The sequence below is a fragment of the Pseudomonas sp. F007 genome (assembly GCF_057814275.1).
This window is the reverse complement of sequence record NZ_JBVATA010000002.1, coordinates 622,213-737,555: the sequence shown is the minus strand read 5'-3', so window position 1 is coordinate 737,555 and position 115,343 is coordinate 622,213. Positions and strand designations below refer to the sequence as shown.

Genomic DNA, 115,343 nt, shown 5'->3' with positions numbered 1-115,343 from the left:
AGGTTCTGCACTGCCTGACCCGAGGCCCCTTTTACCAGGTTGTCGATCACCGACAGCACCACCACCAGATCGCCGTCTTGAGGCCGGTGAACCGCAATACGGCACACGTTGGCACCTCGCACGCTGCGAGTTTCTGGATGGCTACCTGCCGGCATGACATCGACAAACGGCTCGTTGGCGTAGCGTTTCTCGAACAGCGCCTGCAAATCGACAGAGCGATCGACCACTGTCGCGTACAGCGTCGAGTGAATGCCACGAATCATCGGCGTCAGGTGCGGAACAAACGTCAGGCCGACTTCCTTACCGGCGGCACGACGCAACCCTTGGCGAATTTCCGGCAGATGGCGATGACCTTTGACCGCATAGGCCTTCATGCTTTCTGATGTTTCGGAGTACAGCGAACCCACAGCAGCGCCGCGACCAGCACCGCTGACGCCAGACTTGCAGTCAGCGATCAGACGCGAGGCGTCGGCCAGCCCGGCTTCGAGCAGCGGCAGGAAACCCAACTGAGTCGCGGTTGGATAGCAGCCCGGCACAGCAATCAGGCGGGCTTGCTTGATCTGTTCGCGATTGACTTCCGGCAAGCCATACACCGCTTCCTCCAACAACTGCGGGGCGCCGTGAGGCTGGTTGTACCACTTGGCCCACTCGTCTGCGTCCTGCAACCGGAAGTCCGCCGACAGGTCGATGACCTTGGTCCCGGCCGCCAGCAATTCGCCCGCCAGGGCATGGGCAACACCATGGGGTGTAGCAAAGAACACGACATCACAGGCACCGAGCGTCTTGATGTCCGGAACGCTGAACGCCAGGCCGTCGTAGTGGCCGCGCAGGTTGGGATACATATCGGCAACGGCCAGACCGGCCTCGGATCGAGAAGTGATGACCACCACTTCCGCTTGCGGATGCTGAGCCAACAAACGCAGCAATTCGACACCGGTGTAACCCGTGCCGCCGACGATACCGACCTTGACCATAAACCTGCCCTCAACGAACCCACTGGAAAGCCGTCGATAATAGGGCTCACCCCGCCCTGCGACAACCGGCAAGGTGACGTACGGAGGCTCAAGCCTCTACTATTCGGGCTACCGTGAACCTGGGAATAACCAAAAATGCTCTATCTGTGGCTCAAAGCCTTTCATATCGTCAGCATCGTCTGCTGGTTTGCCGGCCTGTTCTACCTGCCGCGCCTGTTCGTCTATCACGCCCAAAGCGAGGACAGCATCAGCAAGGAGCGCTTCAGCCTGATGGAGCGCAAGCTGTATCGCGGCATCATGGGCCCCTCGATGATCGCGACGCTGATCTTTGGCGGCTGGTTGATCAGCCTCAACCCAAGCGCCTATTTCACCCAGGGTGGCTGGATGCACGCCAAGCTGGCATTGGTCGTGCTGCTGATCGGCTACCACCACATGTGCGGCGCGCAGGTGAAGCGCTTTGCCCGTGGCGAAAACACCCGCAGCCATGTCTTTTACCGCTGGTTCAATGAAGTTCCGGTTCTGATATTGCTGGCTATCGTAATTCTGGTGGTTGTGCGGCCGTTCTAATCCTACTGACTGAACTGACTCGGGGTACTTCCAATGTCGCTGCCCGCTTTGCTCGAACAACACCTGCGCCTGCCCGTCGTGGCTGCGCCGATGTTCCTGATTTCCAATCCACAACTGGTGCTTGCCTGCTGCCGTAACGGCGTGGTCGGTAGCTTTCCGGCGCTGAACCAACGCGAAAGCAGCGGCTTCAAGGCCTGGCTGGAAGAAATCGAGGCGGGTCTGGCACTGCTGGAAAACCCCGCGCCCTATGCCGTGAACCTGATCGTGCATCAGAGCAATCCGCGGCTGGAGGCGGACCTGGCGATCTGCGTCGAGCACAAGGTACCGATCGTGATTACCAGCCTGGGCGCCGTCAAGGAACTGGTGGACACCGTTCATGGCTATGGCGGCCTGGTGTTCCACGACGTGACGACTCGCCGCCACGCCGAGAAAGCCGCTGAAGCCGGAGTCGATGGACTGATCGCAGTCGCGGCGGGCGCCGGTGGACATGCTGGCACCTGGAGCCCCTTCTCGTTGATTGCCGAGATTCGCCAGTTCTTCGACAAAACCCTGTTGCTTGCCGGCTGCCTGAATCACGGCCATGAAATTCTCGCTGCGCAATTGCTGGGCGCCGACCTGGCCTACTTTGGAACGCGCTTTATCGGCACCACCGAAAGTCACGCGCCTGACGCTTACAAAGAAATGCTGCTGACATCGCGAGCCGCCGACATTGTGCATACCCCGGCGGTCTCCGGCGTACCGGCCAGTTTCATGCGCCAAAGCCTGCTCAATGCCGGTTTCGATATCGAGGCCCTGCAAGGCAAGGGTGAAATCAACTTCGGCGACAAGCTCAAGCCGATCAGCGATGAAGCCAAGGCCTGGAAAACCGTGTGGTCGGCCGGACAAGGTGTCGGCGAAATCGTCGACTTGCCCAGCGTGGATGAACTGGTTGCCCGGCTGGATGCCGAGTACCGCAAGGCACAGCAACTGGCCGCTCAATTGCCCAAGCGCTGGCCGCGCTAACATCGACCTCTCGGGCCAGCCGGAGCAGGCTGGCCTGAACCGGGCAATCAGCCCGCTTTATCGCGACAAGGAAGTACCGGCATGAGCGATTCGCGCTTCAAGATCGTCTTCGATGGCACCCTGCAGAATGGGGTCGATATCACCACCGCAAAACTCAATCTGGCTCAGTTGTTCAAAAGCGATATCACGGCAATTGAACGGCTCTTCAGCGGTAAATCCGTCGCACTGAAACGCGACCTTTCCCAGGCGCAGGCGCAAACCTATCTCGCCGCCCTGTCGAAAACCGGCATTGAAGCGCGGATCGAGGCCGAGACCCCGATCGAGCTCGACTTGAACGAAGTCGTCACCGCTACCGCCCCGCCGGAAACATCGCCAAGCGCCGACACCCCCTCTCCCTACGCGCCTCCCCGGTCTGCCGTGGGTGAGGTGAATAGCGAATACTCTGAACTGAAGGTATTCAGCGTCCAGGGACGAATCGGACGCCTGCGCTATCTCGCCTGGTCACTCGCCGCACTATTGGTCGTCGGTGGCGTCGCCGGCATCCTCGGATTGACCTTAGTGGCCGGCGATCAAATGGTGCTGGGCGCAATTGTTTGTGTCGTCGGGGTGCTGGCTTACTTCTATTTGAATATCACCATCAGCGTGCAGCGTTTGCATGATCTAGGCTGGTCCGGCTGGCTGTGGTTCCTGAATCTGGTGCCGGTGATCGGCAGCCTGTTTCCAATAGCCTTGGCCGTGATTCCGGGGAATGCCGCCAGCAATCGCTATGGCGCCCCTGCCCCCGCCAACAGCACAGCGGTCAAAGTCCTTTGTGCGCTGTGGCTGGTCGTGATCGCACTGATGTTTGTCGGTGGCTTGGCCGGAGGTCTCTCCACGCTCACCGAAGAATATGACAGTGCCGTAGGCAGCAGTTACGAAACCAGTGGAGCCACTGACCGTGTTGAAGCAGATGACGCGGCGCAACCGGTTCAGCCCCCTGTAGACTATGGAAAAGAATAAACGCGCTCGATTCCTGTGACCTCTCTGTCCACAGGCCTCGAGCCGTTGCGATGGAGAACCGCATGACCCGTTACGCTCTGATCACCGGTGCTTCCAGCGGCATTGGCCTGGCCATGGCCGAAGCACTGGCGCGTCGAGGCCGCAGCCTGATCCTGGTGGCTCGTCAACGTGATCAGCTTGAGAGCATCGCCATCGAACTGACCCAACGCTTTGGCGTTGAGGTGCTGTTTCGCGCCTGCGACCTGGGCGAGCCGTTGCGCCTGTCCGGTTTTCTCCTGGAGTTGGAAGAAGGTGAGCGGCAGATCGATCTGCTGGTCAACTGCGCAGGCATCGGGACCTGCGGCCCCTTTCTGGCGCAAGACTGGATGACCGAGCAGGATCTGATAGAGGTCAATATCCTCGCCCTCACCCGCCTCTGCCACGCCGTTGGCAACAGCATGGCGCTCCAGGGCGGCGGCCAGATTCTCAACGTGGCCTCGGTAGCCGCATTCAACCCCGGCCCCTGGATGAGCACTTACTTCGCCAGCAAGGCCTACGTATTGCACTTCTCGGAAGGCCTGCGGGTTGAGCTGAAAAAATGTGCGGTGAAGGTATCGGTGCTGTGCCCGGGGCCGACTCGGACAGCATTCTTTCGTACCGCTCAGCTCGATGACAGCAAACTGAACGCCAACCGACGATTGATGAGCCCCGAGGAAGTGGCGCTCTATACCGTACGAGCCCTGGATAAAAACCGCGCCATCATCATTCCCGGACGGCGCAATCGCTGGCTCGCGTTCCTCCCACGCCTGGGTTCGCGCTGGCTGACCCGCACGATCGCCGGCATGCGCAACAAGGCTTGTTGCCCACGTTGAACGCGGCCAATGCAAAAGGTTGGCCGCATGGGTATCCCGTTCAGTACACTCAGTGCGGCCCATCAACATGGAGAAAACGCTGTGGATACTCTGTTCACCAAGATCATCAACAGAGAAATACCCGCCAAGATCATTTACGAGGATGACCAGGTCCTGGCCTTCCACGATATCGCGCCCCAGGCACCGGTGCATTTTCTGGTTATCCCGAAGAAGCCGGTTCGCACCCTCAACGACCTGACCGAAGACGATAAGGCACTGGCCGGGCATATCCTGTTCACCGCCCAGCGCCTGGCGTTGGAGTTGGGTTGCGAAGAAGGCTTTCGCGTGGTGATGAACTGCAACGAACTGGGTGGGCAGACCGTCTACCACATTCACATGCACGTGTTGGGTCAACGCCAGATGAACTGGCCGCCGGGCTGAATCGTTCCGACGCGCGGATGGCGAAGGGCCTGCTCCTTCGCTATCCACCCACGCCGCAGATCGAGTGCAATGACCCAGCGCAAACCTTGCGCGACAGATTGCGGTAAACTGCCCACCGAGATTCCCCCGGAGGTCAGCATGACAACCCAACGTCACTATTCGCCCATTGATCGCCTGTTACTGCAGGCCGACACCGCAATGCGCACGTTGCTGCCCTTCAGCGGCCAACCGCATCGCCCTTCGCCGGCCATCCTGCAGCCAGATGCCCAGATGAGCGACGAGGACACCCGCCACGTCGCCGGTCTTATGCGTATCAACCACACCGGTGAAGTCTGCGCCCAAGCGCTGTATCAGGGCCAGGCACTGACCGCCAAGCTGCCGCAAGTGCGCGCGGCCATGGAACACGCGGCTGAAGAAGAGATCGATCATCTGGTCTGGTGCGAACAGCGCATCAAGCAACTGGGCAGCCACACCAGCATTCTCAATCCGCTGTTCTATGGCATGTCGTTCGGTATCGGGGCAGTCGCCGGACTGATCAGCGACAAAGTCAGCCTGGGCTTCGTTGCCGCAACCGAAGATCAGGTGTGCAAGCACTTGAACGAACACCTGGTGCAACTGCCCGTCGAGGACGAAAAGTCCCGGGCGATTCTCGAGCAAATGCGCATCGACGAAGAACAGCACGCCGAAAGTGCGCTGGACGCCGGTGGCTTCCGCTTTCCGACGCCGGTCAAATTTGGCATGAGCTTGTTGGCCAAGGTCATGACCAAGAGCACCTACCGGATTTGATAGGCACACAAAAAAGGGCGCTGAATCAGCGCCCTTTCTTTTGCTCGATCGAATCAGCCCAACTCGATGATTTCATAGTCATGAGTGATGGCGACACCGGCTGCACCCAGCATGATCGACGCTGAGCAGTATTTCTCGGCTGACAGTTCAATGGCACGCTTGACCTGGGCTTCCTTGAGGGAACGGCCCTTGACCACGAAGTGCATATGGATCTTGGTGAACACTTTCGGGTCTTCAGTCGCACGTTCGGCTTCGAGGAAGGCTTCGCAGCTTTCGACGGCCTGACGGGATTTCTTCAAGATGCTGACCACGTCGAAATTGCTGCAACCGCCCACGCCGAGCAGGAGCATTTCCATCGGCCGGACACCCAGGTTGCGACCACCGGCCTCGGGCGGACCGTCCATGACCACGACGTGACCACTGCCGGATTCACCGAGGAACATGGCTTCGCCAGCCCATTGGATGCGTGCCTTCATCGCCGAGTCTCCACTGTAAAAAAAGGGTCGCCAGCTTAGCACAGGCCCCTCGATTGACAGCGTGCCGCATCAACTCGGGCCAGTCGCCCAGGTGATTGGTAAAATCTGCCATGACAACAGAATGTGTCTGTTAAGCTGGCGCCAATTCAATGACGCCACGCCCGCGTCGACAAAAAATACACACCTCACCGTGCAGTCTTTTCGGGATACAACCATGGTTGCTATTGCCCCAACCCAGAAAATAAAGAATCTCGACAAGTTGTTGATGCACTGCCAGCGCCGCCGCTATCAGGCCAAGAGCAATATCATTTGCGCCGGTGATCGTTCCGACACGCTGTTTTTCATTATCAAGGGTTCGGTCACCATCCTGATCGAGGATGACGACGGGCGAGAGATGATCATTGCCTATCTCAATGCCGGGGATTTTTTTGGTGAGCTGGGCTTGTTCGAACAAGCCGGTCAGGAGCAAGAGCGCAGCGCCTGGGTTCGGGCCAAGGTCGAATGCGAAGTGGCCGAAATCAGCTACGGCAAATTCCGCGAACTGTCCCAACAGGATCCGGACATTCTCTACGTGCTCAGCGGTCAGATTGCCCAGCGCCTGCGCAACACCACTCGCAAGGTCGGCGACCTGGCGTTCTTCGACGTGACTGGCCGAGTGGCCCGCTGCCTGCTGGAACTGTGCAAGCAACCTGACGCCATGACCCATCCCGATGGCATGCAAATAAAAGTCACCCGTCAGGAAATCGGGCGCATCGTCGGCTGCTCACGGGAAATGGTCGGTCGCGTGCTCAAGGACCTGGAAGAACGCAACCTGGTAAACGTCAAGGGCAAGACCATGGTGGTGTTCGGCACCCGCTAACCCGCCATCACCTCGGCCAGCATCTGCCGGTACAACGCGTCCAGGCGCTCGATTGCCTGTGGCGCAGCGAATCGTTCATGCAGGGCGATGTGGCTCTGCGCACGTACGCGCTGATCAAGGCCGCATACTTCGTTGAAGCGATTCACCGCCTGCACCATCGATTCGCGTTCGTCATCCAGCAGCAACGCACCGTGCACCAGGCCGACCGGACGCTGACCGCCCTTGCTCTGGCGCCAGCGCTGCGCGGTGCCAACCATCTTGCGGCCGTCCAGATTGACGTTGAAGCGCCCATCACAAAAAGCGCCCTCGACTTCACCTAGCGATGCATTACCGCCTAACTCCGTCAGCAGGGTGCAGATCGGATCGCACAGTCGTCGATAGGCGGTTTCGATACGCCCATGATCACCCTCACTGCGCGGCGGTGCGTAAACCAACGCGATATTGATGGTTGCTGCCGACTGCGGCACAGGCTCACCGCCGGTTTCGCGCAACAATACTGGCCAGCCATTTTCCGCCGAGGCCTGACAGGCGGCCTCGAACCCCGGCAGGCGGCTCAAGCGTCGCGGCATGACCAGGGCGCGATCACTCGGTTGCCAGAACAACAGGCCGAATTCCTGGTCCCCGGCACAGACCGTAGCCAACAAATCCTGCTCAGCTTGCAGACCGGCTTCAACGGTCAAGGCGATGGGTTGAGTCATGGCAGTGCAGATCCTTGGCTGTGGATACAAAAAAGCCGGCATCGCCGGCTTCTTCACTGAATGTACATCAGTCGAGCGTCGAACCACTGACCGGTACGCCGCGTTCCGGGAAGAACAGGCGCTGCAACTCTGCTCCTGGGTGCTCGGCACGCATGAACGCCTCGCCGACCAGGAACGAGTAGACCTCGCTGATTTCCATCAGCTCGACATCGGCACGGTTGAGAATGCCACTTTCAGTAATCACCAGGCGATCGCGAGGAATGCGCGGCAACAGGTCGAGTGTGGTTTCCAGGCTGACGTCGAAGGTATGCAGATTGCGGTTGTTGACCCCGACCAGAGGTGTGTCGAGGGTTTTCAGTGCGCGCTCAAGCTCATCACCGTCGTGAACTTCGACCAACACATCCAGGCCAACGCCTTTGGCAACCGCCGCGAGCTCAGCCATCTTCACGTCATCCAGTGCGGAGACGATCAGCAATACGCAATCAGCGCCCAGTGCACGAGCTTCAACGATCTGGTACGGATCGATCATGAAGTCCTTGCGAATCACCGGCAACGCACACGCCGCACGAGCTTGTTGCAGATAAATGTCAGCGCCCTGGAAGTAGTCGACATCGGTCAGCACCGAGAGGCAGGTCGCGCCGCCCTTCTCATAGCTGCGGGCAATGTCGGCAGGCACGAAGTGCTCGCGGATCACACCCTTGCTCGGTGAGGCTTTCTTGATTTCAGCGATGACTGCAGGCTGCTTGCGCTTGGCCTGCTCTATCAACGCCTGGGCAAATCCACGGGGCGCATCCGCCACCTTGGCCAGGGCCTCCAGCTCGGCCAGGGTCACGCGAGCGCTACGCTCGGCGACTTCCTCAACTTTGCGGGCGAGAATCTTTTCCAGCACCGTCGGTACACTCATGCCTCATTCTCCACTTTGAATACCGCGGTAAACGCGCCCAATTCTTCAAGTTTTTCGCGTGCCAGACCGGTATGCAACGCATCATGCGCCAGGGCTACGCCCTCTTTGAGGCTGCTTGCATGGTCTGCTGCGTAGAGCGCGGCACCCGCATTCAGCACGATCATTTCTGCAGCTTTCTGGCCGTTTTCGGTCTTGCGTCGCCCCAATGCATCGCGAATCAGTTCAAGCGAGGCTGCCGGGCTTTCCACCGCCAGACCGTGCAAGCTCTGGCTCTTCATGCCCAGGTCTTCCGGCTCGACCCAATACTCGGTGATCTGATCATCCTTCAGCTCCGCAACAAAGGTCGGCGCAGCCAGGCTGAATTCATCCAGGCCGTCCTTGGAGTGCACTACCAATACATGCTTGCTGCCCAAACGCTGCAGGACTTCGGCCAACGGCCGGCACAAGGCCTGACTGAACACTCCGACGACCTGATGTTTCACTCCGGCCGGATTCGTAAGCGGGCCGAGCATATTGAACAAGGTACGCAAGCCCAGGTCACGGCGTGGACCGGCCGCGTATTTCATCGCGCTGTGGTGGGATTGGGCAAACATAAAACCAATACCAACGTTGTCGATGCAGCGTGCGACCTGTACCGGCGTCAGGTTCAGGTAGATCCCGGCCGCTTCCAGCAAGTCGGCGCTGCCGCTCTTGCCCGACACCGCGCGGTTACCGTGCTTGGCCACCGTGCAACCGGCTGCCGCGACCACAAATGACGAGGCGGTCGAGACGTTGAAGATGTTCGCACCATCGCCGCCGGTGCCGACCACATCGACCACGCCGTTGAGGGTGTTCAACTCGACCTTTTCCGCCAACTCGCGCATGACCGATACGGCACCGACAATTTCATCGATGCTCTCGCTCTTCATGCGCATGGCCATCATGAACGCGCCAATCTGCGCGTCCGTGCATTTGCCAGTCATGATTTCGCGCATCACATCGCGCATTTCCTCAGTGCTCAGGTCCAGATGGCCGACGATACGGCTCAGGGCAGTCTTGATATCCATGGAAAGTCCTTAGCGCGTGCCGCCGGTTTGTTTGAGGAAATTGGCGAACAGTTCGTGGCCCTGCTCGGTGAGGATCGACTCGGGATGGAACTGCACCCCTTCGATGTTCAGCGTTTTGTGGCGCAGGCCCATGATTTCGTCGACCGAGCCGTCTTCATGCTGGGTCCAGGCGGTCAGCTCCAGGCAATCGGGCAGGGTTTCGCGCTTGACGATCAGCGAGTGATAGCGGGTGACGGTCAAGGGATTGTTCAGCCCCTGGAACACGCCCTTGTCCTCATGAAATACCGGACTAGTCTTACCGTGCATCACTTGCCGGGCTCGCACCACATCGCCGCCGAACGCTTGACCAATCGACTGGTGCCCGAGGCAGACGCCGAGGATCGGCAGCTTGCCGGCGAAGTATTTAATGGCTTCGATCGACACACCGGCTTCGGTCGGCGTACACGGACCAGGGGACACCACAATGCGCTCAGGCTTGAGGGCTTCGATCTGAGCGATGGTCAGTTCATCGTTGCGCACCACCTTGACCTCGGAACCTAGCTCGCCGAGGTACTGCACAACGTTGTAAGTAAAGGAGTCGTAGTTATCAATCATCAGCAACATGGGGGCAAACCTCTTGAATTCACTGACTTTCAAAACAGCCTTCGAATGATTGGCCCGCAGTGTTGCAGCGCTCGGTCAGTGGCTGGATCAGCCAACAACAACGGCGGGGCATACGGGCAAAGAAGGCAAACAGGTACAGGTCCGGCCGGGCCGGCAGAGAATATTCAGGCGCGCCAACGCCAACGGGCGTGTGCCTTGACGACTTGATCCAAGAGTTTGCTGACGATCAACACGGGGAAGGTCTCATTCATACGTTCAGGCACAGTAACTTAGCTGAGCAGAGGGTGCAATATGGCGTAGCAATAGCGGGAGATGCGGCCTTTAGCCATAGCAGAGGCGCAAAAGTTTTTGGTACTGTCGTTTTGTTCACTACAACAATAAATAAACGGACTTGATCATGATCAGAAAGACGCTGTTTGTACCGCTGACAGCCAGCCTTCTCGCGTTGGCCTGCGCCCAGGCGATCGCTGCACCCACGCCTTATTCGAACTTTGTGGTGTTTGGCGACAGCCTCAACGACGCCGGCCAGTTTGCCGACCCGGGCGGTCCGGCAGGCGCCACCCAACGCTACACCAACCGGGTCGGCCCCACCTACCGCGACGGGACCGGGGAAGTCCGCTCCGCCAACTCCACACAATTGCTGGGGGGCAAGCTGGGGTTTTCCGAAGATCAGACGGCTGCCTCTACCTCCGCCGTGCGTGCCAATGAAGGCCTGGTGGACGGCAACAACTGGGCGGTCGGCGGCTATCGCACCGACCAGATCCTCGAATCGATCACCACCACCTCGGCCACCGGCGAACGTACGCGCGCCGGCTATCTGCCAAGCAACGGCCTGCGGGCCGACCCGAACGCGCTGTATTACCTCTCCGGTGGCGGCAACGACTTTCTCCAGGGACGCATCCTCAACCTCGCCCAGGCTGACGCCGCTGCCGGCCGACTGGTCGATAGCGTGCAGACCCTGCAACAGGCCGGCGCCAAATACATCATGGTCTGGCTCTTGCCCGATATCGGCCTGACGCCAGCGATCAACGGCAGCCCGCTGCAAGGCTTCGTCTCCCAACTCAGTGCCCAGTTCAACAGCGAACTGGTGCGGCAACTGCAAACTGTAAACGCTGAAGTCATCCCGCTGAACATTCCGGTACTGCTCAAGGAGGCCTTTGCCAACCCGGCGCAGTTCGGCCTGGCCACCGACCAGAACCTCACCGCCACCTGTTTCAGTGGCAGCGGCTGCACGGAAAACGCCCGCTACGGCATCAACAGCGCCACGCCCGATCCGACCAAGCTGATCTACAACGACTCCGTGCATCCCACCGAAGCCGGCCAACGCCTGATTGCCGATTACGCCTACTCCTTGCTGTCGGCGCCGTGGGAAGCGTCGCTCCTGCCAGAAATGGCCCACGGCACGTTGCGCGCGCACCAGGATGAACTGCGCAATCAGTGGCAGGCTGACTGGGAGAACTGGCAGGGCGTCGGCCAGTGGCGGGCGATTGTCGCGGGTGGCGGACAGCACCTGGATTTTGACGGCCAGAACAGCGCCGTCAGTGGCGATGGCAGTGGCTACAACCTGAACATCGGCACCAGCTATCGCGTCAATGACGCCTGGCGCGTGGGTGTCGCGGCGGGCTTGTATCACCAGACGCTGGAAGCCGGCAGCAACGATTCGGACTACAAGCTCAACACCTACATGGGCACCGCCTTCGCCCAGTACCAGCAAAATCGCTGGTGGGCCGATGGCGCACTGACGGCTGGGCACCTGGATTACGACAGCCTCAAGCGCAAGTTCGACCTGGGCGTCAATGAGCGCGGCGAGAAAGGCGATACCAGCGGCACCGTGTTGGCGGCCAGCGGCCGGATCGGTTATGACATCGCGCAACAGGCCAGCAGCCCGTGGCACCTGTCGCCGTTCGTCAGCGCCGACTTTGCCAAGGTCAAGGTCGATGGCTACTCGGAGGATGGCAATGACGCGACTGCGCTGACCTATGACGACCAGACCCGCAACTCACGCCGCCTGGGCATCGGTTTGCAGGGCAAGTACCAGATCACCTCGCAGACCCAGGTGTATGGCGAATACGCCCACGAACGCGAGTACGAGGACGACACTCAAGACGTGACGATGAACCTCAACACCCTGCCCGACAACCGCTACACCCTCGATGGCTACACCCCGCAGTCCCATATCAACCGCCTGAACCTGGGCGTCAGCCACAAGTTGACCGCCGACCTGGCATTGCGTGCCGGGTACAACATCCGCAAGGACGATGACTTCACTCAACAAGGGGTGAACGTCGGCGTGGTGCTGGACTTCTAAAACCTGTGTGCAATAAAAAAACGCTGCCTCCTCACGGGGGCAGCGTTTTTTATGGCGCTCAGTAACGACTACAGATTCAGTCCTGCGGCGTTTGCTCGGCCAGGGCGACCGCACGGAACATCGCGCGTCGCTTGTTCAGGGTTTCTTCCCACTCCAGCACCGGCACCGAGTCGGCCACAATGCCGCCACCGGCCTGCACATGCAGTTCCCCGTCCTTGATCACCGCAGTGCGGATTGCAATTGCCGTATCCATGTTGCCGTTCCAGGCGAAATAACCCACTGCCCCGCCATAGACACCGCGCTTGACCGGCTCCAGTTCGTCGATGATTTCCATCGCGCGGATCTTCGGTGCGCCGGACAAGGTGCCCGCCGGCAGAATTGCCCGCAGCGCGTCCATCGCCGTCAACCCGGCTTTCAGCTGACCGGTGACGTTGGAAACAATGTGCATGACGTTGGAGTAGCGCTCGATGACCATTTTTTCGGTGAGTTTCACCGAACCGATTTCCGAGACCCGCCCCGTGTCGTTACGCCCCAGGTCGATCAGCATCAAATGCTCGGCGATTTCCTTGTCGTCCGACAGCAGGTCTTCTTCCAGCGCCCGATCCGCCTCTTCGTTGGCGCCCCGCGGGCGCGTCCCGGCAATCGGGCGCACGGTGATCAGGTTGTCTTCGACCCGCACCAGCACTTCCGGCGAACTGCCCACCACGTGGAAGTCACCAAAGTTGAAAAAGTACATGTACGGCGTCGGATTGAAGCAGCGCAACGCGCGGTACAGATCTATCGGCGCGGCCTTGAAGTCGATGGACATGCGTTGCGACGGCACCACCTGCATGCAGTCGCCCGCCAGGATGTATTCCTTGATGGTGTCGACGGCGCGCTCGTAGTCGGCCTGGGTGAAGCTGGAGCGGAACACCGGATCGGCGGCCTGCTGCTTGCTGAAATCCAGGCCTCGGCGTGGCGTGATCGGCTGGCGCAGTTGTTCGAGCAGTTGCTCAAGGCGCGCCTGGCCTTGTTCAAAGGCGTTGTCCTGGGCCGGATCGGCCAACACGATGGCGTGCATCTTGCCGGCCAGGTTGTCGAACACCACCACGGCGTCGGAGACCATCAACAGAATGTCCGGCACACCCAGCGGATCAGGGTTCGGGCATTTGCCCAAACGCTTCTCCACGTAACGCACGCAGTCGTAGCCGAAGTAGCCCACCAGGCCGCCGTTGAAACGCGGCAGACCGGCGATGGTCGGTACGTTGTAGCGGGCCTTGAACGCTTCGACAAAGCTCAGCGGGTCTTCGACATCATGACTTTCGACCTCGACACCATCCACCGTCACGCTGACGTGGTGGTCATGCACCCGCAGCACGGTGCGGCATGGCAGGCCGATGATCGAATAACGCCCCCACTTCTCGCCGCCCTGCACCGACTCCAGGAGATAGGAGTTGGGCTGGTCGGCCAGTTTCAGGTAGATCGACAGCGGCGTGTCGAAGTCGGCAAGGGTTTCGCAGGCCAGCGGGATACGGTTGTAGCCGGCAGCGGCCAAACGCAGGAATTCTTCGCGGATCATGGGATGCCTCGTGGCAAGAGGAGCTATCGGTCAGGTATGCAAACGCGCCGGATAACCGGCCAGGATCAAGTCAGGCGCGCCAACGCCAGCGGGCCAGGGCCTTGATGACTTTCATCCAGAGTTTGCGAGTGACCACCACGATGGCGTTTCCAGAAGGGGGTTGGACAGCGTCGGGCAACGTTATCCCAGCGGCGGAGTCCAGGCAACCGGGAATTAGCTTGCGCAGATCGTCGATGACCAGTGCCGGCGACTCCTCGGCAATCGGCCGCCCGTGGTTGTAGCCGTAGCTCAGGGCCACGCACTTGACCCCGGCCGCCTTTGCCGCCAGCACATCGCTGCGCGAGTCGCCGACAAACAACGACTGCGAAGCCGGTACGTTGGCCATTTTCATCACAAAGAACAACGCTGCCGGGTCCGGCTTCTTCTGCGGCAGGGTGTCGCCGCCAATGATCCACTTGAAGTAGCGGCCGATTTTCATCTGGTCCAGCAGCGGCGCGACGAAACGCTCCGGCTTGTTGGTGATCAGCGCCATCTCGACGCCCTGCTTGTGCAACCACTTGAGAGTGTCGCGCACGCCCGGGTAGACCACGGTCAATTCATGACCGTCGGCGTAGGCCTCCATGAAGATTTCCAGCGCGTGTTCGGCCTCGGCATCATCGACGCCGCTGTGGTCGATGGCGCCCGCCAACGCACGCCGGACCAGCACCGGTGCACCGTTGCCCACCCACTCACGCACGGCATCCAGGCCGGCAGGTTGCCGGCCCAGCTTGAGCAGCATGTTATCCACAGCCACTGCCAGATCCGGGACCGAGTCGATCAGCGTGCCATCCAGATCGAACATCACCAGACGCGGCAGTTGCCCCGGGAACAGCTGCTCAAAGCCACTCATGGGCGAGCCAGGGCCAGTTCGGCACGCATTTTTTCAATCACTTCCTGATAGTTCGGCGCGTTGAAGATCGCCGAGCCGGCAACAAAGGTGTCGGCGCCGGCAGCGGCGATTTCACGAATGTTGTTGACGTTGACCCCACCGTCGATTTCCAGGCGAATGTCGCGCCCCGAGGCGTCGATCAGTGCACGCGCTTCACGCAGTTTGTCGAGGGTCGCGGGAATGAACTTCTGACCGCCGAAACCCGGGTTCACGCTCATCAGCAAGATCATGTCGACCTTGTCCATCACATACTTGAGCACGTCCAGCGGCGTCGCCGGGTTGAACACCAGGCCAGCCTTGCAGCCGCCTTCGCGGATCATCTGCAGGGAGCGATCGACGTGAATGGTCGCGTCCGGGTGGAAGGTGATGTAGGTCGCGCCCGCTTCAATGAAGTCGCCGACGATGCGATCGACCGGGGACACCATCAGGTGCGCGTCGATGGGCGCGGTCACGCCATACTTGCGCAATGCCGAGCACACCATCGGGCCGATCGTCAGGTTGGGCACGTAGTGATTGTCCATCACATCGAAGTGCACGATGTCGGCACCCGCGGCCAGGACGTTGTCCACTTCTTCCCCCAAACGGGCGAAGTCGGCGGAGAGAATCGACGGAGCAATAGCGAAGGGCTGCATGACGCACCTTTTTTGAGCAGGATCACGATGGCGCGCATTGTATACCGCCAGCTTTGACCCGCGCACCGTGACAACGATGATCAGTGCGTCACGCGATAGATTTTCTCGAAATCAACGGTGCTCGATTGATGCAGCTTATCGCCCCCTCCCCCTGTAGGAGCGAGCTTGCTCGCGATCGCGTACTGACAGTCACTGTAGGTGTTGACTGAAAGGATGCCTTCGCGAGCAAGCTCGCTCCTACAGGTAATTTCAGGCCCCTTAAACCTGTGCCGTACGCAGCTTCTCGCTACGGCCACGCAACCATTCCAGGGTCAGCAGCAGGATCACCGAAAAAGCAATCAGCAGGGTCGCTGCAGCGGCGATGGTCGGGCTGAGGTTTTCGCGGATGCCGCTGAACATCTGCCGTGGCAGTGTCGCCTGCTCGGGGCCGGCGAGGAACAGCGTCACTACCACTTCGTCGAACGAAGTGGCGAAGGCGAACAGCGCGCCAGAAATCACCCCTGGGGCGATCAACGGCAGCGTCACTCGGCGGAAGGCGGTCAACGGCGAGGCACCCAGGCTGGCCGCTGCACGCACCAGGTTGTGGTTGAAACCCTGCAAAGTGGCCGACACGGTGATGATCACGAACGGCACACCCAGCACCGCGTGCACTACGATCAGTGAGAAGAAGCTGTTGCCCAGGCCCAGCGGCGCAAAGAACAGGTAGCTGGCCACACCGATAATCACCACCGGCACCACCATTGGCGAAATCACCAGTGCCATCACCAACGGCTTGCCGGGGAAGTCGCCGCGGGTCAGGCCAATCGCCGCCAGCGTGCCAAAGACCATGGCCAGCACGGTGGCGGCTGGTGCCACGATGATGCTGTTTTTCAGCGCGCGCATCCATTCCGCCGAGGCGAAGAAGTCCTGGTACCAGTGCAGCGAGAAACCCTGCAGCGGATAGACCAGGAAGCTCCCCGAGTTGAACGACAACGGCACGATCACCAGCACCGGCAGGATCAGGAACAACAGGATCAGCCCGCAGAGAATGCGCAAGCTGTAGAACCACACCCGCTCGACGGGCGACATATACGGACTCAGCATTTCGATTCTCCCCTTAGCTCAAGCGCAGGCGACTCGCGCCCACCAGCCAACTGTAAATCAGATAAAGCACGACGGTTGCCAGCAACAGCAGTCCGCCCAGCGCCGTGGCCATGCCCCAGTTGATACTGGTGTTGGTGTAGAAGGCGACGAAGTAGCTGACCATCTGATCGTTCGGGCTGCCGAGCAGCGCCGGAGTGATGTAGTAACCAATCGCCAGGATGAACACCAACAGGCAGCCAGCGCCGACACCGGCATAGGTTTGCGGGAAATACACCCGCCAGAAGCTGGCGAACGGGTGGCAACCGAGGGAAATCGCCGCGCGCATGTAAGTCGGCGAGATGCCTTTCATCACGCTGTAGATCGGCAGGATCATGAACGGCAGCAGGATGTGCACCATCGAGATGTAGACCCCGGTGCGGTTGAACACCAACTCCAGCGGCTTATCGATGATGCCCATGGCCATCATTGCGCTGTTGATCAAGCCACCCGATTGCAGCAACACAATCCAGGCCGCCACTCGCACCAGGATCGAGGTCCAGAACGGCAGCAGCACCAGGATCATCAACAGGTTGCTCTGGCGTGCCGGCAGATTGGCCAGCAGATAGGCCAATGGATAGGCCAACAGCAGGCAAATACCAGTGATCACCAGGCCCATCCAGAAGGTGCGGGCGAAGATATCCAGGTAAATCGCCTGGTCAGGGGTCGCCGGGGCGACTTCACCGAGGTCGTCGATACGATGGTCAACGGCCGCCAGCAGGTAATAAGGCGTGATGCTGCTGGTGTTTCGACGCACCGCTTGCCAGTACGCAGGATCACCCCACCGCTCATCCAGGGCTTCCATCGCGTCTTTATAAGAAGTCGGCTCGGTCTTGAATGGCAAGGCGCGGGCGGTTTTGGTCAGCAGGCTGCGATAGCCGGCCAATTCCATGTTCAGGCGCTTGGACAGATCGCCCAGGGTTTGATTCTTGCGGGCTTCAGCCAGGTCTTCGCTGGCAGCCTTGTACACCGGATCAGCCGGCAAGCCACGGCCGTCCCAGGCAGCGATGGCGGCGACCGTACGTGGCATGCCGCCAACCACTTCCGGGTTTCCAACGCTTTTGTAGAGCAGCGCCACGATGGGCACCAGAAACACCAGCAACAGAAACAGCACCAACGGCGCAATCAGCGCCTGGGCCTTCCAGCGGTTGACCCGCTCGGCTCGCGCCAGGCGCTGCTTCAGGGTGCGATTGGTGCCCTCGTTCAAGGGAACGGCGATGGCCATGGCGAACTCCGAAAATCTTTGATCGTTGCAGGGGCGCCTGAGCACCCCGAACTTTTTTATGTGGGAACGGACCGGCTCGCGAGGGTGCCTGACTAGTCAGCATTGATGCTGACTGACACACCGCTATCGCGAGCAGGCTCGCTCCTACAGCGTAAGCCCGCGGTGCGGTCTTACTTGGCAGCCCAGGAGTTGAAGCGCTGCTCCAGTTGCTCGCCGTTGTCAGCCCAGAAGCTGACGTCGATCTGCACCTGGTTGGCGATGTTTTCCGGGGTGGTCGGCATATCTTTCAGAATTTCCGGCGCCAGCAGCGGAACGGCTTGGGTGTTGGCCGGGCCGTAGGCGATGTTTTCCGAGTAGGTTTTCTGTTGCTGCGGTTGCACCGAGTAGGCGATGAATTTCTTCGCCGCTTCGGCGCGCTTGGCGTCCAGGCCTTTCGGGATGGCCCATGCATCGAAGTCGTAGATGCCGCCGTTCCATACCACTTTCAGGTTGCTTTCTTTCTGCACTGCAGCAATGCGACCGTTGTAGGCCGAGCTCATGACCACGTCACCGGAGGCAAGGTACTGCGGCGGCTGGGCGCCGGCTTCCCACCACTGGATGTTTGGCTTGAGTTCATCGAGCTTCTTGAAGGCGCGGTCCTGACCGTCCTTGCCCGCCAGCACCTTATAAACGTCTTTCGGCGCGACGCCGTCGGCCATCAAGGCGAACTCCAGGGTGTACTTGGCGCCTTTGCGCAGGCCACGCTTGCCCGGGAAGTTCTTGGTGTCCCAGAAATCGGCCCAACTGGTCGGTGCGGTTTTCAGCTTGTCAGCGTTGTAGGCAAGTACGGTCGACCATACGAAGAAGCCCACGCCGCAAGGCTGGATGGCGCCCTTGACGTAGTCTTCGGACTTGCCGAACAGCGCCGGGTCCAGTTGCTCGAACATGTCTTCGTCGCAACCACGGGACAGCTCCGGCGACTCAACCTCCACCAGGTCCCAGGACACGCTTTTGGTGTCGACCATGGCCTTGATCTTGGCCATTTCACCGTTGTACTCGCCGGCGACGATCTTGCCGTTACCCGCTGCTTCCCACGGTGCATAGAAGGCCTTGACCTGGGCCGCCTTGTTCGCGCCGCCAAACGACACCACGGTCAGGTCCGGGCCGGCCATTGCGTGCGCTGCGCCCATCATGCCCAGTGCCAAAGCGGTGAATTTCAGGGATTTCAACATTTATTGTTCTCTCCACGTGCGGGGTTGGTGAAGCAAGGGGGCGATCAGTTCGCCTCTAGAAGTGGGTCGAGCGCGCGAACGTGTTCGACCTGCCAGCCAAGCGGAACCACGTCTCCGACGGCCAGTGCCGGATCAAGCTCGGCAATCGGCTGTTTCACGAAGAAGTCGGTCTTGCCGCAGACTTCCAGGCGCACGCGAACGTGGTCGCCCAAATAGATGAATTCCGCCACCCGCCCGGAGAAACGGTTGGCACAGGACTCACTGGAACCATTGAGGCTCACGCGCTCCGGACGAATCGACAAGGTCACCGGCTCACCGGCCTTGCCGACATTCACGGCCAGCGCTTCAACCTTCTCCCCACGCCCCAGTTCAACCACGCAGCGGTCACCGGTCTGGCTGTGCAGCCGGCCATTGAGGCGGTTGTTTTCGCCAATGAAGTTGGCGACGAAGGTATTTTTCGGTTCTTCGTACAACGTGCGCGGCGGGGCGATCTGCTGGATCTCGCCCTGATGGAACACCGCCACGCGATCGGACATGGTCAGGGCCTCGCCCTGGTCGTGAGTCACGTACACCACGGTCACGCCGAGGCGCTCGTGCAGGTGCTTGATCTCCATCTGCATGTGCTCACGCAGTTGTTTATCGAGGGCACCCAGGGGTTCGTCCATCAGCACCAGTTGCGGCTCGAACACCAGGGCCCGGGCCAGCGCCACACGCTGTTGTTGACCGCCAGACAATTGCGCCGGATAGCGCTGGGCGAAGCTGTCCAGCTGGACCATGCTCAGCACGCGCTTGACCCGATCGCTGACGTCGCTTTTGTTCAGGCCGCGCACGGTCAACGGGAACGCCAGGTTCTCCGCCACCGTCATGTGCGGGAACAAGGCATAGTTCTGGAACACCATGCCGATGTCACGCTTGTGCGGCGGCACGTTGTTGATCGAGCGACCGGCCAGGAGGATCTCGCCGGCGGTCGGTGTTTCGAAACCGGCGAGCATCATCAGACTGGTGGTCTTGCCGGAGCCGGACGGCCCGAGCAAGGTGAGGAATTCGCCTTTGCGAATGTCCAGGTTGAGGTCTTTGACGATCAGGTTCTCGCCGTCGTAGCTCTTCTGCACGCCACGAAAGCTGACCAGCACATCATTGGTCCCCGCACTTGAATCGACCGCGCTCATACCCACACCTTTATTGTTGATGACTGCCGTGGATTAAGCCTAGTGGCTACGCACAGTCACGCAAATCGGGGCGCAGGAGAGATTCGCCTCAGCCGGATGGAAGGTCGGGGGTAGGGATTGCCCTACAAGGATGGCGCGTTTTGGCATGCCTTACGGCAGAAGGCCAGACACCTGCCGGAAGATCCGGCGACAGCGTCGGGCTGCCCTGTCGTAAATGGATATGTCGCTGCATCAGAGCAGTTTGTGCTCCATCGCGTACTTCACCAGTTCCGCCAGCGAGGTGATGTTGAGCTTCTGCATCAGCCGCGCCTTGTGGGTGCTGATGGTCTTGCTGCTCAAGGCCAGTTGCTGGGCGATATCGTTGACGTTGGCGCCCTGGGCCAGGCGCTCGAACACCGAGAACTCGCGCTCCGACAGCAGCGAATGCAAGGGCCGGGAATCGGTCAGTCCGACTTCGAAGACCATCCGGTCGGCCAGGTCCGGATCGATGTAGCGCCCACCGCCCGCCACCCGGCGAATCGCCGTCAGCAGCAACGAGGGGTCACTGTCCTTGGTGGCATAGCCCGCAGCGCCGACCTTCAACGCCCGCGCCGCCATCTGCGCTTCGTCGTGCATCGACAACACCAGGATTGCCGGCGGGTTATTCAGGGCGCGAATCCGCGGAATCGCCTCCAGGCCATTCACTCCCGGCATCGAGATGTCCAGCAACACCACTTCGCAAGCCACATGGCGCAGGGTCTCCAGCAGTTGCTCGCCATTGCTCGCCTCCCCTACCACCAGCAAGTCCTTGGCCATGCCGATCAACTGCTTGATGCCTTCGCGGACAATGGTGTGGTCTTCAGCTACCAGTACACGGATCACAGACTTCTCCCCAGAACCTCAGTTGCAGACTTCGCGCAACGGCACCCGCACTTTGAGCGAGGTGCCCTCTCCCGGCACGCTGTCGAGCACCAGCGTGCCGCCCATGATCAACACTCGCTCACGCATGCCCACCACCCCGAAGGACGTCGGCCTACCCGTCGCTGCGACAAAACCGACACCATCATCGCTGACCGTCAGGCACAACGCATCGCCCTCAAGCGCCAGCGTCAACTCGACAGTATGCGCCTGGGCGTGACGCATGACATTGGTCAGGGCCTCCTGAAGAATCCGGAACAGGCCGATGGCCTTGGCGTCGCTCAGCACCGGCAGGTTGTCCGGTACCTGGACCAGGCACGGGATCTGCGTTCGCGCCTCGAAACGCCGGGCCTGCCACTCGATGGCCGAGGCGATACCGGCGTCGAGGATCGGCGGACGCAACGCGGTGGCCACATCGCGCACCAACTGGAACAGCTGGGCGATCAGGCGTTTCATGCTGTTGAGCCGCTCGCTCAAACCCGGATCGAGTTCGGCGTACGCCAGTTCGCACATCGAGGTTTCCAGCTTGAGCACCGTCAACATCTGGCCCAACTCGTCGTGAACTTCCCGGGCAATACGCGCCTTTTCTTCCTCACGCACGCTCTCCAGGTGCGCCGACAATTCGCGTAATTGCTCGCGGGAGCTGGCCAGTTCCAGTTCGATCCGCTTGCTCTCGCTGATGTCCCAGACAATTCCGTCCCAGACGTAGGCGCCATCGTCGAGCTGACGGGTAATCGCCTTGATTTCCGCCCAACGTTGCTGCCCTTGGCGGGTGACGATGCGGCCTTGCCAGGACCAGTCGCTGTCGGTGTCCAGCGCGTGATCCTGAGTCTGGTGATAGCTGGCCCTGTCGTCCGCATGCACCAGGCTGCGCAAACCCATGTCGCGATGGCTGAGGGTGGCCGGCGAGTAACCCACCAGGCTCTCGCTGCCTTCACTGATGTAGGCAAAGTCGATCTGCCCTGTCACTGGCGCGCGCTCAAGGCGGAAGACCAAACCTGGTACGTTGGCGGCAATCCCCTGCAAACGCGCCTCGCTTTCACGCAAGGCGGCCAGGGCGCGACGGCGCTCGGTGACGTCATTGAGGTAGACCACCAGATATTCACTGTCGCGAAAGCGCAGAAAGCTCAGGCTCACGTCGGCCGGCAGGATGCTGCCATCGGCGCGCACGCAGTTGGTTTCGAAGCTTTGTGGGCCATCTTCGCTGGCCCGCGCACGCTTCCACAGGTTCAACCAGCGGTCCATGTTCAGGTTGGGCTCGAAGTCGATCAAGGGCCGATCAATCACCCCGCCCGACACGTAACCGAGCATGTCTTCGGCCGCCCGGTTGGCGTAGCGCACATGGCTGTCCCAATTGACCCAGAGTATCCCCACCGTGCTTTGATCGATGGAGAACTGCGTCAGCCGCAAGGCTTCCTCGCTGGCGGCCCGCAGGGCAATGTCTTCGCGGGCAGCGAGCAGTCGCTGCTCCAGCACCTGTTGCTGCCGGCGCTGCCAGATGACGATGGCCATGGCGCTGAGCATGATCACCGCCAGCAGCAGGCTGAGGTTTTTCCAGAACACCGCCGATTCGGACAGCCGCGGGTACTTGGGTTGTAGCCAGCGTGCGTGCAACTGCTCCAGGTCCTTGGCCGGGATGGTGTGCAGGGCGCTCTCGACGATACTGGCCAGCTGAGGCCAGTCACGACGAGTAGCGACCCGCAGCAACTGCGGCAGACCGATATCGCCGACTACTGCCAGGCCGGCGAACTCCGGTTCGGCGGACAAGCGGCTGAGTTGCGCTTCGTCGATCACCGCGTATTGCGCCTGCTGGCTCAGCAGCAATTGCAGAGCCTGGCGCTCCAGTGGCACACCTTGCAGATTGAGGTTGGCGTAATTACTGCGCAGGTAATCGGCGATGGCACTGGGCATGCGCACCGCGACGCGCGCTTGATTGTCGAGCTTCTCCAGGTCGACCGCGCCCGCGCCTTTCTGCTGGCTAACCACCAGTTGTGGCACGCGCATATAAGGATCGGTGAATTGCCACAAGCGCAGGCCGGCGGGTGTCTGGGTCAAGCCAGGAGCCAGATCGACCTCGCCTTCGCGCACAGCCTGTTCCAACTGCGCAACATCTGGAAAGTTGCGCCAGCTCAACTCGATCTTCAGTGCACTGGCCAGCCACTGCATCAATTCGACATTGGCCCCGGACAAGCGTTGCAAGCGCCGGTCGTACTGGGCGTAGGGCGCCTGCAGTACCACCCCGACCCGCAACTCAGGGTGCTGCGCCAGCCACTCGCGCTGTTCGCTGGTCAGTGGCGCCACACGGGCAGGCGGCGCGGAAACCGCCCACGCCATCAAGGGAAGACACAAACAGCCGATAACCAACAGGCAGCGAAGACGCTTCATCCGAACTCTCACACACTGACAAAAACTGACCAACCCATTAGGCTGCCGGGATTACTTCTGGCCTGGAATATCCGATGCCCCCTGTCTACCGCACGGCACTGCCTGCATTGTGCCTGTCGCTGCTGTTGCCTTGCGCCCTTTCTGTGCAGGCCGCCGACCCGGCACCGCCCCCTGCCGAGGTCCAACCCGAGCAGCGCCAGCCCCTGTCCGAGCGCAGCCAGGCAGAAGCTGCGGCCTTGCAGCGCACGGTTCCAGGCGATCAGCAGCAACAGCTCCAGGCCGGCAGCGATACCTTCCTCGCCCTATGGAAGCCGGCCAACACCAGTGAATCCCAGGGCGTGGTGATTATCCTCCCCGGCAGCGGCGAAACCGCTGACTGGCCGCAAGCAATCGCGCCTTTACGCCAGAAACTGCCCGATGCCGACTGGGGCAGCCTGAGTCTTACCCTGCCAGACCTGCAAAGCAATGCCCCGCTACCGCGAATAGTCGAAAGCCCCCCGGCGCCCGTGGACACCGCAAAACCTGACAAGGACGCCAGCACCGCAGCGCCGATCGAGCAAGTGGTCGGCGGTGAAGAAGAAGCGGCCGATCGCCCGGCAGCGCCGAGCGGTGAGGAGTTGACCGAAGCCGACGCCCAACGCATCTACGCGCGCATTGACGCCGCCCTGGCGTTTGCCGAACAACAGAATGCTCGCAGCATTGTCCTGCTCGGGCATGGCACCGGCGCCTACTGGGCTGCCCGGTATCTGAGTGAAAAACAACCGGCGCAGGTCGCAAAGTTGGTGATGGTCGCGGCGCAGACGCCGACTGCACCGCGTAGCGGGCTGGCCGAGCTGACGGCGGGATTGAAGCTGGCCACGCTGGACCTGTATTACAACGACAAGCCATTGCTGCAGCGCGCCGCCCAGGAACGCCTGCAGGCCAGCAAGCGGGTCAAGGACGCGAACTTTCGCCAGGTGTCGCTCAATGCCCTGCCCGGCAACAGCGCTGCCGAACAGGAACAGTTGGTACGGCGGGTACGCGGCTGGCTCAGCCCGCAAAAGCCCGAGTCATGACCCGCGCAGGCCTAGCGAAAATCCCGACGTTGGCGAATCAGCGTGTAGGCGTTGTGCAACTCGCGGGTTTTTTCCGTGGCCTCGCGTACCTGCGACGGCGAAGCGCCACTGCCGGCGATCTTGTCCGGATGATGGCGACTCAATAGACGGCGGTAAGCGCGTTTGATCTGGACAGGCTCACTGGCCAGCGAGACGCCCAGCAAGCGCATGGCCTCCTGGTAGGCTTCGGCGCTGTTGGGCAACGGCCGCTTGTGCGGCTCGTAATCGCTGGCCAATGCCTGCACCTGCTCGGGTGTCCAACCCAACCACTTACCCCATTGGGCCAGTAACTCACGCTCGGCACGGCCGCCACGCCCATCGGCCCAGACCATCCGCCAACAGGCCCGCAATACCCCTTCAGCCGCATGGGGTTGCACACGCAACCGACGCAAATAGCCCCGTAAGCGATCGTGCCCGCTCTTGCCGCGATTGAACGCAGCAATGGCGCGTTTCTGCGCAAACTCGTTCATTTCCAGCGCGCGCATTTCCTGGCGTGCCTGATAGATGTGGCCGTCCACCACCCGACCATCACTCTTGGCCAGACGCCCGAGCAGCACAAACAACAGTTCGTCGTTGCGCAGCATCGGGCGCCCACCCAGGCGCTCACGCAGGTCGCCCAGGCTGTGCAGCTGCAAGCGCCGATCCAGCGCCTGCCCCAGGAGTGCGCCGAGCATGGCCCCCGGGATGCTGGCGATGGCAAAACCGGCTCCGGCTCCAATCAGAGTCCCTGGCCACAACATCTCAGCGGCTCGCTTGCAGCAAGTGCTCGACCTGCGCCAGGCGCTCGTGGGTGCCGACATCCACCCACTGCCCCTGCAGCCGCTCGCCGGAAACCCGGCCCTGGGCCATGGCCTCGCGCAACAGCGGCGCAAGCTTGAACGCACCCTCGGTGCAGCCGGCAAACAGCTGCGGGTGCAACACGGCAATGCCGCTGTAGGTCAGGGTTGGCGCACCAGGTCGAGCATCCTGTACTTGCCCGTCGGCCAGAGTGAAATCGCCATTCGGGTGATGCTCCGGGTTGTCAGCCAGCACCAGATGCGCCAGGCCGGCAAGGGGTTGGCGCAGGCGACTGAAATCGTAGTCGCTCCAAATGTCGCCGTTGACCACCACAAAGGCTTCGTCACCCAGCAACAGCAAGGCACGGAAAATCCCGCCGCCGGTCTCCAGCGGCTCACCTTCCGGCGAATACTGGATCGTCAGGCCAAAACGCGAACCGTCGCCCAGGTGGTCTTCGATCTGCTGGCCCAGCCACGCATGGTTGATCACCACTTCAGTGAAGCCCGCCGCAGCCAGGGCCTTGAGGTGATACTCGATCAACGGCACGCCGCCCACGCGCACCAGCGGCTTGGGGGTAGTCAGGGTCAAGGGCCGCATACGCTCGCCCTTGCCGGCCGCGAGAATCATCGCCTTCATTGCGCAACTCCGGCGGATGGACGCAGGCTGGCCAGCAACTCGGCCAATGGCGCCAGTTCCGGCCGACGCGCCACGACCGCTTCTATATAGGCAAAGAAACGCGGCACATCGGTCAGGTAGCGCGGCTTGCCGTCACGGTGGCAGATACGGGCGAAGATCCCGATCACCTTCAAATGCCGCTGCACGCCCATCAGGTCGCTGGCGCGCAGGAAGTCTTCGAAGTCCGGTTGCACTGGAATATTGAGCGCGCCGGCCTGCTGCCAGTAATCCTCCAGCCAACCACGAACGCGCGCCTGCGGCCAACTGAGGAAAGCATCCTTGAACAGGCAGGTCACGTCATAGGTCACGGGGCCATAGACCGCGTCCTGGAAATCCAGCACACCGGGGTTGGGCTGGCTGAGCATCAGGTTGCGCGGCATGTAGTCACGGTGCACCAGCACTTTTGGCTGGGCGAGCGCGCTGTCGATCAGCAGGTCGCTGGCCTGCTGCCACAAGACTTGCTGCTGGGCATCGAACTCGATTTTCAGCTCACGCTTGACGTACCACTCGGGGAACAACTCGAGCTCCCGGCGCAACAGCGCCACGTCATAGCTGGGCAGTGGCGCGACCATCGGCAACTGCTGGAAAGCCAGCAACGCCTGCAAGGCGTCCTTGAACAGATCATCGGCATTTTCGCCATTGATCACGTCCAGATAGGTCTGGTTGCCCAGGTCATTGAGCAAAAGAAAGCCGCGCTCGAGGTCCTCGGCGTAGATTTTCGGCACGTTGATACCGGATTTACCCAGCAAAAAAGCGATATCGACGAAGGGTTTGCAGTTTTCCTGCGGCGGCGGCGCGTCCATCACGACAAAGCTCCTGCCCTCGCCCTCCCAGCGGAAGTAACGGCGGAAACTCGCGTCGCTGCTGGCGGCGGTCAAGGTGCCCGAGGGCACGGCTCCCCAGCCTTCGTTGGCAAAAACCGTTGCCAACTGTTCATCGAGCCAAACTTTCAGGTGTTGCAAGCGTACATCTTGGTCAGGCATTGCAAGGGTCTCCGACGGCGCTAGCCGTCAAGCGGGTCATGCTTTATTATCCAGCATCTTTTTCAGACCATCGAGAGGCGTGCGGCCCACACCGCGGGCAGATGGCACGCAGGAAGCCCGGACTAATAAGATGGCATTGAAATCCCCCGCGTTTCGTAAAAAATTTCCGTTGTTGGTCACCGGCAGTCTGCTGGCCCTGCAACCACTCGCCACTTCCTTCGTGGTCGCCGCGGAACAGTATGACTGCTCAGTCTCTGCTTCGGGTGCCTGGAATTGCGCCCCCAAAGCCAACGCCGCCCAACTGCCTCCGCGCCCGGTACATGATGCCAGCGCAGTCAGCTCGGAGAACGGATCGGCGACCGAGACCACTGTCGACGGCGATACCGCCGACAAGCCGGTACTGGTCACCGAAGCCAAGGGCCGTGGCCTGAAGTCACGCAGCGCCGACTACAGTCACCTCGACTGGGTCCCGCGTGAACAGCTCACCGCTGCGCAACTGGCTGAAACCGGTCCTTATTGCTCGGGTGCCTACGTCGAACCGACGCGTCCTGGCATGAATGACAAGACGAACAAAAGCGACGCGCCGACCTTTATCGGTGCCAAGGCCTCTCGTTATCAGCAAGACCAGCAGATCGCCAGCCTCGCCGGTGACGTGGTCATGCGCCAGGGCAGCATGCAGGTCGAGGCCGACGAGGCCAACCTGTACCAGGCCGAGAACCGCGGTGAACTCAGCGGCAACGTGCGGGTACGCGACAACGGTGCACTGATCGTCGGCGACCACGCCGATGTGCAGCTCGACACCGGCGAAGCCAAGGTCGACAACGCCGAATACGTGATGCACAAATCCCGCGTGCGCGGTAACGCGCTGTACGCCAAGCGTGCCGAGAACGCGATCATCCGCCTCAAGGATGGTACGTACACCACGTGCGAGCCGAACAGCAACGCCTGGCAGCTCAAGGGCAACAACATCACCCTGAACCCGGCGACCGGCTTCGGCACCGCGACCAACGTGACCCTGCGGGTCAAGGACATTCCAGTCCTGTACACCCCGTATATCTACTTCCCGATCGACGACCGTCGCCAGTCCGGCTTCCTGCCGCCGACCATCGGCAGTGGCAGCGACACCGGGATGATGTTGGTCACCCCGTACTACTTCAACCTGGCACCGAACTACGACGCCACGTTGTACCCGCGCTACATGAGCAAGCGCGGCCTGTTGATGGAAGGCGAATTCCGCTACCTGACCGAATCGAGCGAAGGTCAGTTCGGTGCCGCCTACCTGAACGACGAAGACGACGACCGCAAGCTGCAGTCCGACTACGAAAAAACCCGCTACATGTACAACTGGCAGCACAAGGGTGGCCTGGATTCGCGGGTCATGACTGAAGTCGACTACACCAAGATCAGCGATCCTTACTACTTCCAGGATCTGCAAACCGATCAACTGGGTGTGAAGAGCGTTTCCGACTACGCCAACCAGCAGGGTGCCGTCAGCTACCGGGGTGACACCTACACCGCGCGCGTCAATGCCCAGGCCTTCCAGATGGCGTCGGTGTCCAACCTCACGCCGTACGACCGCCTGCCGCAGATCACCTTCAACGGTTTCCTGCCGCAAACACCGGGCGGGCTGAACTTCGCCTACCAGACAGAACTCGTGCGCTTTGACCGGGATCTGCAAAACGGCGATTTCGTGGATGAGAATGGCGTTGCATCGCCGCGCCTGGACAACAACATCCAGGGCCTGGCACGTGCCACCGGTGATCGCCTGAACCTCGCGCCTTCGGTCAGTTTGCCACTTGATTGGACCTACGGCTTCGTCAAGCCAACGCTCAAGTACCAGTACACCCAGTACCAACTGGACCTGGACAGCATCGGCAAGAGCCAGATCGCAGCGCAGAATGCGGCGGCTGCCGCAGCCGGGACAGACAACGTCAACGGCCAGTTCGACAGCAACCAGAACCGTGGCGTGCCGATCGCCAGCATCGACAGCGGCCTGTACTTCGACCGCAACACCCAGTGGTTCGGCAAGAACTACCGCCAGACCCTGGAGCCCCGCCTGTTCTACCTCTATGTTCCAGAGAAGAACCAGGAAGACATTCCAGTGTTCGACACCAGCGAATACACCTTCAACTACGCCTCGCTGTTCCGCGACAACCGCTTCTCGGGCTCCGACCGTGTCGGTGACGAGAACAAGCTGTCGCTGGGCGTGACCAACCGCTGGATCGAAGACAACGGTTTCGAGCGTCAACGCATCAGCGTCGGCCAGGCCCTGTACTTCAAGGACCGCGAAGTCCAGCTGCCGGGTATCGATGCAAAAGACCGCAAGGATGCTCAATCGAACGTCTCGCCTTACGCCCTGGAATACGAATACCGCTGGAACCGCGATTGGCGCACCACCGCCGACTACAACTGGGACCCGGACAGCCGCAGCCCTCGCTCGGGCAGCGCGATGTTCCACTACCAGCCTGAAGACAACCCGAACAAGGTTATCAACGCCGGCTATCGCTATCGCAACGACCAGGTGATCTACAACCAGAACACCGGTAAATGGCAGTTCGGCGGCGACTATGGCACTCCGGGTCAGCCTGGCTACGTGAAGGACTACTACAAGATCCAACAGCACGACTTCTCGGTTATCTGGCCAGTCGTGCCGCAATGGAACGCCATCAGCCGCTGGCAGTACGACTACAACCGCAACCGTACGCTGGAAGCCTTTGGTGGTTTCGAATATGACAACTGCTGCTGGAAACTGCGCCTGATCAACCGTTACTGGGTTTCCTACGACGAATTCAGTCAGGAAGCCCCGCAAAACGAGAAAGGCGACCACGGCATCTTCCTCCAAATTGTTCTGAAAGGTCTCGGTGGCGTTGTTGGCACCAAAGTAGAGAGCTTCCTCGACAAAGGCATCCAAGGTTATCGTGAACGTGAAGACCAAGCTTTCTGATTGTCTGCGCCCGCTGATGCTGGGCGCGCTGTTCCTGAGTACCGCGGCCAGCGCCGCGGTGCAGTCCATCGACAAGGTCGTGGCCATCGTCGATAACGACGTGGTCATGCAAAGCCAACTGGACCAGCGGGTTCATGAAGTCCAGCAAACCATCGCCAAGCGCGGCTCTGCCGTGCCACCGGCCAACGTACTGGAACAGCAGGTACTGGAACGCCTGATCGTCGAAAACCTGCAACTGCAGATCGGCGAGCGCTCCGGCATCCGCATTACCGATGAAGAGCTGAACCAGGCGATCGGCACCATTGCCCAGCGCAACAACATGACCGTGGACCAGTTCCGCGCCGCCCTGTCCCGCGACGGCCTGTCTTATGAAGACGCTCGCGAACAGGTGCGCCGTGAAATGATCATCAGCCGTGTGCGTCAACGCCGTGTCGCCGAGCGCATCCAGGTGTCCGAGCAGGAAGTGAAAAACTTCCTGGCCTCCGACCTGGGCAAAATGCAACTCTCCGAAGAGCTGCACCTGGCCAATATCCTGATTCCTACCCCGGAAAGTGCCAACTCCGAAGCGATTCAGAGCGCTGCCCGCCAGGCCATGGACATCTACCAGCAACTCAAGCAAGGCGCTGACTTCGCCCAACTGGCAATCGCCCGTTCGGCCAGCGACAACGCCCTGGAAGGCGGTGACATGGGCTGGCGTAAAGCCGCGCAACTGCCACCACCGTTCGATCGCGAGCTGAGTGCCATGGCCGTGGGTGACGTCACCCAGCCAGCGCGCACGCCAGGCGGCTTCATCATTCTCAAGCTGCTGGAGAAACGCGGCGGCGGTAATCAGGTGCGTGACGAAGTCCACGTGCGTCATATCCTGATCAAGCCAAGCGAAATCCGCAGCGAAGCCGAAACCAAGCGCCTGGCCGAGAAGCTCTACGAGCGCATCGAAGCCGGCGAAGACTTTGCCGAACTGGCGAAAAGCTACTCGGAAGACCCAGGTTCGGCGCTCAACGGCGGCGACCTGAACTGGATCGACCCGAACGCCCTGGTGCCGGAATTCCGCGCGGTCATGGACAAGACGCCGCAAGGCACCCTGTCCAAACCGTTCAAGAGCCCATACGGCTGGCACGTACTGGAAGTCCTTGGCCGTCGCGCCACCGACAGCACCACCCAGGCGCGCGAACAGCAGGCAATGACCGTGCTGCGTAACCGCAAATACGATGAAGAGCTGCAAACCTGGTTGCGTCAGATCCGTGACGAAGCCTACGTTGAAATCAAGCTCCCTGGCGCCGACCAGGCAGCGCAGTGAAGCCCAAACGCTTCGCGCTGACACCCGGTGAACCAGCCGGCATAGGTCCCGACCTGTGCCTGCTGCTCGCCTCGCAAGCACAGCCACACCCCCTGATTGCCATTACCAGCCGCGACCTGCTCCTTGAGCGGGCCGCGCAGTTGGGCGTGGCGGTCGATGTCATCAGCGTGAGCCCTGGCCAGTGGCCGAACGCGCCGGCACCGGCCAACAGCCTGTATGTCTGGGACACACCGCTCAAGGCACCGGTCGTTGCCGGGCAATTGGACCAGGCCAATGCGGCCTTTGTCCTGGAAACCCTGACCCGCGCCGGCCAAGGCTGCATGAGCGGCGACTTCGCCGGGATGATCACCGCGCCGGTGCACAAGGGCGTGATCAACGAGTCGGGAATCGCCTTCTCCGGGCACACCGAATTCCTCGCTGACCTGACCCACACCGCCCAAGTGGTGATGATGCTTGCCACACGCGGCCTGCGGGTCGCCCTGGTGACCACCCACTTGCCACTGCGCGAGATTGCCGATGCAATCACCCCTGATCGCCTGGAACGCGTGACGCGGATCCTGCACAGCGACCTGCAACAAAAATTCGGCATTGCCCAGCCACGCATCCTCGTCTGCGGGCTCAACCCGCACGCCGGTGAAGGCGGACATCTGGGCCATGAAGAAATCGATATCATCGAACCCACCCTTGAGCGTCTGCGATCCGAAGGCATGGACCTGCGTGGCCCCTTGCCCGCCGACACTCTGTTTACCCCCAAATATCTGGAGCACTGCGACGCAGTGCTGGCGATGTACCACGACCAGGGCCTGCCCGTGCTGAAGTACAAAGGCTTCGGCGCAGCAGTCAACGTGACCCTAGGCCTGCCGATCATCCGCACCTCCGTCGACCATGGTACCGCCCTGGACCTGGCGGGCAGCGGACGGATCGACACCGGCAGCCTGCAAGTCGCCCTGGAAACCGCCTATCAGATGGCCGAGACCCGTTTATGACCGAGCATTACCAACACCGTGCGCGCAAGCGCTTCGGCCAGAACTTTCTGCACGACGCCGGGGTGATTGACCGCATCCTGCGCTCCATTCACGCCAAGGCCGACGACCGCCTGCTGGAAATCGGCCCGGGCCAGGGCGCACTGACCAAGGGCCTGCTCAACAGCGGCGCGCAGTTGGACGTGGTGGAACTGGACAAGGACCTGATCCCGATCCTCAACGACCAATTCGCCGGCAAGAGCAATTTCAACCTGCACCAGGGCGATGCGCTGAAGTTCGACTTCAACACCCTCAACGCCGCGCCCAACAGCCTGCGGGTGGTCGGCAACCTGCCCTACAACATCTCCACACCGCTGATTTTCCACCTGCTGAACAACGCCGGGATCATCCGCGACATGCACTTCATGCTGCAGAAGGAAGTGGTCGAGCGTCTGGCGGCCGGTCCTGGCGGCGGTGATTGGGGCCGCTTGTCGATCATGGTTCAGTACCATTGCCGTGTGGAACACCTGTTCAACGTCGGTCCTGGCGCGTTCAATCCGCCGCCGAAAGTCGACTCGGCGATCGTGCGCCTGGTGCCCCATGCCGTCCTTCCGCACCCGGCCAAGGATCACCGCCTGCTCGAGCGCGTCGTTCGCGAAGCCTTCAACCAGCGGCGCAAGACCCTGCGCAACACCCTCAAGGCGTTGCTGAGCAACGCCGAAATCGAAGCCGCCGGCGTCGATGGCGGCCTGCGCCCGGAACAACTCGACCTGGCAGCCTTCGTGCGCCTGGCCGACAAGCTCAGCGAGCAAGTCGCCGAGCAGCCTGCCGCTATCTGACCGGCTGCACGCGTGATCGGGTAGGACACCAGCCCCTCAGTCTGGTTTACTACCCGATACTTGGCCTAGACTGCTGCATATCAGTCACGCCCCGCGTCCCGCTTTGCTTTTAAGGCCTTCTTGCATGTCCGATCCTCGTTATCAGGTCGACGTCAGCGTCGTCACCCGCTTCCTGGCAGAACAGTCGCAACCCGAGCAGAACCGTTTCGCCTTCGCCTACACCATTACCGTCCAGAACAACGGCCTGCTGCCGGCCAAACTGCTCTCACGGCATTGGGTGATTACCGATGGCGACGGCCATGTCGAAGAGGTGCGCGGCGCCGGCGTGGTCGGTCAGCAGCCGCTGATTGCTGCGGGCCAGAGCCACACCTACAGCAGCGGCACCGTGATGACCACCCGCGTAGGCAACATGCAGGGCAGCTACCAGATGCTCGCCGAAGACGGCAAGCACTTCGACGCCGTCATCGCGCCTTTCCGCCTCGCAGTGCCCGGAGCCCTGCACTGATGGCAACCTACGCGGTCGGTGACCTGCAGGGCTGCCTCGAGCCACTCAAGTGCCTGCTCGAGCAAGTCGCCTTCGACCCGCAAACGGACCGCCTGTGGCTGGTCGGTGACCTGGTCAACCGCGGCCCGCAATCCCTGGAAACCCTGCGCTTCCTCTACAGCATCCGCCAGTCGCTGGTGTGCGTGCTGGGCAACCACGACCTGCACCTGCTGGCCGCCGGGCACAACATCGAGCGCCTGAAGAAAAACGACACCCTGCGTGAAATCCTCGAGGCGCCGGATCGCAAGGAATTGCTCGACTGGTTGCGTCAGCAGAAGCTGATGCACTACGACGAGATTCGTGAAATTGCCCTGGTGCATGCCGGCATTCCGCCGCAGTGGTCTCTTCGCAAGGCCCTGAAATGCGCCGCCGAAGTCGAAGCAGCCTTGCGCGATGACAACCTCTTTGCGCCCTATCTCGATGGCATGTACGGCAATGAGCCAGCGAAATGGAACAGCGACCTCAAGGGCGTGACTCGCCTGAGAGTGATCACCAACTATTTCACCCGCATGCGTTTTTGCACCAGCGAGGGCAAGCTTGATCTAAAGGGCAAGGAAGGCGCCGACACCGCGCCACCCGGTTACGCGCCCTGGTTCAAGTACAAAGAGCGCAAGACCCGCGGCCTGAAGATCATTTTCGGTCACTGGGCAGCGCTCGAAGGCCAGTGCGACGAGCCCGGCATCATCGCCCTCGATACCGGATGCGTTTGGGGGGGTGCCATGACCCTGATGAACATTGACACCGGCGTACGCCTCAGCTGCAAATGCGATGAGCACGGTCACCTGGCACCACCCGTCGCCTCACCTGCCCCCGAACCCCAGTCGGCCAGCGCCAAGCGCTAGGCTGCACTTTCAGCCTGGACCCAGGAACCCGCCATGAGCGAATTCAAACGTATTCCCCCCGAACAAGCCCAAGCCCTGCGTGAAAAAGGTGCAGTGGTGGTCGACGTCCGCGATCCTGCGACCTTTGCCGCCCTGCACATCAGCGGCTCGAAGCACCTGGACAACCACTCCCTGCACGCCTTCATCACGGCCGCCGACCTCGATGCACCGACTGTGGTGGTCTGCTACCACGGCAACTCCAGCCAGGGCGCCGCGGCCTATCTGGTCAGCCAGGGATTTTCTGACGTCTATAGCCTGGACGGCGGCTTCGAACTGTGGCGTACGACTTATCCTTCGGACACTGCGCAAGGCACTGCCGAATAATTTTTTTCAGCGCTCCAGCCCACGCCTGCCGTGGGCTGACGAACGGTCGTACACAACAAATCACGCATTGCCCCTTTACCTCCCGGATTACCAACTATCCTTAGCCTCAGGCCATCCAAAACAGGGGAGAGCCGGTACACCGGCGAGCGGGTCATCGGGAGTAGCTTTCAGGGTTGATAGCTTTGAAGGTGTTCTGGGGGGATAAAAAACAGCCGATATTTCAGCTGTTTACCAGCATCGACTGATTGATCCGACGTCGGCTCCACGTATCGAGCGAGGTGACGTCATGAGTATCTTTAGCCACTTCCAACAACGCTTCGAGTCCACACGCCAGGAAGAATTCTCGCTGCAGGAGTACCTGGAGCTCTGCAAACAGGACCGCAGCGCCTACGTATCTGCCGCCGAGCGTCTGCTGCTGGCAATCGGCGAGCCGGAACTGCTCGACACTTCGACCAACTCGAGGCTGTCGCGCATCTTCTCCAACAAGGTGATCCGCCGCTACCCGGCCTTTGAAGACTTCCACGGGATGGAAGAATGCATTGACCAGATCGTCTCCTACTTCCGCCATGCCGCCCAAGGCCTGGAAGAGAAGAAGCAAATCCTCTACCTGCTGGGCCCGGTCGGCGGCGGCAAGTCGTCCCTCGCGGAAAAACTCAAGCAACTGATCGAGAAAGTGCCTTTCTATGCCATCAAGGGTTCTCCGGTGTTCGAGTCGCCCCTGGGGTTGTTCAATGCCACCGAGGACGGCGCGATCCTCGAGGAGGATTTCGGCATTCCACGGCGCTACCTGAACACCATCATGTCGCCTTGGGCAACCAAGCGCCTGTCTGAATTCGGTGGTGATATCAGCCAGTTCCGCGTGGTCAAGCTCTACCCTTCGATCCTCAACCAGATTGCCGTGGCCAAGACCGAACCTGGCGACGAGAACAACCAGGACATCTCGGCGCTGGTGGGCAAGGTCGATATCCGCAAGCTCGAAGAATTCCCGCAAAACGACGCCGACGCCTACAGCTACTCGGGCGCCCTGTGCCGGGCCAACCAGGGCCTGATGGAATTCGTCGAAATGTTCAAGGCGCCCATCAAGGTCCTGCACCCGCTGCTGACCGCCACCCAGGAGGGCAACTACAACAGTACCGAAGGCCTGGGCGCGATTCCGTTCACCGGGATCCTGCTGGCCCACTCCAACGAATCGGAGTGGCACACCTTCCGCAACAACAAGAACAACGAAGCGTTCATCGACCGGATCTACATCGTCAAGGTGCCTTACTGCCTGCGCGTCAGCGATGAAGTGAAAATCTACGACAAACTGCTGTTCAACAGCTCCCTGGCCAAGGCCCATTGCGCGCCCGACACCCTGAAGATGCTCGCCCAGTTCACCGTGCTGTCGCGCCTCAAGGAGCCGGAGAACTCCAACATCTATTCGAAAATGCGCGTGTACGACGGCGAAAATCTCAAGGACACCGATCCGAAGGCCAAGTCGATCCAGGAATACCGCGACAGTGCCGGCGTCGACGAGGGCATGAACGGCCTGTCGACCCGCTTTGCCTTCAAGATCCTGTCGAAAGTCTTCAACTTCGATCCGCACGAAATCGCCGCCAACCCGGTGCACCTGCTGTACGTGCTGGAACAACAGATCGAACAGGAGCAGTTCCAGGCGGAAACTCGCGAGCGTTACCTGCGCTTCCTCAAGGAGTACCTGGCACCGCGCTACATCGAGTTCATCGGCAAGGAAATCCAGACGGCGTACCTGGAGTCCTACAGCGAGTACGGGCAGAACATCTTCGACCGCTACGTGCTCTACGCCGATTTCTGGATCCAGGACCAGGAGTACCGCGACCCGGAAACCGGCGAGATCCTCAACCGCGTAGCGCTCAACGAGGAACTGGAAAAAATCGAGAAACCGGCGGGCATCAGCAATCCGAAGGATTTCCGCAACGAAATCGTCAACTTCGTCCTGCGCGCCCGTGCCAACAACAACGGCAAGAATCCGACCTGGCTCAGCTACGAGAAACTGCGGGTGGTCATCGAGAAGAAAATGTTCTCGAATACCGAGGACCTGCTGCCAGTCATCAGCTTCAATGCCAAGGCGAGCAAAGAGGACCAACAAAAACACAACGATTTCGTCACCCGGATGGTCGAGCGCGGCTACACCGACAAACAGGTGCGGCTGTTGTCTGAATGGTATCTGAGGGTCCGGAAGTCGCAGTGACGCGGCTGCAAGCTTCTAGCCACAAGCTGCAAGGGAAAGCCGGTGAAACGGTACCTCCACTTGCAGCTTGAAGCTTACGACTTGAAGCTCCCCGGAGGGGCCTATGAGCTATGTGATCGACCGACGTCTCAATGGCAAGAACAAGAGCACGGTAAACCGCCAGCGTTTCCTGCGGCGCTACCGTGACCACATCAAAAAGGCCGTCGAAGAGGCGGTGAGCCGGCGCTCCATCACCGACATGGAGCATGGCGAACAGATCAGTATTCCCGGGCGGGACATCGACGAGCCGGTGCTTCACCACGGTCGCGGTGGCAAACAGACCGTCGTTCACCCTGGCAACAAGGAGTTCACCAGCGGCGAACACATCGCCCGACCACAAGGCGGCGGGGGCGGCAAGGGTCCGGGCAAGGCCGGCAATTCCGGCGAAGGCATGGACGAGTTCGTCTTCCAGATTACCCAGGAAGAATTCCTCGAATTCATGTTCGAGGACCTCGAATTGCCGAACCTGGTCAAACGCAACCTGACTGGCACCGACACCTTCAAGACCGTACGCGCGGGCATCAGCAACGAGGGCAACCCGTCGCGGATCAACATTATCCGCACCCTGCGCTCAGCCCACGCACGGCGCATCGCCCTGTCGGGCAGCAGCCGCGCAAAACTGCGCGAGGCCAAAGAAGAGTTGGCGCGACTCAAGCAGGAAGAACCAGACAACTTCGGCGATATTCAGGAAATCGAAGCGGAAATCGAACGCCTGAGCGCGCGCATTCACCGCGTGCCGTTCCTCGACACGTTCGACCTCAAGTACAACCTGCTGATCAAGCAGCCCAACCCCAGTTCCAAGGCGGTGATGTTCTGCCTGATGGACGTTTCCGGCTCCATGACCCAGGCGACCAAGGACATCGCCAAACGCTTTTTCATCCTCTTGTACCTGTTCCTGAAACGGAACTACGACAAGATCGATGTGGTTTTCATCCGCCACCACACCAGCGCCCGCGAAGTGGACGAGGAAGAGTTTTTCTACTCTCGGGAGACCGGCGGCACTATTGTCTCCAGTGCCTTGAAACTGATGCAGGAGATCATGGCCGAACGCTACCCAAGCAACGACTGGAACATCTATGCCGCCCAGGCTTCCGACGGCGACAACTGGAACGACGACTCACCGATCTGCCGCGACATCCTGATCAACCAGATCATGCCTTTCGTGCAGTACTACACTTACGTGGAGATTACCCCACGCGAACATCAGGCCCTGTGGTACGAGTACGAGCGAATCGCCGAAGCCTTTTCCGACACATTTGCCCAGCAGCAGCTGGTTTCGGCCGGGGATATCTATCCGGTCTTCCGTGAACTCTTCCAGCGCAGGTTAGTGACATGACCGCCAAAGAGCAGAAGCGCCAACCCATCTCCACGGGCTCCGAATGGACATTCGAGCTCATCCAGGCCTACGACCGCGAAATCAGCCGTATCGCGGCCCGCTATGCGCTGGACACCTATCCCAACCAGATCGAGGTGATCACCGCCGAGCAAATGATGGACGCCTACGCGTCCGTCGGCATGCCGCTGGGCTACCACCACTGGTCCTATGGCAAGCATTTCCTCAGCACCGAGAAATCCTACAGCCGCGGGCAAATGGGCCTGGCCTACGAAATCGTCATCAACTCCGACCCCTGCATCGCCTACCTGATGGAGGAAAACACCATCTGCATGCAGGCACTGGTGGTGGCGCATGCCTGCTACGGCCATAACAGCTTCTTCAAGGGCAACTACCTGTTCCGCACCTGGACCGACGCCAGTTCGATCATCGACTACCTGGTTTTTGCCAAGCAGTACATCATGCAGTGCGAGGAGCGCCACGGCATCGATGCCGTCGAGGACCTGCTGGACTCCTGCCACGCCCTGATGAACTACGGCGTCGACCGTTACAAGCGTCCTTATCCGATTTCCGCCGAAGAAGAGCGGCGTCGGCAGAAGGATCGCGAAGAGCACCTGCAAAAGCAGATCAATGACCTGTGGCGCACCATTCCCAAGGGCGCCGACAAGTACAACGAAAAAGACAACGCACGTTTTCCCGCCGAACCGCAGGAAAACATCCTCTACTTCATCGAAAAACACGCTCCGCTGCTCGAACCCTGGCAGCGGGAAATCGTGCGCATCGTGCGCAAGATCGCCCAGTACTTTTATCCACAGCGCCAGACCCAGGTGATGAACGAAGGCTGGGCCACGTTCTGGCACTACACCCTGATGAACGACCTGTACGACGAAGGCCTGGTGACCGACGGCTTCATGATGGAATTCCTCACCTCCCACACCAGCGTAGTCTTCCAGCCAGGGTTCGACAGTCCGTACTACAGTGGCATCAACCCGTACACCCTCGGCTTTGCCATGTACCGCGACATTCGGCGCATGTGTGAAGAACCCACCGAAGAGGATTACCGCTGGTTCCCGGAAATCGCCGGGACCGATTGGCTCTCGGCTATCAAGTTCGCCATGAGCAGCTTCAAGGATGAGAGCTTCATCCTGCAGTACCTGTCACCCAAGGTGATACGCGACCTGAAGCTGTTCAGCATCCTCGATGACGATCAGAAGGACGACCTGCTGGTGCCGGCCATCCACGACGAGGAAGGCTATCGAACCATTCGCGAAACCCTGGCCGCGCAATACAACCTGGGTAACCGCGAACCCAACGTGCAGATCTACAGCATCGACCGCCGGGGCGATCGTTCGCTGACCCTGCGCCATCAACAGCACGACCGCAAACCGCTGGGAGAATCGACCGAGGAAGTCCTCAAGCACCTGCACCGCCTGTGGGGCTTCGATATTCACCTGGAAACCCTGCAAGGCGACCAGATCATGAAAACCCATCACGTCCCACCCAGGACCGAACACAGCGAGAACGATTACGGCCGCCTCGACCTGGCCGTCATCCATCTTTGAAACCATCGGAGCCTCCGTTGACTCGGCGCAAGGGTTATCCTGTCGAGCTAACGGAGGTTTTTTATGCGGATTTATAAAGTCGGCGGCGCGGTCCGAGACCGCCTGCTCGGCAGGCCTGTTACCGATATCGACTGGGTCGTGGTCGGCGCCAGCAGTGACGAAATGCTTGCCAAGGGCTACCGCCCGGTCGGTTCCGACTTCCCGGTATTCCTGCACCCGCAAACTGGCGAAGAGTACGCCCTGGCGCGCACTGAACGTAAAACGGGTCGCGGCTACGGCGGATTCACCTTCCATGCCAGCCCAGAAGTCACCCTGGAAGAGGACCTGATCCGCCGGGACCTGACGATCAACGCCATGGCCGAAGACGAGCACGGTCAACTGACCGACCCTTACCACGGTCGACGTGATCTCGAAGCGCGCCTGCTGCGCCATGTTTCCCCGGCATTCGCCGAAGATCCCCTGCGAGTCCTGCGGGTTGCTCGCTTCGCGGCCCGTTACGCCGAACTCGGATTCCGCGTCGCTCCCGAGACCCTCGTCCTGATGCGCCAACTCAGCGAATCCGGCGAACTGCAAGCCCTGACGCCTGAACGCAGCTGGAAGGAAATCTCCCGCGCCCTGATGGAAGCCCAGCCCCAGGTGTTTATCCAGGTGCTGCGCGAGTGCGGTGCGCTGAAGGTATTGCTGCCGGAAGTCGATGCCCTGTTCGGCGTGCCGCAACCTGAAGTCCATCACCCGGAAATCGACAGTGGCGTGCACACCTTGAGCGTGCTGCAGCAAGCCGCATTGCACCGGCAACCGCTGACGGTGCGCTGGGCCTGCCTGCTCCACGACCTGGGCAAGGGCCTGACGCCGGAAAGCGAGTGGCCACGGCACATTGCCCACGAGCACAAGGGCCTGAAACTGATCAAGGCGGTCAACGAGCGCTTCAAGGCACCCCGCGATTGTCAGGAATTGGCCTTGTTGGTCGGCCAGTATCACACCCACGGACACCGCGCCCTGGAGCTGAAACCCTCGACCCTGCTGGAGTTGCTGCAAAGCTTTGACGTCTACCGGCGCCCACAGCGATTTGAAGAGTTCATCGTTGCCTGCGAAATGGACGCTCGCGGCCGCAAAGGCCTGGAACAGAGAAGTTACCCACAGGCCGATTACCTGCGAGGCGCGGCAACGGCCGCGCGCAGCGTCGCGGTCCAGCCATTGCTGGAACAGGGATTCAAAGGGCCGGAGCTGGGAGAGGCCATCAAGCGCGAACGCCTCAAGGCGCTGAAGACCTACAAGGAAGCAAAGCAGAGTTGAAGCCTATCGCGGGCTGGTGCAGAACCGCCCGCGACGATCACCTCAAAGCATGCTTGAAGGCGTCAGGGGCTGACCGCGCCAGGAGAAGGCTACCGGTGCCAACACCTGGTCGATCTGCGCTTCTTCCCACAAGCTCGAAAAACTTTTCTCGACCCCAGGGTGAAGCCTGTCAGGAGCGATCAGCGACAACGGCCACAGCACAAAGGCATTTTTCAGGATCTCGGCGCGCGGCAGCACCAAACCATCGAAATTGCCCACCTGATCGCCATACAGCAGCACATCGATGTCCAGTGGCAAGCCTATGCGATCCGGCGCATACCGCCCGTTATCCGCCTCGATGAATTTCAGACGACGATCCAGCTCCATCAACGGCAGATCGGTCAACGCCGACACCACAAAATTGAAAAACGGCCCGCTCTTGATCCCGACCGGCTGGCTTTCGAAGACTGGCGAACAGTGCATGTCCTGCAAAAAGCCGCTGAGTGCTTCAAGCCCCGCCTGCAAATGGGTTTCGCGCTCGACATTGCTGCCGAGCCCGAGAAATACCTGAGTCAGCGACATCCGCGCTCAATCTCCACACCCACACCCGTGGCAGCCGGAACGGCGCCTGGCTTGGTCAACTTGAGACGCAACCAGGTGATCTTGAATTCACTCATCAACACCTGCGCCAACCGCTCGGCAAAGGTTTCCACCAACTGGAACTGCGCGTGTTCGGCGAAGGCCTGGATGCGCGTCGAAACACTGGCGTAATCCAGGGCCAGGGTCAGGTCATCACCCGCCGCCGCGGGACGATTGTCCCAGGCAAAGCTCAGATCAAGTCGCAGGCACTGACGGATGCCGCGCTCCCAGTCGTAGGCACCGATCACCGTGTCGACTTCCAGGCCCTCGATAAACACTCTGTCCAAGCACTTTTCTCCGCAGCACGACAAGGGCGCAATGCGCCGTTAGAATCAGGGCGTCCTCGCCCGGAATAGTTAGCATGTTTTGGTCACTGGCGATTTTCGCCTACCTGCTCGGCTCGCTCTCCTTCGCCATCCTGCTCAGTCGCCTGACCGGCAACCCCGATCCGCGCATGGGCGGATCAGGCAATGCCGGCGCCACGAACATGTTACGCCTGGCCGGCAAAAAACTCGCGGTCCTGACACTCTTCGGCGACCTGCTCAAAGGCTTGCTGCCCGTCCTGCTTGCCGCGATGGCCGGCCTATCCATCCAGCAACAAGGCTGGATCGGCGTCTGTGCCGTGATTGGCCACCTGTTCCCGCTGTACTTTCGCTTTCGCGGCGGAAAAGGTGTCGCCACCGCTGCCGGCATGTTGCTGGGCCTCTACCCGCCGGCCGCACTCCTGGCCATCGGCGGTTGGCTGCTGACCTTCTACCTCACCCGCACCAGTTCGCTGGCGGCACTGATTGCCACGCCCCTGACCCTGCCACTGCTGGCCTGGCAGGAACCGGCCGCTCTGTTGCCGATGAGCGTACTGACCGCACTGATCGTCTGGCGCCATCGCGGCAATCTACGCGACCTGTTTGCCGGACGCGAACGGCATTTCTAACCAAGGAAGTTAAACATCACAACGGTGACAATTGCTCCATCGGCCAGCGGGCCTGAACGCTGATCGCCAGGCTTTCATGCTGTCCTGCCCGCAGGCGTTGGCAACCGGCAAATGCGATCATCGCGCCGTTATCGGTGCAGAACTCCGGGCGAGCGTAGAAAACGTCGCCTTTCATGCTACCGAGCATTTGTTCCAGGGAAACCCGCAACGCCTTGTTCGCGCTCACGCCACCAGCGATCACCAGACGCTTGAGACCAGCCTGCTTCAGGGCCCGCTTGCACTTGATGGTCAAAGTCTCCACCACCGCATCCTGGAAGGCCAGCGCGATGTCGCTGCGGGTTTGCTCGCTGTCGTCCCCAGCGCTGAGGCACTGCTGCCAGGTGTTGAGGGCGAAGGTTTTCAAGCCGCTGAAACTGAATGCCAGGCCTGGGCGGTCGCACATCGGACGGGGAAAAACAAAACGCCCGGCCACACCCTGTGCCGCCAGACGGGCAATTTCCGGACCGCCGGGGTAATTGAGCCCCATCATCTTCGCGGTCTTGTCGAAAGCCTCACCCGCGGCATCGTCGAGGGTTTCCCCCAACAGCGCGTATTGGCCGATGCCATCGACCTGAACCAGCTGTGTATGACCACCCGAGACCAACAAAGCGACGAACGGAAACTCCGGCGGCTGCGGCTCCAGCATCGGCGCCAGCAAGTGGCCTTCCATGTGGTGCACACCGAGCGCCGGAATGCCCCAGGCAAACGCCAGCGCCTGGGCGCAGGAAGCCCCCACCAGCAGCGCGCCGACCAGGCCGGGACCCGCGGTGTAGGCGATGGCGTCGATCTCGGTCGGCACGCAGTCGGCTTCGGCCAACACCTGACGAATCAAGGGCAGCATGCGCTTGACGTGATCTCGAGATGCCAGCTCCGGCACCACGCCACCATAGGCGCGATGCAAGTCGATCTGACTGAACAGTGCGTCGGCCAGCAAGCCTTTTTCACTGTCGTATAATGCGACGCCGGTTTCGTCGCAAGAGGTTTCTAATCCCAGTACTAGCATGGGTTTGCGCCTTGTTTAGGCTAATTTCGAAGGCGCGCATAATAGTCCCCACGGGATGCCCCGACCAGCGGTTTTCGATCAGAGGCTTTGCATTCCGAGCGTTGAGGGGTTAACATCCGCAACCCTTAAAAACCGACGTCTTCAAGTGCTCTTTTGCCGCGAGGATGTTGACCCCGGTAATGAATGAAGGTAGCTCTGGATGCCAGCCGTCAAAGTAAAAGAGAACGAACCCTTCGACGTAGCTCTGCGTCGTTTCAAGCGCTCCTGCGAAAAAGCCGGTGTACTGGCTGAAGTTCGTAGCCGCGAATTTTACGAGAAGCCAACTTCTGAGCGTAAGCGCAAAGCAGCTGCTGCTGTTAAGCGTCACGCCAAGAAAGTTCAGCGCGAACAGCGCCGCGCCGTTCGCCTGTACTAATACACAGACGATCGTAGCAAGCTTCTGCCAAGCCCGGCCCTCAGCCGGGCTTATGGCATTTGCGGATATCGCTTGATGCTTCACTGTCGAAGCCGCACACGCGACCGAGACAAACCTGCTTCACACGTCAGACCTGGCTCTTTTGCCAGCCGTGCACGTCTCTTCTGACGAGCCTTCCAAGGCTACTGACGAGCACACCCTACTGATTCCTCTAATCGACGATCAGCCCAAGGCACCTGCGTGCGTGCCCGCTTTTGAGCTATCCGAGCCTGACTTTTGGGCGCAACCGGACTCAGGGCAACACTTTCGAACAGTCGGATTCTGATTGCTGCTAACGTCAGTGAATTTTCGGCAGATACATTTCCCAACAGCGAATACGCAGTCGATACCGGTCGAGCCGCCTTTTTTGTCGCGTCTCGTAATCATGGCCGCATCAACGCACCCTTCGCCTGAGCCCTACATCTACCAGCAGTGATGACGAGAACGCCATGGCCGGGCTGATTCCCCAGAGCTTCATTGACGACCTTCTGAACCGCACCGACATCGTCGACGTGGTCAGCTCGCGCCTGCAAATGAAAAAAGCCGGCAAGAACTACACGGCCTGCTGCCCGTTTCACAAGGAAAAAACCCCATCTTTCAGCGTCAGCCCGGACAAGCAGTTCTATTACTGCTTTGGTTGCGGCGCTGGCGGCAACGCCCTTGGCTTCATCATGGACCACGACAACCTGGACTTCCCCCAGGCCGTCGAGGAACTCGCCAAGGCCGCCGGCATGGAGATACCCCGCGAGGAAAGTGGCCGAGCGCACAAGCCCCGGCAACCCACCGACTCGCCACTGTACCCCCTGCTGACGGCCGCCGCCGACTTCTACCGCCAGGCCCTGAAAAGCCATCCGGCACGCAAGGCCGCCGTCGACTACCTGAAAGGCCGCGGCCTGACCGGCGAAATTGCCCGGGACTTCGGCCTCGGCTTTGCCCCGCCCGGCTGGGACAACCTGTTCAAGCACTTGAGCAGCGACACACTCCAGCAGAAAGCCATGATCGATGCTGGCCTGCTGATCGAGAACGCCGAAACCGGCAAGCGCTACGACCGCTTCCGCGACCGGGTGATGTTCCCGATCCGCGACAGCCGAGGCCGGATCATCGCGTTCGGCGGCCGAGTACTGGGAGACGACAAACCGAAGTACCTGAACTCCCCGGAAACCCCGGTATTTCATAAAGGCCAGGAACTCTACGGCCTTTATGAAGCACGCAAGAACAACCGCAACCTCGATGAAATCATTGTGGTCGAGGGCTACATGGACGTCATCGCCCTGGCCCAGCAAGGCCTGCGCAATGCCGTGGCCACCCTGGGCACCGCCACCAGCGAAGAGCATCTCAAGCGCCTGTTTCGGGTGGTGCCCAGCGTGCTGTTCTGCTTCGACGGCGACCAGGCTGGTCGCAACGCCGCCTGGCGCGCGCTGGAGTCGACGTTATCGAGCCTGCAGGACGGTCGGCGCGCACGCTTCCTGTTCCTGCCCGAAGGTGAAGACCCGGACACCCTGGTGCGCTCCGAAGGCACTGATGCATTCAAAGCGCGGATCAACCAGCACGCCCAGCCACTGGCCGATTATTTTTTCCAGCAATTGATCGAAGAGTCCGACCCGCGCTCGCTCGAAGGCAAGGCCCACATGGCCACCCTCGCCGCACCGCTGATCGACAAAGTACCCGGCGCCAACCTGCGCACCCTGATGCGCCAGCGGCTGATGGAAATCACCGGACTCAACAGCGAAACCGTCAGCCAACTGGTGCAAAGCGCCCCACAAGAAGCGCCGCCAGCCTACGACCCAGGCATTGATTACGGCGCCATGCCGGATTATTCGGACTACCATCAACCGCAGGAAAGCTACGCACCCCAGCAGGAATGGACGCCGAAAAAACCGGGGGCCGGCGGCAAGAAATGGGACAACAAACCCTGGGACAAAAAAGGCAAGCGTGGCGTCGATCGCGATCAGCCACGTGCCCCGCGCGTCCCGGCCGCCGTCGAACCACCAACACTGGCGGCTTTGCGCACGCTGCTGCACCACCCGCAACTGGCGGAAAAAGTCGAGGACGCCGGGCACTTCGCTGCCGAGGACCACTCCAATACTCAGTTGCTGGTCGCACTGCTCGAGGCCGTACAGAAGAATCCCAAGCTAAACTCATTTCAGCTGATTGCTCGCTGGCACGGGACCGAACAGGGTCGCTTGCTCAAGGCGCTGGCCGAAAAGGAATGGCTGATCGAGGGAGATAACCTTGAACGACAGTTTTTCGACACCATAACTAGTTTGTCAGCCCGCCAACGCGAGCGAAATCTGGAACAACTGCTCAGGAAAGCTCGCCAAAGCGAGCTGAGCAGCGAAGAGAAAAATCAACTGCGCGACCTTCTAAGTCGCAATGTTTCCGCATCAAACCCGACCTCAACTGGCGCGTGAGGTCATAGCTCAGGTATAATCCTCGGCTTGTTTTTTGCCCGCCAAGACCTTCAGTGGATAGGGTGTTATGTCCGGAAAAGCGCAACAGCAGTCTCGTATCAAAGAGTTGATCCTTCTGGGTCGTGAGCAGGGCTACCTGACTTACGCCGAGGTCAACGACCACCTGCCCGAGGATATTTCAGATCCAGAGCAGGTGGAAGACATCATCCGCATGATCAACGACATGGGGATCAACGTATTCGAGGTTGCGCCAGATAAGGATGCCCTTATGCTGGCCGACGCCGATACCGACGAGGCGGCCGCTGAAGAAGCGGCCGCGGCGTTGGCGGCGGTCGAGACCGACATTGGTCGCACTACCGACCCCGTGCGCATGTACATGCGTGAAATGGGTACCGTAGAGCTTCTGACCCGCGAAGGCGAAATCGAAATCGCCAAGCGTATCGAAGAAGGCATCCGTGAAGTGATGAGCGCAATTGCGCACTTCCCAGGCACGGTTGACCATATTCTCTCCGAATACACTCGCGTCACCAGCGAAGGCGGTCGCCTGTCCGACGTCCTGAGCGGTTACATCGACCCGGACGACGGCATCACGCCGCCTGCCGCGGAAGTACCACCGCCTGTCGATGCGAAAGCCGAAAAAGCCGACGACGCTGATGACGACGAAGACGGCGAAGCTTCGGATGACGAAGAAGAAGCCGAAAGCGGTCCGGATCCGGTCGTTGCTGCCCAGCGTTTTGGCGCTGTCGCCGACCAGATGGAAATCACCCGCAAGGCCCTGAAAAAGCACGGTCGTGACAACAAGCTGGCAATCGCCGAGCTGTTGGCCCTGGCTGAGCTGTTCATGCCGATCAAGCTGGTTCCGAAGCAATTCGAAGGCCTGGTCGAGCGTGTTCGCAGCGCCCTGGATCGTCTGCGTCAGCAAGAGCGCGCGATCATGCAGCTCTGCGTTCGTGATGCACGCATGCCGCGTGCCGACTTCCTGCGCCAGTTCCCGGGCAATGAAGTTGACGAAAGCTGGACCGACGCACTGGCCAAAGGCAAGAGCAAATACGCTGAAGCCATTGCTCGCCTGCAGCCCGACATCGTCCGTTGCCAGCAGAAACTGACCGCACTCGAAGCCGAAACCGGCCTGACGATTGCCGAGATCAAGGACATCAACCGTCGCATGTCGATCGGCGAGGCCAAGGCCCGCCGCGCGAAGAAAGAGATGGTCGAAGCGAACTTGCGCCTGGTGATCTCCATCGCCAAGAAGTACACCAACCGTGGCCTGCAGTTCCTCGACCTGATCCAGGAAGGCAACATCGGCTTGATGAAAGCGGTAGACAAGTTCGAATACCGTCGCGGCTACAAATTCTCGACTTATGCCACCTGGTGGATCCGTCAGGCGATCACTCGCTCGATCGCCGACCAGGCCCGCACCATCCGTATTCCGGTGCACATGATCGAGACGATCAACAAGCTCAACCGTATTTCCCGGCAGATGCTGCAGGAAATGGGTCGCGAACCGACTCCGGAAGAGCTGGGCGAACGCATGGAAATGCCTGAGGACAAGATCCGCAAGGTATTGAAGATCGCTAAAGAGCCGATCTCCATGGAAACCCCGATCGGTGATGACGAAGACTCCCATCTGGGCGACTTCATCGAAGACTCGACCATGCAGTCGCCAATCGATGTTGCCACCGTTGAGAGCCTGAAAGAAGCGACTCGCGAAGTACTGTCCGGCCTCACTGCCCGTGAAGCCAAGGTCCTGCGCATGCGTTTCGGCATCGACATGAATACCGACCACACCCTCGAGGAGGTTGGTAAGCAGTTCGACGTTACCCGTGAGCGGATTCGTCAGATCGAAGCCAAGGCGCTGCGCAAGCTGCGCCACCCGACGAGAAGCGAGCACCTGCGCTCCTTCCTCGACGAGTGATCACAAAACCCCCGGCCCTGCCGGGGGTTTTGCTTTGCGCAGATTAAATCCTCGCGCTATCGCCCCACGCCCGCAGCCCGTCTACACTCGAAACATTCTCCCCGAGCCATAACGAGACCGTTATGCCCAGACTCCCGGCCGCGCTGTTACTGTCGCTGATGACCTGGACCGCAACGGCTGACGCGTTGACTCTGACCGACGAGGAACGTGGCTGGCTTGCGGCTCACCCCGAATTGCGCCTGGGTGTCGATGCGTCGTGGCCACCGTTCGAGTTTCGTGATGAACAGGACCGCTACCAAGGGCTGGCGGCCGACTACATCAACGTTGTACGCGACCGCCTGGCGGTGCGTGTCACACCAGTCGAACCGGTCAGCTGGACCGAAGTCCTGGACCAGGTCAAACACGGCAAACTCGACCTGCTGCCCGGCATCATGTCGACCCCGGAGCGCCAGAACTACCTGTCGTTCACCCGGCCCTACCTGGACTTCCCGATCGTCATCCTGGCCCACGTCGGAGGCGCCCAGCCACACACCATCGAAGACCTGTACGGCCTGAAGATTGCCGTCGTGGAGAACTACGCGCCCCACGAACTGCTGCGCACGCAACACCCCGATCTGAATCTGGTGCCCATGCCCAACGTCAGCTCTGCCCTGCAATCGTTGGCCACCGATGAAGTCGACGCCGTAGTCGGCGACCTGGCATCCAGCGTCTGGAGCCTGCGCCAACTCAAGCTCGAAGGGCTTTATGTCAGTGGCGAGACGCCCTATCGCTATCAACTGGCAATGGCCGTGCCCAAGGACAACAAGCTGCTGGTAAGCATCCTCGACAAGGTGCTGGCCGACATGAGCCCGGGGGAAATCAGCGCGATTCAGGAGCATTGGGTTGGCAACGTGCTGGATCACCGCACGTTCTGGTCAGATTTGTTGGTCTACGGCCTGCCCGGGATACTGTTGCTGGTCGGCGTGCTCGCCGTGGTCATCCGCATCAACCGGCGCCTGAGCTCGGAAATTTCCCGGCGCGTCGCGTTGGAGCAGGAACTGCGCAGCAGCGAATACCACTATCGCGGGCTGGTGGAGAGCCTGTCGGCCATTGCCTGGGAAGCCAACATCAATGACTTCACCTACAGCTACGTCTCGCCCCATGCCGAAGACCTGCTCGGCTACCCTCTCTCGCATTGGCTGATCCCGGGATTCTGGCGCAACATCATCCACCCGGCCGACCTCATCCGCGCCCAGACCTTCTGCGAACAGGAGGTACTGGCCGGACGCGATCACAGCCTCGATTACCGGGTCATCACCGCTGACGGCCGCTGCCTGTGGGTGCGCGATATCGTCAGCCTGATCGAGCACGGCCACGAGCCGGTGATGCGCGGCCTGATGATCGACATCAGCGAAGCCAAGCACACCGAAGAAGCCTTGCGCCTCTCCGAGCAGAAATTCGCCTCGGTGTTCCAGCAATGCCCGGACATCCTGGTGATCGCGCGCCTGTCCGACGGCTGCCTGCTGGAAGTCAACGAAGCGTTCGAGGATCAAATCGGCCTGAGCGCCGCAGAGGTGATCGGCCAGACCGCCACCGACCTGAATATCTGGGGCATTCCCGGAGTCGGCCCTGGATTGTTGCAGCGCTTGCAGGCGGGCCCGATCCGCAACCTGGAGATGCCCTTTCGCCGCAGCAATGGCCAGGTGTTCACCGGCCTGATCTCCGCCGAACCCTTCGAACTCGACACCACGCCGGCACTGGTGGTGGTGGTGCGCGACATCAGCCAGCTCAAGGAAACCCAGCAACAGCTGCAGACCTCCGAAGAGAAGTTCGCCAAAGCATTTCACGCATCGCCGGACGGCCTGTTGCTGTCACGGGTCAGTGACGGCCTGCTGATCGAGGTCAACGAGGGCTTCAGCCGCATTACCGGCTTCAACAGCGCCATGTCGCTGGACCGCTCGACCCTCGACCTGGGCATCTGGGTCAACCTCAACGAGCGCCGGCAAATGCTCGACCTGCTCAAGCGCGATGGCTTCGTGCGCGACTTCAGTTGCCACATCCGCCGCAACGACGGGCAGATCCGCCTCTGCGAAATGTCCAGCCGGCCGCTGCCGATTGGCGATGACGAATGCATGCTGACCATCGCGCGCGACATCACCGAACGGCATCTGATGCAGGAAAAACTGCAGCAGGCCGCCACCGTGTTCGAAAGCACCGCCGAGGGTGTGCTGATCACCGACACGCAACAGCACATCAGCGCCGTTAACCGCGCGTTCAGCGAAATTACCGGCTACAGCGAGACCGAGGCCCTGGGTCATACGCCACGGCTGCTGGCTTCAGGTCTACACGACAGCGCCTTCTACGCCGCCATGTGGCACCAGCTTACTGCCGAGGGTCATTGGCAGGGCGAGATCTCCAACCGGCGCAAGAACGGCGAGCTGTACCCCAGCTGGCTGACCATCAGCGCCGTGCGCAACAAGGATCGTTTCATCACCCACTTCGTCGCCGTGTTCGCCGACATTTCCAGCCTCAAGCACGCCCAGGCCAAGCTCGACTACCAGGCCCACCACGACCCGCTGACCGGCCTGCCCAACCGCACCCTGTTCGAAAACCGCTTGCTGATGGCCTTGAACCATCAGCGCGAACAGGGCGGCCAGGGTGCAGTGCTGTTCCTCGACCTGGACCGTTTCAAGCACATCAACGACAGCCTCGGGCATCCGGTTGGCGACCTTCTGCTCAAAGGCATCGCCGTGCGTCTCAAGGAACAATTGCGCGACATCGACACCGTGGCGCGCCTCGGTGGCGACGAGTTCATCATCCTGCTGCCCGGTCTGCAGCAGTCCAGCGACGCCGAACACATCGCCAACAAGCTGCTCAACTGCTTCGGCGCCCCATTCCAGGCCGGCGAACACGAGTTCTTTATCAGCGCCAGCATCGGCACCAGCCTCTATCCCAAGGACGGCAACGACGTCGCCACCCTGGTGAAAAACGCCGACGCCGCCATGTACCGCTCCAAGGCCAAGGGCCGCAACCGGGTCGAAAGCTACACCCGCGACCTCACCGCCCAGGCCAGCGAGCGCATTGCCCTGGAGCATGAGTTGCGTCGCGCCATCGAGCGCAACGAGCTGTCGTTGTACTACCAACCGAAGATCAGCCTGCAGCATCCACGCCTGGTGGGCGCCGAGGCCCTGATCCGCTGGCGTCACCCGATCTTTGGCGATGTGCCGCCTGAGCACTTCATCTCCCTCGCCGAAGAAAACGGCATGATCCTGCAGATCGGCGACTGGGTGCTGGAACAAGCCTGCCTGCAGATGCAGGAATGGAACAAGCGCTATGAGGGCTTCGGCTCGCTGTCGGTGAACCTCGCCGGCGCGCAACTGCGCCAGCCCACCCTGCTCGGCCGTATCGAACAACTGCTCAAGGAATACCGCCTCAAGCCCGGACTGCTGCAACTGGAAATCACCGAAAACTTCATCATGAGCCAGGCCGAAGAAGCCCTCGAAGTCCTGCACCAGCTCAAACGCCTGGGCGTGCAGATCGCCATCGACGACTTCGGCACCGGCTACTCCTCGCTCAGCTACCTCAAGCGCCTGCCCCTGGACTACCTGAAAATCGACCAGTCCTTCGTCCGCGGCCTGCCCGACGACCCCCATGATGTAGCGATCGTCCGAGCCATCATCGCCCTGGGCCGCAGCATGCAATTCACCATCATCGCCGAAGGCGTCGAAACCCAGGCCCAGCAGCAATTTCTCGCCGGCGAAGGCTGCGAACAGATCCAAGGCTACATCGTCAGCCTGCCCCTACCCGCCGACGAATTCGCCGCAACCTTTCTTCGTCTCGCAGTTTCAGACTTTTCGGATAGCACAGCCGAGAAACCACCGTTATAATCCGCGGCCTACTGAGGGCCTATAGCTCAGTTGGTTAGAGCAGAGGACTCATAATCCTTTGGTCCACGGTTCAAGTCCGTGTGGGCCCACCATATAAATCAACGACTTACGCTGTAATGGCGTAGGTCGTTTGTTTTTCTTCCCCACGATTTTCCCCGTTCGTTCCCCGTTTCGCTGGTCCCACAACGCACCTTTGTAAAGTACGCGTGTGGTCGGCACGCCCCTAGCCGCGTAAATCCTTGTCTTCGCGGACATGACTCAAATCTGAGCCATGTTCCTTGAGCTCAGCGAGCATCTCACGGATATCCCGGATGACGTTCTTGTGCTGCTTCCCGGTTAGCCTCGACTTGATACCACTCGGTGGGTGGATAGCGCCTCTTCTGGTTTTACACCCAATATGTGACTGTGAAAAAAAAACGGGGGAACGGGGGAACAGTGGGAACAGCCAATGTTTCCGGGGGCTTCAGCGGGGGAACTTGTACCCCAGTGATTTTTGCGGGGAACAGCAACAGCAGATCGGCAGCAAAGACCCACGGCTCGTGGGAATGAGATTTCCGCCCTATCGCCCTTGGCCATCGAGCAAACGCCACGGCCATCTTTGAGTGGAACAATTCGGGGCGGAAACCGGATTTGTGGACACTTACTGGATGCTGAGTTTTGCGTTGAAGCTGTCGAGTTTTTTGCAAAAGCATTCGAGTTTTGCTTCAAAAGGGGCGAGTTTTGCCTTAGATGAGCAAGGTTTTGGCCTAAGAGTTAACCGAGTAAATTAGTCGGTTAACTGATGTCATAAGCGCTGAACGCCACGGCCGGTGCGGCCTGCGGGGTAATTTAGGGATGCGTTGGTAGTTAACCAAGTAAAACAGTCGGTTAACTCCTAAGTTAACTAAGCTCAAAGCCCCGGCCCGTCTGGCGTTGAGGCCGATTCGCGGTACGCGGAGTTAACCAGGTTAACCCCTTGGTTAACTGGGCTCTAGGCCACGTCCTATACGGGCTACAGCCGATTTTCAGCCTGAGTTAACCAGTTAACTAACTTCTGAGCGCTGCCGCTAAAATTTTCCCGCGAGTCTTCGCACCCGTCTCTCGACGAGATTGCCAGGGTCCCCCTCGCATTGTGGGGAGGCATACGCAGTAATCTTTGAAGCACTGTGCGTTTCGCACGCAAATATTTACCAACCATAAACAGGCAGTGACGACAGGCATCTAACGGCCAAAAGCGGTCAACTGCAGTTAATGGTTAGCGGCTACCTGCTACCCAACTCATTTATCCTGAATGAGCTGCAAGGCGCGATCAAAGTCGAACAGTTCCACCTGCGCCGCGGCGAGTGCCAGCCGTTCTGCCAACGCTCGATCGAGTGGCATATTGCGCAGTGCCACCAGCACGTCCGAAGCCGCCGTATCACCTTCGTCCAAAAGAACAATAAGCCTGCTCAGTTGCTCCCTGATTGCCGAGTCGTCCAGCGGGTAGCCATCCATGGAGGCCGGTGTGTTTGTTTTAAGGTCGGCCAGAGCCGCCAGGGTCGGGAGCAAGCAATGCTCGACGTGCATCGCTAGCGCTTGCACTACCGTAGCCGGCTCGCCGTTCTGGCAGGCCTGTTCTAACAACGTGCACGCCTGCGCCACAGCCTTGGCGCCGATGTTGCCGGCGGTGCCGCGCAAACTGTGCGCCAGCCGTCCCGCGGCACCAGGATCCGGATCGATTCGTGCGGCCTGGAATTGCCCGGCAAAGTCTGTCTGAGTATCGCGAAACTTGCAGAGCAGACGTAAGTAGAGATCCCGCCGCCCCATGCAGGTGGCGAGACCCGCCGCCAGATCAATGCCCTCAAGACGATCTGGCAAGCCATCGGCGAAGACTGCGTTCAGCGGTGCTTGAGCGGCTCGTGGCTTGATCCACTTTGCCATTGTGGCGAACATGGTTTCGACATTCAGTGGCTTGGAGATATGGTCGTTCATGCCGCATTCGAGCGCACGCTCGCGGTCACCGTCCATAGCGTTGGCGGTCATGGCGATCACTGGCAGAGTGCTGAAGCGCGGTTGCTGGCGAATTTGCCGGGTGGCCGTGTAGCCATCCATCACTGGCATCTGGCAGTCCATCAGCACGCCATCGAAGTCGCCATCCTCGTCGAGGATATCCAAGGCCTCTTGGCCGTGCGTGGCGAGTCGCAAGCGTATTCCGACACTTTCCAGCAGCTCGCTGGCCAATTCCTGATTCAGTTCGTTATCTTCGACCAGAAGCAGCCGCGCTCCCTTGAGACTGGCGACGGTATCGGCATTCTGTAAGGAGCGTTCGCCAGCCCGAGTATCGCTGTTCGTGTCTCTGCCCAGCACGACACCGATGGCTTCGAGTAACGAGGACGGCGTAACGGGTTTGGTCAGTATCACCGGCAACTGGAGGCCCTGGCGTTCGGCTTCTTCGCGGGCTTCTTCGCGGCCAAAAGCGGTCACCATGATGACCGATGGTGTGCGCATCAGACTGGCGGAATGCATTCTGCTCACGGCCTCCATGCCATCCATGCCAGGCATCCGCCAGTCCATCAAGACCAGATCGTAAGGCAATACCTTGTGCTCGGCGTCGGCCAACATGCGCAGCGCCAGACTACCGTTCTGCGCGACATCCACTTCCAGGCCAAAGCTGCGTGCCATGCCCGAGAGAATTTCACGGGCACTGGTGTTGTCATCCACGACCAGTACCCGCATACCAAGCAGTTCGCCGGCCTTGAACATGCGACGCGGCAGAACGTTTTGCTGCACGCCGAGTTGCACCTGGAAATGGAATGTAGAGCCGATCCCCGGTTCACTTTCGACCCAGATTCGGCCGGCCATCAGCTCCACCAGTTTCTTCGAGATAGACAGCCCCAACCCGGTGCCACCGTATTTGCGGGTGATCGAACTGTCCGCCTGGCTGAATGACTGAAACAGGCGTGAACACTGCTCGACGGTCATGCCAATGCCTGTGTCGCGGACCCAGAAATGCAGTTGCACACTGTCCGTGTGCGCCCCCACTTCTTCCACTCCGACCACGATCTCGCCGTGCTCGGTGAATTTGGCTGCGTTGTTGCCCAGGTTGATCAGCACTTGCCCCAACCGCAGAGGATCGCCCAGCAGTGCCGTGGGCAAGTCGGGCGGGATCTGGAACAACAACTCCAGGCCCTTGTCCTCGGTCTTCAGGCCAATCATCGAGGTGAAGCTGTCGAATACGTCCTCCAGGCGGAAAGGCACGTGTTCGAGGCTCATCCTGCCGGCCTCGATCTTGGAGAAGTCGAGGATGTCGTTGATGATTCCCAGCAGGTTCTCCGCTGATCGGTGCACCTTTTCAATGTAGTTGCGCTGGCGCTTATCCAGTTCTGTACGCAGCGCCAAGTGGCTCATGCCGATGATGGCGTTCATCGGTGTTCGGATCTCATGGCTCATGTTGGCGAGGAACTCGCTCTTGGCCAGCGTGGCCTCTTCCGCTGCAGCCCTAGCCTCTGCCAGTGCGGTGACGTCGATGTTGATGCCGGTTGCGCGCAATGGCTTGCCGTCAGGCGTGCGTGAGAAGCGATTCAGCGAGCGGAACGTGCGCACCTGCCCATCGTTTTTACGCACGATCCGGAAGTCGAACTCGACGCGATCATCGCCACTCTGAACGGCGTTCTCGAACGTGCTGCTGACTCGCGCCACATCCTCGGGATGCACCAGCGCCTTCCAGTGCGCCAACGAACCACCGAAGCCGCCAGGCTCAAGTCCGAACAATGTTTCAAGCTGGGGAGTCCAATAGTTTGTGCCGCTGACCAGATCGACGTCGAATAACCCGATGTCACCGGCCTCTTGTGCCAGGTTCAGGCGATCGCTGGCAGTTCGCAGCCTGGCTCCCATCGCCCGGCGTTCACTCACGTCGCGCACCGAGGCACACACACAGACGCCACGCCCCTCGAGGCGGGGCAAATGGGAAAGGCCGATTTCCACGGAGAACAGGCTGCCGTCTTTGCGTACTCCGCTCAAATCGTCCAGATCGCCGCCCATCTGCCGGGTTCCGCCGCTGGCAATGAAGCCGTCGCGTAACCTGACATGCCGCTCGCGGGCAGCCTGCGGTACCAGACGCTCGATGCTGGCGCCAATCAGCTCGCCGGTGGCGTAACCAAACAAGGTGTCCATTTGCGGGTTGGTCATCAGTATGCGGCCGTCGGCTCCCAGCACCAACATGCCGTCCGGTGCTGCCTCGATGATGCCGCGGTACCAGGCCTCGGTGGCGCGCAGTTCTGCCTGCTGGGCCTCCAGCTCTCTGGCCTGGTGTTCCAGCAGCAAGGTTTGCGCGCCCATTTCGTCAGCCTGGCGCCGTGTTTCCTGCAGCAGCGCTTGGGCTGCCTCGCTGCGTTCCATAATGGCCATCGCACCGGCCAGCCTGGGCAGGACTTCTTGCAAGAGCAACGCCTCTTTCTCCTCCAGCGAGTGAAAGCCAGCCATTTCCACAACCCCGAGCAGGCGCTCGCCACGCAGCACCGGCTGCACCATCAGATGGCTGGCGGCTGCTGCGCCCAACTGCGCGCGCACATGCCAGAACGATTCGGGCAGATCCTCAAGCTGACGGGGTTGGCGATCCAGTGCGCACTGGCCAAGCAACCCCTCACCGAGTTCAAGCTCGGCGGGCAACGGGTGCTCACTGTCCACCGCATAACCGCCGACTAATTGCAGGCGCGACGCGCCCTCATAAAGCACGTAAAGCGCCCCTTGGCACATGCCCAAACGGGGCGCGATGCGGCTGAAAAAAGCCTGGGCCAACTGATGTGGCGTCTCTGCCTGTTGCAGATCCACTTGCAGGAGCGAGGCATGGCCTTTCACCCAACGCTGGCGTTCAAGTTGACAAGCCTCCACTTGCAGCGTGGCAATGGCCCGCGCCAAGTCGCCGGTTTCGTTGCGCAGGTCGGTGTGGGGGATCTGGCCGTCCAGCTTGCCCGACGCCAATTCATCAACCGCCACGCGGACGCGGTTGAGCGGCACACGAATGGAATAGCTGACCAGCCAGGTCAACAGCAAAGCCAACGTTGAACCGCCCAACAGCAAGACATAGGTGATCATGCTGCTGCGCTGGGCATACTCAGCGAGGTTCTTCGCCGTATCGTGGATGTCGGCTTCCTTGTTTTTCTCGATCTGGTTGAGCAACCCGTCGCCGCCCTGTTCCAACGCAAGAAAATCCTTACTGTTGAGCAACATCAAGGCCTGACCCAAGGAACCCTTGCCGGCGAACTCCAACGCTTCATCGCCATCTTTTTGCAGACGCTGTAATACCCGTTCGAATTCCAGCAGGCTGCTGATGCTGCTCTGTCTGCGCAGTGTTGGACGCACCTGCGCCAACGCTTCGAGGAGGCGCTCTTGGGCGCGGTCCATCTGCGCCCTGGCGCTGATGCGGATGTCGGCGTTATTGGTCGCGATCGCCCGTTGCATGGCCAGCAACAGATGCGGTAGTTGCACCCGAACTTCCTGCACATGCTGGATACCGGCAAGATCCTGTTGGTACAGCTGCTGCATTTCATGCCTGAGCGAATACTGGGTGCGCAGGCTTTGCACGCCGAGTATCAGGATCAATGTCATCAACGCCGCGAAGCCGATGATCAATTTGCTGCGCAGGGACAGGCGCTCGAGCATCTCGAACAGTCTGTTCATAAACGGCCTCTTTCAGCTGGATGTGCAGAGTGATGCGCGGGGCTCAGGGACGATCAGCAATTTGCTCAAGCAGGGCTAACTGCCTGGCCATGTCCTGGTCGCTGTCGGCAAATCGCTCGGCAATTGCGCAAAACTGTTCGGCATTGGCGAGAAACGCGTCACAGATGTCCGGATCAAAATGCGAGCCCCGGCCTTCGCGGATGATTTTCACCGCTTGCTCGTGGGGCATGCCGGGCTTGTACACGCGGCGACTGATCAGCGCATCGTAGACATCCGCCACGGCCATCAATCGGGCGCTGATCGGGATGTCATCGGTGGCCACACCTTGTGGATAGCCACTGCCATCCCATTTTTCCTGGTGGCCGTAGGCAATTTCCTTGGCCAGATGAAGGAAGTCGACGTTTATTCCCAACTGATCCTCGGCGTGCTGGATGGCGTCGCGTCCCAATGTGGTGTGGGTTTTCATGATCTCGAACTCTTCGGCGGTCAGCCGTCCCGGTTTCAGCAGGATGCAATCAGGAATGCCAATCTTGCCGATATCGTGCAGCGGTGCCGATTTGAAGAGCAGTTTGATGGTGTCCTCGTCGAGGAAGTCCCGGAAGCGCGGGTGATTGCGCAACAGTTCAGCCAGGCGTTTGATGTAGTGCTGGGTGCGGCGAATGTGGTTGCCGGTTTCGTTATCACGGGTTTCAGCCAGCGAGGCCATGGCGTGGATCGTGACATCCTGGATGGCGATCACCTCGCGGGTGCGCCGTTGCACTTCCTGCTCCAGAAAATCGTTCTGATTGCGCAGGAAATCGGCAACGGCCTTGAGCTTGATCTGAGTCTCGACCCTGGCCATTAGAACCGGGGGAATGATCGGCTTGGTAATGTAATCCGCAGCACCGAGGCTCAAGCCGCGAATCTCGTCCTCCGTAGCGGTCATGGCGGTCAGGAAAATGATCGGTATGTGGCGAATGCGAGCGTCAAGCTTGAGCTGCTCGGCAACGTCATAACCGGACAGGCCCGGCATCATGATGTCCAGCAGGATCAGGTCGGGAAGCGGGTCTGCCTGTAGCAGGCGCAGGGCCTTTTCGCCGCTGTTGGCGGCCTTGACCCGATATTTGTCCTTGAGCAACTCTGCGATCAGCATCAGGTTATCGGGTGTATCGTCGACCACCAGAACGGTAGCTGATGGGTAAACGTCCTGCATGCTATCCATGTATGTTGGCTCCCGAGTCCGCAATTCAAGAGCTGGCGTACCTACGCCAGTCTCTTGCTGGCAAGCGTAGCTAGAAACGCCGCAATCGCTAGGTGAAGATCGGCAGGTTGGTTCGAAGAGGCACTCAATCGAATGTCTGCTATTGGCCGTTTGCAGCCTCTCGGTACGTTTGCCCCGATGGTGCGATTCGTCCAGTTTCTTCTCGGAAAGCTGTCAACCTTGTCAACTTACTTGACAAGGTTGACAGGCACTTTGATCGTTTATCAGGGTTAACCGTTGACACCGAGCCTCACGCCGCGAGCAGTATTGACGGGGGTTTACGGAAATCTACTGCGCGTTGCACGCATCCATTAGCTCGAAACACAGGCTTTTCTTGTCAACCTGTCAACTAACTTTCAGACCCTGCGGCTAACGCGATCACGCGAGTTTTCGCACCCGTCCCTCGACCAAATTGCCAGGGTCCCTGGCGTGTTTTGGGAGAAAATAAGCCGTTGTTTGGGATGCTGCGAATAGCATCGCACGTGGTCTCCAACTCCTTGTACAGAACAGCGTTTGCCGCACCAGGCAGTCAAGAAATTTGGAGCGCTTACAGCTTTGCAAATCTCCTTTGAAGCTTCGTTAGTTCACGCCCCTTGCCAAAACTCTCTGCGATTACCTGTAGGTCATCCTCATTCAATGCGGTCTCGTCTACGGATTGGAGCACTGCTTGGGTGCCCAACTGATGAGCTAGCAGCGCTAAATTCGCTTTAATCGTCATGGACGAACATTGTGGAATGTTTTTCAACAGGAGCACTGCAATATTGTAGCGATCAGCTTGATCCGTCAGTTGCAGGGCGATTTTCTCCAACTCAGAAGTGACGGCAGCAGCAGTCTCTGGCACCGACGTTAGCAGAAGGATTTGTACGGTTAGATTGATCAGATCCTTGGGGGCAGGCTTGGTACTGAGCGTTACGATCTGCCGCCACAGACGACGCCGACCTTCGTCGGTGATTTCGGGGGCGAGTACCGCTTGCTTCAGTACCTCATATGCATGATTGCCGAGGGATCTAGTCCACAGAGTGAGGCCTTGATCTGGTAGCTCAGTTGAACCGAATTGTCCTTTCGCAAGAATCTGAAGAGTCGCATCCAATCGTTCTGCCAAATTCAGATTTTGGATGGCATTGTTCCAAGCTTGCGCTAGCCAATCCACTTCATCCGTCGTTTCCCAACCAATCGCATCGGGTAGCGCCGCTATTTGGGCAGCTGTGAGTGTTCCAGAGGTACGAGCTAGGAACGCTTCAGCCTCTGTTGGATGGGTTCGCCAAATGAGACAGGCGACCTCCAGAAGCTCGCTCTCATGCTCTGCCCCGACAATTCCCGCGTTAAGCATTGACTCAAGAGAATGCAGCAACCCGCGCTTCGCCTCTTGAGGGCTTCTCTTCGCAACGTTGAATGCATCGATGAAAATGGTTTGAGGGGCATAACCCGGCTTGACGGCTTCGGTTGTAGGCCACGTCCCTGCAAAATGCTGATGTAGCACGTTGTTCTGGGGAGGGTAGTTATTAGCAGTCGCGAAGGTGTCGCGTAAGCAGGTTGCAACCGTCGCGGGATCTGCATAGAGATAGATTTTCGAAAGCCCAGGTAATAGAGCCTCGAGATAGGGCGCTCCGTTACTGACTTTCGAGGGGAACCCACTCAAGGCTTTGTTCAGATGCACTTGAAGTTCACCCGTTTTCCAGCAGTCTGCGGGAATTTCTTCGGCTGCCATCAGGTACAAATCACGGTACCGCACTGGTGGGGATGCTAGCGCGAACCCACTATCGAAGTACGCCGCAATTTGTTGCTTCGCCACTTCAGGTAGATGTACAAGACTTCGGAACAGCGCAGCACAACACTTCAAAGGAAGATTATCAGCTAGCGTTTTGGCCCACTCTTCCCCCACGCGTGCCGTCAGGGCGTCATCGCGTCGAATGAGTCCTTCGTAAAGCGTAACAGCATCCACCTGATAGCTTTCACCGGTTGAAAGATTCACTGCCAATTCAGCGAGACTTGATTTCGCACTCTCTGTCAGCGCTTCAAAACGAGCAGTTGCAACATGCAATAACCATTTGAAACCTCTACTGTAGTCAACCTCCGGTTCCGGATGCTGGATGAGGAGGTTGGCGACACCTATCACGCAGTCAGACAACGGCTGCGCACTAGCCAATGTCTGAGACTGCTCTAGGACTCTTAATGCGCAGCCTTTCAATTCGTTTGATGGTAGCGCCAGGTATTGGCGAACCAGCTTCCACAGCTCAGATCTGCTCTCCTCGCCAAGCTGAGCGAGGTCAGCAAACAAGCCATCCACACGAGATGCAGCGCTAACAAGGTCGATCTCACCCCCTCTACCTGCCTCCACTTCAGCTGCCAAGAGTGAAATGTAATCGGCCCCCAGTACGCCCAGCAGCATCTCTTCGTGGCTGCTCAGCCAAGTTTCGAGCTGGTTAAAGTTGAAGTGGTAAGAGCTAGCTCCGATATTGACATCACGAACTTTAAGCCACTCGATGAACACCTGATCCTGTTGAGCAGGAAGCCCATGTTCCTGGCGAACCCCCAGTACACTCGAACAGGCCTGGAGTACCATTGCTTTGGCTTCGTCGAGGCTTGGAGATTGCATTGTCTCTAGTCGGAACTCGATTTTGTGATTACTGGTGAGCAAATCCTTAACGAGTTCCGCGGCAATCTGGCGCTGCTCCTGGCTATTTGCGATTTTTAAGACTGAACCGATCTTGGACATTCCAACCATTGATCTTAAATCGATAGATGCGGCCAGCTCGGTGCAAAGTGGGCCTAGAACCAAGCGCACAGTTCGTTGAGGAAGATGATCGAGAAGGTTGGCCACGACCCGCATAGCATTGTGTCTTCGGCTCATCGTCTCCAAGTACAAGTCACTGATCATCTGGTGCAGCAGGTGTGCTTGATCGTCGTTAATTGTCACTTTATCCGCACGTGGCGAGAGCTGCTCTATAAGCCCCTTCGTATCACCAGACATCAACAACCCATAAATGGTACTAGTACCCGCACCAAATTTACGGCTGATCGGGTCTTCGGAAAGCAACAACAGACTCTGCAGGGAGTCAGGCCAACGAATCCCCACTAAGCTCGACAAAAACTGCCGAAGCTCTCTGCAGCCTTCTCTTACGTTCGTGCCCGCTGTCTCGTCGTACGTTACATAGCGTTTAAGTAACACGGGACGAGTTTCGACGGGTTGATCCATAACCGACTCTCCACTCACAAGGAGAGCTGTCAGCCTGCCGAGCAGTTGAGGATCGCCTTGAAGGTCTCGATAAAAATCTGGGAAGCTCACCCGCGCCGCGCTAAGCGCTCCTAATGAGACTGGATGCCCTGTGACGGCATTCTCGTGCAACCCACCTGGTCGCTCACTGGAACCACCTTCTCGCTCGCGGCGTTTGGCTAGCCACCAAGATTGCGCAAAGGCGTTCACGATCTGTAATGCGTTACGAGGATCAACTACGTTCACATGGATCATTCGGTCTATTACTTGCTCCGGACTTGAGCCCCGGGCCTTTAGGTCAGTAACGATCTCGTCGAAAGATGATAGGCGTTCAAGTGCAAACTGGCGCATGTCGCTGCGCGGTGGCGGTGGAATTTCTAGACGGAACTGGAAAATTCGATCGAGGTAGCGTCGAGCATCGTTATGGGTGAACACTGTGCCGGGCTGCTCCGGGTTCCCACGGCCGCGAGCCAATGCGTCTGCAACTTTGGCCTCGTCACACGAGATCACAAACACAAGTCCAAGACCTGAAGGTAGCTTCTCGGATGGGATTTCCATGAACGCTCGGACAGCGTCGAGGCCCAGTACCATTTCCTCCGCGGAGAGTCGATCAAGGTCGTCAACAAAAATAACGAGTCGTTCACAGCGAGTTGATCTACCGAAGAGCCCTGATGTCGTCCTCTTGAACTGCTTTAGTTGTTCCAGCAGCATTTCCTCATACTGCTCAGCGCTGGCACTGGGCAACGACACCTTTGTAATGGATCGAAAGCTATCGATCTTTGATGGCTTCAAGTGCTTGAGCATGTAGCTGTAGGCACCGCAAATACCGGCAACGAAAGTCGATTGAACGATTGAGTTACCCCAAGGGAGAATTTCGAGCCCAAGCCATATCAGGCCGAGGAGGAAGAGCATGGCAAGAAGGAAAGCTGGTAGCGGCATCGACCAAGCTCGCCACAGCTGAAACGTATATTCTCTCCAGCCTTTCCATTGTTGCTCAGTATGGGTCACGTTCCGGAAGAGTTTGTCGTGTAACGCCTGCTCGTCTCCTCCAAGCTCCAAAAACACGTGCCGCAGAAGTGCGCGCTTGATGTCTTGGTCTTTTCCTCCAAAACGCCAAGCATTGAATGTGATGCTTTTGATTCGATCCTTCCGAGGTACGTTACCGGATGAGATTGATGCATCGTTCGCCAACCCACGAGTGTAAAGCTCTTTGATCGAGCTCTTTCCAGTACCCCAGCCGCCCAATAATCCGATACTGAATGGAGGCTGGTGATGATCAGACTCGACCAAACTTCGCAACGCTTGAGCGAAATGCCTATGACCAAAAGCGTCTTGGTCTTCTGTTTCTATCTGACGGTCAAGTACTGCCGGCATCGACTCATGTGGGTCATGCATGCGTTGCGTTCCTTCATCAACGAGTTGCTGGCTGGAGGCCACCATTTCGCGAGCCTACTTGATGCTAGAGGTGATTGCTAGGCAGGTTGTATCGGCGCGACGGCCTATGCAATGTGTCCGACCAATGCCCATCAACGGCAGAAACCCGGACTGAGGATGAGGCCGGGCGTTGAGCGATAAGGCGGTTTTCAAATCCTTACCTATGGTTGTTTTCTGAAAGCCCTTGCAGCCCTTGTCCTGTAAGGGCTTCAGAGGATTCTCAGAATCTCCGAATCTAACACCCGTCTGCCTGAGCCGAGCACAATTTGAATCCCGGTCTAACGGCTTCACGTTTCATGAGTGCAGGCCGGTGGCTTCACCCAGTCGACACAGCGAATCGGCGTTATCGTTCAGCGTGCGTTTCGTAGTTCAGTGTTTTTTGAGGGGGCGATCAGGCTGCAGCAGCTTGACTACGGCCATCACCAGATCGTCACTAGACCAGGGCTTGGCCAAGTATGTAGTTGAGTAGGGCACTACTGAGGCGTCCAGCTTGTAACCCGAGGTGAGAATCGTAGCGGTGACGGGCCATTTCGCTTTCACCATCCTTATAAATTCCGCACCTTGAAGTTGACCTGGCAAAACTTGATCCGAGATCACCAGTGAGCAACCGTCCGGCATGCTCCGTAGGTAGGTCAACGCATCATCGGCATTGTCGAAGTCCAAGGAAGGGAGGCCAATCTCGTTCAAAATTTCGACTATCAACGTGCGTACCGTTGGGTCGTCCTCAACAACGATCGCCCATCCCATTATCAGTGAGAGCTTTCCCCATTCTCTGTGCACCCCTGGCTCCTTAATCGAGTTTGAGTTTCCAAGACAGGCATAGACAACGTGTCCAGTGTAGGTGCTTTCTACGCGACTTTGCGCAGCCATTCGGCGGCGTAAATTTCGTAAATGGCACGTTGTGGGTGGGTGAGGCAACGACGGCTCTGGGTCGTAAGCGGGAGTAGCCGTCGAAGGTCCGCGACTGCGCAAGGCGCGCAAATAAAAAGGCCGCCAGGGGTGAACCCAGCGGCCTGCTCTCATCTCACAGCCAGAGGATTAATCCGGCGCTGTCGCGTACTTGGCGGCCAGTTCCAAGGCCACCACGTCATCCATCACTGAACGCTCGAAGACTTCCATCTGAGCGACCTCGACTTCCTTATCGCTGATCTGGCGTAGCAGTGCATACACACGCCCGGGGTAATGCACAGTCAGTACCTGCGCCGCCCATTGGGCCTTTTGCTCAGTGGCAAACGGACGGACAATGCTTCGCTCACCATTTGCCTTGACCGCCTCCCAGCAGACCACCGACCAGAACACGACCTGCTTGCCCACTGTTTTAAAGTCTCGGCACAACGGCCGCTCGACGGCATTACTGACCCATGTACGGTATGGATTCACGGTCTCTAAAGCCGACTTCATCCGTGCAGCACCGACGAATCTTCGAGCAGATCGCGGTAAAGAATTGAGATCCAACGGTCGGCCATGTTGGGGATTTTCAGAGCGCGTAAAGGATCTCCACCGCCGAGGCTCACCAGTTGCCGGCCAATGGTGACCAGTGCTAGCGCCTGTTGATCCCAGGCATCCTCCAGCTTTGCCACCTGCGACGTCCGGACATTTTCCCGGACAATCTCCTGCTCCGTCAGCGCGCTCTTAATCTGAGCATCAATCGCTTCGGCTTCGGCCCGCAAAGCGGTCAGCAGAGGCGCGTCGTGCTCCTTGGCTTGATGGGCCCGCTGGCGCTCGGCCGTCGCTTCCTGCGTCGCCTGCTCCGCGGCAGAATTGGCGAGAAAGTCACCCGTGGCCGTTGCTCGAGCACGTGCCTGCACAGCCAGTTGCAGCGCCATGTCTGCACTTGTAGCGGCGCTTTCATGCTTGGCTTCAATGTCAGTGATGGAGTTCCGCACACGCTCGGCCCCCTCCCGGAGGCGAGCAATCTCCGCCGTCAGTTCCTGCTCCCGTTTGCAGCCAGCCGCAATTTGCTTGTCGGCGTTGACCAGGGTGAACAGGCGATGGATTTCGTTATCCAGGTGCACGAGTTGCGTCTTGAGTCTCGAGGCGGCTTGCTCCAAGGGAGAGACTTCTTTCTGCAACTGAAGTCGCTGCTGCCATTGCTCATAGGTGCAATCATCACAGCGTATTGGTATCCCGGCGAGCGACTCGCGCAAAGGTTCGATCTGCGCTTTGAGCACTTCAACTTCACGCTCCCAATCGGTTTTCTTGCTCTCCAGCTCCTTCAGCAATTTGGCGTTGTTGGGTTTGGCGGCTTGAGTCTTGTCAGTCATGGGTGGTTCTCCAAAAAATAATAAGTGAGGTGGATCGGCGGCTGGCCAAGCCCTATGTGCCGAGCACCTCCCACCAGATCGCTGGGCAGAGGAGTGGTCCTTTATAGAAAAACAGGTGTGTGTTCCCCCTGTTCCCCAACATTTCTATAAGGGGGAACGCGCCAAGCCCCCGGAAACACTGGCTGTTCCCACTGTTCCCCGCGTTCCCCACAAAAATAGGTTCCTGTGAAGTCGGCCATTGAGGTTGAGTGGTCATACATGGGCGACCTCCATGTCCATGGCTTCGGTATCGACGACATACAGGCGCGCAGACCCTCCACCAGGCAGGCGATATTTTTTGGTCTTGCGGCTGTCTCGGTCGGTGTCGCGCTTGGCAAAAGCGCCCACCCCATCCAGCGCCTTGACCACACGACTCAGGCCGTAGCCGTTGGCCGCCTCAACCAGCGCTGACTTGTTGAACAGGTACAGGCGCTTACCGAGGGACACTTCCCAATAACCGGCGCGGTTGAACACCTTCGAGTCGGGTGTGTGGTCATCCACATCGGAGAAGCGGCTGCTGCCGTGCTTGTCGATAAAGTCGAGAATGCCAGCGAGGATCTGCCGATCTTCGGCATTGCCGCTGCCGACCCGGGTTAGCCACTCGCCATACAGCAACTGGCAGTCAGCCAGGGCGCTTCCCGGTGCCCATGGCAGCAGGCCGTAGGCGATGGCCATTTCTCCGGCCAAGGCGATCACGGCGAAACGGTCGGCGACGCGGCCGGCCTGAGCGTTGTCCTCGACGAACTTCGCGCGCACGTTGGCGAAGTTTTCGAGCAGGCCGGGACGGTCGTCGCTGGCGAGCAGTTGCGCGACGAACGCTGAACCCAAGTGACCATGATGGGCACTCACGGCCACCGTGAGCAGGCGGTGAAAGTCGGCACCCTCGAGACCATGCAGTTCATCGAAGGCGCGGTGGGCGCGAGTACCGGCATTCACGTCGACCATGCGCAGTTCGGCGCCAGCATGGGCAGCGTTGCCGGAAATGGCGGCGTGCTCGGAAAGCGAACGTTCGCCGCTCGACAGGGTGAGCAGGCGCCAACTCAGTTTGGCCCGACCTTCACGCTCGCGGGTCATGGTGCCCTTGCCCTGACCATTGGCCAGCGAGTAAGCCATCTCCTGAACTCGCTTGGGATCGGCGCGTTTGATTTCGTCCAGCGGTAAGACGGTGTCATTGCGTCCAGCCGCCTCGATTTCCAGGCCGCCCTTGGTCATGTCCCAACTGGCGGCGAATACGCCAGGGTCACCCCATACCGAGGAGCCAATCAGCTGTGCCAACGACTTGCCGCTGGAGCTGTCGCCCACCAGGTGTACGCCTCCACCGAGTACGCCAACTAGACTCAATAGAGGCCCCGCCAACGCACAGCCAATTGCCAACGTCAGCACGGGATTGCCTGCACATTTGGCGGCTACTTCGCTTTGCCACAGCGCCAGCTCGCCGCGAACGCTGAACAGATTCTGACCCTTGCCGCTGGCCTGATAACGCACCTTGTCGCTGCCAAGGGTGCGGCCCGGCAAGACAAAGGCTCCCGACTCATGCCAGCCAGGACGGGAGGTCGTGGCGAATACATCGACAGGCTGCTGTTCCAGCAGGTACTCCATGAATTGACTGCGTTTCTTCAGGGCGATAATCACGCCCATGCCGAACAACTGGCGGCGGGCATCCTCGCCGCTGCCGCCGAACACCTCCATGGGAATGATCCATTCCTTGACGCCGCTGTCGGTGAGCAAGCGCAAGAAACGCCCCTCACTGCCATCGTCGCTGTTGGTGGTGCGAGCGGCGACGGTCACCGGTGTGGAGATCCATTCGTCAATGATCGGACGGTCGTTGGTGTAGCTGTCGACGTCATCTTCATCCTGGCCCGCGGCTCGTTTGAACCCGTGCCGATAAACACCCGGGCGCAGCTTGCGGCCCTTCTCATTGATCACCCAATGCTCGTACACGCCCCAGCAGGGACGCTCAGGGGCCACACGCATGACGCGTTCAATTTCCAGCCCGGCAAGCTGTTCACTCACTTCGCGCTCGTTCGCTACAGCAGCTTGCAACTGCTCCACGTCCAACGCGCTGAGTGCTTCGCCGCGATCAAGCTGCGCAGCCGCGATGGACTGGATCAGTCGAGCTTGATTGCGAGCGCTCTCGAGTGATTTACGCTTGTACTCGAGCCGTGCTGATTCGCTCAGGCTTCCAGCAAACAAATCCTTCAGTTCAAGGCCAATAGCGGCGAGCACCTCGGTTGTTTGGCAGCCAGCGAAACAATGAATCAACACACGGCCATCGCTGCCTGTAGCAACGCTCAGCGACGGCGACTTGTCCTGATGCGCCGGGCACTTGGCAATGAAACTATCGGCACCGGATTTTTTCACTCCCTCCAGCCTGGGCAGCACGCAGCAATGCAGCAGGTCAGCGGTCACAAGCGAAAGTTTGGCAGTGCTGGTCATGACTTTTCCCCAGCGAATGCGCGGCAAACGCGGCCATTGTTCACGGCATGCCCGAGGGTGACGACGTCAATCGAGTTGACCGATCGGGCACTCACAACAGCATCGGCACTGCGCATGACCATGCGGCCGCACTCCGCGTCGGCCTCACTCAAGAACGGTCCCAGCAAAGGTTTGGGCACTTTGGGATGGGTGACGAAAAACAGTTGGGTGACTTTCTCCAGATAAGCCGAGAGCGTCACCGCCGATTGGCAGTGTTGAAAATTCGTCATGAGTTAGCCCCTCAGTTCAGCGTGGCAGCGAAACTTCTGCTGGCTGGTTTCACCGCGCACGAAGGCGCGCCCGAACAACGCTTGATTGGTGCTGGAGCAATCCGCTAACCAGCGGTCATGATCCGGGTCGGCCCCGACGGTCTGCTCTTTCACCCAGTGCGGCAGCTCACCGCGGTGGCGCATTTCGTTGAGCATCGTCCACCAGTGGGAAGCGTGACTGCGTTCGACTTCAATGAGGTCGATCAGCGTGCGGCGTTGATCGCTGTTCAGGTCAACAATCGGTGTGTCAGGCGTGCTGTGGAAGGTATTCATAGCGACACCTCCATCGCATCAAGTTGAGCCCGCAAACGCTTGGATTGCTCGTCCAGATAGTTGTCCCAATCGCTACCCAGGAAATGGCCCAAACCGGCCAGTTTTTCGAGATCACGCCCCTTGTTGTGCTTTACGTCGGCGCGAATGGCGCTCATCAAGGCGGTGAGCCAGCCGATGTGATCCATCGAGGCGTCAATCAGATCGACTGCCTCGTTAGCGATTTGGCAAGGGGTGTTCATAGCGTCACCCCACCGTTCAGGGAGGTGGCGAGTGTGGCGCGGTCGGTACTGTTCAGGGCACCGAGGGTAACGGCCATCTGCACTAGGCCAAGAAGGCGGGCACGTTGCTCGGGCAGGCGGTTGATGCGATAGGCGATTAGTTCGGCGCCAATGACGGCGATAGCTAGGCGGTTGCTGGACGGATTGATGGCGTGAAAATGCTGCTGCATGGGTGTAGCTCCTTGATTTGAGGAGCTGCCACGGATCGTCGCCAAACGATTAGGGGTGGCAGCTGTACGCAGGTTGGCGAACCGGGAATCAAGAGACCCGGCATACCCGAAGGTATCCCACGCACAGCCGCCATAACTCAGGATTACAGGCGTAAAAAAAGCGCCTGCAATCATAATGGGGGCGCTGTAGCGCCTTGATTTCATCGGGTCGCCAAACCCGGTCGCTGAATTTGCAGCGACGGGCGAAATGTAGTCCTGTGCCGCCTGGAATGCAACCCTCGATTTCCTATCAACTTGAGAGCCGCCGGCCGGTCTTCCGTTTCCAAACCGGTGAACTCCAAGCTGTCGAAAGCCCGCCTTGTACCGCTTATCGTTCGGCCGAGTTGCGCGGATTATTTCGAGACACCGTGAGCTGCGAAAGAAGGCTGTCGACTTTTTCAAGGCGGCCAAGCCTGTTCCTGCATGGGAGCAAGATTGAGTGTTGATCATTGATTAAGCCTCCTGACGAGTCAGGAAGGCATCGACAGGCTCAGGATCCCAACGGACAGAGCGACCAAAGCGGATCGGCTCAGGGAAACCCGGGGTCTTGGACCATCTCCACCAAGTGGCACGACTAACCTGATACTTCGCACAGAGTTGAGCAGCGGTAGCACGGGCACCAGGGACAGGAAGATTTGGTAAGACAGTACTGCGGGTGGTGGTTGAGGACATTTCCAGTATCTCCGAACATGAATATGTCCGAGAGGGCGGCCTGCATACCACCAGATCCCGCAAAAGGATCAAGGTAGCTATCCATCGGAAATAGCACCACTGTAATTAACTACAGGTTGTGTCCTATTCACTACGGGAATACAGTTCGCCGCGAAGCCGCTTCTAACGCTTCTACCCCTCGGGATTGTGTACTAGCTTGCTGGTATACAGAGGACGTTCTAGCGTCCTTTACCGAGCAGCCCCTGGTGGTCGAAGACCAGGGGCTTTTCTATGTCTGCAAATCCAGCATTCGACAGTGCAACTACTTAATCAATCTGTAGCAGGCCGTTGCAAGTGCGGTCATATAGTACCTCAACTTTTATGTCTAGCTATCACCAAAAACAACGAACTCGCTTCGGAATTCCCAAGGTGCTCACCCATGAACCATAAAACTAATTTCGAGGAACTCCCCGTAAGTTATCAGGCGTAACCATGCGTAATCAGGCGAAAGCATATTGAGCCGCTAAGGCTCGTAACGACAGCCCCCAGAAGGAAATTCGCCGTTCGTCGGATCACCACCGATTGGCATCAGAAGCGCGTCGAAAGGACAATGGAGGACTCACAGCTTCATATATTTCCTCGCAACGTAAAATCCACCTTTAAGGGGTAATTTACAGCCCCGCTACACTTCATCCATTTATTATTTCCTAATTGATACAGCATGCAACTTCAGCGAAATAAGTTTTATCACGCGCCCTCGAAGGCACAGCACGTTTATTACTGAATCACTTCACCGGCTAAACAATATCTAACCTTTCCGCCGAGAAAGTAACACCACGTTACCAACTTGTTCCTTACCACTGGCCAAACTATCGAGGTAGTGACCCCATTTCTCCAGCGCGGCCTGCTTTTCAGGTAAATAACTGTATCGATCATAATGCTTAGCCTGCACACCACTACGGCCGTGGGAAAGTAGCCACGCCCGAACCTCGACACTCACGCCCTGGTGCGCAAGCAATGTCTCAGCCGTCACACGAACATTCTTCCAGGTGAACGTTTGGGACTTGCCAGCAGCAGAAAGCGCCCTCCCAGCATCGATAAAGATGTTGCTCAGCGTGTTGGGATTCGCCACCAAGCCGGGAGTAAACGAGAACGGACCGGGCCCAATACGATCAGCAAGCAACGGCTGCATGATTTCACTGATTCGCTCTGTGATAGGCAGCAGGTGCTCCCATGCCTGAACCTTACGTCCCTTACAATCCAAAAGGCTGATGGTGTTTTCGGTAACAGCTTCCCAAGGCACGGCACAAAGCTGTGTTAACCGCTGCCCCCCCAAATAAATCAAAGCCTTGGCTACGGCAGTATGTCGCGCCGGAAGAGTATCGAGATGACGTAACAACTCCCCCAGTTCGGCAGGCGTCAACGATTCAGTGTTTCCTTGGCCCGTGCCTTGCGTGACGGGAATGTCTCGGACTGGATTGGAGCGGATAGAAAAGACTTTCCCATCATTAGCCAAGCGCTCTGGCGCAAGGTGAGCGCTAGCGGCGTAACTGAATGCAGCTTGCAGGTAGCGACGGAGCTTGTCACACGTGGTACGCATTCCATTGAATGCCGTACCGATAGCCCTGTGCCCTATTCCCCTCCCCTTGGGTTTACGCCCAAGCACACCGGCTAAAACCAGTTGTATATCCTCCGGCTCGATGTCAGCAGCAGGTCGAGCCACCATCTGAGGGTGATAGTTCTTCACATGCAGCTTAAACATATTGGATATTTCTTTGGCGCTCACCCTGCCTGCGTCTTCCATGTGACTTATATAACTGTCGAGCAAGTCGCCAAAGGTGCCACGCCTGGCTGCAATCTCGGCTTGGCGCTTGAGCTTAGCTTTCTCTGACTCGACCTTCGCATCTTGCTCCACCAGCATTTCAAGGTACTGAGTCATTCCACCTGCAGCGCCGACCTTGATTGCCATTTGCATGGCGTCTGCTCTCAACGAATCCAAGGAGCGCTCGTCTGTACCAGGGCGGGGTTTTCTCGCGAGTGTTCCCAGTGAAAGGCGCTGATCAGTTTTAGGAGTGCGCTCTCGATAATAGGCGTTGATAACACCCGATGCCTTGCGTTCGAGTAGCAATGATCCTCTTCCTCTCGACCCCACCGGCTCCGATTTTCTTGTCTTCACCGAGTGGGCTTCAAGATCTGTAAGGCGAGTTCGCTTCGTCATTCTTTTCCCCGTTCGTTCCCCGTTTCGCATGCAAACTCAGGGTACGTAGTGAGACACAGAAAGACACTGACCTAACTCATGTCATTGTTTTTATTAGACTTGCTCAGTTATATGACAACTGATGAGACATGCTGAAAAGCCTACTTGGCTCGCTCATAATCCTTTGGTCCACGGTTCAAGTCCGTGTGGGCCCACCATCTTCGAAGCCGCGCATTGCGCGGCTTTTTCGTACGCGTTCGAAAACCAACGAGCAATCCACAGCCGCCAATCCGAATCAACACCGAACGTGGACAGTGAGCCGAATAGCCCTTTTGGTGCACATGCCATCGGCCGCACGCTAACAAGCCAACCATCGGCGCCTCTAAAGCTACTTCGATTGAGGGCTACGATGAGAAAAACGTGCGAAGGGACGATCATGAAATACGACGACCAATTGATTGAAGAAGCTGTCCTTGCCCTGCTGGCAGCCTTCAGTTCCGACAGCGGCAACACATGGAAAGGGTTCGACTTCGAGATAATGAACCGACTGCATGAACAGGGTTTCATCAGTGATCCGGTAAACAGGAACAAATCCATATGGCTGACCGATGAAGGGCTGGAGCGCGGGCGGCAGATCGCTGAACGGCTATTCGCAGCCAGAGCCCAAGAGGAGTAAAGATCAGTTTCAGACACCTGGTTTCCTATCGCTACTACCCAGCAGTGAACCTCTTGGGGGTACCCGCTCTCTCACCGCATCCTCGGCAACTTACCCCCCCAATTTGCGACCGCCCGACCATTCCCACACATTGAGGTTGGTCGCCTCTGCATTGTTTTGTTAGATTCGAGCTTCGTACACGCAACAGCGCATCAGCTTCCAGGAACCCTGAGCACCCACGATCAACCCACCGCACAATTATCGGACACCGAACATGGATGCAGTTCAGGTACAGCCATTCGTTGACTCCCGATTGAGTCACGCCCGTGATTTCGATGAGTGTCGCAACACCGAATCCGGTGCGGTGTTCATTATTGCCTCCGGCATTTCTGCCCGGGAGTTTCCGATACAAGCGTTCGCCCATCTCCCGATGATCACCATGAACGGGGCGATTTCGCTGTTCAAGGGCACGGACATCAAGCCGTACTTCTACATCTGTACGGACATGAGCTTTCCCAGCCAGCAGCCTGAATTTTTCGACCACGCCATGCAGATCAGCCAGCGAGTGGCTCTGTGGGCGGAATATGCGCGGCGCACCAACGCGCGGCCGAAGGGGCAGTTGTATACCCTCAAGCGCGCCCCGAAACAGACCTGGCTTGACTACCTGTTCAGGAGCAACAAGAACCTGGTGCAGAGTCAGTCACTGCTCGGTCATCGAGCGAAAAGCATCGGCTTCAGCAAGAACCTCAGCGAAGGCTTCTACGATGCCCGGACCGTGGCCTACCTGGCGCTGCAACTGGCCCACCACCTGGGCTTCGACAAAGTGATACTGGTGGGTGTCGACCTCGACCAGTCCATTGGGCGCTTCTATGAGAAACCTGACTCGGTGCTGTCGCCCTGCGGTCTCGACCAGCACTTCCACACGCGCATCCTGCCGTCGTTGAAACTGATGAAGAAGAAAGTCATGGGCGAGCGCTTTGCGGTGTACAACCTGTCGCAGAACTCGCGCATTCCGACCAGCGTCATTCCGAAAATCGATCTCCCGGCCTTGCGGACGTTACTCAGCCCGCCATGACGCTGCCGGGGACGGCATGTAACATGCTCGTCCATCGCAACCCGTGTCGGAGAACACCTTGCCTGTCCCACGCCCGCCTGTGCTCGATGAAATCGACCGGCAACTGATTGCCGCCCTGCAAATCAATGCGCGCGAAAGCGTCGCCATGCTCGCCCGGCAATTGGGTATCGCCCGCACCACCGTGACCTCGCGCCTGGCGCGCCTGGAAAATGCCAAGGTCATTACCGGTTACGGCGTGCGCCTCGGCCAACGCGTGGTCGACGGCGGCCTGCAGGCTTACGTCGGCATCACTGTGCAGCCGCGCTCCGGCAAGGAAGTGCTGCGGCGCCTGAGCAGCATGGCCCAGGTCCAGCAACTTTGTGCAGTGAGTGGCGAGTTCGATTACGTCGCTTGGCTGCGCACCGACTCCCCCGAACAACTCGACCAATTGCTCGATCAGATTGGCAGTGTCGACGGCGTCGAGAAGACCACCACATCGATCATCCTCAGCAGCAAGATCGATCGCGCACAACCAATCTGACCAACATGTTCGTCATAACGCATCACAGACATGCAAAACGACAACACTTTGCGTCTTATTAACGTGCGCTACGCTCCCTAGAATGGCGACAGTCTTTTCCTATACTCAGCCTCCCGTGCGAGTCGCCAGCAAGGTCAGCCATGAACAAGAATAATCGCCATCCTGCAGACGGTAAAAAACCGATCACCATCTTCGGTCCCGACTTTCCTTTCGCCTTTGACGACTGGATCGAACACCCGGCCGGCCTGGGCAGCATCCCTGCGCACAACCATGGCGCCGAGGTGGCGATTGTCGGCGCCGGGATCGCCGGCCTGGTGGCCGCTTACGAGTTGATGAAACTGGGTCTGAAACCGGTCGTTTACGAAGCCTCGAAAATGGGCGGCCGCCTGCGTTCCCAGGCATTCGAAGGCACCGAGGGAATCGTCGCCGAACTCGGTGGCATGCGTTTCCCGGTGTCGTCCACCGCCTTCTACCACTACGTCGACAAGCTCGGCCTGCAAACCAAGCCCTTCCCCAACCCGCTGACTCCGGCGTCCGGCAGCACGGTGATCGATCTGGAAGGCCAGACCCACTACGCGCAGAAGCTCGCCGACCTGCCAGCCCTGTTCCAGGAAGTCGCCGACGCCTGGGCCGATGCCCTGGAGGACGGCTCGCGCTTTGGTGACATCCAGCAGGCGATCCGCGACCGCGACGTGCCGCGCCTCAAGGAACTGTGGAACACCCTGGTGCCGCTGTGGGACGACCGCACCTTCTACGATTTTGTCGCCACATCCAAAGCCTTCGCCAAGCTGTCGTTCCACCACCGCGAAGTGTTTGGCCAGGTAGGCTTCGGTACCGGCGGTTGGGATTCGGACTTCCCCAACTCGATGCTGGAAATCTTCCGGGTGGTAATGACCAACTGCGACGACCACCAGCACCTGGTGGTCGGCGGCGTCGAGCAGGTACCGTTGGGCATCTGGCGCCATGTGCCGCAACGCTGCGCCCACTGGCCGGAAGGCACCAGCCTCAGTTCGTTGCACAACGGCGCACCCCGCACCGGGGTCAAGCGCATCGCCCGCGCCGCCGATGGCCGCTTCAGCGTCACCGACAACTGGGGTGACACCCGCGAATACGCGGCGGTGTTGACCACCTGTCAGAGCTGGCTGCTGACCACTCAGATCGAGTGTGAAGAATCGCTGTTCTCGCAAAAGATGTGGATGGCCCTGGACCGCACCCGCTACATGCAATCGTCGAAGACCTTCGTCATGGTCGACCGTCCATTCTGGAAAGACAAAGACCCGGAAACCGGTCGCGACCTGATGAGCATGACCCTCACCGATCGCCTGACCCGTGGCACCTACCTGTTCGACAACGGCGACGACAAGCCCGGCGTCATCTGCCTGTCGTACTCGTGGATGAGCGACGCGCTGAAAATGCTCCCGCAGCCGATCGACAAGCGGGTGAAACTGGCACTGGATGCCTTGAAAAAGATCTACCCGAAAGTCGACATCGCTGCGCGGATCATCGGCGACCCGATCACCGTGTCCTGGGAAGCCGACCCGCATTTCCTTGGCGCGTTCAAAGGCGCGTTGCCGGGTCACTACCGCTACAACCAACGGATGTATGCGCACTTCATGCAGCAGGACATGCCGGCCGAACAGCGCGGGATTTTCATCGCCGGTGATGACGTATCCTGGACCCCGGCCTGGGTCGAAGGCGCAGTGCAGACCTCGCTCAACGCCGTCTGGGGCATCATGAACCACTTCGGCGGGCAGTCGCACGCCGAGAACCCGGGGCCGGGTGATGTGTTCAACGAGATCGGGCCGATTGCCCTGCCCGAGTAAGAGGAATCCGAGATGCGTGTAGCCCTTTACCAATGCCCACCGCTGCCCCTCGACGTCGCTGGCAATCTGCAGCGCCTGAAACAGGTGGTCAATGAAGCCAGCGGCGCCGACCTGCTGGTGTTGCCGGAGATGTTCCTGACCGGCTACAACATCGGCGTCGAAGCAGTCGGCGCGTTGGCTGAGGTGTACAACGGTGAGTCGGCACAGCAGATCGCCAGCATCGCCAAGGCCGCCGGGATCGCCATTGTCTATGGCTATCCCGAGCGTGCCGAGGACGGGCAGATCTACAACGCCGTGCAGCTGATCGACGCGAAAGGCGAACGCCTGTGCAACTACCGCAAGACCCACCTGTTTGGTGACCTCGATCGCTCGATGTTCAGTGCCGGGGAGGATCAACTGCCGATCGTCCAGCTCAACGGCTGGAAGCTTGGTTTCCTGATCTGCTACGACCTGGAGTTTCCGGAAAACGCCCGGCGCCTGGCCCTGGCCGGTGCCGAGCTGATCCTGGTGCCGACGGCCAACATGCTCCCCTTCGACTTCATCGCCGACGTCACCGTGCGCTCGCGGGCCTACGAAAACCAATGCTATGTGGCCTATGCCAACTACTGCGGCAACGAAGAGCAGATCCACTACTGCGGCCAAAGCAGCATTGCCGCGCCGGATGGCAACCGCATCGCCCAGGCCGGACTGGATGAAGCGCTGATCGTCGGCACCCTCGATCGGCCGTTGATGGTCAAATCACGCGCCGAAAACCGCTATTTCCTCGACCGGCGTCCCGAGCTGTACGGCGAGCCGGACAAGCGCTGACCCCGGCTTTTCGCTAGCATGAGCACTTACCCAGTTGCGGAAGTGCTCATGCCTGCGCCGATCCACCTTCTCCCCCACCACGAAACCCTGGCCAACGGCCTGCGGGTCTCGCTTCGTCACGTCCCCGGTTTGCAACGCAGCGCCGCTGTCTTGCGGGTCGCTGCCGGCAGCCACGATGCACCGCTGGCCTGGCCGGGGCTGGCGCATTTCCTTGAGCACCTGCTGTTTCTCGGCACTGAACATTTTCCTGCCGCCGACGGTTTGATGGCCTACATACAACGTCACGGTGGCCAGTTGAATGCGCGTACCAACGAGCGCAGCACCGACTACTTTTTCGAATTGTCGCCGCAGACCTTCGCCGGCGGGCTGGAGCGTTTGGGCGACATGCTGGCCAATGCCCGCCTTGATCCTGCCGAGCAACTGCGCGAACGCGAAGTGCTGGAGGCGGAATTCATTGCCTGGTCGCAGGATGCCGCGGCGCAACAGCATCAGGCACTGTTCAGCGGGTTGGCCGCGGATCATCCCCTGCGCGGTTTCCATGCCGGTAACCGCGCCAGCCTGGCGGTACAAGATCCCGAGTTCCAACAGGCCCTGAGCCACTGGTACCGGCAGTTCTACCAGACCGGGCAGATGACCCTGAGCCTGGTCGGCCCGCAGCCTGTGGATGAATTGCGCCAGCTGGCACACACCCTCAGCGCCCCGCTCCCCAGCGGCGAACAACAAGTACAAGCGCCTGCGCCCGCCTTGCTGACAACGGCCGAGCAGCGTTATCAACAGACTGACGGCAATCGCCTCAACCTGCTGTTTGCCCTGCATGAGCTACCCGACGGCGCCGAACAGGCACTGGACTTCCTCTGCACCTGGCTCAATGCCTCGAAAGCAGGCGGCCTGCTCGCCGAGCTGCGCCAGCGCCAGTGGGTCGACAGCCTGACCGCCAAGCCGCTCTACCACTTTGCCGGCCAAGCCTTGCTGCACATCGAGTTCGGTCTAGGCGACAGTGGTCACGAACACATCGAGGACATTCAGGCCCTGCTCAACGACTGGCTGAACTTCTTTGCCCGCAAGGCAGACTGGCCGACGTTGCGCGAAGAATACGCCCTGCTGCAACAGCGCAAGGGCCAATCAAGCAATGCCCTGGCCCTCACCCGCCTCGATAGCGACTTGCTACAGCGCTCGGCGTCCGAGCACCTGGTGACCACGCTCGACGCGATCTTGCAGCAACTCAATCCCGAGGCTGTGGATAACGCCACCGTTGACTGGCAATTGCCGCCCGCCAATGCCTTCCTGCGCAGCGCCGAAACAGCGGCGCCCGCCGGGCTGATTCGCGGGCAAACCAGCGCGCACCGAGGCCTGCGCACCTTTGCCCAGGACCGTACTCGTGGACGTCGCGAGCGCTCGCCCATGCAGTTCGGCCAGGTCTTGCCCGACAACAGCGGCGAAGGCGCGCTGTGTCTGAGCTGGCATTTCGAAGCAGCGCCGGCGAGCGACCTGCATGCTGCGCTGGCGCGTAGCCTGCAATCACTGATGGACGACGCCGTTCAGGCCGGGGTCGAGCTGTCGTTCAGCGAAACCGGCAATCAATGGCTGCTCAAACTCAGCGGCTGGCATGAGCCGATGCCGGCGATTCTGGAACAGGCACTGCAGCAGCTGACGACCCCGGATGCCGAGCCTTGGCAGGCCACCTCGGCACCGGCGCCGCTGATCGCGATTCGACAACTGCTCAAGGCCCTGCCGCAGGTTTGCCTGGGAGCCGTACCCGCGTCCGCACCCAAGGACCTGCCCTCCCTCTGGGCCAGCGCACAGTGGCACGGCCTGGCTGCAGGGCTGCCCGTCAGTGTGCAAAGCGCCGTGACCCGCGTGCTCGCGCGGGTACCGGGCAACCCGGCCAATCAGTTGCCGCCAGCAGCTTCGATCAGTGGGCAACGCCTGTGGAGCGAATACCCCGGCCAAGGCAACGAATCTGCACTCCTGCTGTTTTGTCCCACACCCACTCAGGCACTGGCTGACGAAGCCGCTTGGCGAATGCTCGCCCACCTCTGCCAGACGCCCTACTACCAGCGCCTACGGGTCGAGTTGCAACTGGGCTATGCGGTGTTCAGCGGGGTGCGCCAAATCAACGGGCAGACCGGCTTGTTGTTCGGCGTGCAGTCGCCCACGGTCAGCGTCGACGAGCTACTGGAACATACCCAGACCTTCCTGCAGCGCCTGCCGCAGTTGATCGACAGCCTCACCGATCAGACGCTTGTCGATCAGTTGCAGAGCCTCGCAGGGCAATTGGACAGCCAGACCCTGACGCTGCCCCAGGCATTCGAGCTGCTCTGGCAGGGCAAACTGGCCAACCACTCGTCGGACTACCTGACTCAGTTGCGCCACGCCATCATGCAACTGCAACGCAGCGACCTGCTTGAGGCCGCACGGCGCCTGAGCCAGGCCGACGGCGGTTGCAGAGCCTTGGCCAGCGCTGCCTGCCCGCCAGGCTGGCAGGCAACCCCGGGATCATTACCGTCGGTGTAACGGCTTTTCTTCACGAGAGGACTGCAATAAGCAGAAACGTTTCAGTAAGATAGGCACCTAAGCATCTAAACATCTCCTGCTGGAGGTGGACTATATGTATAGGTTAATTCGTCCCACCCGCTTGAAGGAGTAGTCCCATGACCTGGTCCAAACCTGCTTACACCGATCTGCGTATCGGCTTCGAAGTCACCATGTACTTCGCCAGCCGTTGATCCTGCCTTCGGGTAGAACATGCGGTATCACGCCTCGGCCAACCCGGGGCGTTTTCATTTTCAGCGTTGATGTCTTGGAGCACCCATGTTTATCCAGATCCTTGGCTCCGCGGCGGGCGGCGGCTTTCCCCAGTGGAACTGCAACTGTGCCAACTGCGCGGGCTTTCGCGACGGCAGCCTGAAGGCGCAGGCGCGCACGCAGTCGTCCATCGCAATTTCCGATGACGGCGTGAACTGGGTCCTGTGCAACGCTTCTCCGGACATCCGCGCGCAACTCCAGGGTTTTGCGCCGATGCAGCCCGGCCGCGCCCTGCGTGATACCGGGATTGGCGCGATCGTCCTGATGGACAGCCAGATCGACCACACCACCGGCCTGCTGATGTTGCGCGAAGGTTGTCCGCATCAGGTCTGGTGCACCGACATGGTCCATGAAGACCTCAGCAGCGGCTTCCCGCTGTTCACCATGCTCAACCACTGGAATGGCGGGCTGAACTGGAACCGCATCGAGCTGGACCAGAGCTTCAGCATCCCGGCCTGCCCGAACCTGCGCTTCACCCCGCTGCCGCTGCGCAGTGCCGCACCGCCCTACTCGCCACACCGCTTCGACCCGCACCCGGGCGACAACATCGGCCTGATCGTCGAGGACCTGCGCACCGGCGGTAAACTGTTCTATGCCCCGGGCCTGGGCAAGGTCGATGGGCCGCTGCTGGAGATCATGGCCGACAGCGACTGCCTGCTGGTGGACGGCACCCTGTGGGACGACGACGAGATGCAGCGTCGCGGCGTCGGCACTCGCACCGGCCGGGAGATGGGCCACCTGGCGCAGAACGGCCCGGGCGGCATGCTTGAAGTCCTTGAGCACTTCCCCAAACAGCGCAAAGTGCTGATCCACATCAACAACACCAACCCGATCCTTGACGAGGACTCGCCCGAGCGCGCGGAGCTGGTGCGGCGGAATGTGGAAGTGGCGTTTGACGGCATGAGTATCGAGTTGTAGCAGATGGCCCTATCGCTAGCAGGCTAGCTCCCACAGGGGTCGTGTGTACACCTCCAAACCCCTGTAGGAGCTGGCTTGCCAGCGAAGGCGCCCGAGCAGACACCCAGAATCCACCGGCCATCCCCGGAGCCCTGCAATGACCCAACTCCCCCTGTCCCCCACCGAATTCGAAGCCGCCCTGCGCGCCAAGGGCGCCTACTACCACATCCACCACCCCTATCACGTGGCGATGTACGAAGGCCGGGCCACCCGCGAGCAGATCCAGGGCTGGGTCGCCAACCGCTTCTACTATCAGGTGAACATTCCCCTGAAAGACGCGGCGATCCTCGCCAATTGCCCGGACCGAGAGATCCGTCGCGAATGGATTCAACGCCTGCTCGACCACGACGGCGCCCCCGGCGAAGACGGTGGCATCGAAGCCTGGTTGCGCCTGGGCCAGGCCGTCGGGCTCGACCCGGACCAACTGCGCTCCCAGGAACTGGTGTTGCCCGGGGTGCGTTTCGCCGTGGACGCCTACGTCAACTTCGCCCGTCGCGCAAATTGGCAGGAAGCCGCCAGCAGCTCACTGACCGAACTGTTCGCCCCACAGATCCACCAATCGCGCCTCGACAGCTGGCCACAGCACTACCCGTGGATCGACCCGGCCGGCTATGAGTATTTCCGCACCCGCCTGGGCCAGGCGCGGCGCGATGTCGAGCATGGGCTGGCGATCACCCTGCAGCACTACACCACCTATGAAGGCCAGCAGCGCATGCTGGAAATTCTTCAGTTCAAACTGGACATACTTTGGAGCATGCTCGATTCCATGAGCATGGCCTACGAACTGAATCGCCCGCCTTATCACAGCGTGACCGGACAACGGGTCTGGCATAAAGGGATCGCCCTATGAGTTTCGACCGCAGCAAAACCCCGACCTGGCGCCCTGGCTACCGCTTCCAGTACGAACCGGCGCAAAAAGGCCACGTGCTGCTGTACCCCGAAGGCATGATCAAGCTCAATGACAGCGCCGCGCTGATTGGTGGGCTGATCGACGGCCAGCGTGATGTTGCCGCGATCATTCATGAACTCGACCAGCAGTTCCCCGGGGTGCCGGAGCTGGGCGAGGACATCGAGCAATTCATGGAGGTCGCCCGTGCACAGCACTGGATCGAACTCGGCTGAGCCATCGGCCCTGCCGGCCAAGCCCGAGATCGGCCTGCCGTTGTGGCTGCTTGCCGAGCTGACCTATCGCTGTCCGCTGCAATGCCCCTATTGCTCCAACCCGCTGGACTTCGCCGAGCAAGGCAAGGAGTTGAGCACCGAGCAATGGCTCAAGGTGTTTCGCGAAGCGCGGGAGATGGGCGCCGCGCAGTTGGGCTTTTCCGGCGGCGAACCGCTGGTGCGCCAGGACCTCGCCGAACTGATCGGCGAGGCGCGCAAGCTGGGCTTCTACACCAACCTGATCACCTCCGGCATTGGCCTCACCGAACAGAAAATCAGCGACTTCAAGAAGGCCGGTCTCGACCATATCCAGATCAGTTTCCAGGCCAGTGACGAGCAGGTGAACAACCTCCTTGCCGGCTCGAAAAAAGCCTTCGCGCAAAAGCTGGAAATGGCCCGCGCGGTGAAAGCCCACGGCTATCCGATGGTGCTGAACTTCGTCACCCACCGGCACAACATCGACAGGATCGACCGCATTATCGAGTTGTGCATTGCCCTCGAAGCCGACTTCGTCGAGCTCGCCACCTGCCAGTTCTACGGCTGGGCCCAGCTCAACCGCGTGGGCCTGCTGCCGACCCGCGAGCAACTGGTACGCGCCGAGCGGATCACCAACGAATACCGGGCGAAACTCGAGGCCGAGGGCCATCCCTGCAAGCTGATTTTCGTCACCCCGGACTACTACGAAGAACGTCCGAAAGCCTGCATGAACGGCTGGGGCAGTATTTTTCTGACCGTGACGCCGGACGGCACTGCGCTGCCTTGTCATGGCGCCCGACAACTGCCGGTGCAATTTCCCAACGTGCGCGAGCACAGCATGCAGCACATCTGGTACGACTCGTTCGGCTTCAACCGCTTCCGCGGCTACGACTGGATGCCGGAACCCTGCCGCTCCTGCGATGAGAAAGAGCAGGACTTCGGCGGCTGTCGCTGCCAGGCGTTCATGCTCACCGGCGATGCGAGCAATGCCGATCCGGTGTGCAGCAAATCCCCTCAGCACGGCGTGATCCTCAAGGCCCGCGAAGAAGCCGAGCACGCCACCCAGACCATCGAACAACTGGCCTTTCGCAATGAACGAAACTCTCACCTCATCGTTAAAGGCTGACGCCTTGAGCGCCCTGCAAGCGGTGTCCGCTGGTGTCGATTTTGCCGACTTGCGGGTCGGCAGCCAGGGCGTGTTCTGGAACGAATACCGCCCCGAAGACGCGGCCTGCCGAATCTGGCACTGGCAGGACGGTCGCGCCGTTTGCCTGACACCCACGGGGTTCAGCGTGCGCAGTCGGGTCTATGAGTACGGCGGTGGTTCGTTCTGCCTGAGCGATGATGGCGTGGTGTTCGTCAACGAGGCCGACCAGCAACTCTATCGCCAGTCCCTGGCGGGTGAAACGCCACAGGCGCTGACTTCGGGTGACTGTCGCTACGGCGATCTGCAGTACAGCAACGGCCAGGTCCTGGCCGTCGAGGAACAGGGCAAACAGCACCGGCTGGTGGCCATCGATCTGCTTGATGGACACCGCCACCTGCTGACAGAGGGTGCTGATTTTTACGCTGCACCGACCTTGAGTCCCGACGCCCGACAACTGGCCTGGATCGAGTGGAGTCGTCCACATCAACCCTGGACATCAACACGCTTGATGCTCGCCGAACGTGGCGCCGACGGCCATTTCACTGCGCCGCACTGCGTGGCCGGCGCGACCTTCGAAGAGTCGCTGCAACAACCGCGCTTCGATGCCGCCGGGCGCTTGTATTGCCTGACCGACCGCGGCGGCTTCTGGCAGCCGTGGATCGAGACTGAATCAGGTTTGCAGCCGCTCGCCAGCAGCGCGGCGGATCACGCGCCGGCGCCTTGGCAACTGGGGGGCAGCAGCTGGCTGGCGCTGGGGCCCGAGCAGTACCTGGCGAGCTGGACCCTTGAAGGCTTTGGCCGCCTGGCTATCCGTGATGGTGAGCAGCTCGACGACTACACCGGGCGCTTCAGCCGCTTTCGCAACCTGGCGCTGGATGAGCAACACATCTACGCCATTGCCGCCTCGCCGGTCAGCCCTTCGGCGGTGGTGGCCATTGATCGTCGCAGTCACCAGGTCAAGGTGCTGGCCGGTGGCGTCGCGTTACTGCCCGCCGAACAGATCAGCCGCCCGCAAACCTTGCGTTATCCCAGCGGTGCGGGTGAAGCCCACGGGTTCTTTTATCCGGCCATGGGCGGTGCAGCGAAACCGCCGCTGGTGGTATTCATTCATGGCGGGCCGACCTCAGCCTGCTATCCGATGCTCGATCCGCGCATCCAGTATTGGGCCCAGCGCGGCTTCGCCGTGGCCGACCTCAACTATCGCGGCAGCAGTGGTTACGGCCGGGCGTATCGGCAGGCGTTGCATTTGCGTTGGGGCGTGGTGGATGTCGAAGACGCTTGCGCGGTGGTCAGCTACCTCGCCGGACAGGGCTTGATCGATGGCGAGCAGGCGTTCATTCGCGGTGGCAGTGCCGGTGGCTACACCGCCCTGTGCGCCCTGGCCTTTCACCAGGTGTTCAGTGCCGGCGCAAGCCTTTACGGGGTCAGCGATCCTGTCGCCCTGGGGCGCGCGACCCACAAGTTCGAGGGCGATTACCTGGATTGGTTGATCGGCGACCCGCAGGCCGACGCCGAACGCTACGCCGCCCGCACGCCGCTGCTGCATGCCGGAAATATTCGGGTGCCGGTGATTTTCTTCCAGGGTGAACTGGACGCCGTGGTCGTCCCGCAACAAACCCGCGACATGCTCAAGGCCCTGCAGGACAACGGCATTCCTGCCCAAGCTCACTACTACGCGGATGAGCGTCACGGCTTTCGCAAGGCCAGCAACCAGGCCCATGCACTGGAGCAGGAGTGGCTGTTTTATCGCGAGGTGATGCGGCGCCACGCAGATTGATCGCAGCGCGGTTTGGCGCTGCGATCCGTTGCCTCAACGCTTGGCGATGATGTACACGGCGTGGACGATGCCGGGGATGTAGCCGCACAGGGTCAGCAGAATGTTCAGCCAGAACGCGCCGCCAAATCCCACTTGCAGAAACACGCCCAGTGGCGGCAACAGGATGGCGATGATGATGCGAATGAAATCCATAGAGCGGCTCCTTGATCAGATGGGCTGCGATCAGCCACACAGTTAATCGACCAACGGCGCTCTCCGGGGTTCCGTGGCGCGATTCAAACAGGGGTATCGCGAAACATTGTAGGAGCCCGCTTGCTGGCGATGGTCGTCAACGATAACGTGCGCTGTCTGGATAAACGCGGCGCCCTCGGATTTTTTGCGAGCAAGCTCGCTCCTACAAAGCCTGGAGAACGCCCTGCAAAAAAAACGCCCCATGCCAAAGGGATCAGGCAGGGGGCGTTGCGATATACCGCGAGACGGTTCGGGAATTCGGGAGCGCGATCGACTCAGACGGCGATACCTTTACGGCATTGCAGCTGGGCCGTGCGGACCCGGGAAAAAGCCCGCGCCAGGCGCAGGAGCATTTCGTCGATGTTGGCCTTGCTCACACTCAGGGCCGGGGTGAAGCGCAGGCAATCGGTGGTCGGGGCGCTGATCAACAAGCCCTCGAACAACGCCGCCTTGACCACCGCTTCGGCGCAGTCATCGCTGAGGGTCAGGCACCAGAGCAGACCCTGGCCATGCAGTTCGCCATGCCCATATCGATTGGCCAGGCGGCCCAGCCCTTCGCGCAGGTGCTGGGCGCTGTCGCGCAGGTGTTCGACGAAACCGTGATCGAGCACGCTGTCGAGTACCGCCACCCCGGCCGCGGCCATCAGGGCGTTGCCGTGATGGCTGCCCTGCAGATCGCCAGGTTCGAAACAACAGGCATTGCCACGGGCCAGCAAGGCGGCCAACGGCACTCCGCCGCCGAGGCCTTCGCCCAGGACGACGATGTCAGCCCGCACGCCGTAATGCTGCTCGACCAGGAGCTGCCCACAACGGCCGATGCCGGTTTGCACTTCGTCGAGAATCAACAGGATCCCCAACTCGCGGCACAAACGCTCGACGCCCTTGAGGTAATGCTCGGTCGCGGGCACCACGTCGCCAGCGGTCTGGATCGGCTCCAGCATGATCGCCACCGTTTGCGCGTCCACCGCCGCATGCAACGCCGGCAAATCGTTGAAGGGCACGCAATCCGACGCCGACGGGTCTTGTCCGTGACGGCTACCGCTGGCGGTGATGAGGCGCGAAGCGCCGCCACGATGCCGTTGCCCCCATTTACGCGCCAGGCGAATCGCCGCTTCACAGGCTTCGCTGCCGGTATTGAGCAAATAGACCTGATCACTGCCGGTGCTGGTGCACAAGCGCTCGGCCAGGTTCAGCTGACTGCGGTTGAGCATGCCAGAGCCCGGGTTGATCAGCGCCTGAGCTTGCGTCGCGAGCGCTTTGACCAGCACCGTCGGGCTGTGGCCGAGGCTGTTGGCGCCCGCGTCCTGGGTGAAATCCAGGTAAGCACGGTCGTCGCTGTCCCACAGCCAGGAACCCTGGCCACGGATAAACACTTGCGTGGATCGCTCGACACTCGGCATCAGGTACTCACGCGAAGGGCTGCTGGCACGTTGAAAACCCTCGGCCGCCAGGTCATCGAGGCTCGGTTGCGGGCGACGCAGATTGAACAGGTTCATGCCGTCAGGCCCTCCAGGGGCAGGCCGAGCAAGCGGGCCGACCAGTCCTCGACGCGACCGGTGCGCAAGCGCTTGATCGCCATGTCACGCCAGCGCGAAGACAGCGCCGGACAATCGATCAGTCTTTTCAAGCCGCCATGCTCCAGCGGTTCGCGATAAAAGCTGCGCAGGGCCGCGGCCACGGTCAGCCCGGGATAACTGCGCTGGATCAGTTCAAAGGGCTGCTCGGCGCTGACAAACCCAGGCTTGAGTACGCGGTAGAACCAGCCGCAGCGCCCGGTGTCCTGGGCCAGTTGCGGGAGGATCGGCAGGCCCCAGCGATGGCTCAGGCGGTAGCACGGCGAACGCGGCTGGCTTACTTGTAACAAGGCACCGCCCCAGCGAAACAGATCGCCCAGGCACACATGCTCTTCAGTCAGGCCGTGGGTCGAGAGGTTTTCGCCGAATGCCGGTGCGCACCAATCGATCTGTGGATAACGTTTACGCCAATACGCGTAGTGCTCGGCCGGGTAGTGATGCAGTGCGCGTTCGGGACCGGTGTGGAAGCGCGGATCGCCGTGCTCGTCGCTGCCCAGGCCCTGTGGCCACAACCAGAGTCGATTGGCAATCCGCTGTTTGTCGGTATCGCTGACCAGACCCTGACCTAGATTTTTTGCCTTGCCTATGTAAACACCATCAACGTAAACGGTATTCATCGCCCTTTCTGGCCCTGTAAGCCCTGTGAATGCGGTTAGACTAGGCTTCTGTCGGGCGCTGAGCCATTTCGATTTCCCAGCATTTTCGATAAGAAATACTTATGGATTTTAAGCAACTGCGTTATTTCGTCGCGGTGTACGAAGAAGGCCATGTCGGGCGGGCCGCCGAGCGCCTGTCGATCTCCCAACCGGCGCTCTCGCAACAGATCCGCCAACTGGAACAAAACCTCGACGTCAGCCTGTTCGAGCGCAGCAGCAAACGCCTGTTGCCAACCCTTGCCGCGCATACCTTGTACAACCACGCCCTGCCCCTGCTCGACGGCTTGCAGCGGGCCCGCGAAGCCCTCGGCAACTTCAAGGGCCAGGCCTTGCGCACCCTGGCCATCGGCGTGCTGCAGACCGTGCACACCAGCCTGGTGCCGAAAATGCTCGAACGGGTGCGCACCGCTCAACCTCATCTGGTGGTGCAGATCTACGAATTGACCGGGCTGGAAATCGAACGGCGCCTGCTCAATGGCTCGCTGGACATTGGCATCAGCTATCTGCCGCCGCGCCAGCCGGGTCTGCATGGGGTGTTGCTGTACGAAGATGAACTGACCCTCGTCATCCCCAACGACCATCCGTTGCGCGAATTCAAGAAGGTCTCCATGAGCCAGGCCGCCGAATTGCCGATGCTGTTGTTGGGCGAAGAGTTCCAGATCCGCCAGATCTGGCAGGGGCAGTTGGCCAGCCTCGGACGCCGCCCGCAGGTGCAGGCCGAGCTGAACAATATGGCGGGGATTCTCGACAGCCTGCCCCACACTCGGTTGGCAACCGTGCTGCCCGGTCGCTCGCAACAGGAACACGCCAATCGGGCGCTGCTGTGGAAACCCTTGAGTGAGCCGCGCGTGCCGCTGAAGATCGGTTTGGTCTGTCGCGATGTGCAACGCCAGCAAGCGACGCTGGAGTTGTTGCGCAATCTGTTGGAAGAGGTGATGCATGGCCCGGACGGGCGTCTGGCGAACCCTACCGTGCTCGACGTACAGGGCTGAAAAACGAAGGCAACTTTTCTAGCGCCCAAAGAAAACCCCGCCGAAGCGGGGCTTTGCAGACTGTTTCCCTGACATCCATTTCACTCCGCCGTCCTGGCAGAATCCTACGTGTCCGTGTTGTTGCTTTGCGCTTCCTGCGCGACGTCCATGTGAGCAAGATTAGCTTCGGATCCAATCTGCGAACAGTGGAGAACAGCAGCACGTCACGTAAGCAAATGCTTACATGCGGTTACATCCCTCAGAACTGCGTCGCATCCAGCAGGTACAACGACTCGCTACCAGCCTTGACCGATGCGCTCAGCGAATGAATTCGCGGCAGCAGGCGGGCAAAGTAAAAGCGTGCGGTGCCCAGCTTGCTGGCGTAGAAATCGTCCTCTGTCTCCTTGCCGAAAGCGGCCTTGGCCATCAGCGCCCACATGTAGGCATACGCCACATAACCGAACACTTGCAGGTATTCGACCGAGGCGGCGCCGATTTCGTTCGGGTTGTTTTTCACCCGGTCCAGCAGCCAGGCCGTCAGTTCGTCCAGAGTATCCACTGCGGCGTTCAACGGCTGGGTGAATTCGCCGAGGTCAGCACTGGCGGTGGCAGTGAAGTGACGGATTTCATCGGCAAACAGCTTATAGAACGCGCCGCCGCTGCCCACTACCTTGCGCCCCACCAGGTCCAGTGCCTGAATACCGTTGGTGCCTTCGTAGATCTGGGTGATGCGCACGTCGCGCACCAGTTGCTCCTGGCCCCACTCGCGGATGTAGCCATGGCCGCCGAACACTTGCTGACCGTGTACGGTGGTTTCCAGGCCGAGGTCGGTGAGAAAGGCCTTGGCGACCGGCGTCAGCAATGCCACCAGGTCTTCGGCGCGCTTGCGGGTGGCCGCGTCTTCGCTGAATTTGGCGGTGTCCAGTTGCATGGCGACATAGGTGGAGAACGCGCGACCGCCTTCGTTCGAGGCCTTCATGGTCAGCAGCATGCGGCGTACGTCCGGGTGGACGATGATCGGGTCGGCGACCTTGTCCTTGTTCTGCGCGCCGGTTGGCGCACGGCTTTGCAGACGATCACGGGCGTACTCGACGGCGTTCTGGTACGAGCGCTCGCCGGTGGCCAGGCCCTGGATGCCGACACCCAGACGCTCGTAGTTCATCATGGTGAACATCGCCGCCAGACCTTTGTTCGGCTCGCCGACCAGGTAGCCAACGGCTTCGTCAAAGTTCATGACACAGGTGGCGGAGGCCTGGATGCCCATCTTGTGTTCAATCGAACCGCAGTTGGCCGGGTTACGCGCACCCAGGCTGCCATCGGCGTTGACCATGAACTTCGGCACCAGGAACAGCGAAATACCTTTCGGCCCCGCCGGCGCATCCGGCAGCTTGGCCAGTACCAGGTGGATGATGTTCTCGGTCAGGTCGTGCTCACCGCCGGTGATAAAGATCTTGGTGCCGCTGACCTTGTACGAACCATCGGCCTGCGGTTCGGCCTTGGTGCGGATGATCCCCAGGTCGGTGCCGGCGTGGGGTTCGGTCAAGCACATGGAGCCGGCCCAGATGCCGGCGTACATGTTCGGCAGGTACGCGGCTTTCAGCTCTTCACTGGCGTGGGCGTTGATCGACAGGCAGGCACCCGCGGTGAGCATCGGGTACAGGCCGAATGACAGGCTGGCGGAGTTGACCATTTCCTCGACCTGGGCCGAAACCGCCTTGGGCATGCCCATGCCGCCAAACGCCGGATCACCGCCAACGCCGACCCAACCGCCCTCGGCATAAGTCTGATAGGCCTGTGGGAAACCGGCCGGAGTGGTCACGGCGCCGTCGCTCCAGTGGCACCCTTCTTCGTCGGCGGCGCGGCTCAGCGGCGCGATACTTTTGCTGGTGACCTTGCCGGCCTCTTCGAGAATTGCCTCGACAGTCTCGGCATCTACAGTGTCGGCCAGCGCTGGGAGTTCAGCCCACAGCTTGGCGACCTCGAACACTTCATTGAGGACGAAGCGCATATCGCGCAGGGGCGCTTTGTAGTCAGCCATGGCAAACCTCGCAAGAACATGAAAAGTGAGTCCCAGGATCGGGATTCAAACAAGTCCCCGAGTGTACCCGAACAACTTTTGCGACACATAGGGTCAACTCGTGACTTGTTTGTAATTTTTAGTCACCAACAAAAAAGCCGCCGCCCGCAGCAACGACTACCAGCATAGCGGCAGGTTTACTGCAGACGGCGGCCTTGGCGATCCGCAGTTGCTTTTAGAGGGCGAACAACTCGGCCGGCATCTTCATCAGGCAATCACTGCCCGCCTCCACCGCGGCGCGATGGGTGGTGGTACGCGGCAGCAGACGCTTGAAGTAGAACTCACAGGTGGCCAGCTTGCCCCGGCACAGTTCTTCATCACCTCCGCCTTCCTGCAATTGCGCCTGGGACACCAGGGCCATGCGCAACCACAGGTAAGCCAGGACGATGTAACCGCTGTACATCAGGTAATCCAGCGCGGCAGCGCCGACCTCGTCAGGATTTTTCATCGCGGCCATACCGACCTGCGCGGTCAATTCGCCCCACTGCCGGTTGAGTCCATCGAGTTGCGCCACATACGCCTTGAGTTGCGGGTGCTCGGCGTTGGCTTCGCAGAATTTGTGGACAATTCTGGTAAAGCCGCGCAGCAGCTTGCCCTGGCTGCCGAGCACTTTTCGCCCCAGCAGGTCCAGCGCCTGAATGCCGTTGGTGCCTTCGTAGATCGGTGCGATGCGGCAGTCGCGCACCAACTGTTCCATGCCCCACTCGCGGATAAACCCGTGACCGCCAAACACCTGCATGCCGTGATTGGTCACCTCCAGCCCGGTCTCGGTCATGAAGGCCTTGCAGATCGGCGTGAGGAACGCCAACAGGTCTTCGGCGTCCTGGCGCTGGGCGGGGTCGGCCGACAGGTGCGCGGCGTCGAGCAGTTGTGCGGTGAAATAGGTCAGCGCCCGATTGCCTTCGTTGAACGCCTTCATGGTCAGCAGCATGCGTCGCACATCGGGGTGGACGATGATCGGGTCGGCGGCTTTTTCCGGGGCCTTGGGCCCGGTCAACGCACGCATCTGCAGGCGCTCGTTGGCGTACTTGATCGCCCCCTGGAAACTCGCCTCGCCCAGACACAAACCCTGCATGCCGGTGCCGAGCCGCGCGTGGTTCATCATGGTGAACATGCAATTGAGGCCCTTGTTCGCCTCGCCTATCAGGAAGCCGGTAGCACCATCGAAGTTCAGCACGCAGGTGGCCGAGGCCTTGATGCCCATCTTGTGTTCGATCGAGCCGCAGGACACGTCGTTGCGCGCCCCGGCCTCGCCCGCTGCATCGGGCAAAAACTTCGGCACGATAAACAACGAGATGCCCTTGGTCCCGGCCGGAGCGTCCGGCAGCTTGGCCAGCACCAGGTGAATGATGTTGTCGCTCATGTCGTGCTCGCCGGCAGAGATGAAAATCTTGCTGCCGGAGATCGCATAGCTACCGTCGGCCTGGGGCACCGCGCGGGTCTTGATGATGCCCAGATCAGTGCCGCAATGGGCCTCGGTCAGGCACATGGTGCCGGTCCATTGCCCGGCCGTGAGTTTGCTCAGGTAGGTGGTTTTCTGCTGCTCGGTGCCATGGGCGTGGATTGCCGACATTGCGCCGTGGGTCAGTCCCGGGTACATGCCCCAGGAGGTGTTGCTGGAGCCGACCATTTCACTGATCACCAGCCCCAGCGAACTCGGCAAGCCCTGGCCGCCGTAAGCCGGGTCCGCCGCCAGACCGTGCCAGCCACCTTCGACATACTGGGCGAAGGCCTGCTTGAAACCCTTGGGCGTGGTCACCACGCCATTGTCGAAATGGCAGCCCTCTTCGTCACCCGAGCGGTTCAACGGCGCCAGCACGTGTTCACAGAACCGCGCGCCCTCCTCGAGGATCGCGCTGATCATGTCCGGGCTGGCATCAACGGCGCCCAACGCAGCGTAGTTGGCGTGGAAATCAAACACGTGGTCGATCAGAAACCGCATGTCACGCAGGGGAGCTTTGTACTCAGGCATGGTCGTTCCTCGGTCAGCAGATCAACTCAACCTACTGCCGTGCGCCACCCCCGACAATCACCGTGCAGCCGCTGAATGCGTCATCATCACTCAATCCACAGCCTCGGCGCTGCGCACCGCGCCACGGCGGTTCTGACCGAAGGCCATGACACAATTTCGCCCCGCGCCCTTGGCGCTGTAGAGCGCCTGGTCGGCACTTTTCAGCACCTGGTCCGGAGTGCGCTGCTCGAGGCGTTCAGCCACGCCAATGCTGACCGTGACCGACACCACCGAGGCGCTGGCCCCGGAGCGCCGCTGGCGACCTTGCTGATCGTCCTTGGGGCGACTGTCCTGATTGCGCAGATGCATCTGATAGCTGGCAATCGACTCACGGATCTCCTCCAGGTGCGGCAGGCACTCCTCGAGCGAGCGCGCCGCAAACACCAGGGCAAACTCTTCCCCGCCGTAACGATAGGCGCGACCGCCGCCACCGATCTTCGACAGCTTGCTGGCCACCAGCCGCAACACCTGGTCACCGACGTCGTGGCCGTGAGTGTCGTTGAATTTCTTGAAGTGATCGACGTCGCTCATCGCCAGCACATAGTTGCGACCCAGGCGTTGCAGGCGCTCGTTCAGCGCCCGCCTGCCGGGCAAGCCGGTCAGTTCGTCGCGAAACGCCATCTGGTAAGCCTCATGGGCAACCGCCGCAGCGATCATCAGCATCACCTGGCTGCACATGATGTTCAGGGTGAAGGGCAGGATGAAGGTCTTGGGCAGCATCCAGAACAACCCGAGCAAGCCCACCAGTTGCGCCGCGTGCAGCGGCCGTGGATGGCGCCAGTACTGGAATGCCAGCAACAGGAAGGCGGCAATGAACACCGGATACGACAGCTGGATCAGGCTCATCCAGGCACCGTGCAGTGCCGGCCAGCGGATCTCGGCGAGCCAGCTTTGCAGCGCCTGAGGATAACTTTGCTCCAGCCCCAGCGCCACACTGCCCACGGCGAGCAGCACGGCAAAACGCGCCACCATGTCCTGGAACAAGTGAGTGCGCTCCTGCCACGCGGCGAAAGTGCCGTACATCAAGGGCAAGAGCAGGCAGCAGAGATGAAACACCACCGCCGCATCCGCCCGTACCTGGCCGAAGTCGCGGTAATAATCGGTCTGGGTGTCGAGCAGAAAATAGGCGATATACACCGTGACCATCAGGAACAGTTCACGTTGGCGCCGATACACCGCGCAGTACGCGCCGCCGAGCAGCAGCACCAGGGTCGGCAGGACATTGAACAGCGACGTGAAGAATACGTTGAGGTCCCTGACGTAAGCCGCCGCCAACCCCGCCAGCAGTAACAGCAACGAGGGCAGGAAGTGACTCAAACGTGCAGCAGAGGAACGCGGCAAGGGAAAAGCTCCGGACCGGCAAATCGAATGGTGGCATTATGCCGTCATTCTTGGCACGACAGTACATGAAAGTGTTGTCACTTTTGTTTAGCGGCCGCTCGACGCTCGGATTGAAAGGATTTACCCGGATATCTGTATCGCGTTATTTCAGGCACAAAAAAGCCGCTGCTCCCGAAGAAGCAGCGGCTCGTTGAAGGACTGCCTTGGCTTAGTAACCCAGGGCGAAGTCTTCTTCTTTCATGTCCATCAGGTTGTTGGCACCCGACAGCATGGTTGCCACGTGAGTGCGGGTCCGCGGCAGGATGCGCTGGAAGTAGAAACGCGCAGTCTGCAACTTGGCGGTGTAGAACGCCTCGTCAGTGGTGCCAGCAGCCAGTTTCTCGGCAGCCAGGCGCGCCATGTCGGCCCAGAAGTAAGCCAGGCAGGCATAACCGGAGTACATCAGGTAGTCCACGGACGCCGCGCCCACTTCTTCGCGGTCCTTCATGGCGGCCATGCCGACCTTCATGGTCAACTCGCCCCATTCCTTGTTCAGTGCTGCTAGCGGTGCGACGAACTCTTTGACAGCGTCGTTGCCTTCGTTGGTCTGGCAGAACTTGTGCACGATCTTGGTGAAGCCTTTGAGGGCTTCGCCTTGAGTCATCAGCACTTTACGGCCCAGCAGGTCGAGTGCCTGAATGCCAGTGGTGCCTTCGTACAGCATGGAAATACGGCTGTCGCGAACGTTCTGCTCCATGCCCCACTCGGCGATGAAGCCGTGGCCGCCATAGATCTGCACGCCGTGGTTGGCCGATTCGAAGCCGACTTCAGTCATGAAGGCCTTGGCGATTGGAGTCATGAAGGCCAGCAGTGCGTCGGCTTTCTTTTTCTCTTCTTCGTCGACGCCGTACTTGACGATGTCCACTTGCTTGGCGGTGAAGTACACCATCGCGCGGTTGCCTTCGGCGAATGCCTTCATGGTCAACAGCATGCGGCGTACGTCCGGGTGCACGATGATCGGGTCAGCGGCCTTGTCCGGCGCTTTCGGGCCCGTCAGGGAGCGCATTTGCAGGCGATCGCGAGCGTACTTCAGGCCACCCTGGAAACCGATTTCGGCGTGGGCCAGGCCTTGCAGCGCGGTACCCAGGCGAGCGGTGTTCATGAAGGTGAACATGCAGTTCAGGCCTTTGTTCGCCGGGCCGATCAGGAAACCGGTGGCCTCGTCGAAGTTCATCACGCAGGTGGCGTTGCCGTGGATACCCATCTTGTGTTCCAGGGAGCCACAGGTCACCGCGTTGCGCGCACCCACAGTGCCGTCGGCGTTAGGCAGGAATTTCGGCACGATAAACAGCGAAATGCCTTTGGTGCCAGCCGGTGCATCCGGCAGGCGGGCCAGGACGATGTGGACGATGTTGTCGGCCATGTCGTGTTCACCGGCCGAGATGAAGATCTTGGTGCCGGAAACTTTGTAGGAACCGTCGGCCTGAGGTTCGGCCTTGGTGCGCAGCATGCCCAGGTCGGTGCCGCAGTGCGGTTCGGTCAGGCACATGGTGCCGGTCCATTCGCCGGACACCAGCTTGGTCAGGTAAGCCTCTTGCTGCTCGGGCGTACCGTGCTCGGAAATGGTGTTCATCGCGCCATGGGACAGGCCTGGGTACATGCCCCACGACCAGTTCGACTCGCCGACCATTTCGCTCACCGCCAGACCCAGCGACTCCGGCAGGCCCTGACCGCCGTGCTCGACGTCATGCGCCAGGCTCGGCCAGCCGCCTTCGACGAATTGTTTGTAGGCTTCCTTGAAACCCGTCGGCGTCTTCACGCCCGACTCGCTCCAGGTGCAGCCTTCGGTGTCACCCACGCGGTTCAGCGGAGCCAGCACCTGCTCACAAAACTTGGCGCCTTCCTCGAGAATGGCGTTAACCATGTCCGGGGTAGCGTCCTGGCAAGCCGGAAGGCTCTGATAGTGCGCCTCGTAGCCGAGCAGCTCGTCACGAACGAAGCGAATATCACGCAAGGGGGCCTTGTAGTCAGGCATAGCGATAAACCTCTGCTGATGTAACCGGGAATGAACGACCGCGATGATTTGTTGTGACGGTCAAACAGTTGTTTGAAACATACGTTTACGCTGAAAAGTTGTCAAGCGTCGATCATTTGCCGTCTGTCATCCACTTCCTGAAATGCACAGGCGCACAGCCACGCAACCGCTGTAGATCGCGGCAGAGCCTGTAGGAAAGATTAGTTGAACGTGTGAGAGACGCCCGAGCGAACGCCAGGAGAATGGCGTCGCCGGGTGAGGATCAGAAAGGGATCAAGCGTAGGTATCGATCAGCGTGCCGAGCACTTCATCCGCAGCCTTGGCCACGTTGACGCCCAACTCCACCTGCAACTTGCCCTGGGCCATTGCCACCTGCTGGCTGGCCACATCAGACTGCTGGCTGCGGTCGACGCCACGCAGGCGATCGACCTGAGCGTCCGAGGATTGGCTACCGGCGGCCCGTTCGACGTAGGTATTGGCGATCTGGCTGGCGGCCTGATCGATGCGGTTCTGGCCTGCGCTGATTGCGCTCAGGCCAGGGTAATAAGCCGTGCTTCCCGAGATTTCCATGGGATCACTACATCCTGCAAAAAGACATCAGTCCTCATTGAAGCAGAGCCCAGCCAGAAACGCCCGACAAAAACACTAATGGCACAGTGCCTTGTGATAGACCGACGTTAGTCCAGCAGGTCCAGTTGCAGGTGTTGCGCCACCGCTTCTGCCGTCACCACCTTGAGTTTCGGCACCCGGCCCAGGCACGGCGCCGGCAAGCGCTCGGCCAGGGTCGCGAGGTTTTCTTCCAGGCGTGAGGTCTTCGCATCGATGATATTCGCCACCCAGCCCGCCAGTTGCAGACCGTCATTGGCAATCGCTTCGGCGGTCAGCAGGGCATGGCTGATGCAGCCCAGGCGCACCCCGACGACCAGGATCACCGGCAGGTCCAGGGCCATGGCCAGGTCCGACAGGTTGTCCTGGCCGGCCAATGGCACCCGCCAGCCGCCCGCGCCCTCGATCAGGGTGAAGTCGGCTTGTTTTTCGAGGATGTGCCGCATTGGCGCCTTCAATGCCTGCACTGTCAATGCCACGCCGGCCTCGCGGGCCGCCAGGTGCGGGGCGATCGCCGGTTCGAAGGCCAGTGGATTGACCTCGGCATAGGTCAGCGGCAATGAACACTCCGCCAGCAACGCCAGGGCATCGGCATTGCGCAGGCCCTTGGGCGTCACCTCGCAACCGGAGGCCACCGGCTTGCCCGCCGCCGTACTCAGGCCAGCCTGGCGTGCCGCGTGCAACAAGCCGGCGGCGATGGTGGTCTTGCCGACATCGGTGTCGGTGCCGGTAATGAAATAGGCAACGCTCATCGAGGTTTCTCCAGTACGGCGTACACCACCTGATAGGTCGCAGGCAGTCCTTGCGCCTGACGAAAGTGCTCGTAGGCGCCAATCAAGCCACTGATCCGAGCCCGCCCCGTCAGCCCGCCCGGCCGTCCAGGATTGAGATTATGCGCACCCAGCGCCTTGAGTTCGTGGGTCAGGCTGCGCACATCGGGATAGTGCAGCACATGCGGGCAACTTTGCAGGCTCAGGACGTTCAAGCCGCTGTCGGCGCACAGTTGCTGGTAGCGGCTGAACTCACGGAAACGGTTGACGTGGACCATGCCATCTACCTGACGCCAGCTGTCGCGCAATTCGTACAAGGTGCCGACGCACAGGCTGGCAAAGGCCAGCACCCCACCTGGCTTGAGCACTCGATACGCCTCGTTCAGCACCGCCGCGAAATCAGCGCACCATTGCACCGCCAGGCTGGAAAACACCAGGTCGCAACTGGCGTCCTGCAGGGGCAGGCGCTCGGCATCGCCGGCGATGAAATACTGCGCGCCACCCAGCGGCCGGGCGTGATTGAGCATGCCTTCGGCGATGTCCAGCGCCACTCCTTCGCCCGCACTGAAGCGCTCGGCCAGTGCACGGCTGAAGTAACCGGTGCCGCAGCCCAGGTCGAGCCAGCGCTGCGGCGCGTGATCGCTGGGCAGACGCCGCAGCAGTTCAGTGCCAACGTCGCGCTGCAACTCGGCCACGCTGTCATAGCTGGCCGCGGCGCGGGAAAAGGACGCCGCCACCTGACGTTTGTCGGGCAAGCCACCGGGCAGTTTTACAAAAGCCAAATCAGTCATCACCGCTCTCATGCAAAAAGGCCTGGATCGCCCCCGCCACTCCGTGGGGATCCTCCAGAAGGAACGCGTGACTGGCCTGTTCAATCAGACCAATTTCGACATCGGGAAGTAACGCCAACAACGCACTGGCCGCCTCGGCCGGAACCAGGCCATCGAGCCCGGCAAACAGATGCAACTGCGGCCCGCGAAAGACCTGCAGCGCCTTGCGGGTGTCCAGTTGCGCCAGCAGTTCGAGCCCACTCATCAGCACCGCGCTCGAGCTATTCGGCGCCCCACCCGACAGCAGCCGCGACAGGCCGCGCGGATCTTCGGCGCCCTGGGCACACAGCAGGCTGAAGCGCTTGAGAGTGGTGCGCGGATCGGCGCTGCAGCCAGCGAGGAATTGATCGAAGGTTTCGCCGGGCATCGCGTTCGGCCATTGCTCATGGGCGACAAACGCCGGGTTGCTCGCCAGGGTCAGCAGGCCACAGCAGCGATCGCCACGGCGCGCCGCCAACTCGCTGGCGAGCATGCCGCCCAGCGACCAGCCACCCAGCCAGGCGTCCTGCGGCACGCTGGCGTCGAGCTCGTCCAGCCATTCTTCGAGATCGGCTGATTCCAACTCCGGCAGCGGCTCGATCTCCACCCGCAAGTGTTCGTCGAGCCCCTGCAAGGCGGCCGCGAGCGGTTCCAGCGGGGAAATGCCGAGGCCCCAACCGGGCAACAGAATCAGTCGATCACGCATGGTCCGAGGTTGCTCCCAGTTGCTCAACACAATCGGCAAGACCCTGTAACAATAGCTCGACCTGCGCTTCGCTGTGGGCCGCGGTCAAGGTCACGCGCAAGCGGGCACTGCCGGCCGGCACGGTCGGAGGACGAATCGCCGTGACCAGCAATCCGCGCTCGCGCAGCATCTGCGAAAAAAGCATCGCCCGTCCGGCATCACCAATCATGATCGGCTGGATCGGCGTCGCGCTGTCCATCAGTTGCAGGCCGATCTGCTCGGCGCCGCGGCGGAACTGTTTGATCAGCACCTGCAGATGTTCACGCCGCCAATGTTCGCTGCGCAGCAGCTCAAGGCTCTTGAGGGTCGCGCAGGCCAGCGCCGGTGGCTGGCTGGTGGTGTAGATGTAGGGCCGGGCGAACTGGATCAGGCTTTCGATCAGCTCTTCACTGCCGGCGACAAACGCACCTGCCGTGCCGAACGCCTTGCCGAGGGTGCCGACCAGCACCGGCACATCCTCCTGGCTCAGGCCGAAATGCTCGACGATGCCGCCGCCATGGGCACCCAAGGGGCCAAAACCGTGGGCGTCGTCGACCATCAGCCACGCGCCCTTGGCCCGGGTTTCGCGGACCAGCGCCGGCAGATCGGCGATATCGCCGTCCATGCTGAACACGCCGTCGGTGACCACCAGGGTATTGCCGGTGGCTTTCTCCAGGCGCTTGGCCAGGCTGTCGGCATCGTTGTGCAGATAGCGATTGAAGCGCGCACCGGACAACAACCCGGCGTCCAGCAGCGAGGCATGGTTGAGGCGATCTTCCAGCACGGTATCGCCCTGACCCACCAACGCGGTGACCGCGCCGAGGTTGGCCATGTAACCGGTGGTGAACAGTAGCGCCCGCGGACGTCCGGTCAAGTCGGCCAAGGCTTCTTCGAGGGCGTGATGCGGGGTGCTGTGACCAATCACCAGATGCGATGCGCCACCGCCTACGCCCCAGCGTTCGGCACCGGCGCGCCAGGCTTCGATCACCTGTGGGTGATTGGCCAGACCCAGGTAGTCGTTGTTGCAGAAGGCCAACAAGGGCTGGCCATCGACCACTACCTGCGGCCCCTGGGGGGATTCAAGCAGTGGCCGCTGGCGATAAAGATTGTCCGCGCGACGGGCAGCCAGGCGTGCGGCGAGATCGAAAGACATGCAGGCCTCGACAGTGCAATAACATCAATCAGAAGGGACACAAACCCTGTAGGAGCTGGCTTGCCAGCGATGGCGGCGAACCAGATTGCATCTCTGGTACCGATACACCGCATTCGCTGGCAAGCCAGCTCCTACGGTGTTTTGCATCGCTTCAAAGAACTCAGACGGCAGCGTTATAAAACTGCTCGCTGCTCTTCTGCTCCACCAGCGCCTGTTCGATGGCGGCCTGGTGCACCTCGTCGGCGTGCTCTTCGCGGGCTTCGGGGAGGATGCCCAGGCGCGAGAACAGTTGCATGTCCTTGTCGGCTTGCGGGTTGGCGGTGGTCAGCAATTTGTCGCCGTAGAAAATCGAGTTGGCGCCGGCAAGGAACGCCAGGGCCTGCATCTGCTCGTTCATCGCTTCACGCCCGGCCGACAGCCGCACATGGGATTGCGGCATCAGGATACGGGCCACCGCGAGCATGCGAATGAAGTCGAACGGGTCGACGTCGTCAGCGTTTTCCAGCGGCGTGCCGGCCACCTTCACCAACATGTTGATCGGCACCGACTCCGGATGCTCAGGCAGGTTGGCCAACTGGATCAGCAGATTGGCGCGATCATCCAGCGACTCGCCCATGCCGAGGATCCCGCCGGAGCAGATCTTCATCCCCGAATCACGCACGTACGCCAGGGTTTGCAGGCGCTCGCTGTAGGTTCGGGTGGTGATGATGCTGGTGTAGAAATCCGGCGAGGTGTCGAGGTTGTGGTTGTAGTAGTCGAGACCGGCCTTGGCCAGGGCAGCGGTCTGCTCCTGATCGAGACGGCCGAGGGTCATGCAGGTTTCCAGGCCCATGGCCTTGACCCCTTCAACCATTTTCAACACGTACGGCATGTCCTTGGCCGACGGGTGTTTCCACGCCGCGCCCATGCAGAAACGGGTCGAACCGATGGCCTTGGCGCGCGCGGCCTCTTCGAGGACCTTCTGCACTTCCATCAGCTTTTCTTTTTCCAGGCCGGTGTTGTAGTGACCGGACTGTGGACAGTATTTGCAATCTTCCGGGCAGGCACCGGTCTTGATCGACAACAGGGTCGACACCTGGACGCGGTTGGCATCGAAATGCGCGCGGTGCACCGTTTGCGCCTGGAACAACAAGTCATTGAAAGGCTGAACGAACAGCGCTTTGACTTCGGCCAAGGACCAATCGTGACGCAATTTGGCGGTGATGCTGGCGCTCATCGGTTCATTTCCTTTCTTATGCTTGATGCTTGAAACGTGTCCGGGCAACAAGACGAAACCCACAGACACAACACGGATGTTTCAGCATATTTAAGGAAGAGTTATGCGCTGTCAACCTCAGTACGAAGGACAGGTTTACATCTGGTTAAAAAACAAACAAACCTGTTTACTGTGCAACGAACTCTCCGACACGCCATTGCCCATTTGCATGCCTTGTGAAAGCGAATTGCCCTGGCTGGGCGACGCCTGCCAGGTCTGCGCCCTGCCCTTGGCCGCGAATGGACTCACCTGTGACCAATGCTTGAAAGCCCGGCCGGCTTTTACCCAAGTGATTGCCCCCTGGACCTACAGCTTCCCCATCGACAGCTTGATTACCCGCTTCAAGCACTCCTCCAACTGGCCTTATGGCCGCCTGTTGGCCGAACTTCTTGCGCAATCACTGCATTATCGCTTCGACGAGGGTCTGCAGAGGCCGGACGCCCTGATCCCCGTGCCACTGGCCCGCAAGCGCCTGCGTCGACGGGGCTTCAACCAGGCCGCGATGCTCGCCGACTGGCTCGGCGACTGCCTGCACATTGCCTGCGATGAGCAGTTGGTGATTCGCACTCAGGACACCAGCGCCCAGCAGGACCTCAACGCCAGGGCCCGCCAGCACAACTTGCGCAAAGCCTTTGCCCTACACCCGCAGGCGGCGATTCGCGGGCGACACCTGGCGTTGGTCGACGACGTACTGACCACCGGCGCCACCGCCGGCAACCTGGCACGCCTGCTGACGGATGCCGGCGCCAGTCGGGTCGACGTGTATTGCCTGGCGCGCACGGCAAAACCCGGCGATCCGGCTTGACGGCGGCGCGGCGAGCGGCCAACGTCCTGCCTTATTACCCGCGCCCGTAGTCCAATTCATGTCCCTACCCAGCTTGTTGTCCCAACACATCGTCCGTCGCCCGCAACGCATTGCTCTGTTGCAGCATATTGCCGAACAGGGCTCGATCACCCGCGCCGCGAAAAGCGCCGGCCTCAGCTACAAGGCGGCCTGGGACGCCATCGACGAACTGAACAACCTGGCGCAAAAGCCACTGGTGGAGCGCAGTGTCGGCGGCAAGGGCGGCGGCGGTGCACGACTGTCCAGCGAAGGCGAACGGGTGCTGCGCCTGTACCAGCGTTTGCAGGCCTTGCAGGCGCAAGTGTTGGAGGCCGCGGAGGATGCCAGCGATCTCGACCTGCTCGGCCGCCTGATGCTGCGCACCAGCGCACGCAACCAGTTGCACGGCACCGTCGCCGGCATCGATGCCCAGGGCCGCAACGACCTGATTACCTTGTCCCTGGCCGAAGGCCTGACCCTGCACGCGCAAATCACCCACGACAGCACCCAGCGCCTGGACCTGCAAACTGGCACCGAAGTGGTGGCGTTGATCAAGGCCGGTTGGCTGGAGTTGCTGCCCCTCGACCAAGCGCCAACCCCGGGCTACAACCAGTTGACCGGAACCCTCGAACAGATCCTCGACGCCGAAGACGGCCCCAGCGAGGTGCGCATCAGCCTGGCCAACGGTCAGACGCTTTGCGCGTTGGCTGAACCCTTGTACCTGCGAACCCGGGGGCTGACGCCCGGCCAAGCGGTGCAGGTGCAATTCTCGCCGTCCAATGTACTGATCGGTACGCCACTCTAGGCCGACGACTGAAACAATTACGTCATGATTCGACATTAAGGTGACTGCCAAAACCAGCAGGGAGCCTGATGTGAGCCTATTAGAAGAAAACCAAGCCACCGACCTCGAACAGATCGTTGGCCTCAGCCGCCGCGGCTTTATCAGTGCCGGCGCACTCAGCGCAGCGGCCTTGTTCCTGGGCGGCAACCTGCTCAGTCGCAGCGTATTGGCCGCCAGCGTCAGCGCCGCTTCGAGCAAACTGCTCGGCTTTGAAAGCATTGCCGCCGCCACCAGCGACACCCTCAGCCTGCCGACTGGCTACACCGCCTCGGTGCTGATCAGCTGGGGCCAGCCCCTGCACAAAGACGGCCCGGCGTTCGACCCTTCGGGCAACGGCACGGCGCTGCAACAGGAAGTCCAGTTCGGCGACAACAACGACGGCATGAGCCTGTTCCCGTTCCCGGGCGACGACAACCGCGCGCTGATGGCCATCAACAACGAATACACCAACTACCGCTACCTCTACCCCCATGGCGGCATGCCACAGTCGGCGGAAGAAGTGCACAAGGCCCAGGCGTGCGAAGGGGTGTCGGTGATCGAAGTGCAGCGCAAGGACGGCCAGTGGCACTTCGTCCAGGGCTCGCGCTACAACCGCCGCATCCACGGCAATGCACCGATCCGCGTCGGTGGCCCGGCCGCCGGTCACGCGTTGCTCAAGACCGCTGCCGACCCCAAGGGTGAACGGGTACTGGGCACGTTCCAGAACTGTGCCAATGGCAAGACGCCGTGGGGCACTTATCTGACGTGCGAAGAGAACTTCACCGACTGTTTCGGCAGCAGCAACCCGGAGCAGCAGTTTGACGCCGCGCAAAAACGCTACGGCGTGGTGGCCGCCAGCAAGGAAATCAACTGGCACCCCCACGACCCACGCTTTGACCTGGCGAAAAACCCCAACGAACTCAACCGCCATGGCTGGGTGGTGGAAATCGATCCGTTCGACCCGCAATCGACGCCGGTCAAGCGTACCGCCCTGGGCCGTTTCAAGCACGAAAACGCCGCCCTCGCCGAAACCCATGACGGCCGCGCCGTGGTCTACATGGGCGACGACGAACGCGGTGAGTTCATCTACAAGTTCGTCAGCCGCGACAAGATCGACCACAAGAACCCCAAGGCCAATCACAACCTGCTCGACCACGGCACTCTGTACGTGGCCCGCTTCGACGCTGGCGACAGCAACCCTGATCGCCCCAAGGGCCAGGGCCAGTGGATCGAGTTGAGCCATGGCAAAAACGGCATCGACGCCAGCAGCGGTTTCGCCGACCAGGCCGAGGTGCTGATTCATGCGCGCCTGGCAGCCACTGTGGTCGGCGCCACGCGCATGGACCGTCCGGAGTGGATCGTTGTCAGCCCTACCGATGGCCAGGTCTATTGCACCCTGACCAACAACGTCAAACGTGGCGAAGACGGGCAACCGGTGGGCGGCCCCAACCCACGGGAGAAGAACGTCTACGGGCAGATTCTGCGCTGGCACACCGCTGGCGACGATCATGCATCCATGACCTTTGCCTGGGACCTGTTCGTGGTCGCCGGCAACCCGACGGTGCATGCCGGCACGGCCAAGGCGGGCTCGTCGAACATCACCCCGCAGAACATGTTCAACAGCCCTGATGGCCTGGGTTTCGACAAGGCCGGGCGCCTGTGGATCCTCACCGACGGCGACTCCAGCAACAGCGGCGACTTCGCCGGCATGGGCAACAACCAGATGCTCTGCGCCGACCCGGCCAGCGGTGAAATCCGCCGCTTCATGGTCGGCCCGGTGGGCTGCGAAGTGACCGGGATCAGCTTCTCTCCCGATCAGAAAACCCTGTTTGTCGGGATTCAGCATCCTGGTGAAAACGGCGGATCGACCTTCCCCGAGCATTTGCCCAATGGCAAGCCGCGGTCTTCGGTGATGGCGATTCGGCGGGAAGATGGCGGGATTGTCGGCGCCTGATTAATTGCTATCGCCAGCAGGCTGGCTCCCACAGGTTTTTGTGTCTACCGCAAACCCTGTGGGAGCCAGCCTGCTGGCGATAAAGGCAACTCGGTGTAGCTGATGACCACTACGCGAGCAAGCCGCAATCGGGCACTCGTTCCTACAACCGCGCCGTCTGCGCTACCATGTCTGGCCGGACGCGGCAGCCTGCTGCGCGCAGGAGTCAGCATGGCCCACCCGTTTGAAACCCTCACCCCAGACCTCGTACTCGATGCCGTCGAAAGCATCGGTTTTCTCAGCGATGCGCGCATCCTGGCGCTCAACAGCTACGAGAACCGTGTCTATCAAGTCGGCATCGAGGACAGCGAGCCACTGATCGCCAAGTTCTACCGCCCACAGCGCTGGAGCAACGAGGCGATCGTCGAAGAACACCGGTTCACTTTCGAACTGGCCGAGGTCGAGGTACCCGTCGTCGCACCGCTGATCCACAATGGCGAAACCCTGCACGAACACAACGGCTTTCGCTTCACCCTGTTTCCCCGTCGCGGCGGCCGGGCGCCGGAACCGGGCAATCTCGACCAGTTGTATCGCCTCGGTCAGTTGCTCGGGCGCTTGCACGCCGTGGGCTCGACCCGCCCGTTCGAGCATCGCGAGGCGCTGGGGGTGAAAAACTTCGGCGAGGATTCACTGAACACCTTGCTCGAAGGCAATTTCGTACCGCGCAGCCTGCTGCCGGCCTACGAGTCGGTGGCCCGCGACCTGCTCAAGCGCGTGCAAGAGGTCTACAACGACACTCCACACCAGAACATCCGCATGCACGGCGACTGCCACCCGGGCAACATGATGTGCCGCGATGAGATGTTCCACATCGTCGACCTCGATGACTGCCGCATGGGCCCGGCGGTGCAAGACCTGTGGATGATGCTCGCCGGCGACCGCCAGGAGTGCCTCGGCCAGCTCTCGGAACTGATGGACGGCTACAGCGAATTCCACGACTTCGATCCGCGCGAACTGGCCCTGATCGAACCCCTGCGCGCCTTGCGCCTGATGCACTACAGCGCCTGGCTGGCGCGGCGCTGGGACGACCCGGCGTTCCCCCGCAGCTTCCCGTGGTTTGGCAGCGAACGGTATTGGGGCGATCAGGTACTGGCCCTGCGCGAACAGTTGGCGGCGTTGAATGAAGAGCCGTTGAAGTTGTTTTGAAGCACAGCTAATTCCACTGTGGAAAGCTAATCACTGTAGGAGCGAGCCTGCTCGCGATGACGGTTTCATGTTCAGCGCAACGGTGACTGACAAACCGCCATCGCGACGGTGCGACGATTCGACAGGCTCGCTCCTACAGTGGCAGGTAGTTGTTCACAAATACCCAACCAATACAGCAGGACATTGGCAGACAAACTTCCTTACAATCCTTGCTTTGTTAGCTACCTAACCAAGGATTCTGCATGCCAGCCGCCAACCTGCGTCGCGGTTACGTATTGGGCCTGACCGCCTACATCATCTGGGGCTTGTTCCCGCTTTACTTCAAAGCCATTGCCAGCGTGCCCGCCGTGGAGATCATCATTCACCGGGCGATCTGGTCGGCGCTGTTCGGCAGCCTGTTGCTGCTGGTCTGGAAGCACCCGGGCTGGTGGCGTGAGCTGCGTGACAACCCCAAACGCCTGGCAATCCTCGCCCTGAGCGGCACGCTGATAGCCGCCAACTGGCTGACCTACGTCTGGTCGGTGAACAACGGACGCATGCTCGAAGCCAGTCTCGGTTACTACATCAATCCGCTGGTCAACGTGTTGCTGGGCATGCTGATCCTCGGCGAACGGTTGCGGCGCATGCAGTGGGTGGCCGTTGGGCTGGCGGCGGTCGGTGTGGCGCAGCAGGTGTGGCAAGTCGGCAGCTTGCCGTGGGTATCGCTGGTGCTGGCGCTGACGTTCGGCTTCTACGGCTTGATCCGCAAGCAGGCACCCGTCAAGGCGCTGCCGGGCCTGGTGGTGGAAACATGGATGTTGGTGCCGCTGGCCATCGCCTGGCTGTTGTTCAACCAGACCGCAATGACCGCCCAACCCGAGTTCTGGACCACCAGTGAAGCCTGGTGGCTGATCGCTGCGGGGCCGGTGACCCTGGTGCCGCTGGTCTGCTTCAACGCCGCCGCGCGCGACCTGCCCTACACCACCCTGGGCTTCCTGCAATACCTCGCGCCGACCCTGGTGCTGTTGCAGGCGGTGCTGCTGTTTGGCGAACACCTGTCCTCGAGCACCCTGATCGCTTTCATGTTTATCTGGGCGGGCCTGGCGGTGTACAGCGTCGATGCATGGCTGAGTTTGCGTCGACGTCGCTGATCAAAAAACGCACAAAGCCTTGCAGGCCACGTCAACCGTGGCCTGCAAGCATCCTTCCCAAGGTTATCCACAGCGTGATCCCCGCCGTTTGTGCACAAGCCGTTGAAATTGCTGGTTTTTTTGATCAGTTCTTGAAGAACCCCGGCCGGCCTGGGCTGCAGAGCGGTCTCTACAGCTTATCCACAGGCAGGTGCAGGATTTCGCTGGATAAACTCAAGGGTCACTGCGCAGCACCAGCTCCACCATCAAATCATCCGCCAGGGTTTCCAGGCGCGACTGCAACACATCCAGCGACAGGGTCAGGGGCACGGCCAGAATCGCCTCGGCATGAAACAGCGGTTCGCTGCTCATCGGCGCGGGCCGCACTTCGGTCACCAGTCGCTCGAGGTTCACCCCCTGCTCGCTGAGCAAGCGCGTGATGTCACGCACAATCCCCGGCCGATCGTTGCCCACCAACTCCATGGCAATCGGCTTCCAGGTGCAGGCCTGCTCGATGCCGCTTTCGGCAATCAGCACCCGGATTCCCTGGCTGGATAACGCCTGCAGCGCGTCCACCAATTCATCGTAAGCCTCGGCCGGAACCCCCACCCGCAGAATCCCGGCGAATTGCCCGGCCATCCGCGACATGCGGCTTTCCAGCCAGTTACCGCCATGCTCGGCAATGCATTGGGCGATGCGCTCGACCTGACCGGCTTTGTCCGGGGCGAATACGGTGAGTACGAGGTGATCCATGGCGCAGCCCTCTGGTCATGATTTTTTTTTGGGGAAAGGCAAGTATAGGCAACGGGGATTGCTGCGTTGAATGAGAGGGCCCCATCGCGAGCAGGCTCGCTCCTACAGGGGAGCGCGATCCCATGTAGGAGCGAGCCTGCTCGCGAATGGGAACACCACTGATCCGGCTTAATCACAAATCGTGTACAAGTTTTTATATTTAACTGGAACAATCCACCAGTTTTTTGAGAACATCCTGTGCCCCGCCGTGACTGCAATGCGTCATGGGGTCGCAGAACGACGTAATTAGTCTAATTTTCACAACCGCAATTCATCATGTAGTATGCCGCAGCGCGCACTACATAATCCTCGATCGATGCCTGCCGCGGGCCTGATCGCAACCCTGAAAGCCCTGTCAGCAAGGCCTCCAAGCCGTTGATCGAGCCAAACCCAGCCGCCCGCAATGGCATGTACTGGTAGACGGGTTTGTGGTTTAAATGGCCGGGGGCTTCATGGTCAAAATTGAAGAGCTGAAAAGCGAAATAGCTGAGCAGAGTGAGGCAAGCAATGACTGAACACGTTCAAGTCGGTGGCCTGCAGGTCGCCAAAGTCCTGTTCGACTTCGTGAACAACGAAGCCATTCCCGGAACCGGCCTCACCGCCGAACAATTCTGGGCCGGTGCCGACAAGGTCATTCATGACCTGGCGCCGAAGAACAAAGCCCTACTCGCCAAACGCGATGATTTCCAGGCGCGTATCGACGCCTGGCACCAGGAGCGTGCAGGCCAGGCGCACGACGCCGTGGCCTATAAAGCCTTCCTGCAAGACATCGGTTATCTGCTGCCAGAAGCGGCCGATTTCCAGGCAACGACGCAAAACGTCGATGAAGAAATCGCCCGCATGGCCGGACCCCAACTGGTGGTCCCGGTGATGAACGCCCGCTTCGCTCTCAATGCCTCGAACGCCCGCTGGGGTTCGCTGTACGACGCGCTCTACGGCACCGACGCCATCAGCGAAGCCGACGGCGCGGAAAAAGGCAAAGGCTACAACAAGGTGCGTGGCGACAAAGTCATTGCCTTCGCCCGAGCCTTCCTCGACGAAGCCGCGCCACTGGCTGCCGGCTCCCATGTCGATTCCACCGGCTACAGCATCGTCGACGGCAAGCTGCAGGTCGCCCTCAAAGGCGGCAGCAACAGTGGCCTGCGCAACGACGCCCAACTGATCGGCTTCCACGGCACTGCCGCGGCCCCGACTGCGGTGCTGCTCAAGCACAACGGCCTGCACTTCGAAATCCAGATCGACGCCAGCACCCCGGTCGGCCAGACCGACGCCGCCGGCGTCAAAGACCTGCTGATGGAAGCCGCGCTGACCACCATCATGGACTGCGAAGACTCGGTCGCCGCGGTCGATGCCGACGACAAGGTGGTGATCTACCGCAACTGGCTCGGCCTGATGAAGGGCGACCTGTCGGAAGAAGTCAGCAAGGGCGGCAAATCCTTCACCCGCACCATGAACGCCGACCGCACCTACACCGCGCCAAATGGCGGCGAGCTGAGCCTGCACGGTCGTTCATTGCTGTTCGTGCGCAACGTCGGGCACCTGATGACCATCGATGCGATTCTCGACAAGGACGGCAACGAAGTCCCTGAAGGCATCCTCGACGGTCTGGTGACCAACCTCGCGGCGATCCACAGCCTGAACGGCAACACCACGCGCAAGAACAGCCGTACCGGTTCGGTCTACATCGTCAAACCGAAAATGCACGGCCCGGAAGAAGCGGCGTTCACCAACGAACTGTTCGGCCGCATCGAAGACGTTCTGCAGTTGCCACGCAACACCCTCAAAGTCGGGATCATGGACGAGGAGCGTCGGACCACGATCAACCTCAAGGCCTGCATCAAGGCTGCCAGCGAACGCGTGGTGTTCATCAACACCGGCTTCCTCGACCGCACCGGCGACGAAATCCACACCTCCATGGAAGCCGGGCCAATGGTCCGCAAGGCCGACATGAAGGCCGAGAAGTGGATTGGCGCCTACGAAAACTGGAACGTCGACATCGGTCTGAGCACCGGCCTGCAAGGTCGTGCGCAAATCGGTAAAGGCATGTGGGCAATGCCTGACCTGATGGCCGCCATGCTCGAGCAGAAAGTCGCTCACCCACTGGCCGGCGCCAACACCGCCTGGGTTCCGTCGCCGACCGCCGCCGCCCTGCACGCCCTGCATTACCACAAGGTCGACGTGTTCGCCCGCCAGGCCGAACTGGCCAAGCGTGCCCGTGCCTCGGTCGACGACATCCTGACCATCCCGCTGGCGGTGAACCCGCAGTGGAGCGCCGAGCAGATCAAGAACGAACTGGACAACAACGCCCAGGGCATTCTCGGTTATGTGGTGCGCTGGATCGACCAGGGTGTGGGCTGCTCGAAAGTGCCGGACATCAACGACGTCGGCCTGATGGAAGACCGTGCCACGCTGCGTATTTCCAGCCAGCACATCGCCAACTGGCTGCGTCACGGCATCGTCACCGAAGCACAGGTCATGGAAAGCCTCAAGCGCATGGCGCCGGTGGTTGACCGCCAGAACGCCAACGACCCGCTGTACCGTCCGTTGGCGCCGAACTTCGACAGCAACATCGCCTTCCAGGCAGCGGTCGAACTGGTGATCGAAGGCACCAAGCAGCCAAACGGCTACACCGAGCCGGTCCTGCATCGTCGTCGTCGCGAGTTCAAGGCGGCCAACGGCCTCTGATCCAACGCTGACGCGGTAAGCAAAAGGCCCTGATCTTTCGATCAGGGCCTTTTTTCATGGCGCCGGCGTCAATCCAAGCTCATGCCGGACCAACTCCAGCAACTTGCCGGTATCGAAGGGTTTAAGCAAAAAATCCACCACGCTCAAATGCATTGCCGCAATGGCGTCCTTAACACTGGCATCGCCGGATACGATGATCACGGGGAGTGCCGCCCTTTCCGACTCGCGTATTTGCCGGATCAGCTCCAGGCCATCGACATGGCCCATACGCAAATCGGTAATCAACAATCCTATGGACGGTTTTGTCGCCAGTAATTCCAGCGCACGTTCGCCACTCGCCGCCGTCAGACAAAGGATGTCCTCCAACGCCAGCACCTCCGCGAGCAACTCTCGGGCGTCCTGGTCATCATCGACAATCAGCACCCGTTGCAGTTGCGGCGCCAGCACCGGCTCCTGCATGACCGCACTCAGCGCCTCACGCTCGGCGTCGCTCAAAATATCGTGGTCGGACATGGCTCTCTCTGAAGGTTCGGTTCGTTAACCTGGCACAACAGTCAGACATCGCTAGGCGGAGCTTAAATGTGCGCTTCGTCGGATACTTTTCCAATAGGGCGCAGAAAAGGTTTTCTCCCCCTCAATGGCACGCAAACGCCTGCGGATATCCCGCGACCTAGACTTACGTCCAATGGGCACTCTGCCTGCGGGGGCCGACCATGGCCGACACCCACAACAACAAATCGAAAAACGGTCATGAGCAAGACGGACGCCTTCACCCAGGCGGGGAAAACCGCGGTGTTGCAGAACATCCAGGGCACCCTGCAATTCCTGCAGCGGTTTCCGCCGTTCAATCAGATGGAACACGCTCACCTGGCCTATCTGGTGGAGCAGTGCCAACTGCGCTTTTACGGACCTGGCGAGAGCATCATCAAACCCACCGACGGCGCGGTGCAGCACTTCTATATCGTCAAACAGGGTCGGGTGGTTGGCGAGCGGCCGCACACGGCCAAGGGCGGCACCGAGACCACCTTCGAGATCACCACCGGTGAGTGCTTTCCACTGGCTGCCTTGCTCGGCGAACGCGCGACCCGCACCGAGCACCTGGCTGGCGAAGACACCTTCTGCCTGCAGCTGAACAAGCTCGCCTTCATCAAGCTGTTTGCCCTCTCCAGCACCTTCCGCGACTTCGCCCTGCGCGGCGTCAGCAGCCTGCTCGACCAGGTCAATCAGCAGGTCCAGCAAAAAGCCGTGGAAACCCTCGGCACCCAGTATTCGCTCAACACGCGCCTCGGCGAATTGGCCATGCGCCACCCGGTGACCTGTGATCCGACCACGCCCCTGCGCGACGCCGTGAGCCTGATGCACGAACAGCAAGTGGGCAGCATTGTGGTGGTCGATGAGCAGAAGGCGCCTGTGGGCATCTTCACCCTGCGCGACCTGCGCCAGGTGGTGGCCGACGGCGCTCGCGACCTCGATCAACCGATCGCCGGGCACATGACCCAGGCGCCGTTTTACTTGAGCCCCGACCACAGTGCGTTTGACGCTGCGATTGCCATGACCGAACGGCACATCGCCCACGTCTGCCTGGTCAAGGACCAGCGCTTGTGCGGCGTGGTCTCCGAGCGTGATCTGTTCTCCCTGCAACGGGTCGACCTGGTGCACCTGGCACGGACCATCCGCAATGCGCCACGGGTCGACAACCTGGTGGCGATCCGCGGCGAGATCGGCCAACTGGTCGAGCGCATGCTGGCTCATGGCGCCTCCTCGACCCAGATCACCCAGATCATCACCCTGCTCAACGATCACACGGTGTGTCGGGTAATCGAACTGACCCTGCAGGAAAAAGGTGACCCGGGCATCCCCTTCAGTTGGCTGTGTTTCGGCAGCGAAGGCCGCCGCGAACAAACCCTGCACACCGACCAGGACAACGGCCTGCTGTTCGAGGCCCGTGATGCCGCGCACGCCGCCGAAATTCGCGGCCGGCTGCTGCCCATTGCGCAACAGATCAACCACAGCCTGGCGTTGTGCGGCTTCACGTTGTGCAAGGGCAACATCATGGCCGGCAACCCCGAGCTGTGCCTGTCCCGCGCTGAGTGGGCACGGCGCTTCGCCGCGTTCATCCGCGAGGCGACGCCGGAGAACCTGCTGGGCTCGAGTATCTATTTCGACTTGCGGGTGGTCTGGGGTGACGAGCAGGGCTGCGAGCAACTGCGTCGGGCAATCCTCGACCAGGTCGCCGACAACCGTCTGTTCCAGCGCATGCTGGCCGAAAACGCCCTGCGCCAGCGCCCGCCGGTGGGCCGCTTCCGCGAGTTTGTGCTGGCGAAGAAAAACGGCGAAAAGGCCACCCTCGACCTCAAGGTCCAGGGCCTCACGCCCTTTGTCGACGGCGCCCGCCTGCTGGCCCTGGCCAACGGCATCGAGAGCAACAACACCCTGGAGCGATTCCGCCAACTGGTGGCCAGGGAGGTCATCGACCCGCTGGATGGCGCGGCCTATGAAGAGGCCTACCACTTCATCCAGCAGACCCGCATGCAGCAGCACCAGCGGCAGACCCGCGAGAACCTGCCCTACTCCAACCGCGTCGATCCCGATAGCCTGAACCACCTGGACCGGCGGATCCTGCGCGAATCCCTGCGCCAGGCCCAACGCCTGCAAGCCAGCCTGGCGCTGCGGTACCAGCTATGAGCCTGTTTTCCTGGCTGCGCCCCGCCTGCCCGACCCTGACCGCCGAGCAACAACAGCGCCTGGGGCAATTGCCCGGCGCCGCGCCGTTGTCCGATTGCAGCCTGCGCGAACAACGCTGGGTGGTGATGGACCTGGAAACCAGCGGGCTGAATCTGAACAAGGACCAGGTGCTGTCCATCGGCGCGGTGGTCATCGAAGACGGCGCGATCGACTTCAGCCAGCAGTTCGAACGCACCCTGCACCGCCGCGAACACAAACTCGCCCCCAGCGTGCTGATTCATGGCCTGGGCCCCAGCGCGATTGCCGCCGGTTGCGACCCGGCCGAGGCCTTGCTCGACTTCATGGACTTTGTCGGCGACAGCCCGCTACTGGCGTTCCACGCCGCCTTCGACCAGCACATGCTCGGGCGCGCCTTGAAAGACAGCCTGGGGTATCGCCTGCAACATACGTTTCTCGATGTTGCGGAAATCGCCCCGCTGCTCTGCCCCCAGGCGCAGATTCGCGAGGCCGGTCTGGATGACTGGATCGACTGGTTCAAGTTGCAAGTCAGCGAACGCCACAACGCCAGCGCCGACGCCATGGCCACTGCCGAGCTGGCGCTGATCCTGTTCAGCCGTGCCCGGGCTCAGCAGATCCCCAGCCCGTTGAACCTGCAGCAGCGGCTTGGCCAGTGGAAACGCCGGCAGCAGGCGCCGTCGTTCTAAATTTCCTTGTAGGAGCGAGCCTGTCGAATCGTCGCTCCGTCGCGAAGAATGTTAACGATGACGCGGGCATCCTGAATGTGCGCGGCGCCCTCAGGTTTTTCGCGAGCAAGCTCGCTCCTACAGGGTGTCCACTCCCAAACTACCCGACCAACGCCAATTGCCTACACGCCCCACCTCTGAGACAATCGCGAACTATTCTCGTTAGTTAAACCTTCCCAATCGGTAATGCGCCGTGTCGTCAGTCCCAAGCCCTCAGAGTGAGCTGGTTGGAGCGTTGTATCGCGACCATCGCACCTGGCTATTGGCCTGGCTGCGACGCAATGTGGCCTGCCCTTCAAAAGCCGAAGACCTGAGCCAGGACACCTTCGTGCGTCTGCTCGGGCGCGACACGGTGACCGTTCCTCGCGAACCCAGGGCCTTCCTGGTGGCGATCGCCAAGGGCCTGCTGTTCGACCATTTCCGACGCGCCGCGCTGGAACAGGTCTACCTCAATGAATTGATGCTGATCCCCGAAGCGGAACACCCCTCGGTGGAAGAACAGCAGATGATCCTCGAAGACCTCAAGGCCATCGACCGCCTGCTCGGCAAACTGTCGAGCAAGGCCCGCGCCGCCTTCCTCTATAACCGTCTCGACGGCCTGAGCCATGGCGAAATCGCCGAACGCCTGGGTGTCTCGGTGCCCCGCGTGCGCCAATACCTAGCCCAGGGCATTCGCCAGTGCTACGTGGCGCTGTACGGCGAGCCGACATGAGCCCGGTCAGCTCCCGGCCGGTCTCGGCCGCGGTGCTCGACGCCGCCATCGCCTGGCAGTTGACCCTCGATGGTGGCGGCGCCAGTCCGGTGGAACGTGAGGAGTTCGCCAAGTGGTACGCCAGCCACGAAGAGCACGCCCGCGCCT

96 protein-coding genes and 1 tRNA gene (2 of these 97 only partly in view) are annotated in these 115,343 nt (G+C 60.4%); 49 read left to right on the top strand and 48 right to left on the bottom strand.

Going from position 1 to position 115,343, the window contains the following annotated elements; all coding sequences use genetic code 11:
• Window positions 1–974 carry the 5' portion of an N-acetyl-gamma-glutamyl-phosphate reductase gene (argC, locus tag ACZYR5_RS07540; protein WP_489088491.1) on the bottom strand. The gene continues 61 nt to the left of window position 1, outside the view, so the window shows 974 of its 1,035 coding nt (coding positions 1–974); its start codon is at window positions 972–974; its stop codon lies off the left edge, out of view.
• A 135-nt stretch (window positions 975–1,109) separates the two neighbouring features.
• Between argC and hemJ the strand changes: the two genes are divergently transcribed.
• From hemJ to coq7, 6 genes are all read left to right on the top strand, one after another.
• Window positions 1,110–1,541: a protoporphyrinogen oxidase HemJ gene (hemJ, locus tag ACZYR5_RS07535; RefSeq protein WP_489088492.1), complete on the top strand. Its 432-nt coding sequence runs from the start codon at window positions 1,110–1,112 to the stop codon at window positions 1,539–1,541.
• A 33-nt stretch (window positions 1,542–1,574) separates the two neighbouring features.
• The gene (locus ACZYR5_RS07530) at window positions 1,575–2,543 is read left to right on the top strand and encodes an NAD(P)H-dependent flavin oxidoreductase (protein WP_489088493.1); all 969 of its coding nucleotides are present in this window, start codon (window positions 1,575–1,577) and stop codon (window positions 2,541–2,543) included.
• Window positions 2,544–2,624: 81 nt separating this feature from the next.
• Window positions 2,625–3,542, top strand: coding sequence for a DUF805 domain-containing protein (locus ACZYR5_RS07525; RefSeq protein ID WP_489088494.1), 918 nt, complete (start codon window positions 2,625–2,627; stop codon window positions 3,540–3,542).
• 62 nt (window positions 3,543–3,604) lie between these two features.
• Window positions 3,605–4,393 (top strand): SDR family NAD(P)-dependent oxidoreductase, encoded by a 789-nt coding sequence (locus ACZYR5_RS07520; protein ID WP_489088495.1) that lies wholly within the window; start codon window positions 3,605–3,607, stop codon window positions 4,391–4,393.
• 81 nt (window positions 4,394–4,474) lie between these two features.
• Window positions 4,475–4,813 carry a histidine triad nucleotide-binding protein gene (locus ACZYR5_RS07515; protein WP_017128660.1) on the top strand — a complete coding sequence of 113 codons (339 nt, stop codon included), beginning with the start codon at window positions 4,475–4,477 and terminating at the stop codon, window positions 4,811–4,813.
• Between the two features lie 138 nt (window positions 4,814–4,951).
• Window positions 4,952–5,599, top strand: coding sequence for a 2-polyprenyl-3-methyl-6-methoxy-1,4-benzoquinone monooxygenase (coq7, locus tag ACZYR5_RS07510; RefSeq protein ID WP_489088496.1), 648 nt, complete (start codon window positions 4,952–4,954; stop codon window positions 5,597–5,599).
• 53 nt (window positions 5,600–5,652) lie between these two features.
• On the opposite strand, the gene ACZYR5_RS07505 is transcribed toward coq7, so the two are convergent.
• Window positions 5,653–6,075: an OsmC family protein gene (locus tag ACZYR5_RS07505; RefSeq protein ID WP_177043266.1), complete on the bottom strand. Its 423-nt coding sequence runs from the start codon at window positions 6,073–6,075 to the stop codon at window positions 5,653–5,655.
• Window positions 6,076–6,289: 214 nt separating this feature from the next.
• Here ACZYR5_RS07505 and crp point away from each other — a divergent pair, with 214 nt between their 5' ends.
• Complete coding sequence (crp, locus tag ACZYR5_RS07500; RefSeq protein WP_489088497.1) at window positions 6,290–6,934, top strand: cAMP-activated global transcriptional regulator CRP; 645 nt, start codon at window positions 6,290–6,292, stop codon at window positions 6,932–6,934.
• On the opposite strand, the gene ACZYR5_RS07495 is transcribed toward crp, so the two are convergent.
• The 4 genes from ACZYR5_RS07495 to ACZYR5_RS07480 all read right to left on the bottom strand — a co-directional run bounded on the left by ACZYR5_RS07495 (window position 6,931) and on the right by ACZYR5_RS07480 (window position 10,185).
• Window positions 6,931–7,632: a lipoate--protein ligase family protein gene (locus ACZYR5_RS07495; RefSeq protein ID WP_489088498.1), complete on the bottom strand. Its 702-nt coding sequence runs from the start codon at window positions 7,630–7,632 to the stop codon at window positions 6,931–6,933. The genes crp and ACZYR5_RS07495 overlap by 4 nt on opposite strands.
• Window positions 7,633–7,699: 67 nt before the next feature.
• Window positions 7,700–8,536 (bottom strand): indole-3-glycerol phosphate synthase TrpC, encoded by an 837-nt coding sequence (gene trpC, locus ACZYR5_RS07490; RefSeq protein WP_489088499.1) that lies wholly within the window; start codon window positions 8,534–8,536, stop codon window positions 7,700–7,702.
• Window positions 8,533–9,582, bottom strand: coding sequence for an anthranilate phosphoribosyltransferase (gene trpD, locus ACZYR5_RS07485; protein ID WP_489088500.1), 1,050 nt, complete (start codon window positions 9,580–9,582; stop codon window positions 8,533–8,535). The genes trpC and trpD overlap by 4 nt, the downstream gene beginning before the upstream one ends.
• Window positions 9,583–9,591: 9 nt before the next feature.
• Window positions 9,592–10,185, bottom strand: coding sequence for an aminodeoxychorismate/anthranilate synthase component II (locus tag ACZYR5_RS07480; RefSeq protein WP_489088501.1), 594 nt, complete (start codon window positions 10,183–10,185; stop codon window positions 9,592–9,594).
• A gap of 397 nt (window positions 10,186–10,582) precedes the next feature.
• Between ACZYR5_RS07480 and estP the strand changes: the two genes are divergently transcribed.
• A complete protein-coding gene (gene estP / locus ACZYR5_RS07475) occupies window positions 10,583–12,493 on the top strand; it encodes an esterase EstP (protein ID WP_489088502.1) in 1,911 nt (636 codons plus the stop codon).
• Window positions 12,494–12,569: 76 nt separating this feature from the next.
• On the opposite strand, the gene trpE is transcribed toward estP, so the two are convergent.
• From trpE to ACZYR5_RS07430, 9 genes are all read right to left on the bottom strand, one after another.
• Window positions 12,570–14,051, bottom strand: a complete 1,482-nt coding sequence (trpE, locus tag ACZYR5_RS07470; RefSeq protein WP_489088503.1) for an anthranilate synthase component I — start codon at window positions 14,049–14,051, stop codon at window positions 12,570–12,572.
• A gap of 70 nt (window positions 14,052–14,121) precedes the next feature.
• Entirely contained in the window at window positions 14,122–14,940 is an 819-nt protein-coding gene (locus ACZYR5_RS07465) for a phosphoglycolate phosphatase (RefSeq protein WP_489088504.1), read from the bottom strand.
• Window positions 14,937–15,611, bottom strand: a complete 675-nt coding sequence (gene rpe / locus ACZYR5_RS07460) for a ribulose-phosphate 3-epimerase (RefSeq protein WP_027617185.1) — start codon at window positions 15,609–15,611, stop codon at window positions 14,937–14,939. The genes ACZYR5_RS07465 and rpe overlap by 4 nt, the downstream gene beginning before the upstream one ends.
• A gap of 258 nt (window positions 15,612–15,869) precedes the next feature.
• Window positions 15,870–16,694: an ABC transporter permease gene (locus tag ACZYR5_RS07455; protein WP_027617184.1), complete on the bottom strand. Its 825-nt coding sequence runs from the start codon at window positions 16,692–16,694 to the stop codon at window positions 15,870–15,872.
• Between the two features lie 13 nt (window positions 16,695–16,707).
• Entirely contained in the window at window positions 16,708–17,955 is a 1,248-nt protein-coding gene (locus ACZYR5_RS07450) for an ABC transporter permease (protein WP_489088505.1), read from the bottom strand.
• A gap of 170 nt (window positions 17,956–18,125) precedes the next feature.
• A complete protein-coding gene (locus tag ACZYR5_RS07445; protein WP_489088506.1) occupies window positions 18,126–19,166 on the bottom strand; it encodes an ABC transporter substrate-binding protein in 1,041 nt (346 codons plus the stop codon).
• Between the two features lie 44 nt (window positions 19,167–19,210).
• Window positions 19,211–20,335 carry an ABC transporter ATP-binding protein gene (locus tag ACZYR5_RS07440; RefSeq protein ID WP_489088507.1) on the bottom strand — a complete coding sequence of 375 codons (1,125 nt, stop codon included), beginning with the start codon at window positions 20,333–20,335 and terminating at the stop codon, window positions 19,211–19,213.
• Window positions 20,336–20,566: 231 nt separating this feature from the next.
• Entirely contained in the window at window positions 20,567–21,196 is a 630-nt protein-coding gene (locus ACZYR5_RS07435; protein ID WP_489088508.1) for a response regulator, read from the bottom strand.
• An 18-nt stretch (window positions 21,197–21,214) separates the two neighbouring features.
• The gene (locus ACZYR5_RS07430) at window positions 21,215–23,617 is read right to left on the bottom strand and encodes a PAS domain-containing sensor histidine kinase (protein ID WP_489088509.1); all 2,403 of its coding nucleotides are present in this window, start codon (window positions 23,615–23,617) and stop codon (window positions 21,215–21,217) included.
• A gap of 74 nt (window positions 23,618–23,691) precedes the next feature.
• Here ACZYR5_RS07430 and ACZYR5_RS07425 point away from each other — a divergent pair, with 74 nt between their 5' ends.
• Window positions 23,692–24,672 (top strand): alpha/beta hydrolase family protein, encoded by a 981-nt coding sequence (locus tag ACZYR5_RS07425; RefSeq protein WP_489088510.1) that lies wholly within the window; start codon window positions 23,692–23,694, stop codon window positions 24,670–24,672.
• An 11-nt stretch (window positions 24,673–24,683) separates the two neighbouring features.
• Here the strand turns inward: ACZYR5_RS07425 and ACZYR5_RS07420 are convergent, their stop codons facing one another.
• Genes ACZYR5_RS07420 through ACZYR5_RS07410 form a run of 3 tightly spaced genes read right to left on the bottom strand, consistent with a single transcriptional unit; the run spans window position 24,684 to window position 27,146 of the window.
• Complete coding sequence (locus ACZYR5_RS07420; protein ID WP_489088511.1) at window positions 24,684–25,451, bottom strand: TerB family tellurite resistance protein; 768 nt, start codon at window positions 25,449–25,451, stop codon at window positions 24,684–24,686.
• A 1-nt stretch (window position 25,452) separates the two neighbouring features.
• Window positions 25,453–26,124 (bottom strand): N-acetylmuramate alpha-1-phosphate uridylyltransferase MurU, encoded by a 672-nt coding sequence (gene murU / locus ACZYR5_RS07415; RefSeq protein ID WP_489088512.1) that lies wholly within the window; start codon window positions 26,122–26,124, stop codon window positions 25,453–25,455.
• Window positions 26,121–27,146, bottom strand: a complete 1,026-nt coding sequence (locus ACZYR5_RS07410; RefSeq protein WP_489088513.1) for an aminoglycoside phosphotransferase family protein — start codon at window positions 27,144–27,146, stop codon at window positions 26,121–26,123. Before ACZYR5_RS07410 ends, murU begins: the two co-directional genes overlap by 4 nt.
• A 130-nt stretch (window positions 27,147–27,276) precedes the next feature.
• On the opposite strand from ACZYR5_RS07410, the gene ACZYR5_RS07405 reads away from it, so the two are divergent.
• The 11 genes from ACZYR5_RS07405 (at window position 27,277) to ACZYR5_RS07355 (ending at window position 41,373) form a co-directional block, all read left to right on the top strand.
• The gene (locus ACZYR5_RS07405) at window positions 27,277–30,090 is read left to right on the top strand and encodes an LPS-assembly protein LptD (protein ID WP_489088514.1); all 2,814 of its coding nucleotides are present in this window, start codon (window positions 27,277–27,279) and stop codon (window positions 30,088–30,090) included.
• A complete protein-coding gene (gene surA / locus ACZYR5_RS07400; RefSeq protein WP_489088515.1) occupies window positions 30,071–31,387 on the top strand; it encodes a peptidylprolyl isomerase SurA in 1,317 nt (438 codons plus the stop codon). Before ACZYR5_RS07405 ends, surA begins: the two co-directional genes overlap by 20 nt.
• Window positions 31,384–32,373: a 4-hydroxythreonine-4-phosphate dehydrogenase PdxA gene (pdxA, locus tag ACZYR5_RS07395; RefSeq protein WP_489088516.1), complete on the top strand. Its 990-nt coding sequence runs from the start codon at window positions 31,384–31,386 to the stop codon at window positions 32,371–32,373. The genes surA and pdxA overlap by 4 nt, the downstream gene beginning before the upstream one ends.
• Window positions 32,370–33,188 carry a 16S rRNA (adenine(1518)-N(6)/adenine(1519)-N(6))-dimethyltransferase RsmA gene (rsmA, locus tag ACZYR5_RS07390; protein ID WP_027617171.1) on the top strand — a complete coding sequence of 273 codons (819 nt, stop codon included), beginning with the start codon at window positions 32,370–32,372 and terminating at the stop codon, window positions 33,186–33,188. Before pdxA ends, rsmA begins: the two co-directional genes overlap by 4 nt.
• A 124-nt stretch (window positions 33,189–33,312) precedes the next feature.
• A complete protein-coding gene (apaG, locus tag ACZYR5_RS07385) occupies window positions 33,313–33,693 on the top strand; it encodes a Co2+/Mg2+ efflux protein ApaG (RefSeq protein WP_489088517.1) in 381 nt (126 codons plus the stop codon).
• Window positions 33,693–34,574: a symmetrical bis(5'-nucleosyl)-tetraphosphatase gene (locus ACZYR5_RS07380; RefSeq protein ID WP_489088518.1), complete on the top strand. Its 882-nt coding sequence runs from the start codon at window positions 33,693–33,695 to the stop codon at window positions 34,572–34,574. Before apaG ends, ACZYR5_RS07380 begins: the two co-directional genes overlap by 1 nt.
• Window positions 34,575–34,607: 33 nt before the next feature.
• Window positions 34,608–34,937: a thiosulfate sulfurtransferase GlpE gene (gene glpE, locus ACZYR5_RS07375; RefSeq protein ID WP_489088519.1), complete on the top strand. Its 330-nt coding sequence runs from the start codon at window positions 34,608–34,610 to the stop codon at window positions 34,935–34,937.
• Window positions 34,938–35,223: 286 nt separating this feature from the next.
• Window positions 35,224–37,146 (top strand): PrkA family serine protein kinase, encoded by a 1,923-nt coding sequence (locus ACZYR5_RS07370; protein ID WP_310845480.1) that lies wholly within the window; start codon window positions 35,224–35,226, stop codon window positions 37,144–37,146.
• Window positions 37,147–37,249: 103 nt separating this feature from the next.
• Entirely contained in the window at window positions 37,250–38,521 is a 1,272-nt protein-coding gene (locus tag ACZYR5_RS07365; RefSeq protein ID WP_489088520.1) for a YeaH/YhbH family protein, read from the top strand.
• Window positions 38,518–40,080 carry a SpoVR family protein gene (locus ACZYR5_RS07360; protein ID WP_489088521.1) on the top strand — a complete coding sequence of 521 codons (1,563 nt, stop codon included), beginning with the start codon at window positions 38,518–38,520 and terminating at the stop codon, window positions 40,078–40,080. Before ACZYR5_RS07365 ends, ACZYR5_RS07360 begins: the two co-directional genes overlap by 4 nt.
• A gap of 63 nt (window positions 40,081–40,143) precedes the next feature.
• Entirely contained in the window at window positions 40,144–41,373 is a 1,230-nt protein-coding gene (locus tag ACZYR5_RS07355) for a multifunctional CCA addition/repair protein (RefSeq protein ID WP_489088522.1), read from the top strand.
• A 42-nt stretch (window positions 41,374–41,415) separates the two neighbouring features.
• Here ACZYR5_RS07355 and folK read toward each other — a convergent pair whose 3' ends face one another.
• Together folK and folB are read right to left on the bottom strand one after the other, a co-directional pair.
• On the bottom strand, window positions 41,416–41,934 hold the full coding sequence (gene folK / locus ACZYR5_RS07350; RefSeq protein ID WP_489088523.1) for a 2-amino-4-hydroxy-6-hydroxymethyldihydropteridine diphosphokinase: 519 nt from the start codon (window positions 41,932–41,934) through the stop codon (window positions 41,416–41,418).
• Window positions 41,925–42,278 carry a dihydroneopterin aldolase gene (folB, locus tag ACZYR5_RS07345; RefSeq protein ID WP_489088524.1) on the bottom strand — a complete coding sequence of 118 codons (354 nt, stop codon included), beginning with the start codon at window positions 42,276–42,278 and terminating at the stop codon, window positions 41,925–41,927. Before folB ends, folK begins: the two co-directional genes overlap by 10 nt.
• Before the next feature lie 74 nt (window positions 42,279–42,352).
• On the opposite strand from folB, the gene plsY reads away from it, so the two are divergent.
• Complete coding sequence (plsY, locus tag ACZYR5_RS07340) at window positions 42,353–42,922, top strand: glycerol-3-phosphate 1-O-acyltransferase PlsY (RefSeq protein WP_489088525.1); 570 nt, start codon at window positions 42,353–42,355, stop codon at window positions 42,920–42,922.
• A 16-nt stretch (window positions 42,923–42,938) separates the two neighbouring features.
• Here plsY and tsaD read toward each other — a convergent pair whose 3' ends face one another.
• Window positions 42,939–43,964, bottom strand: a complete 1,026-nt coding sequence (tsaD, locus tag ACZYR5_RS07335; protein WP_489088526.1) for a tRNA (adenosine(37)-N6)-threonylcarbamoyltransferase complex transferase subunit TsaD — start codon at window positions 43,962–43,964, stop codon at window positions 42,939–42,941.
• 199 nt (window positions 43,965–44,163) lie between these two features.
• Here tsaD and rpsU point away from each other — a divergent pair, with 199 nt between their 5' ends.
• The 5 genes from rpsU (at window position 44,164) to ACZYR5_RS07310 (ending at window position 52,702) form a co-directional block, all read left to right on the top strand.
• The gene (gene rpsU, locus ACZYR5_RS07330; protein WP_002551877.1) at window positions 44,164–44,379 is read left to right on the top strand and encodes a 30S ribosomal protein S21; all 216 of its coding nucleotides are present in this window, start codon (window positions 44,164–44,166) and stop codon (window positions 44,377–44,379) included.
• 488 nt (window positions 44,380–44,867) lie between these two features.
• On the top strand, window positions 44,868–46,829 hold the full coding sequence (gene dnaG / locus ACZYR5_RS07325; RefSeq protein WP_489088527.1) for a DNA primase: 1,962 nt from the start codon (window positions 44,868–44,870) through the stop codon (window positions 46,827–46,829).
• Window positions 46,830–46,896: 67 nt separating this feature from the next.
• A complete protein-coding gene (gene rpoD / locus ACZYR5_RS07320; RefSeq protein ID WP_489088528.1) occupies window positions 46,897–48,744 on the top strand; it encodes an RNA polymerase sigma factor RpoD in 1,848 nt (615 codons plus the stop codon).
• 122 nt (window positions 48,745–48,866) lie between these two features.
• Window positions 48,867–52,610: a bifunctional diguanylate cyclase/phosphodiesterase gene (locus ACZYR5_RS07315; RefSeq protein ID WP_489088529.1), complete on the top strand. Its 3,744-nt coding sequence runs from the start codon at window positions 48,867–48,869 to the stop codon at window positions 52,608–52,610.
• Window positions 52,611–52,625: 15 nt separating this feature from the next.
• Window positions 52,626–52,702, top strand: a tRNA-Ile gene (locus tag ACZYR5_RS07310).
• Window positions 52,703–53,867: 1,165 nt separating this feature from the next.
• Here the strand turns inward: ACZYR5_RS07310 and ACZYR5_RS07305 are convergent.
• The 12 genes from ACZYR5_RS07305 to ACZYR5_RS07250 form a co-directional block, all read right to left on the bottom strand.
• Window positions 53,868–58,247, bottom strand: coding sequence for a response regulator (locus ACZYR5_RS07305; protein ID WP_442102666.1), 4,380 nt, complete (start codon window positions 58,245–58,247; stop codon window positions 53,868–53,870).
• A gap of 43 nt (window positions 58,248–58,290) precedes the next feature.
• Window positions 58,291–59,448 (bottom strand): response regulator, encoded by a 1,158-nt coding sequence (locus ACZYR5_RS07300; RefSeq protein ID WP_442102668.1) that lies wholly within the window; start codon window positions 59,446–59,448, stop codon window positions 58,291–58,293.
• A gap of 586 nt (window positions 59,449–60,034) precedes the next feature.
• Window positions 60,035–64,141, bottom strand: coding sequence for a KAP family P-loop NTPase fold protein (locus ACZYR5_RS07295; protein WP_489088530.1), 4,107 nt, complete (start codon window positions 64,139–64,141; stop codon window positions 60,035–60,037).
• Between the two features lie 363 nt (window positions 64,142–64,504).
• Window positions 64,505–64,915 (bottom strand): response regulator, encoded by a 411-nt coding sequence (locus ACZYR5_RS07290; protein WP_489088531.1) that lies wholly within the window; start codon window positions 64,913–64,915, stop codon window positions 64,505–64,507.
• Window positions 64,916–65,173: 258 nt separating this feature from the next.
• The gene (locus ACZYR5_RS07285) at window positions 65,174–65,536 is read right to left on the bottom strand and encodes a hypothetical protein (protein ID WP_489088532.1); all 363 of its coding nucleotides are present in this window, start codon (window positions 65,534–65,536) and stop codon (window positions 65,174–65,176) included.
• Window positions 65,533–66,399, bottom strand: a complete 867-nt coding sequence (locus ACZYR5_RS07280; RefSeq protein WP_489088533.1) for a hypothetical protein — start codon at window positions 66,397–66,399, stop codon at window positions 65,533–65,535. The genes ACZYR5_RS07285 and ACZYR5_RS07280 overlap by 4 nt, the downstream gene beginning before the upstream one ends.
• Window positions 66,400–66,651: 252 nt before the next feature.
• A complete protein-coding gene (locus ACZYR5_RS07275) occupies window positions 66,652–68,874 on the bottom strand; it encodes a DUF927 domain-containing protein (RefSeq protein ID WP_489088534.1) in 2,223 nt (740 codons plus the stop codon).
• Window positions 68,871–69,143: a hypothetical protein gene (locus tag ACZYR5_RS07270; protein WP_489088535.1), complete on the bottom strand. Its 273-nt coding sequence runs from the start codon at window positions 69,141–69,143 to the stop codon at window positions 68,871–68,873. The genes ACZYR5_RS07275 and ACZYR5_RS07270 overlap by 4 nt, the downstream gene beginning before the upstream one ends.
• Before the next feature lie 3 nt (window positions 69,144–69,146).
• A complete protein-coding gene (locus ACZYR5_RS07265) occupies window positions 69,147–69,455 on the bottom strand; it encodes a hypothetical protein (RefSeq protein WP_489088536.1) in 309 nt (102 codons plus the stop codon).
• Complete coding sequence (locus tag ACZYR5_RS07260; protein ID WP_489088537.1) at window positions 69,452–69,694, bottom strand: hypothetical protein; 243 nt, start codon at window positions 69,692–69,694, stop codon at window positions 69,452–69,454. The genes ACZYR5_RS07265 and ACZYR5_RS07260 overlap by 4 nt, the downstream gene beginning before the upstream one ends.
• Complete coding sequence (locus ACZYR5_RS07255) at window positions 69,691–70,392, bottom strand: hypothetical protein (protein WP_489088538.1); 702 nt, start codon at window positions 70,390–70,392, stop codon at window positions 69,691–69,693. The genes ACZYR5_RS07260 and ACZYR5_RS07255 overlap by 4 nt, the downstream gene beginning before the upstream one ends.
• 1,009 nt (window positions 70,393–71,401) lie before the next feature.
• Window positions 71,402–72,721, bottom strand: a complete 1,320-nt coding sequence (locus tag ACZYR5_RS07250) for a tyrosine-type recombinase/integrase (RefSeq protein ID WP_489088539.1) — start codon at window positions 72,719–72,721, stop codon at window positions 71,402–71,404.
• Window positions 72,722–73,226: 505 nt separating this feature from the next.
• Here ACZYR5_RS07250 and ACZYR5_RS07245 point away from each other — a divergent pair.
• The 12 genes from ACZYR5_RS07245 (at window position 73,227) to ACZYR5_RS07190 (ending at window position 85,493) form a co-directional block, all read left to right on the top strand.
• Window positions 73,227–73,466 carry a DUF6429 family protein gene (locus tag ACZYR5_RS07245; protein WP_489088540.1) on the top strand — a complete coding sequence of 80 codons (240 nt, stop codon included), beginning with the start codon at window positions 73,227–73,229 and terminating at the stop codon, window positions 73,464–73,466.
• A gap of 253 nt (window positions 73,467–73,719) precedes the next feature.
• Window positions 73,720–74,520: a lipopolysaccharide biosynthesis protein gene (locus ACZYR5_RS07240; RefSeq protein WP_489088541.1), complete on the top strand. Its 801-nt coding sequence runs from the start codon at window positions 73,720–73,722 to the stop codon at window positions 74,518–74,520.
• 58 nt (window positions 74,521–74,578) lie between these two features.
• Complete coding sequence (locus ACZYR5_RS07235) at window positions 74,579–75,040, top strand: Lrp/AsnC family transcriptional regulator (RefSeq protein ID WP_489088542.1); 462 nt, start codon at window positions 74,579–74,581, stop codon at window positions 75,038–75,040.
• Window positions 75,041–75,180: 140 nt separating this feature from the next.
• Window positions 75,181–76,863: a flavin monoamine oxidase family protein gene (locus ACZYR5_RS07230; protein WP_489088543.1), complete on the top strand. Its 1,683-nt coding sequence runs from the start codon at window positions 75,181–75,183 to the stop codon at window positions 76,861–76,863.
• A gap of 12 nt (window positions 76,864–76,875) precedes the next feature.
• Window positions 76,876–77,670, top strand: coding sequence for a carbon-nitrogen hydrolase family protein (locus ACZYR5_RS07225; protein WP_489088544.1), 795 nt, complete (start codon window positions 76,876–76,878; stop codon window positions 77,668–77,670).
• Between the two features lie 48 nt (window positions 77,671–77,718).
• Entirely contained in the window at window positions 77,719–80,184 is a 2,466-nt protein-coding gene (gene pqqF, locus ACZYR5_RS07220; RefSeq protein ID WP_489088545.1) for a pyrroloquinoline quinone biosynthesis protein PqqF, read from the top strand.
• Between the two features lie 137 nt (window positions 80,185–80,321).
• A complete protein-coding gene (gene pqqA / locus ACZYR5_RS07215) occupies window positions 80,322–80,396 on the top strand; it encodes a pyrroloquinoline quinone precursor peptide PqqA (RefSeq protein ID WP_003194766.1) in 75 nt (24 codons plus the stop codon).
• Window positions 80,397–80,481: 85 nt separating this feature from the next.
• On the top strand, window positions 80,482–81,393 hold the full coding sequence (gene pqqB, locus ACZYR5_RS07210; RefSeq protein WP_489088546.1) for a pyrroloquinoline quinone biosynthesis protein PqqB: 912 nt from the start codon (window positions 80,482–80,484) through the stop codon (window positions 81,391–81,393).
• Window positions 81,394–81,529: 136 nt separating this feature from the next.
• Window positions 81,530–82,282, top strand: coding sequence for a pyrroloquinoline-quinone synthase PqqC (gene pqqC / locus ACZYR5_RS07205; RefSeq protein ID WP_489088547.1), 753 nt, complete (start codon window positions 81,530–81,532; stop codon window positions 82,280–82,282).
• Window positions 82,279–82,554 carry a pyrroloquinoline quinone biosynthesis peptide chaperone PqqD gene (gene pqqD / locus ACZYR5_RS07200; protein WP_489088548.1) on the top strand — a complete coding sequence of 92 codons (276 nt, stop codon included), beginning with the start codon at window positions 82,279–82,281 and terminating at the stop codon, window positions 82,552–82,554. The genes pqqC and pqqD overlap by 4 nt, the downstream gene beginning before the upstream one ends.
• On the top strand, window positions 82,526–83,695 hold the full coding sequence (pqqE, locus tag ACZYR5_RS07195) for a pyrroloquinoline quinone biosynthesis protein PqqE (RefSeq protein WP_489088549.1): 1,170 nt from the start codon (window positions 82,526–82,528) through the stop codon (window positions 83,693–83,695). The genes pqqD and pqqE overlap by 29 nt, the downstream gene beginning before the upstream one ends.
• Complete coding sequence (locus ACZYR5_RS07190) at window positions 83,661–85,493, top strand: S9 family peptidase (RefSeq protein WP_489088550.1); 1,833 nt, start codon at window positions 83,661–83,663, stop codon at window positions 85,491–85,493. The genes pqqE and ACZYR5_RS07190 overlap by 35 nt, the downstream gene beginning before the upstream one ends.
• Window positions 85,494–85,526: 33 nt before the next feature.
• Here the strand turns inward: ACZYR5_RS07190 and ACZYR5_RS07185 are convergent, their stop codons facing one another.
• The 3 genes from ACZYR5_RS07185 to ACZYR5_RS07175 all read right to left on the bottom strand — a co-directional run bounded on the left by ACZYR5_RS07185 (window position 85,527) and on the right by ACZYR5_RS07175 (window position 87,915).
• Complete coding sequence (locus ACZYR5_RS07185; RefSeq protein WP_003228885.1) at window positions 85,527–85,685, bottom strand: YqaE/Pmp3 family membrane protein; 159 nt, start codon at window positions 85,683–85,685, stop codon at window positions 85,527–85,529.
• Between the two features lie 314 nt (window positions 85,686–85,999).
• The gene (locus ACZYR5_RS07180) at window positions 86,000–87,220 is read right to left on the bottom strand and encodes an aspartate aminotransferase family protein (protein WP_489088551.1); all 1,221 of its coding nucleotides are present in this window, start codon (window positions 87,218–87,220) and stop codon (window positions 86,000–86,002) included.
• Window positions 87,217–87,915 (bottom strand): MOSC domain-containing protein, encoded by a 699-nt coding sequence (locus ACZYR5_RS07175; protein WP_489088552.1) that lies wholly within the window; start codon window positions 87,913–87,915, stop codon window positions 87,217–87,219. Before ACZYR5_RS07175 ends, ACZYR5_RS07180 begins: the two co-directional genes overlap by 4 nt.
• A 101-nt stretch (window positions 87,916–88,016) precedes the next feature.
• On the opposite strand from ACZYR5_RS07175, the gene ACZYR5_RS07170 reads away from it, so the two are divergent.
• Window positions 88,017–88,946, top strand: coding sequence for a LysR family transcriptional regulator (locus tag ACZYR5_RS07170; protein ID WP_489088553.1), 930 nt, complete (start codon window positions 88,017–88,019; stop codon window positions 88,944–88,946).
• A gap of 238 nt (window positions 88,947–89,184) precedes the next feature.
• Here ACZYR5_RS07170 and ACZYR5_RS07165 read toward each other — a convergent pair whose 3' ends face one another.
• From ACZYR5_RS07165 to bioB, 10 genes are all read right to left on the bottom strand, one after another.
• A complete protein-coding gene (locus ACZYR5_RS07165; protein WP_489088554.1) occupies window positions 89,185–90,963 on the bottom strand; it encodes an acyl-CoA dehydrogenase C-terminal domain-containing protein in 1,779 nt (592 codons plus the stop codon).
• 214 nt (window positions 90,964–91,177) lie between these two features.
• A complete protein-coding gene (locus tag ACZYR5_RS07160) occupies window positions 91,178–92,974 on the bottom strand; it encodes an acyl-CoA dehydrogenase C-terminal domain-containing protein (protein ID WP_489088555.1) in 1,797 nt (598 codons plus the stop codon).
• Between the two features lie 90 nt (window positions 92,975–93,064).
• Window positions 93,065–94,354 carry a GGDEF domain-containing protein gene (locus tag ACZYR5_RS07155; RefSeq protein ID WP_489088556.1) on the bottom strand — a complete coding sequence of 430 codons (1,290 nt, stop codon included), beginning with the start codon at window positions 94,352–94,354 and terminating at the stop codon, window positions 93,065–93,067.
• A 208-nt stretch (window positions 94,355–94,562) separates the two neighbouring features.
• Window positions 94,563–96,368 (bottom strand): phenylacyl-CoA dehydrogenase, encoded by a 1,806-nt coding sequence (locus ACZYR5_RS07150; RefSeq protein WP_489088557.1) that lies wholly within the window; start codon window positions 96,366–96,368, stop codon window positions 94,563–94,565.
• Window positions 96,369–96,641: 273 nt separating this feature from the next.
• Window positions 96,642–96,938, bottom strand: coding sequence for a pyrroloquinoline quinone biosynthesis protein PqqE (locus ACZYR5_RS07145; RefSeq protein ID WP_489088558.1), 297 nt, complete (start codon window positions 96,936–96,938; stop codon window positions 96,642–96,644).
• A 107-nt stretch (window positions 96,939–97,045) separates the two neighbouring features.
• Window positions 97,046–97,726: a dethiobiotin synthase gene (bioD, locus tag ACZYR5_RS07140; protein WP_489088559.1), complete on the bottom strand. Its 681-nt coding sequence runs from the start codon at window positions 97,724–97,726 to the stop codon at window positions 97,046–97,048.
• Window positions 97,723–98,535, bottom strand: coding sequence for a malonyl-ACP O-methyltransferase BioC (gene bioC / locus ACZYR5_RS07135; protein WP_489088560.1), 813 nt, complete (start codon window positions 98,533–98,535; stop codon window positions 97,723–97,725). Before bioC ends, bioD begins: the two co-directional genes overlap by 4 nt.
• Window positions 98,528–99,259, bottom strand: coding sequence for an alpha/beta fold hydrolase (locus ACZYR5_RS07130; protein ID WP_489088561.1), 732 nt, complete (start codon window positions 99,257–99,259; stop codon window positions 98,528–98,530). The genes bioC and ACZYR5_RS07130 overlap by 8 nt, the downstream gene beginning before the upstream one ends.
• On the bottom strand, window positions 99,252–100,430 hold the full coding sequence (gene bioF, locus ACZYR5_RS07125) for an 8-amino-7-oxononanoate synthase (RefSeq protein ID WP_489088562.1): 1,179 nt from the start codon (window positions 100,428–100,430) through the stop codon (window positions 99,252–99,254). Before bioF ends, ACZYR5_RS07130 begins: the two co-directional genes overlap by 8 nt.
• 160 nt (window positions 100,431–100,590) lie before the next feature.
• Entirely contained in the window at window positions 100,591–101,646 is a 1,056-nt protein-coding gene (gene bioB, locus ACZYR5_RS07120) for a biotin synthase BioB (protein WP_027617132.1), read from the bottom strand.
• A gap of 103 nt (window positions 101,647–101,749) precedes the next feature.
• On the opposite strand from bioB, the gene ACZYR5_RS07115 reads away from it, so the two are divergent.
• The 5 genes from ACZYR5_RS07115 to rarD all read left to right on the top strand — a co-directional run bounded on the left by ACZYR5_RS07115 (window position 101,750) and on the right by rarD (window position 107,600).
• Window positions 101,750–102,490: a ComF family protein gene (locus ACZYR5_RS07115; RefSeq protein WP_489088563.1), complete on the top strand. Its 741-nt coding sequence runs from the start codon at window positions 101,750–101,752 to the stop codon at window positions 102,488–102,490.
• 58 nt (window positions 102,491–102,548) lie between these two features.
• Window positions 102,549–103,313: a TOBE domain-containing protein gene (locus ACZYR5_RS07110; protein WP_489088564.1), complete on the top strand. Its 765-nt coding sequence runs from the start codon at window positions 102,549–102,551 to the stop codon at window positions 103,311–103,313.
• Between the two features lie 70 nt (window positions 103,314–103,383).
• Window positions 103,384–105,285: a PhoX family protein gene (locus tag ACZYR5_RS07105; protein ID WP_489088565.1), complete on the top strand. Its 1,902-nt coding sequence runs from the start codon at window positions 103,384–103,386 to the stop codon at window positions 105,283–105,285.
• Between the two features lie 210 nt (window positions 105,286–105,495).
• A complete protein-coding gene (locus ACZYR5_RS07100; RefSeq protein WP_489088566.1) occupies window positions 105,496–106,470 on the top strand; it encodes a serine/threonine protein kinase in 975 nt (324 codons plus the stop codon).
• Window positions 106,471–106,712: 242 nt separating this feature from the next.
• A complete protein-coding gene (rarD, locus tag ACZYR5_RS07095) occupies window positions 106,713–107,600 on the top strand; it encodes an EamA family transporter RarD (protein WP_489088567.1) in 888 nt (295 codons plus the stop codon).
• Window positions 107,601–107,813: 213 nt separating this feature from the next.
• On the opposite strand, the gene ACZYR5_RS07090 is transcribed toward rarD, so the two are convergent.
• Window positions 107,814–108,332 carry a glycine cleavage system transcriptional repressor gene (locus ACZYR5_RS07090; RefSeq protein ID WP_489088568.1) on the bottom strand — a complete coding sequence of 173 codons (519 nt, stop codon included), beginning with the start codon at window positions 108,330–108,332 and terminating at the stop codon, window positions 107,814–107,816.
• A gap of 546 nt (window positions 108,333–108,878) precedes the next feature.
• Here ACZYR5_RS07090 and ACZYR5_RS07085 point away from each other — a divergent pair.
• Window positions 108,879–111,056: a malate synthase G gene (locus ACZYR5_RS07085; protein WP_489088569.1), complete on the top strand. Its 2,178-nt coding sequence runs from the start codon at window positions 108,879–108,881 to the stop codon at window positions 111,054–111,056.
• 54 nt (window positions 111,057–111,110) lie between these two features.
• Here the strand turns inward: ACZYR5_RS07085 and ACZYR5_RS07080 are convergent, their stop codons facing one another.
• Window positions 111,111–111,569, bottom strand: a complete 459-nt coding sequence (locus ACZYR5_RS07080) for a response regulator (RefSeq protein WP_489088570.1) — start codon at window positions 111,567–111,569, stop codon at window positions 111,111–111,113.
• Window positions 111,570–111,806: 237 nt separating this feature from the next.
• On the opposite strand from ACZYR5_RS07080, the gene ACZYR5_RS07075 reads away from it, so the two are divergent.
• The 4 genes from ACZYR5_RS07075 to ACZYR5_RS07060 form a co-directional block, all read left to right on the top strand.
• Entirely contained in the window at window positions 111,807–113,741 is a 1,935-nt protein-coding gene (locus ACZYR5_RS07075; protein WP_489088571.1) for a putative nucleotidyltransferase substrate binding domain-containing protein, read from the top strand.
• Complete coding sequence (locus ACZYR5_RS07070; protein WP_489088572.1) at window positions 113,738–114,445, top strand: 3'-5' exonuclease; 708 nt, start codon at window positions 113,738–113,740, stop codon at window positions 114,443–114,445. The genes ACZYR5_RS07075 and ACZYR5_RS07070 overlap by 4 nt, the downstream gene beginning before the upstream one ends.
• Window positions 114,446–114,677: 232 nt before the next feature.
• The gene (locus ACZYR5_RS07065; protein WP_489088573.1) at window positions 114,678–115,196 is read left to right on the top strand and encodes an RNA polymerase sigma factor; all 519 of its coding nucleotides are present in this window, start codon (window positions 114,678–114,680) and stop codon (window positions 115,194–115,196) included.
• Window positions 115,193–115,343, top strand: the 5' end (the start) of a protein-coding gene (locus ACZYR5_RS07060; RefSeq protein ID WP_489088574.1) for a FecR domain-containing protein. Its footprint extends 833 nt past the window's final position; 151 of the gene's 984 nt are visible here — the first part of the coding sequence; the start codon lies at window positions 115,193–115,195; its stop codon lies beyond the right edge, outside the window. Before ACZYR5_RS07065 ends, ACZYR5_RS07060 begins: the two co-directional genes overlap by 4 nt.

Excerpts from the sequence above, each read along its gene's own strand:
- ACZYR5_RS07480 (WP_489088501.1), bottom strand. The coding sequence starts at position 10,185 with ATGTTGCTGATGATTGATAACTACGACTCCTTTACTTACAACGTTGTG.
- ACZYR5_RS07190 (WP_489088550.1), top strand. The coding sequence starts at position 83,661 with ATGAACGAAACTCTCACCTCATCGTTAAAGGCTGACGCCTTGAGCGCC.
- ACZYR5_RS07530 (WP_489088493.1), top strand. The coding sequence starts at position 1,575 with ATGTCGCTGCCCGCTTTGCTCGAACAACACCTGCGCCTGCCCGTCGTG.
- ACZYR5_RS07100 (WP_489088566.1), top strand. The coding sequence starts at position 105,496 with ATGGCCCACCCGTTTGAAACCCTCACCCCAGACCTCGTACTCGATGCC.
- ACZYR5_RS07165 (WP_489088554.1), bottom strand. The coding sequence starts at position 90,963 with ATGGCTGACTACAAAGCGCCCCTGCGCGATATGCGCTTCGTCCTCAAT.
- trpC (WP_489088499.1), bottom strand. The coding sequence starts at position 8,536 with ATGAGTGTACCGACGGTGCTGGAAAAGATTCTCGCCCGCAAAGTTGAG.
- plsY (WP_489088525.1), top strand. The coding sequence starts at position 42,353 with ATGTTTTGGTCACTGGCGATTTTCGCCTACCTGCTCGGCTCGCTCTCC.
- ACZYR5_RS07130 (WP_489088561.1), bottom strand. The coding sequence starts at position 99,259 with ATGCGTGATCGACTGATTCTGTTGCCCGGTTGGGGCCTCGGCATTTCC.
- ACZYR5_RS07365 (WP_489088520.1), top strand. The coding sequence starts at position 37,250 with ATGAGCTATGTGATCGACCGACGTCTCAATGGCAAGAACAAGAGCACG.
- rpe (WP_027617185.1), bottom strand. The coding sequence starts at position 15,611 with ATGCAGCCCTTCGCTATTGCTCCGTCGATTCTCTCCGCCGACTTCGCC.
- bioF (WP_489088562.1), bottom strand. The coding sequence starts at position 100,430 with ATGTCTTTCGATCTCGCCGCACGCCTGGCTGCCCGTCGCGCGGACAAT.
- ACZYR5_RS07360 (WP_489088521.1), top strand. The coding sequence starts at position 38,518 with ATGACCGCCAAAGAGCAGAAGCGCCAACCCATCTCCACGGGCTCCGAA.
- estP (WP_489088502.1), top strand. The coding sequence starts at position 10,583 with ATGATCAGAAAGACGCTGTTTGTACCGCTGACAGCCAGCCTTCTCGCG.
- crp (WP_489088497.1), top strand. The coding sequence starts at position 6,290 with ATGGTTGCTATTGCCCCAACCCAGAAAATAAAGAATCTCGACAAGTTG.
- ACZYR5_RS07085 (WP_489088569.1), top strand. The coding sequence starts at position 108,879 with ATGACTGAACACGTTCAAGTCGGTGGCCTGCAGGTCGCCAAAGTCCTG.
- ACZYR5_RS07145 (WP_489088558.1), bottom strand. The coding sequence starts at position 96,938 with ATGGAAATCTCGGGAAGCACGGCTTATTACCCTGGCCTGAGCGCAATC.
- ACZYR5_RS07405 (WP_489088514.1), top strand. The coding sequence starts at position 27,277 with ATGGCATTGAAATCCCCCGCGTTTCGTAAAAAATTTCCGTTGTTGGTC.
- ACZYR5_RS07275 (WP_489088534.1), bottom strand. The coding sequence starts at position 68,874 with ATGACCAGCACTGCCAAACTTTCGCTTGTGACCGCTGACCTGCTGCAT.
- ACZYR5_RS07265 (WP_489088536.1), bottom strand. The coding sequence starts at position 69,455 with ATGAATACCTTCCACAGCACGCCTGACACACCGATTGTTGACCTGAAC.
- ACZYR5_RS07090 (WP_489088568.1), bottom strand. The coding sequence starts at position 108,332 with ATGGATCACCTCGTACTCACCGTATTCGCCCCGGACAAAGCCGGTCAG.
- trpD (WP_489088500.1), bottom strand. The coding sequence starts at position 9,582 with ATGGATATCAAGACTGCCCTGAGCCGTATCGTCGGCCATCTGGACCTG.
- ACZYR5_RS07115 (WP_489088563.1), top strand. The coding sequence starts at position 101,750 with ATGCGCTGTCAACCTCAGTACGAAGGACAGGTTTACATCTGGTTAAAA.
- trpE (WP_489088503.1), bottom strand. The coding sequence starts at position 14,051 with ATGATCCGCGAAGAATTCCTGCGTTTGGCCGCTGCCGGCTACAACCGT.
- ACZYR5_RS07245 (WP_489088540.1), top strand. The coding sequence starts at position 73,227 with ATGAAATACGACGACCAATTGATTGAAGAAGCTGTCCTTGCCCTGCTG.
- ACZYR5_RS07225 (WP_489088544.1), top strand. The coding sequence starts at position 76,876 with ATGCGTGTAGCCCTTTACCAATGCCCACCGCTGCCCCTCGACGTCGCT.
- ACZYR5_RS07495 (WP_489088498.1), bottom strand. The coding sequence starts at position 7,632 with ATGACTCAACCCATCGCCTTGACCGTTGAAGCCGGTCTGCAAGCTGAG.
- pqqB (WP_489088546.1), top strand. The coding sequence starts at position 80,482 with ATGTTTATCCAGATCCTTGGCTCCGCGGCGGGCGGCGGCTTTCCCCAG.
- hemJ (WP_489088492.1), top strand. The coding sequence starts at position 1,110 with ATGCTCTATCTGTGGCTCAAAGCCTTTCATATCGTCAGCATCGTCTGC.
- ACZYR5_RS07465 (WP_489088504.1), bottom strand. The coding sequence starts at position 14,940 with ATGAGTGGCTTTGAGCAGCTGTTCCCGGGGCAACTGCCGCGTCTGGTG.
- ACZYR5_RS07425 (WP_489088510.1), top strand. The coding sequence starts at position 23,692 with ATGCCCCCTGTCTACCGCACGGCACTGCCTGCATTGTGCCTGTCGCTG.
- ACZYR5_RS07260 (WP_489088537.1), bottom strand. The coding sequence starts at position 69,694 with ATGAACACCCCTTGCCAAATCGCTAACGAGGCAGTCGATCTGATTGAC.
- tsaD (WP_489088526.1), bottom strand. The coding sequence starts at position 43,964 with ATGCTAGTACTGGGATTAGAAACCTCTTGCGACGAAACCGGCGTCGCA.
- ACZYR5_RS07520 (WP_489088495.1), top strand. The coding sequence starts at position 3,605 with ATGACCCGTTACGCTCTGATCACCGGTGCTTCCAGCGGCATTGGCCTG.
- ACZYR5_RS07355 (WP_489088522.1), top strand. The coding sequence starts at position 40,144 with ATGCGGATTTATAAAGTCGGCGGCGCGGTCCGAGACCGCCTGCTCGGC.
- ACZYR5_RS07270 (WP_489088535.1), bottom strand. The coding sequence starts at position 69,143 with ATGACGAATTTTCAACACTGCCAATCGGCGGTGACGCTCTCGGCTTAT.
- ACZYR5_RS07430 (WP_489088509.1), bottom strand. The coding sequence starts at position 23,617 with ATGAAGCGTCTTCGCTGCCTGTTGGTTATCGGCTGTTTGTGTCTTCCC.
- ACZYR5_RS07075 (WP_489088571.1), top strand. The coding sequence starts at position 111,807 with ATGAGCAAGACGGACGCCTTCACCCAGGCGGGGAAAACCGCGGTGTTG.
- coq7 (WP_489088496.1), top strand. The coding sequence starts at position 4,952 with ATGACAACCCAACGTCACTATTCGCCCATTGATCGCCTGTTACTGCAG.
- rarD (WP_489088567.1), top strand. The coding sequence starts at position 106,713 with ATGCCAGCCGCCAACCTGCGTCGCGGTTACGTATTGGGCCTGACCGCC.
- rsmA (WP_027617171.1), top strand. The coding sequence starts at position 32,370 with ATGACCGAGCATTACCAACACCGTGCGCGCAAGCGCTTCGGCCAGAAC.
- ACZYR5_RS07080 (WP_489088570.1), bottom strand. The coding sequence starts at position 111,569 with ATGTCCGACCACGATATTTTGAGCGACGCCGAGCGTGAGGCGCTGAGT.
- ACZYR5_RS07450 (WP_489088505.1), bottom strand. The coding sequence starts at position 17,955 with ATGGCCATCGCCGTTCCCTTGAACGAGGGCACCAATCGCACCCTGAAG.
- ACZYR5_RS07255 (WP_489088538.1), bottom strand. The coding sequence starts at position 70,392 with ATGATCAACACTCAATCTTGCTCCCATGCAGGAACAGGCTTGGCCGCC.
- ACZYR5_RS07285 (WP_489088532.1), bottom strand. The coding sequence starts at position 65,536 with ATGAAGTCGGCTTTAGAGACCGTGAATCCATACCGTACATGGGTCAGT.
- rpsU (WP_002551877.1), top strand. The coding sequence starts at position 44,164 with ATGCCAGCCGTCAAAGTAAAAGAGAACGAACCCTTCGACGTAGCTCTG.
- ACZYR5_RS07240 (WP_489088541.1), top strand. The coding sequence starts at position 73,720 with ATGGATGCAGTTCAGGTACAGCCATTCGTTGACTCCCGATTGAGTCAC.
- ACZYR5_RS07445 (WP_489088506.1), bottom strand. The coding sequence starts at position 19,166 with ATGTTGAAATCCCTGAAATTCACCGCTTTGGCACTGGGCATGATGGGC.
- rpoD (WP_489088528.1), top strand. The coding sequence starts at position 46,897 with ATGTCCGGAAAAGCGCAACAGCAGTCTCGTATCAAAGAGTTGATCCTT.
- ACZYR5_RS07525 (WP_489088494.1), top strand. The coding sequence starts at position 2,625 with ATGAGCGATTCGCGCTTCAAGATCGTCTTCGATGGCACCCTGCAGAAT.
- ACZYR5_RS07150 (WP_489088557.1), bottom strand. The coding sequence starts at position 96,368 with ATGCCTGACTACAAGGCCCCCTTGCGTGATATTCGCTTCGTTCGTGAC.
- bioB (WP_027617132.1), bottom strand. The coding sequence starts at position 101,646 with ATGAGCGCCAGCATCACCGCCAAATTGCGTCACGATTGGTCCTTGGCC.
- ACZYR5_RS07455 (WP_027617184.1), bottom strand. The coding sequence starts at position 16,694 with ATGCTGAGTCCGTATATGTCGCCCGTCGAGCGGGTGTGGTTCTACAGC.
- ACZYR5_RS07070 (WP_489088572.1), top strand. The coding sequence starts at position 113,738 with ATGAGCCTGTTTTCCTGGCTGCGCCCCGCCTGCCCGACCCTGACCGCC.
- ACZYR5_RS07110 (WP_489088564.1), top strand. The coding sequence starts at position 102,549 with ATGTCCCTACCCAGCTTGTTGTCCCAACACATCGTCCGTCGCCCGCAA.
- ACZYR5_RS07505 (WP_177043266.1), bottom strand. The coding sequence starts at position 6,075 with ATGAAGGCACGCATCCAATGGGCTGGCGAAGCCATGTTCCTCGGTGAA.
- ACZYR5_RS07230 (WP_489088543.1), top strand. The coding sequence starts at position 75,181 with ATGAACAAGAATAATCGCCATCCTGCAGACGGTAAAAAACCGATCACC.
- ACZYR5_RS07420 (WP_489088511.1), bottom strand. The coding sequence starts at position 25,451 with ATGTTGTGGCCAGGGACTCTGATTGGAGCCGGAGCCGGTTTTGCCATC.
- ACZYR5_RS07160 (WP_489088555.1), bottom strand. The coding sequence starts at position 92,974 with ATGCCTGAGTACAAAGCTCCCCTGCGTGACATGCGGTTTCTGATCGAC.
- ACZYR5_RS07305 (WP_442102666.1), bottom strand. The coding sequence starts at position 58,247 with ATGAACAGACTGTTCGAGATGCTCGAGCGCCTGTCCCTGCGCAGCAAA.
- apaG (WP_489088517.1), top strand. The coding sequence starts at position 33,313 with ATGTCCGATCCTCGTTATCAGGTCGACGTCAGCGTCGTCACCCGCTTC.
- ACZYR5_RS07315 (WP_489088529.1), top strand. The coding sequence starts at position 48,867 with ATGCCCAGACTCCCGGCCGCGCTGTTACTGTCGCTGATGACCTGGACC.
- dnaG (WP_489088527.1), top strand. The coding sequence starts at position 44,868 with ATGGCCGGGCTGATTCCCCAGAGCTTCATTGACGACCTTCTGAACCGC.
- ACZYR5_RS07295 (WP_489088530.1), bottom strand. The coding sequence starts at position 64,141 with ATGGTGGCCTCCAGCCAGCAACTCGTTGATGAAGGAACGCAACGCATG.
- ACZYR5_RS07175 (WP_489088552.1), bottom strand. The coding sequence starts at position 87,915 with ATGAATACCGTTTACGTTGATGGTGTTTACATAGGCAAGGCAAAAAAT.
- bioD (WP_489088559.1), bottom strand. The coding sequence starts at position 97,726 with ATGAGCGTTGCCTATTTCATTACCGGCACCGACACCGATGTCGGCAAG.
- ACZYR5_RS07300 (WP_442102668.1), bottom strand. The coding sequence starts at position 59,448 with ATGGATAGCATGCAGGACGTTTACCCATCAGCTACCGTTCTGGTGGTC.
- ACZYR5_RS07280 (WP_489088533.1), bottom strand. The coding sequence starts at position 66,399 with ATGACTGACAAGACTCAAGCCGCCAAACCCAACAACGCCAAATTGCTG.
- ACZYR5_RS07410 (WP_489088513.1), bottom strand. The coding sequence starts at position 27,146 with ATGCCTGACCAAGATGTACGCTTGCAACACCTGAAAGTTTGGCTCGAT.
- ACZYR5_RS07185 (WP_003228885.1), bottom strand. The coding sequence starts at position 85,685 with ATGGATTTCATTCGCATCATCATCGCCATCCTGTTGCCGCCACTGGGC.
- pqqD (WP_489088548.1), top strand. The coding sequence starts at position 82,279 with ATGAGTTTCGACCGCAGCAAAACCCCGACCTGGCGCCCTGGCTACCGC.
- pqqC (WP_489088547.1), top strand. The coding sequence starts at position 81,530 with ATGACCCAACTCCCCCTGTCCCCCACCGAATTCGAAGCCGCCCTGCGC.
- ACZYR5_RS07370 (WP_310845480.1), top strand. The coding sequence starts at position 35,224 with ATGAGTATCTTTAGCCACTTCCAACAACGCTTCGAGTCCACACGCCAG.
- ACZYR5_RS07170 (WP_489088553.1), top strand. The coding sequence starts at position 88,017 with ATGGATTTTAAGCAACTGCGTTATTTCGTCGCGGTGTACGAAGAAGGC.
- bioC (WP_489088560.1), bottom strand. The coding sequence starts at position 98,535 with ATGACTGATTTGGCTTTTGTAAAACTGCCCGGTGGCTTGCCCGACAAA.
- murU (WP_489088512.1), bottom strand. The coding sequence starts at position 26,124 with ATGAAGGCGATGATTCTCGCGGCCGGCAAGGGCGAGCGTATGCGGCCC.
- ACZYR5_RS07380 (WP_489088518.1), top strand. The coding sequence starts at position 33,693 with ATGGCAACCTACGCGGTCGGTGACCTGCAGGGCTGCCTCGAGCCACTC.
- glpE (WP_489088519.1), top strand. The coding sequence starts at position 34,608 with ATGAGCGAATTCAAACGTATTCCCCCCGAACAAGCCCAAGCCCTGCGT.
- pqqF (WP_489088545.1), top strand. The coding sequence starts at position 77,719 with ATGCCTGCGCCGATCCACCTTCTCCCCCACCACGAAACCCTGGCCAAC.
- ACZYR5_RS07440 (WP_489088507.1), bottom strand. The coding sequence starts at position 20,335 with ATGAGCGCGGTCGATTCAAGTGCGGGGACCAATGATGTGCTGGTCAGC.
- ACZYR5_RS07180 (WP_489088551.1), bottom strand. The coding sequence starts at position 87,220 with ATGAACCTGTTCAATCTGCGTCGCCCGCAACCGAGCCTCGATGACCTG.
- folK (WP_489088523.1), bottom strand. The coding sequence starts at position 41,934 with ATGTCGCTGACTCAGGTATTTCTCGGGCTCGGCAGCAATGTCGAGCGC.